Origin of the sequence: Streptomyces sp. NPDC049687 (genome assembly GCF_044465285.1) — a bacterium.
In the GTDB taxonomy this organism is placed as follows: Bacteria; Actinomycetota; Actinomycetes; order Streptomycetales; family Streptomycetaceae; genus Streptomyces.
This window is the reverse complement of the sequence record NZ_JBITLN010000001.1, coordinates 1,082,483-1,180,601: the sequence shown is the minus strand read 5'-3', so window position 1 is coordinate 1,180,601 and position 98,119 is coordinate 1,082,483. Positions and strand designations below refer to the sequence as shown.

General features: G+C 70.1%; 66 protein-coding genes and 2 tRNA genes (1 of these 68 only partly in view). 61 read left to right on the top strand and 7 right to left on the bottom strand.

What is annotated here, in order from left to right; translation table 11 throughout:
* Positions 1–78: 78 nt before the first annotated feature.
* From ACIBVL_RS05255 to ACIBVL_RS05215, 9 genes are all read left to right on the top strand, one after another.
* Entirely contained in the window at positions 79–2,643 is a 2,565-nt protein-coding gene (locus tag ACIBVL_RS05255; protein ID WP_399091937.1) for an ADP-ribosyltransferase, read from the top strand.
* A 42-nt stretch (positions 2,644–2,685) separates the two neighbouring features.
* A complete protein-coding gene (locus ACIBVL_RS05250) occupies positions 2,686–3,087 on the top strand; it encodes a hypothetical protein (RefSeq protein ID WP_399091934.1) in 402 nt (133 codons plus the stop codon).
* Positions 3,088–3,381: 294 nt separating this feature from the next.
* Positions 3,382–3,963, top strand: a complete 582-nt coding sequence (locus tag ACIBVL_RS05245) for a hypothetical protein (protein ID WP_399091932.1) — start codon at positions 3,382–3,384, stop codon at positions 3,961–3,963.
* Between the two features lie 110 nt (positions 3,964–4,073).
* A complete protein-coding gene (locus ACIBVL_RS05240; protein ID WP_399091929.1) occupies positions 4,074–4,517 on the top strand; it encodes an HD domain-containing protein in 444 nt (147 codons plus the stop codon).
* Between the two features lie 36 nt (positions 4,518–4,553).
* Positions 4,554–4,856, top strand: a complete 303-nt coding sequence (locus ACIBVL_RS05235; RefSeq protein WP_399091926.1) for a hypothetical protein — start codon at positions 4,554–4,556, stop codon at positions 4,854–4,856.
* Between the two features lie 76 nt (positions 4,857–4,932).
* Positions 4,933–6,288 (top strand): type VII secretion integral membrane protein EccD, encoded by a 1,356-nt coding sequence (gene eccD / locus ACIBVL_RS05230; protein WP_399091923.1) that lies wholly within the window; start codon positions 4,933–4,935, stop codon positions 6,286–6,288.
* 60 nt (positions 6,289–6,348) lie between these two features.
* Positions 6,349–7,800, top strand: a complete 1,452-nt coding sequence (locus tag ACIBVL_RS05225) for a hypothetical protein (protein WP_399091920.1) — start codon at positions 6,349–6,351, stop codon at positions 7,798–7,800.
* A gap of 34 nt (positions 7,801–7,834) precedes the next feature.
* Positions 7,835–11,812: a type VII secretion protein EccCa gene (gene eccCa / locus ACIBVL_RS05220; protein WP_399091917.1), complete on the top strand. Its 3,978-nt coding sequence runs from the start codon at positions 7,835–7,837 to the stop codon at positions 11,810–11,812.
* Positions 11,813–11,816: 4 nt separating this feature from the next.
* Complete coding sequence (locus ACIBVL_RS05215) at positions 11,817–13,244, top strand: DUF6177 family protein (RefSeq protein ID WP_399091914.1); 1,428 nt, start codon at positions 11,817–11,819, stop codon at positions 13,242–13,244.
* 93 nt (positions 13,245–13,337) lie between these two features.
* Here the strand turns inward: ACIBVL_RS05215 and ACIBVL_RS05210 are convergent, their stop codons facing one another.
* Entirely contained in the window at positions 13,338–14,462 is a 1,125-nt protein-coding gene (locus ACIBVL_RS05210; protein WP_399091911.1) for an acyltransferase family protein, read from the bottom strand.
* Positions 14,463–14,836: 374 nt separating this feature from the next.
* On the opposite strand from ACIBVL_RS05210, the gene ACIBVL_RS05205 reads away from it, so the two are divergent.
* Positions 14,837–15,031: a hypothetical protein gene (locus tag ACIBVL_RS05205; protein WP_108999428.1), complete on the top strand. Its 195-nt coding sequence runs from the start codon at positions 14,837–14,839 to the stop codon at positions 15,029–15,031.
* A 159-nt stretch (positions 15,032–15,190) separates the two neighbouring features.
* On the opposite strand, the gene ACIBVL_RS05200 is transcribed toward ACIBVL_RS05205, so the two are convergent.
* Positions 15,191–15,261 (bottom strand) — tRNA-Gly (locus ACIBVL_RS05200).
* A gap of 166 nt (positions 15,262–15,427) precedes the next feature.
* Here ACIBVL_RS05200 and ACIBVL_RS05195 point away from each other — a divergent pair.
* The 5 genes from ACIBVL_RS05195 to clpX all read left to right on the top strand — a co-directional run bounded on the left by ACIBVL_RS05195 (position 15,428) and on the right by clpX (position 20,749).
* Positions 15,428–15,504 (top strand) — tRNA-Pro (locus ACIBVL_RS05195).
* Positions 15,505–15,729: 225 nt separating this feature from the next.
* On the top strand, positions 15,730–17,121 hold the full coding sequence (tig, locus tag ACIBVL_RS05190; protein ID WP_399091907.1) for a trigger factor: 1,392 nt from the start codon (positions 15,730–15,732) through the stop codon (positions 17,119–17,121).
* 250 nt (positions 17,122–17,371) lie between these two features.
* Positions 17,372–17,980, top strand: a complete 609-nt coding sequence (locus ACIBVL_RS05185; RefSeq protein ID WP_399092085.1) for an ATP-dependent Clp protease proteolytic subunit — start codon at positions 17,372–17,374, stop codon at positions 17,978–17,980.
* 618 nt (positions 17,981–18,598) lie between these two features.
* Positions 18,599–19,279, top strand: a complete 681-nt coding sequence (locus ACIBVL_RS05180; protein ID WP_399091904.1) for an ATP-dependent Clp protease proteolytic subunit — start codon at positions 18,599–18,601, stop codon at positions 19,277–19,279.
* 180 nt (positions 19,280–19,459) lie between these two features.
* Positions 19,460–20,749, top strand: a complete 1,290-nt coding sequence (gene clpX, locus ACIBVL_RS05175) for an ATP-dependent Clp protease ATP-binding subunit ClpX (RefSeq protein ID WP_399091901.1) — start codon at positions 19,460–19,462, stop codon at positions 20,747–20,749.
* A gap of 65 nt (positions 20,750–20,814) precedes the next feature.
* Here the strand turns inward: clpX and ACIBVL_RS05170 are convergent, their stop codons facing one another.
* Positions 20,815–21,798: a hypothetical protein gene (locus tag ACIBVL_RS05170; protein ID WP_399091898.1), complete on the bottom strand. Its 984-nt coding sequence runs from the start codon at positions 21,796–21,798 to the stop codon at positions 20,815–20,817.
* Between the two features lie 135 nt (positions 21,799–21,933).
* Between ACIBVL_RS05170 and ACIBVL_RS05165 the strand changes: the two genes are divergently transcribed.
* From ACIBVL_RS05165 to ACIBVL_RS05110, 12 genes are all read left to right on the top strand, one after another.
* The gene (locus tag ACIBVL_RS05165) at positions 21,934–24,564 is read left to right on the top strand and encodes a valine--tRNA ligase (protein ID WP_399091895.1); all 2,631 of its coding nucleotides are present in this window, start codon (positions 21,934–21,936) and stop codon (positions 24,562–24,564) included.
* 95 nt (positions 24,565–24,659) lie between these two features.
* Positions 24,660–26,144, top strand: a complete 1,485-nt coding sequence (locus ACIBVL_RS05160) for a bifunctional folylpolyglutamate synthase/dihydrofolate synthase (protein ID WP_399091891.1) — start codon at positions 24,660–24,662, stop codon at positions 26,142–26,144.
* 11 nt (positions 26,145–26,155) lie between these two features.
* Entirely contained in the window at positions 26,156–26,500 is a 345-nt protein-coding gene (locus ACIBVL_RS05155) for a DUF4233 domain-containing protein (RefSeq protein ID WP_399091888.1), read from the top strand.
* An 80-nt stretch (positions 26,501–26,580) separates the two neighbouring features.
* Complete coding sequence (gene ndk / locus ACIBVL_RS05150) at positions 26,581–26,994, top strand: nucleoside-diphosphate kinase (protein ID WP_104780585.1); 414 nt, start codon at positions 26,581–26,583, stop codon at positions 26,992–26,994.
* A gap of 228 nt (positions 26,995–27,222) precedes the next feature.
* Positions 27,223–28,242, top strand: a complete 1,020-nt coding sequence (locus tag ACIBVL_RS05145; protein WP_020127820.1) for a rod shape-determining protein — start codon at positions 27,223–27,225, stop codon at positions 28,240–28,242.
* Positions 28,243–28,405: 163 nt separating this feature from the next.
* Positions 28,406–29,341 carry a rod shape-determining protein MreC gene (mreC, locus tag ACIBVL_RS05140; RefSeq protein ID WP_399091885.1) on the top strand — a complete coding sequence of 312 codons (936 nt, stop codon included), beginning with the start codon at positions 28,406–28,408 and terminating at the stop codon, positions 29,339–29,341.
* 15 nt (positions 29,342–29,356) lie between these two features.
* Complete coding sequence (gene mreD / locus ACIBVL_RS05135) at positions 29,357–30,028, top strand: rod shape-determining protein MreD (RefSeq protein ID WP_399091882.1); 672 nt, start codon at positions 29,357–29,359, stop codon at positions 30,026–30,028.
* A gap of 128 nt (positions 30,029–30,156) precedes the next feature.
* Positions 30,157–32,433, top strand: coding sequence for a penicillin-binding protein 2 (gene mrdA / locus ACIBVL_RS05130; protein WP_399091879.1), 2,277 nt, complete (start codon positions 30,157–30,159; stop codon positions 32,431–32,433).
* Entirely contained in the window at positions 32,430–33,629 is a 1,200-nt protein-coding gene (gene rodA, locus ACIBVL_RS05125) for a rod shape-determining protein RodA (RefSeq protein WP_399091876.1), read from the top strand. The genes mrdA and rodA overlap by 4 nt, the downstream gene beginning before the upstream one ends.
* Positions 33,630–33,667: 38 nt before the next feature.
* The gene (locus tag ACIBVL_RS05120; RefSeq protein ID WP_399091873.1) at positions 33,668–35,173 is read left to right on the top strand and encodes a CHAD domain-containing protein; all 1,506 of its coding nucleotides are present in this window, start codon (positions 33,668–33,670) and stop codon (positions 35,171–35,173) included.
* 112 nt (positions 35,174–35,285) lie between these two features.
* Positions 35,286–37,226, top strand: a complete 1,941-nt coding sequence (locus ACIBVL_RS05115) for a TIGR03960 family B12-binding radical SAM protein (protein WP_399091870.1) — start codon at positions 35,286–35,288, stop codon at positions 37,224–37,226.
* A 14-nt stretch (positions 37,227–37,240) separates the two neighbouring features.
* Positions 37,241–37,744: a hypothetical protein gene (locus tag ACIBVL_RS05110; protein ID WP_399091867.1), complete on the top strand. Its 504-nt coding sequence runs from the start codon at positions 37,241–37,243 to the stop codon at positions 37,742–37,744.
* 157 nt (positions 37,745–37,901) lie between these two features.
* Here the strand turns inward: ACIBVL_RS05110 and ACIBVL_RS05105 are convergent, their stop codons facing one another.
* Positions 37,902–38,438 (bottom strand): hypothetical protein, encoded by a 537-nt coding sequence (locus ACIBVL_RS05105; RefSeq protein WP_399091864.1) that lies wholly within the window; start codon positions 38,436–38,438, stop codon positions 37,902–37,904.
* 344 nt (positions 38,439–38,782) lie between these two features.
* Here ACIBVL_RS05105 and ACIBVL_RS05100 point away from each other — a divergent pair, with 344 nt between their 5' ends.
* From ACIBVL_RS05100 to ACIBVL_RS05055, 10 genes are all read left to right on the top strand, one after another.
* Positions 38,783–39,178, top strand: a complete 396-nt coding sequence (locus tag ACIBVL_RS05100; RefSeq protein WP_399091861.1) for a hypothetical protein — start codon at positions 38,783–38,785, stop codon at positions 39,176–39,178.
* Positions 39,179–39,267: 89 nt separating this feature from the next.
* Positions 39,268–40,323, top strand: a complete 1,056-nt coding sequence (locus ACIBVL_RS05095) for a hypothetical protein (RefSeq protein WP_399091858.1) — start codon at positions 39,268–39,270, stop codon at positions 40,321–40,323.
* Positions 40,324–40,371: 48 nt separating this feature from the next.
* Complete coding sequence (locus tag ACIBVL_RS05090; RefSeq protein WP_399091855.1) at positions 40,372–41,136, top strand: TIGR03936 family radical SAM-associated protein; 765 nt, start codon at positions 40,372–40,374, stop codon at positions 41,134–41,136.
* 276 nt (positions 41,137–41,412) lie between these two features.
* The gene (locus tag ACIBVL_RS05085) at positions 41,413–45,693 is read left to right on the top strand and encodes a ribonuclease E/G (RefSeq protein WP_399091852.1); all 4,281 of its coding nucleotides are present in this window, start codon (positions 41,413–41,415) and stop codon (positions 45,691–45,693) included.
* A gap of 461 nt (positions 45,694–46,154) precedes the next feature.
* Positions 46,155–47,270 (top strand): DegT/DnrJ/EryC1/StrS family aminotransferase, encoded by a 1,116-nt coding sequence (locus ACIBVL_RS05080; RefSeq protein ID WP_399092082.1) that lies wholly within the window; start codon positions 46,155–46,157, stop codon positions 47,268–47,270.
* Positions 47,271–47,314: 44 nt separating this feature from the next.
* Positions 47,315–48,292 (top strand): Gfo/Idh/MocA family protein, encoded by a 978-nt coding sequence (locus tag ACIBVL_RS05075; protein ID WP_399092079.1) that lies wholly within the window; start codon positions 47,315–47,317, stop codon positions 48,290–48,292.
* Complete coding sequence (locus ACIBVL_RS05070) at positions 48,282–49,862, top strand: glycosyltransferase family 4 protein (protein ID WP_399091849.1); 1,581 nt, start codon at positions 48,282–48,284, stop codon at positions 49,860–49,862. The genes ACIBVL_RS05075 and ACIBVL_RS05070 overlap by 11 nt, the downstream gene beginning before the upstream one ends.
* Positions 49,859–51,508 (top strand): glycosyltransferase family 2 protein, encoded by a 1,650-nt coding sequence (locus ACIBVL_RS05065; protein ID WP_399091846.1) that lies wholly within the window; start codon positions 49,859–49,861, stop codon positions 51,506–51,508. The genes ACIBVL_RS05070 and ACIBVL_RS05065 overlap by 4 nt, the downstream gene beginning before the upstream one ends.
* A gap of 9 nt (positions 51,509–51,517) precedes the next feature.
* Complete coding sequence (locus tag ACIBVL_RS05060) at positions 51,518–52,801, top strand: nucleotide sugar dehydrogenase (RefSeq protein ID WP_399091843.1); 1,284 nt, start codon at positions 51,518–51,520, stop codon at positions 52,799–52,801.
* 81 nt (positions 52,802–52,882) lie between these two features.
* Positions 52,883–54,157 carry a hypothetical protein gene (locus tag ACIBVL_RS05055; protein WP_399091840.1) on the top strand — a complete coding sequence of 425 codons (1,275 nt, stop codon included), beginning with the start codon at positions 52,883–52,885 and terminating at the stop codon, positions 54,155–54,157.
* 45 nt (positions 54,158–54,202) lie between these two features.
* On the opposite strand, the gene ACIBVL_RS05050 is transcribed toward ACIBVL_RS05055, so the two are convergent.
* On the bottom strand, positions 54,203–54,805 hold the full coding sequence (locus ACIBVL_RS05050; RefSeq protein WP_399091837.1) for an acyltransferase: 603 nt from the start codon (positions 54,803–54,805) through the stop codon (positions 54,203–54,205).
* 237 nt (positions 54,806–55,042) lie between these two features.
* Between ACIBVL_RS05050 and ACIBVL_RS05045 the strand changes: the two genes are divergently transcribed.
* The 14 genes from ACIBVL_RS05045 (at position 55,043) to ACIBVL_RS04980 (ending at position 86,828) form a co-directional block, all read left to right on the top strand.
* Positions 55,043–56,575, top strand: coding sequence for an FG-GAP repeat domain-containing protein (locus ACIBVL_RS05045; RefSeq protein ID WP_399091834.1), 1,533 nt, complete (start codon positions 55,043–55,045; stop codon positions 56,573–56,575).
* Between the two features lie 139 nt (positions 56,576–56,714).
* Complete coding sequence (locus ACIBVL_RS05040; protein WP_399091831.1) at positions 56,715–60,380, top strand: LamG domain-containing protein; 3,666 nt, start codon at positions 56,715–56,717, stop codon at positions 60,378–60,380.
* Positions 60,381–60,528: 148 nt separating this feature from the next.
* Entirely contained in the window at positions 60,529–67,401 is a 6,873-nt protein-coding gene (locus ACIBVL_RS05035) for a polymorphic toxin-type HINT domain-containing protein (RefSeq protein WP_399091828.1), read from the top strand.
* Positions 67,391–68,386, top strand: coding sequence for a DUF3710 domain-containing protein (locus ACIBVL_RS05030; protein WP_399091825.1), 996 nt, complete (start codon positions 67,391–67,393; stop codon positions 68,384–68,386). Before ACIBVL_RS05035 ends, ACIBVL_RS05030 begins: the two co-directional genes overlap by 11 nt.
* A gap of 94 nt (positions 68,387–68,480) precedes the next feature.
* Positions 68,481–75,467 carry an RHS repeat-associated core domain-containing protein gene (locus ACIBVL_RS05025; RefSeq protein WP_399091822.1) on the top strand — a complete coding sequence of 2,329 codons (6,987 nt, stop codon included), beginning with the start codon at positions 68,481–68,483 and terminating at the stop codon, positions 75,465–75,467.
* 28 nt (positions 75,468–75,495) lie between these two features.
* On the top strand, positions 75,496–75,942 hold the full coding sequence (locus tag ACIBVL_RS05020) for an SUKH-3 domain-containing protein (RefSeq protein ID WP_399091819.1): 447 nt from the start codon (positions 75,496–75,498) through the stop codon (positions 75,940–75,942).
* Positions 75,943–76,161: 219 nt separating this feature from the next.
* On the top strand, positions 76,162–76,482 hold the full coding sequence (gene rplU / locus ACIBVL_RS05015) for a 50S ribosomal protein L21 (protein WP_004931419.1): 321 nt from the start codon (positions 76,162–76,164) through the stop codon (positions 76,480–76,482).
* Positions 76,483–76,496: 14 nt separating this feature from the next.
* Positions 76,497–76,751 (top strand): 50S ribosomal protein L27, encoded by a 255-nt coding sequence (gene rpmA / locus ACIBVL_RS05010; RefSeq protein ID WP_010041940.1) that lies wholly within the window; start codon positions 76,497–76,499, stop codon positions 76,749–76,751.
* Positions 76,752–76,891: 140 nt separating this feature from the next.
* A complete protein-coding gene (gene obgE / locus ACIBVL_RS05005; RefSeq protein ID WP_399091816.1) occupies positions 76,892–78,328 on the top strand; it encodes a GTPase ObgE in 1,437 nt (478 codons plus the stop codon).
* A gap of 161 nt (positions 78,329–78,489) precedes the next feature.
* Positions 78,490–80,061 (top strand): alkaline phosphatase D family protein, encoded by a 1,572-nt coding sequence (locus ACIBVL_RS05000; RefSeq protein ID WP_399091813.1) that lies wholly within the window; start codon positions 78,490–78,492, stop codon positions 80,059–80,061.
* Positions 80,062–80,148: 87 nt separating this feature from the next.
* On the top strand, positions 80,149–81,357 hold the full coding sequence (locus tag ACIBVL_RS04995) for a hypothetical protein (RefSeq protein WP_399091810.1): 1,209 nt from the start codon (positions 80,149–80,151) through the stop codon (positions 81,355–81,357).
* A 228-nt stretch (positions 81,358–81,585) separates the two neighbouring features.
* Positions 81,586–83,085, top strand: coding sequence for a D-ribitol-5-phosphate cytidylyltransferase (locus tag ACIBVL_RS04990; protein WP_399091807.1), 1,500 nt, complete (start codon positions 81,586–81,588; stop codon positions 83,083–83,085).
* A gap of 158 nt (positions 83,086–83,243) precedes the next feature.
* Positions 83,244–85,424 (top strand): hypothetical protein, encoded by a 2,181-nt coding sequence (locus ACIBVL_RS04985; protein WP_399091804.1) that lies wholly within the window; start codon positions 83,244–83,246, stop codon positions 85,422–85,424.
* A gap of 174 nt (positions 85,425–85,598) precedes the next feature.
* Positions 85,599–86,828 carry a glycosyltransferase family 2 protein gene (locus ACIBVL_RS04980; protein ID WP_399091801.1) on the top strand — a complete coding sequence of 410 codons (1,230 nt, stop codon included), beginning with the start codon at positions 85,599–85,601 and terminating at the stop codon, positions 86,826–86,828.
* 127 nt (positions 86,829–86,955) lie between these two features.
* On the opposite strand, the gene ACIBVL_RS04975 is transcribed toward ACIBVL_RS04980, so the two are convergent.
* Positions 86,956–88,362, bottom strand: a complete 1,407-nt coding sequence (locus ACIBVL_RS04975) for a polysaccharide pyruvyl transferase family protein (RefSeq protein ID WP_399091798.1) — start codon at positions 88,360–88,362, stop codon at positions 86,956–86,958.
* Positions 88,363–88,598: 236 nt separating this feature from the next.
* Between ACIBVL_RS04975 and proB the strand changes: the two genes are divergently transcribed.
* The 5 genes from proB (at position 88,599) to ACIBVL_RS04950 (ending at position 93,635) form a co-directional block, all read left to right on the top strand.
* Positions 88,599–89,705 carry a glutamate 5-kinase gene (gene proB / locus ACIBVL_RS04970; RefSeq protein WP_399092076.1) on the top strand — a complete coding sequence of 369 codons (1,107 nt, stop codon included), beginning with the start codon at positions 88,599–88,601 and terminating at the stop codon, positions 89,703–89,705.
* Positions 89,706–89,866: 161 nt separating this feature from the next.
* Positions 89,867–90,424: a hypothetical protein gene (locus ACIBVL_RS04965; RefSeq protein WP_399091795.1), complete on the top strand. Its 558-nt coding sequence runs from the start codon at positions 89,867–89,869 to the stop codon at positions 90,422–90,424.
* Between the two features lie 81 nt (positions 90,425–90,505).
* Positions 90,506–91,792, top strand: a complete 1,287-nt coding sequence (locus ACIBVL_RS04960; protein ID WP_399091792.1) for a glutamate-5-semialdehyde dehydrogenase — start codon at positions 90,506–90,508, stop codon at positions 91,790–91,792.
* Positions 91,793–91,867: 75 nt separating this feature from the next.
* Positions 91,868–92,452, top strand: a complete 585-nt coding sequence (locus tag ACIBVL_RS04955) for a hypothetical protein (protein WP_399091789.1) — start codon at positions 91,868–91,870, stop codon at positions 92,450–92,452.
* Between the two features lie 112 nt (positions 92,453–92,564).
* Positions 92,565–93,635, top strand: coding sequence for a hypothetical protein (locus ACIBVL_RS04950; RefSeq protein WP_399091786.1), 1,071 nt, complete (start codon positions 92,565–92,567; stop codon positions 93,633–93,635).
* Between the two features lie 73 nt (positions 93,636–93,708).
* Here the strand turns inward: ACIBVL_RS04950 and ACIBVL_RS04945 are convergent, their stop codons facing one another.
* Positions 93,709–94,836: a M48 family metallopeptidase gene (locus ACIBVL_RS04945; protein ID WP_399092073.1), complete on the bottom strand. Its 1,128-nt coding sequence runs from the start codon at positions 94,834–94,836 to the stop codon at positions 93,709–93,711.
* A gap of 145 nt (positions 94,837–94,981) precedes the next feature.
* Between ACIBVL_RS04945 and ACIBVL_RS04940 the strand changes: the two genes are divergently transcribed.
* The 5 genes from ACIBVL_RS04940 to rsfS all read left to right on the top strand — a co-directional run.
* A complete protein-coding gene (locus ACIBVL_RS04940) occupies positions 94,982–95,134 on the top strand; it encodes a hypothetical protein (protein WP_399091783.1) in 153 nt (50 codons plus the stop codon).
* Positions 95,135–95,279: 145 nt separating this feature from the next.
* On the top strand, positions 95,280–95,444 hold the full coding sequence (locus ACIBVL_RS04935) for a hypothetical protein (RefSeq protein WP_399091780.1): 165 nt from the start codon (positions 95,280–95,282) through the stop codon (positions 95,442–95,444).
* 79 nt (positions 95,445–95,523) lie between these two features.
* Positions 95,524–96,153 carry a nicotinate-nucleotide adenylyltransferase gene (nadD, locus tag ACIBVL_RS04930; protein ID WP_399091777.1) on the top strand — a complete coding sequence of 210 codons (630 nt, stop codon included), beginning with the start codon at positions 95,524–95,526 and terminating at the stop codon, positions 96,151–96,153.
* 16 nt (positions 96,154–96,169) lie between these two features.
* Positions 96,170–97,948: a LytR C-terminal domain-containing protein gene (locus ACIBVL_RS04925; RefSeq protein WP_399091774.1), complete on the top strand. Its 1,779-nt coding sequence runs from the start codon at positions 96,170–96,172 to the stop codon at positions 97,946–97,948.
* A gap of 142 nt (positions 97,949–98,090) precedes the next feature.
* A protein-coding gene (gene rsfS / locus ACIBVL_RS04920) for a ribosome silencing factor (protein ID WP_399091771.1) crosses the window boundary here: on the top strand, positions 98,091–98,119 show its start. The gene runs 418 nt beyond the window's last position; only the first 29 of its 447 coding nucleotides appear in the window; its start codon is at positions 98,091–98,093; its stop codon lies off the right edge, out of view.

Sequence of the window (98,119 nt, the reverse complement as noted above, 5' to 3'; positions counted from 1 at the left end):
TGATGAGCAGATGGCGTTGGAGGCGCAGCGCAACACGCTGAAGGCGCCGAAGCTCGACATGCCGGGGACGGGCAAGGCGTGATCAAGCCGGAGGAAATCCCCCAGTTCACCGGGAACCTGGCGCAGTTGGAGCTGGACCACGCGGCTCTGCAGAAGGACGCCGGGCACGTCCGGGACACGGGCAAGGACGTCAACACCCAGTTCCAGGGTCTGTCGGCGTTCTATCACGCGCCCGAGGCGGAGCAACTGTTCGGCACCACCAAGCCGGTGCAGGACCGGGCCGACGACTTCGCCACCGATCTGGAGACGGTCTCGTCCGCCCTCTCCTCGTACGCCACCGAGATCCGGCCCCTGGTCTCCAAACTCAAGGAGCTCAAGACCAAGGCGCAGACCTTCGTCGACTCCGTCAAGGACGACGACGAGTGGGAGTACGACGAGGACAAGGTCGACGAGCACAACCAGCTCCGGGACGACATCACCGCGACGGTCGCGGCGTTCTGGGCGGCGGAGCGGACCTGCCACAACAAGATCACGGCGATCTGGGGCGGGACCCAGATGGTGGCGGGCGACGGTTCCGAGCGCAAGGACCAGTACGGCTTCAACGCCGAGGACCTCAAGAACGCCAAGCTTCCCTGGGGTGACCCGGTGGAGGAGAGGCATCACTGGTACGAGGTCGGTCACTGGGTGAAGTCGTTCGTGTGGGACGGCCTGATCGTGGACGGCATCTGGGGCACGATCAAGGGTCTGGGCACGCTGGTGGGCTTCGGCGGCTGGGACGCGATGGGCCAGGCCTGGAAGGGCCTGGCGCAGCTGGCGACCGGTCTGGCCCTGGCCTCGATTCCCGGTGTGGGGACGGCGTTCTGGCTGATCCCCGACGACAAGCTGCCGTCCTGGATCCGTGACTCGCGTACGGCGATGAAGGAGACCGGCAAGGCGCTGGTGGCGTGGGACGAGTGGGGCAAGAATCCCGGCCGGGCGGCCGGTGCGGTGACCTTCAACGTCCTGACGACCGTCTTCACCGGTGGTGCGGGGGGTGCGGCGGCGGGTGCGGGCAAGGCGGGGGCGGTGGCCAAGGCCCTCTCCATCGCCGGCAAGGCGGGCAAGATCATCGACCCGATGACGTACATCGCCAAGGGCGCGGGCGCCGGCCTGTCGAAGATCGGCGACGTCACGAAGGCGCTGAAGGGCATCGGCAAGGTCGACATGCCCACGCTTCCCGACGGCTCGGTCCACCTTCCCGACGGCCGCCTGCTGGAGCCCAACGGCAACCTCGTCTCGCCCGACGGCACCATCGACACCACGCCGGTTCCGCACGAGACCGCGCCGGCGTCGTACCAGACGCCCTCCGGGCTCCCGTCCCACTGGACGATCCCGACCGCGGACGCGACACCGTCGTACGCGGGCGCGGCCCACACGGCCGACAGCGGGGCGTACGCCGGGGCGCACCCGACGGGCGACGGGATCTACGGCGGGACGCCGCACTCCACGGGCACCGGCACGGGCGGGGGCGGGACGTACACCGGCGGCGCGCACGCCACGAGTGACGGCATCCACGGCGGAATCCCGCACAGCACGGGCGACGCGGTCTCCGCGGGGGCGCACTCCGGTACGACCCCGTCGGCCTGGTACCACGACACCCCGGCGACCGCCGTGACGCACGACGTCCCGACCGTGACCCCGCACGACGCACCGACGGCCACCCCTCACACCGGCGGCCACAGCCCCGACGTACCGCACGGCACGGGCCACGACACCCCCGCCGGGCATCCGCACGACGGCTCGCACGGAGCGGGTCACACCGACGACGGCTCGCACGGCGCCGCGCACACCGATGACGCGGCGCACACGGGGGACCACGCGGGCGCCTGGGACCACGTGGACGTAGGCGACGGGGCCATGGACGTCGGCGCCCACCACGGCACCGACGTCCCGGTCACCTCGGGCCACCCGGACGTGGACATGCCGGGGCACCCCGGGGCCGGGGAGCCGTTCGAGTACAAGCCGACCATGTCGAGGGCAGAGTTCGAAGGCCTGAGCGACACCGAGAAGCATGCCGTGGCCGAGGCCGAACTCGCTCACGGCACGAATCCGTCGCCCAGCGTCAGCAACCAGGCCGGGTTGGAGTACGGCCACGCGAACTGGAAGGAGTTCATGGACGGCCTGCCCCCGGAGAAGAAGAGCGGGCTGGTCACCTACACCGGTTCCGCCTACGACCCGATCAACAACCATCTCCGCTACGGCACGGACGCGCCCCGGCACATCCTGGACACCATCGACAACATGGACGAGGTCATGCACGCCCGTCCCGTGCCCGAGGACATCATGGTCGTGCGCGGCACCGGCATCGACCACCTCAAGTTGAAGTCGCCGCTGGACATGCAGGGCGGTGTCTTCGACGACAAGGCGTTCACCTCCACGGCACTCGGCAAGACGCCGCCGCCCCCCTTCGACGCCAAGCCGGTGCGGATGCATCTGCGGGTGCCGAAGGACACGCCCGCCCTCTGGCTGGAGTCCATCACCCAGGTCAAGGGCGAACGGGAACTGCTCCTCGCCCGCGGCACACAGTTCAAGGTGACGCGAGTCTTCATGGACGAGACGGACGGCAAATGGCACGTCTACGGGGAGGTTCTGCCGAGGCCGTAGCCTGCGTTGCGGATCAGCCCGAGCCAAAGGAACGTGGACGCCATGAGCAGTGAACGACCGATCAACCCGCGCTTCGACGACGACATGATGTTCAACCTCGTGTCGCCGGGGCCGCCGCGATATCAGACCGGGACCGACAAACCCGTGCGTTACTTCACGGTGGTCGACAAGCAGAGCGGTGTGGTTCTCGGATACGTCTGGGCCAATGACGAGGACGACGCCGCCACCTGGGAGCCGCGGCAGGCCGCCGGGCCCCGGGCGTACTCCGAAGGCGGCATCTGGCACGCCAGGCTGGAGGACGCCAAGGGGCGAGGGCTCCTGCCCTCCCAGGCCCTCGCCGAGTTGCTGGCGAGCCCGGAGGGCAACAAGGGACGGGCCCTGCCGGATTCCCTGACCGACGCACCGAACGCCGCCGCGGTCGAGGCACTGGCCGCGAGTGAGTAGCGAGCAGCCGCTCGCGGGACCCCTGCGGACCCCCGGCACCCGGTCTGGTACTTCCCCGTCGCCGCTGACGATGCTGCCCACGCCCTCGCCCGACGGCCGGTTCGCCCCGGCGGACGCCGTGCGGGCCGCCACCGCCGTGGTGATCGGAGAGCGGGCCTGTGACGGCATGACCGCCGACGCCGTGAAGGACGGCCTCCCGGACGCGATCGCGGCTTCCCTCCGCGCCTGGCACGTACGAACCCCGCACCCATCGACCCATCGACCCCGGCACGAACTACGGAGAACACCCACCCCATGACCACCCCGCCCCAGGGCAACCCCTACGCCGCCCCCGCCCCGCAGGCCAGTCCCAACCCCTATGCCCAGCAGGGCGGTCACCCGCGGACGGCGCCCGTCGCGCCGCAGCAGGGCACCCCGTACGGGTATCCGGCCCAGCAGGGGCACCCGGGGTACGCCGCGTACCCGGGGCACCCCCAACCCCCCGCCCCCGCGTGCATGTTCTGTGGAGGTTCGCCCGCCGTCCACGCCACCTTCCGGGCCCACCGGGGGATCCTGATCGTCATGACCTTCGGGAAGCAGAGCGGCATGATGTGCGCGACCTGCGGGCTCGGGGTGTACAGGGAGCTGACCACGCGGACGCTGTGGCAGGGCTGGTGGAGTCCGTTCTCGTTGTTCCTGTTCACGCCGTTCACGGTCATCCACAACCTGGTCGTCGCCCGCAAGGTGAAGAAGCTGCGGGCTCCGGCGCCGGGACAGCACGGGCAGCAGGTCGACCCCGGTGTGCCCGTGCACCGCCGGCCACTCGCGTACGTCGCGCTCGTGCCGGTGCTGTGGGTGCTGTTCATGATCGTGACGGGGCTGACGCAGGGATCGTAGCGGCACCCCGGGTGTACGCCCCGGCCTCCCGTGCCTTATGTTGCACGGGCAAAGTAAGGGGGATTTTGCATGCCGTATCGCCGGCACCATCGAAGGCACGCGTCGTGAGCATGAGCCTCACCGAAGTCGAGGCCCTCGCGCGTGCCGCGCACGCGGGCCGGACGGACAAGGCCGGGCGGCCGTACGCCGAGCATCTGCGGGCCGTCGCCGAGGGTGTGCGTGCCCGGGGCGGGGGCGAGGAACTCATCGCCGCGGCCTGGCTGCACGACGCCGTGGAGGACGGAGTGCTGAGCGAGGAGTGGCTGGAGACGGCCGCCCTCGACCAGCGGACCAAGGACGTCGTACGCGCCGTGACCAAGAGGTCCGGTGAGGCGCCCGAGGCGTACGCGCGGCGGATTCTGGCAACGCCGGGCGCCCGCATGGTCAAGGCGGCCGACCTCGCGCACAACGCCGACCCGGACCGGCTCGCCGTACTCGACGAGGTCACCGCACGGCGACTTGAGCGGAAGTACAGCGCCATGCGGCAGTACCTCGACCTCAGCCCGCACGACTGACGGCCCATCAAGAGCTACGCACAGGACGACGACTGAATGGCACGGGACTACGACAGCCAGCTGCTGGAGTCGGTGGCGGTGCGACGGCGGCGGATGCGCGACGCGCTGCTGTTCGGCACCCAGCGCGGCCGGCGCACGCTGGACGAGCGGCTCGGCAAGGTGTTCGCGGGGATCGCGATCGCGGCCGTGCTGTGCGCCGGCTGCGTCGGCTGGTCCTTCCTCCAGGCCACGCTGGCGAAGCAGAAGGCCGAGCAGGAGAAGCAGCAACAGCAGCAGGAGCAGCTGTACGACCCCGCGAGCAGCAGCCCGTCCGCCGACGCCACTGGGGAGAAGCGGTGAAGAAGACGAGTATGGGTGACGGGTTCACCTCAAAACGGGCCGGTGGCCGAAATGACGCGATGATAGGTTCCGGTGAGTGGTGAGCACTGCAACGACGTCTAGGGCCCAGCTCAGCCGCGTCACCCTGATCGGTGAACGGCGGCGCGCCGACCTCGTCCTGCCGTCGGACACGCCGATCGGCCAACTGCTCCCCGACATACTGCGGTTGCTCGACGACCGGGTGGCCACGCGCCCGACCACGCGGCAACTCGTCACCGCCGACGGCTCGGTGCTGCCGAACGACGCCACGCTGTCCTCCGCCGAGGTCGCCGACGGCGCCGTACTGCAGTTGGTGCGGGCGCACGCCGCGCCGCCCGCGCCGGTGGTGCACGACGTGACCGACCAGGTCGCCGACGACCTGGATCTGCGCGCCTGGCGCTGGCGCCCGGCCGCACGCCGGATCAGCGCCGGAGTCGCCACCGTCGTCTTCGCCGTGGCCGGTGCCGTTCTGGCACGGCAGGAGTTCGCGCTGGAGTCCGTCGCCACCGCGCTCGCGGTCGCCACCGTGGTGCTGCTGCTGGGTGGTGCGGTCGTCGCGAAGATCGGTGACGGCAACCTCGGTCTCGCCACCGCGCTGCTGTTCGCCTCCGGCGGTCTCGGCCTGCTCGCCGCGTGGACCGCGGCCGACGCCTACGACTGGTCGGGCGAGGCACGACTGGCCGGTGTGGTCGCCGCGTTGGTGCTGATGCTGGTGCTGCTCGCCTATTTCTCGCCACTCGGCCGCGGCGGGCTCATCGGAGCCGCCGCGGCCGTCGCCATGGCCGCCGTGTGGGAGGCCGTCGCCCTCGTCCAGGACCGTCCGGACCGGCTCGGTGCCGTGATGACCGTGTTCTCCGTGGTGCTGCTCGGCATGCTGCCGCGGCTGGCGCTGATGGCCTCGGGCCTCACCGGCCTCGACGACCGGCGCTCTTCGGGCGTGTCGGTGAGCCGGCACCAGGTCTCCAACGCGCTCGCCGCCACGCACCGCGGGCTCGCCCTGGCCACCGTGGTCACCGCAGCCTCGGCCGCCGCCGGCGGCTGGCTGCTGACCACCGCCGACAAGCCCACCGCGTGGACGGTGACCCTGGCATCGCTCACCGCCGTGGTGCTGCTGTCCCGGGCCCGGGCCTTCCCGCTGGTCGCGGAGGTCGTGGCGCTGTTCGTCGCGGCGGCCGTACTCGTCGTACGGCTCGCGGTGCTGTGGCTGGACCACGCCGGCGGCGCCGGTGCGCTGGCCCTCCTGGCGGCCGCCGCGCTGCTGCCTCTGCTGGTCCTCGCGATCGAACCGCCCGAGCACGTACGGATCCGGCTGCGGCGGCTCGCCGATCTCATCGAGTCCTTCGGGGTGATCGGGCTGTTCCCGCTGGCCGTCGGCGTGTTCGGCATCTACGGGCAGTTGCTCGACAAGTTCTGAGTCTGAGGGACGACGCGACGGCATTTCCGGCAGGAGGCCGACGCAAGGGAGAAGGGCGACATGCCGAGCGGTGAGAACTGGCAGAACGACGTGCTGCGCGACCTGAGGGGTGGCGCGGCGGGTCAGCAGCCCGCGGCGGAGCAGGGCGAACCCGCACCGCGGCCGGACGTGCCCGCGCAGAACCCTCCGCCCCAGCACGCCGAAGCGCAGCCGCCGGGCTACGGCTACCCGCACCAGCAGCAGCCCCAGCCGCCGGGCCACGGCCACCCCCCACAGCAGCCGCAGACACCCGGCTACGGCTATCCCCAGCAACAGCCCGCCCCGGGCTACGGCTACCCCCCTCAGCCGCACCCGGACGGCCAAGCGGCCCAACCGCCCCCGCAGCCGCACCCGGACGGCCAAGCGGCCCAGGCTCCCTACCAGCCGTACGCCGACGGCCACGTGGCCGCCCCCGCCCCCCAGCAGGCCTACCCTCAGCAGCCGTACGCCGAGCAGCCCCCGCAGGCCGCCCCGCAGCCGGTCCGACACCCGGCGGCGCCGCAGCCGAGCCACCAGGGTCCGAGCGCCCAGAGCGCTGCCGCGCGCCGTGCCGCCCCCGACACCCGCCCGGTCGTGGACAAGCGGCTCGCCTCCGTCGGCCTCAAGCCCCGCCACGGCGAACCGTTCTCCGCCCGCGCCCTGCGCGCGGTGCGCCGTACCGTTTCCTCCTCCGCGGCGCGCGAGGTCGCCGAGACCACCGCGACCGCCGAGGTGCTCCAGCGGGCGGTCACCACCGGCCGGCAGATCGCCGTGACCTCCATCCGCGGCGGATCCGGCAAGACCACGATCGCCGCCCTCCTCGGCACCGCCTACGCCCACTACCGCCAGGACCCGGTCCTCCTCGTCGAGGCCGACCCGGCGCTCGGCTCGCTGCCCCTGCGGCTCGGCGCCGAGAGCCTGCGCTGGACCATCGGCGACTTCGCCGCCCTCGTCGAACCGCAGATGTCGCTGCTGGACATCACCGGATACCTCGTCCAGCTCCCGGAGAACGCCTGGCTGCTGCCCGGCAGCCAGGGGCAGGTCGGCGCGATGCTCGACACCAAGGGCTACGAGCGGGTCATGGTGTCGATGCGCCGCTACTTCGGGGTGACCGTCGTCGACTGCGAGACCCTGCCCGCCGAGGTGGCCCGTACCGCGCTGTCCGCCGCCCAGGCCCGGGTGCTCGCCGCGCCCGCGACCATGGAGGGCATCGCCAGCACCCGCTCGGTGCTGGAGTGGATGCGCGGCCTGCCCCGGGACATCACCACCTCGACCGTCGTCGTCCTCACCGAGCAGGCCCCGCACCCCGGCCTCGACCTGGACAAGGCAGCCGAGCAGCTGAAGGCGACCGGGGCGAGTGTCCGAGTCCTGCCGTACGACCGGCATCTCGCGGCCGGCGGCGTCATCCGCACCGAGCTGCTCGCCCGGGCGACCCGGCAGGCCGTCACCCGGCTGGCCGCCGAGGTCTTCGAACTGTCCCAGAAGAGCCGTTGACCCACCTCGAAGGGAACCCACAGAGGGCAGGACGATGAGTACCCGACTGATCCATCGCCCGGCACGGACCACCCGGCCGCCGGCCGCACCCGAGCCGCGCACCATAGAGGCGCCGCCCAACCTGCCCGAGGGCAAGGCGGGTTCCATCGCCACCTCGCTGCTGCCCGTCGCCGGCGTGATGTCCTCCGTCGTGATGATGACGGTCGTACGCAACAGCCAGTTCGCCGGGCTCGGCGCCATCATCCTCGTCGTCACCCTCATCGGCTCCCTCACCCTGGTCTTCTCCCAGCGCGGCAAGGCCCAGCGCACCCGCCGCACCCAGCGCGAGGCCTATCTGGCCTACCTCGAGGACCTGCGCGAGGAACTGTCCAAGGAGGAGCGGGAGCGCGGCGAGACCGCCCAGGTGCTCAACCCGCCGCCGGACGCGCTGTACGACGTCGTCCGCGACCCCGCCCGGCTGTGGGAGCGCCGGCGCGTCGACGGCGACTTCCTGCGGGTGCGGGTCGGCACCGGCGAGATGCCCGTACGGGACCTGAAGGTCGGCCAGCAGGGCTCGTCCGTGCTCACCCCGCCGGACCAGTTCATGCTGAACGAGGCGTCCGCGCTGATGGCCCGCTTCCGCACCGGCACCGACCTCCCGCTCACCGTCCCGCTCGACCGCGTCGGCAACATCAGCGTCATCGGACCCCGCGAGGACACCCTGCGGGTCGCCCGCGCGCTGCTCGTGCAGGCCGCCGCGATGCACGCCCCCGACGACGTGGCGCTCGCGCTCGCCGTCGCAGGCGACCGGATCGCCGACTGGGAATGGGCCAAGTGGCTGCCCCACCTGCTCGACGCGGAGCAGTACGACGGCCCCGTGGCCGCCCGCCGCATCGCGCCCTCCGTGCCCCAGCTGGCCCGGCAGATCGGCCCCGAGCTGCGCCGCCGCGCCTCCTACGCGGCCGAGGTGCGCCGCGGTCTGTCCGGCAAGGACGCCCTCGCCATGAGCTCCCGGCTGCTCGTCGTCGCCGACGCACACGGCGACGACGCCGTCGACCTGCCCCGCCCCGACGACGCGGTCGGCCTGCGGGACATGGGCGTCACCATCCTGCACCTGCTCGACGAACGGGTGCAGGAACCGGGCAGCGTCGGCGTACGCATCACCGTCGACGGCGAGCGGATCGTCATCGAGGACCTGCGGGAGGCCGAGCCCATCGGCGCCCACGGCACCGTCGACGAGATCGGCGTCCCCTTCGCCGAGGGCTTCGCCCGGATGCTCGCGCCGCTGCGGCTGTCCGCCGACTCCATGGCCGCGGACGCCCCGCTCAGCGGCCCGGTCGACTTCGCCGAACTGCTCGGCATCGACGACGTGGCCGACCTCGACCTGGCCCGGCTGTGGGCGCCGCGCGGCGAGCGGGCCTTCCTGCGGGTGCCGATCGGCGTCAGCGACTCCCACGACCCGGTCCTGCTCGACCTGAAGGAGTCCTCCGAGCTGGGCATGGGCCCGCACGGACTGTGCGTCGGCGCCACCGGCTCCGGCAAGTCCGAGCTGCTGCGCACCCTGGTCCTCGCCCTGGTCGCCACCCACCCCCCGGAGGATCTCGCCATGGTCCTCGTCGACTACAAGGGCGGCGCCACCTTCGCCCCCTTCGCGGAACTCCCGCACGTGGCCGGTGTGATCACCAACCTGGAGAACCAGGCCGGCCTGGTCGAGCGCGTGCACGCCTCGCTGGCCGGCGAGGTCAAGCGCCGCCAGCAGGTCCTCAAGGACGCCGGGAACGTCGCCGACATCGGACACTACGCCGCCCTGCGCGCCGAGAAGCGCCCGGACCTCGACCCGCTCCCGCACCTCTTCGTGGTGATCGACGAGTTCGGTGAACTCCTCACCGCCAAGCCGGACTTCATCGACCTGTTCCTGTCCATCGGCCGTATCGGCCGCTCCATCGGCGTGCACCTGCTGCTGTCCAGCCAGCGCATCGAGGGCGGCAAGCTGAAGGGCCTGGACACCTATCTGTCGTACCGGCTCGGCCTGCGCACCTTCTCGGCCGACGAGTCCCGCACGGTCCTGGACACCACCGACGCCTTCCATCTGCCGCCCCTGCCCGGCTTCGGCTACCTCAAGGTCGACACCAGCCACTACGAGCGGTTCAAGGCCGGCTACGTCTCCGGCGCCTACAGCGGCCCGGTGCGCCGCGAGCAGGAGGACACCGGACCGCTCGCCCTGGAGTACGACGCGTACAACACCCTCGGCCAGGACGAGAACTCCGCGCCGCAGGAGCCGCAGATGCGGCGCCGGGAGACCGGGCCGACCGAGATGGGCGTCATGGTCGAGCAGATCGAGAACGCCGGCGCCCGCCCCGTACGCCAGATCTGGCTCCCCCCGCTGCCCGAGGCGATCGCGCTCGACAAGGTCGCGGGACCGCTGGAGGTCGGCGCGCGCGGCATGCAGCTCACCAAGCGGCGCGGGCCGCTCCAGGTGCCGCTGGGCATCCTCGACGACCCCACCAAGCAGTGGCAGGGCCAGTGGTACCTGGACCTCACGGTGGCCGGCGGCCACGCGGCCGTCATCGGCGGACCGCAGTCCGGCAAGACCACCCTGCTGCGCACCCTCGCCCTGTCGCTGGCGCTCACCCACACGCCGCAGGAAGTCGGCGTCTACGGCCTCGACCTGGTCGGCGGCGGCCTCCAGGCGCTGTCCGGCCTGCCGCACGTCGGCGGGGTCGCCGGCCGTGCCGACCGCGAGCGCGCCGCCCGCACCATCGACTCGGTGCGCGGCATGCTCGACCAGCGCGAGGAACTCTTCCGCATCCACAGCATCGACTCGCTGGAGCAGCTGCGCACCCTGCGCGCCGCGGGCCGCCTGCCCGAGCTGGCCTCCACGGAGATCGTGCTGCTGATCGACGGCTTCGGCGCCCTGCGCGACGACTTCGAGGAACTGGACGACGCGGTCGTCGACATCCTCAAGCGCGGCGGCGGCTACGGCATCCACGTCGTCGCGGGCATGCTGCGCTGGAACGACGTGCGCATCGCCACCCAGTCCCAGTTCGGCACCCGGGTCGAGCTGCGCCTGAACGACCCGAGCGAGTCCAGCGTCGAGCGCAAGCTCGCGCAGACCCTCTCGCCCGAGGAGAAGGGCCGCGTCCTGACCGACGGCAAGCTCTTCGCCCAGGTCGCCCTGCCCCGCACGGACGGCATGGCCGACACCGCCGACCTCGGCGCGGTCCTGGAGCGCACCGCGCGGACCGTCCGCGCCACCTGGACCGGCGAGGTCGCCCAGCCCGTCCGGGTGCTGCCGCACGTCCTGGAACCGCACATGCTGCCCGGCCCGGCCGCGGAGCCGCGGCGCATCCCGATCGCCCTGGACCAGACACGGCTGGCGCCGGTCATGCTCGACCTGTTCCACCACGACCAGCACCTGCTGATCATGGGCGACAGCGAGTGCGGCAAGACCAACCTGCTGAGGGTGATCGCCCAGGGCCTGATGGAGCGCTACGGCGAGGACGAGCTCGTCTTCGGCGTCATGGACCCGCGGCGCGGTCTGCGCGGCGCCGTCCCGGAGGAGTACCGGGGCGGCTACGCCTACAACGCCAAGCTGGCCGGCGGTCTCGCGGCGGGCATCGCCACGGAGCTGGACAAGCGGATGCCCGACGAGAGCACGGACGGCTCCGACCTGGAGCCGGGCAGCTTCTCGGGTCCGCGGATCGTGATCCTGGTCGACGACTACGACGTCCTCACCACGGCCGGCCAGCAGCCGCTCGCGCCTTTCGTGCCGTACATCCCCTCGGCGCAGGACATCGGCCTGCACTTCGTCCTCACCCGGCGGGTCGCGGGCGCCTCGCGCGGCCTGTACGAGCCGCTGATGATGGGCCTGCGCGAGTCCGGCGCGGCGTCCTTGGTGATGGCGGGGGACCGCAGCGAGGGCCAGCTCTTCTCCGGTGTGTACGCCTCGCAGCAGCCGCCCGGCCGTGGCGTGCTGGTCCGCAGGGGCGAGCCGAACCGATTGATCCAGACCGTCTACGCGGGGACGAGGTGAACTCATGACGAAGGACGTCGTCGCACTCACCAAGACGATGCCCGATCCGCTGAGCGTGATCGCGGGCCTGCTCTCCGGCGGCCCGGACAAACTGGTCGGCGCCGAGGCGGACGGCGCGCTGGTCCGGCTGCACGACGAGCAGGGCCGCCCCCTGCTCTCGGTCGAAGCTCCCCTGCTCGTGCAGGTCAGGGGAGAGGCACGGCGGCTGCTCGGCGCCGACGAGCCGGAGGTCCCCTACTGGTGGACCGAGGCCCGCGCGACCACCGGGGTGAAGGAGGCCGAGGCGCTCGCCGGCACCTTCGCGGCCCGGATCGCCACGCTGGTCGGCGGCACGGCCTGGCCGCGCGAGGCCGCGACCTCGCTCGCCGTGGTCGACACCGCGGGCATGACCGCCGTACCGGTGCCGGCCGCCGCGCAGCCCGCCGTCGACGTGCTCACCGACAAGGTCGCCGTGGTGATCCAGGACCGCCCGGTGGTCGCGATGACCGCCTGGCTCGCGGACACCTTCCGGGCGGCCGCGAACGCCCGGCTGGGCCTGCAGATCGTCACCCCGGCCGGCACCCGCCTCTCCCCGACGGTCCGCAGCGCGCTCCCCGGCTGGCCCTCGCGCTGGGTGGTGCAGGACGAGAAGTGCGGCTACTACGACGGCCTGTCCGGCGCCGTCCTGCAATGGGCGAACGGCCTCTTCGTCACGGTGGAGTCCCCGCAGGCCACCCCCGAGGACCCGCGCACCCCGGTCGCCGAGACCTTCACCCAGCAGATCGCCGACACCGGCGAACGCCAGCTGGCGGTCTCCTTCCGCTGCGTCCACCCGGCCGACGACCGGCTGGTCCTCGGCGGCGCCCTGGAAGCGGTCTGGCGTGAGATCACCGGCGAGCCGCCGGCCGGCTGGGGCACCGAGGAACCCGCCAACCTGCCCTGGTCGCTCAGGCAGGTCACGGACGTGGCGTTCGAGCGTTCACCGGAGCCGACCTGGCTGGTGGTCGTCGGCGTACCGGAGCGCCCGGCCCTGGCGTCGGTCCGCATCAGCCGTACGACGGCGGGCGTGGAGGAGGACGTCACCATGGCGTTCGGCTACGGCCCCGGCGAGACGGCTCCGACGGACGCGGTGATCCGGGCGGCGGAGGCCCTTGCCACCCGCCATGACCTGCAGTCCATGCTCGTCCAGGTCCGCAGGGCCCGCCGTGACCTCTCGGTCCCGCCGCGCTTCGAGGGCCCGGGAGTGCCGTACGCCTTCGTCCTGGGCGCGGAGGAGGTCCGCACGATGCCGGGCGACCGGGCAAGGAACACCCCGCTGCGAGAGAAGCCCCGCGAACTGGGCCCGCGGACCCGCCCGGCCTTGTACTACCAGCTCCCGGGCGACCCGTCCGACCTGTCGGGCTGGAAGGCGTTCGAGGAACTGATGACCCACTTGAAGGGCGGCCGGGCCTGACGGGCACGGGGCCGTGTCGGCATGCGGCTCCGCGGCGTGGGCGCGAGCGACACAGTCCACCCGCACGGGCCCACCCGCGGTTCCCCCCGCTGCCTAGGCGGACACCTTCTCCCGCTCCTGCGCGGCCCGCACGGGATCCTTCCGGAACGCCCACTCCATCTTCGGCTCCATCACACCCCGGAACACCCGCCGCACCGGCGGCGTGCACAGCAGGGTGACGGTCACGGCGATCCCGACACTCACGGCGATCTCCCCGAGAGGGCCGTGCAGCGCGGGGTGGTCGAACCACCCGCGGTAGTCGGCCCCCTTGAGCAGGAAGCCGTGCAGCAGGTAGCCGTACAGGGTGCCCGCGCCGAGCGCGGTGAACCACATCGTGCGGCCCGGCACCCATGCCAAGAAGCAGGCGGTCAGCAGCAGCGAACATCCGAACAGCGCCAGCTGCATGACCGGCCCGGCCCACCAGGGGGCGCCCAGTTCCTGCGCGGAGTCGCGGTGGTAGAGCCAGGCCGTGTTCATCCGCGGCACCGCCCACCAGGCGAAGGCCAGCGCGAAGGCGAACACCGGCACGGCGGCGATCCGCACCGAACGGCGGCGCACCATCCGGAAGTGCTCCTGGCGCAGGCACAGGCCGAGCACGAAGAACGGCAGGAACTGCAGGACCCGCTGGAGGTCCAGGTCGTCACCGATGTCCGGGCTGACGGAGCCCAGCATGGCGATGCCCAGGGCGACCGGCAGCGGATGCCGGAGGGTCTTCCAGACGGGCGTGGTGAGCCGCCAGACGAACAGCGCGACCAGGAACCACGTCAGGTAGTAGGGGTCGAGGAGACTGATCTCCTGGCTGGGCGTGTGGTCGACGTAGCGCTTGAAGAGCGAGTAGGCGGTCTCGAAGACGACATACGGTACGGCGACCCCGGTGACCAGCCGCTTCAGCTTTCCGGGGCTGCCGTCGAAGCTGCGGGAGAAGAACCCGGAGATGACGATGAAGGCCGGCATGTGGAACGCGTACACCAGCATGTACGCGGCCTGCAGCACCCGGCTGTCGCCCTTGAGCGGCTCCCAGGAGTGGGCCACGGCCACCAGCACGATCGCCAGGTATTTGGCGTTGTCGAAGAACGCGTCGCGCCGTGGGGCGGATCTGTCCTGGGACGGTCGGTGCTGATCGTTCAGGTTCTTCGGCGAGCGCGGGCTTGGAACGAGAGACGAGGTGGCGTGGAACATTTGAGGCAGCCTAGCGCCGCTTGTGCGTATTCGTAAAACGTCCGAGGTCATTACTGGTTATTGCCGGTTGATACGCAGAGCCGTTCCTCACTGCTGCCCCATATGTCGCGATTCATCCCGACTAAAAGGCGCATAACGCCCGTTGTGGGCCTGTAGTTGGCGTACTTGCGGACGCAATTCGAATTACCTGCGCAGGCGTTGTGTGGAGACCGCAATGAGCTTCTTCAATTCCCCTGCGGGGACGTCGTCGAAATGTTGTGCGGCTCGCCCGCGCTCGGACACCCGTCGCGATGATGCGTCACCGGCCGCATGGGGAGGCCCTGTTGGTGGCACGATGGTCTCGGGAGTGCGTACCGACCGAGGGTGTGATCTGTGTGGCCATTTCACTGTCAGTGGTGCTGCTGTTGGCGATCATCCTGGTAGTGCTGATCAGAGGAGGGAGCATCAAGGCGGGCCCCGCCATAGTCGCCATCCTCTTCGGCTTCTTCCTCGCCTCCACCGGCATGGCGCCATCGATCAATCGTTTCCTCAACTCCCTTGCGGACACGATCAATTCGATCAGTTTCTGACCCCGCGGCCGGCCGACTCCCGTGACCGGCGGCGCCCTTCGGCGTCGCCGCGAGAGGGATGCGCCGGTGCGCGCGCTCGCCGTACCTCCGTGCCCCATGACGGACCGCAAAAGGCCCGAGGAGGGGATCACACCCCTCACCCGGGCCTTCGGCGTACAGAGCGGGCGACGGGAATCGAACCCGCGTAGCTAGTTTGGAAGACTAGGGCTCTACCATTGAGCTACGCCCGCACGCGACGCGCCGCAGGTCAGCCGACCGCGGCACTGCAGGCATCGTAGCGGGTCGGCGGCCCCGCCCGCACACCCCTTGCCGGCGCGCGCCCCGTCCGCGCCCCCGTGCTCGGCAAATGCGGCGGTCAGACGGGCTGCGGGCATGTACCCTACGTGTCGCACCAGACGGGGTGTGGCGCAGCTTGGTAGCGCGTCCGCTTTGGGAGCGGAAGGCCGTGGGTTCAAATCCCGCCACCCCGACCACCTGCGCGGTCCATCTGCGCGATCACCTGTGCGATCAGCTGTGTGATCACGTCGCCCACCTGGCCGGTGATCGTCTTTTGGGCGGCTCAGCTGCTGCGGTTACTATGCAAGCTGCGCGCCCGTGTGTCCCGGCCCACTCGGCCTACGAACTCTCCCGGGCGGCTAATCGCCGGACCTGTCAGGTTCCGGCGGACCCCAAGAAGTCAGCCACAAGGAGACCGAACCGTGAAGAGCGCCGTGGAGACCCTGAACCCGACTCGGGTTCGGCTCACTGTCGAGGTGCCCTTCGAGGAGCTCAAGGACAGCCTCGACGCGGCGTACAAGAAGATCAACCAGCAGGTCACGGTGAAGGGCTTCCGCAAGGGCAAGATCCCCGCCCGGGTCATCGACCAGCGGTTCGGCCGCGGTGCGGTCCTGGAGGAGGCGGTCAACGACGCGCTTCCGAAGTTCTACACCGAGGCGGTCAACACCGCCGAGATCGACGTCCTCGGCCAGCCCGAGGTCGACATCACGGAGCTGAAGGACGGCGAGACGCTGAACTTCACCGCCGAGGTCGACGTCCGCCCCGCCCTCGAGCTCCCGGAGGACTTCTCCTCCATCGAGGTCGAGGTCGACGCCGTCGAGGTCACCGACGAGGACATCGAGAAGTCGGTCGAGCAGCTCCGTGAGCGCTTCGCCTCCACCTCCCCGGTCGAGCGCGCCGCCGAGGACGGCGACGTCGTGACCGTGGACCTCGAGGCCAAGGTCGACGGCGAGGTCCTGGAGGACGGCGTCGCCAGCGGCGTCTCCTACACCATCGGCTCCGGCGAGCTGCTCGACGGCATCGACGACGCCGTGAAGGGCCTGGAGGCCGGTGGCGAGGCCACCTTCACCTCCGAGCTCAAGGGCGGCTCCGCGGCCGGCAAGGAGGCCGAGGTCACCGTCAAGGTCACCCAGGTCGCCGCCCGCGAACTGCCCGAGCTGGACGACGAGTTCGCGCAGCTCGCCTCCGAGTTCGACACCCTGGAGGAGCTGAAGGCGGACAGCCGCAAGCGCCTCGAGAACATGAAGCAGTACGACCAGGCCACGCAGGCCCAGGAGCGCGTCCTGGAGAAGCTGCTGGAGCTCGTCGAGGTGCCCGTCCCCGAGAAGCTGCTCGAGGACGAGATCAACACCCGCAAGCACAACCTGGAGCACCACCAGCTCGGCCAGATGGGCCTGACCCTCGACAAGTACCTGGAGATCCAGGGCAAGACCGCCGAGGAGTTCGAGACCGAGACCCGTGAGGCCGCGGTCAAGGGCATCAAGACCCAGTTCGTCCTGGACGAGCTCGTCAAGCGCGAGAAGCTGAACGTGAACCAGGAGGAGCTCACCGAGCACCTCATGCGCCGCGCCGCCTCCTCCGGCATGTCGCCCGACCAGTTCGCCCAGGCGGTCGTCGAGGGCGGCCAGGTTCCGCTCCTCGTCGGCGAGGTCGCCCGCGGCAAGGCCCTGGCCACGGTCGTCGAGTCCGCCACGGTCAAGGACACCAACGGCGAGGTCATCGACCTGGACGACGAGGAAGAGGAGGCCGAGGAGGCCGCCGCCGAGGCCCAGGCCGACACCGAGGGCGAGGGCGACGAGAAGGCCGACGCCTGATCCTCGTACCTCCTCCCACGGAGTGTGCGACGGGCCCCGGAACCCTGTGTTCCGGGGCCCGTTTCCCTGTCCGCGCCGTTACGCGCCGCTACGCCCCCGGCGAACACCCACCTCTCCGGGATTCCCCGAAGGGACCCGCGCGTTAGGGTCCATGAGTACGAGGGCAGGGGAGTCCCCGTTGCCCCCGGCAGTACACGTGAGACGGCCCGGCGCCGTCGTAAGACGAGCAGGTGGAGACGTGACGAATCTGATGCCCTACGCCGCCGGCGAGCCTTCCATCGGTGGTGGCCTCGGCGACCAGGTCTACAACCGGCTGCTCGGCGAGCGGATCATCTTCCTCGGCCAGCCGGTCGACGACGACATCGCGAACAAGATCACCGCACAGTTGCTGCTCCTTGCCGCCGACCCGGACAAGGACATCTACCTGTACATCAACAGCCCCGGCGGTTCGATCACGGCCGGCATGGCGATCTACGACACCATGCAGTTCATCAAGAACGACGTGGTGACCATCGCCATGGGCCTGGCGGCCTCGATGGGCCAGTTCCTGCTCAGCGCGGGAACCCCCGGCAAGCGCTTCGCGCTGCCGAACGCCGAGATCCTGATCCACCAGCCCTCCGCCGGCCTGGCCGGCTCGGCCTCGGACATCAAGATCCACGCCGAGCGGCTGCTGCACACCAAGAAGCGCATGGCCGAGCTCACCGCCCAGCACACCGGCCAGTCGGTCGAGCAGATCACCCGCGACTCGGACCGCGACCGCTGGTTCGACGCCTTCGAGGCCAAGGAGTACGGCCTCATCGACGACGTCATCCCCACGGCCGCGGGCATGCCGGGCGGCGGCGGTACCGGGGCGGCGTAATCCCACACGACGGCAGCAGGGCCATCCGGCCAGGGCCGGCGGACCGCCCGCTCCACCCGGCGACGGCGAGGGCGACGGGGCGGGCTTGGATCCCCGGGAGTTTCGAGGTCCCATGAAGGTCCCGAAGCATTCGGCAGGCGTCCGGAGGTCCCGGGAGCGGTCGGCCCCCGGTCCAGGAGCCCCGGCCCCAGGAGCCCCGGCAGCCACCGAAGCCCCGGAGCGCCGGGAGCCCCGAGGATTCGGGGCCGCGAGGCTCCGCCGAGTCCACCCGGTGCCCCACGGCCCCGCAGGGCAACGCAGCCCCCGCAAGGACCTCCCCGAGGCCCCTGCAGGGTCTACGAGGCCTCAGCAGGGGCCCACGGCCCCCGTGGACGCCACGAGGGCCCCGGTCGGCCCAGGAGGCCTTCGCAGGGCTCAGGAGGCCCCGCGCTCTCCAGGAGGCTCCCCGGTCCACCTCGGGCCACGACGGAGCCCCCAGGGCCGGCCAGGAGGCTCCCCGGGCCGCCGGAAGCGGTCCCGGGCGGCCCCAGGGCCCGCCCAGCCCGCCGTGACCCGTCAGCCGTCAGAGTCCCGCCCGCCCCTTCAGACCACCGCCCCACTCTCTTTCCAGGAGACACCGTGAACGACTTCCCCGGCAGCGGCCCCTACGCCCGCACGGAGGCCGAGTACACCGGCCCCCGCGCCGAGTCCCGCTACGTCATCCCGCGCTTCGTCGAGCGCACCTCCCAGGGCATCCGCGAGTACGACCCGTACGCGAAGCTCTTCGAGGAGCGCGTGATCTTCCTCGGCGTGCAGATCGACGACGCCTCCGCCAACGACGTCATGGCGCAGCTGCTGTGCCTGGAGTCGATGGACCCCGACCGGGACATCTCGGTCTACATCAACAGCCCCGGCGGCTCCTTCACCGCGCTGACGGCGATCTACGACACGATGCAGTTCGTCAAGCCCGACATCCAGACGGTCTGCATGGGCCAGGCGGCCTCCGCTGCCGCGATCCTGCTGGCGGCCGGCACGCCGGGCAAGCGCATGGCGCTGCCGAACGCGCGCGTGCTCATCCACCAGCCGTACAGTGAGACCGGCCGCGGTCAGGTCTCCGACCTGGAGATCGCCGCCAACGAGATCCTCCGGATGCGTGCGCAGCTGGAGGAAATGCTGGCCAAGCACTCGACCACGCCGATCGAGAAGATCCGCGAGGACATCGAGCGCGACAAGATCCTCACGGCCGAGGACGCCCTGTCGTACGGCCTGATCGACCAGATCATCTCCACCCGGAAGATGAACAACGCGACTCTGCGTTGACGCACAGGGCCCTCTCGTCCGTACCCCTTGGCACGGTGTGACACGGTCCACGTGGAAGTGAACCGTGCCAAGGGGGGCCCGAACGGGGGTCCCGGCAAGGTACCGTCGGAATAAGGCAGCACCAGGAGCCGCTGGATTCGAAAGCGTCCAGGCGTCTCCCAGGCGAAGGGGAAGCACACCGTGGCACGCATCGGTGACGGCGGCGATCTGCTCAAGTGCTCGTTCTGCGGCAAGAGCCAGAAGCAGGTCAAGAAGCTCATCGCAGGGCCCGGTGTGTACATCTGCGACGAGTGCATCGATCTCTGCAACGAGATCATCGAGGAAGAGCTCGCGGAGACGAGCGAGGTCCGCTGGGAGGAACTCCCGAAGCCGCGCGAGATCTACGAGTTCCTCGAGGGCTACGTGGTCGGCCAGGAGGCCGCCAAGAAGGCACTGTCGGTCGCGGTGTACAACCACTACAAGCGGGTCCAGGCCGGTGAGAACGGCGGCGGACAGAGCCGCGAGGACGCCATCGAGTTGGCGAAGTCCAACATCCTCCTGCTCGGCCCCACGGGCTCGGGCAAGACCCTCCTCGCACAGACCCTCGCGCGCATGCTGAACGTCCCGTTCGCCATCGCCGACGCCACGGCCCTCACCGAGGCGGGCTACGTGGGCGAGGACGTCGAGAACATCCTGCTCAAGCTGATCCAGGCGGCGGACTACGACGTCAAGAAGGCCGAGACCGGGATCATCTACATCGACGAGATCGACAAGGTCGCCCGGAAGAGCGAAAACCCCTCGATCACGCGTGATGTGAGCGGTGAGGGCGTGCAGCAGGCCCTGCTGAAGATCCTGGAGGGCACCACGGCCTCGGTCCCGCCGCAGGGCGGCCGCAAGCACCCGCACCAGGAGTTCATCCAGATCGACACGACGAACGTCCTGTTCATCGTGGGCGGTGCCTTCTCGGGGCTGGAGAAGATCATCGAGTCCCGGGCCGGCGCCAAGGGCATCGGCTTCGGCGCGACGATCCGCTCCAAGCGCGAGCTGGAGGCCAAGGACCAGTTCGAGGACGTCATGCCCGAGGACCTGGTCAAGTTCGGCATGATCCCCGAGTTCATCGGCCGCCTGCCCGTCATCACGAGCGTCCACAACCTGGACCGCGAAGCGCTCCTGCAGATCCTGGTCGAGCCGCGCAACGCCCTGGTCAAGCAGTACCAGCGCCTCTTCGAACTCGACGGCGTGGAGCTGGACTTCGAGCGCGAGGCCCTGGAGGCCATCGCCGACCAGGCCATCCTCCGCCAGACCGGCGCCCGCGGCCTGCGCGCCATCATGGAGGAGGTCCTGATGTCGGTGATGTACGAGGTCCCGTCCCGCAAGGACGTGGCCCGCGTCGTCATCACCGCCGACGTCGTCCACTCCAACGTCAACCCGACCCTCATCCCGCGCGAGGCGCGCGGCGGCCGGGGCCCGGGCGAGCAGAAGACGGCGTAACCGAAGCGCGGAACAGTGAAGGGGCCCCGGTCCACCGACCGGGGCCCCTTCACGCCGTGCGGGTCCTACGCCTTGACGCGTGCGTCCTTGCGCACATCGGCCGCGATCTTCGCCGACTCGTCCAGCGAGTACTCCTTGGCGCCCGCGGTGGGCTCGACCACGCCCATGGTGCTGTAGTCCGCCCAGATGCACATGTAGGTCTTCTGCGTCTTGCGGGTGACCGCGTTCTCGGTCTCCGCCTGCTGGCACTTCATCACCGCGCCGTCGAGACCGTCGGGCGTGACGCTCTCGGCGTCGCCGATCAGCTTGACGTCGTCGTCGGACCCCGCCTTCATCTGGGCGATGGTGGTGTCGAGCGCCTTCTGGGGGTCCGCCACCTTGCCGTAGACGCCGAAGAACGTGACGCTCTCGGCGGTCTGGGCCTTGGCCAGCGCGTCCGGGTCACCGCTGTCGAGGGAGGTCAGGTCCACGGTCGAGTAGAGGGCGCCGATCGAGGTGGCGTCCGTGACACCGGCCTTCGCGAGGTCCTTCGCGTCGCTGGAGCTCGCCTCCTCCTCGGCCGAGTCGCCCATGCGCTTGTACTTGTCGGACAGCAGGGAGGACGGCGCGGTCAGCTTGTGCGGGCCGTCGTCCTCGAGGCCTCCGGTGCCGCCGCCCGAGCCGAGGACGAAGAAGGCGCCCACGCCGATGGCCACGACCACCGCGACCGCGCCGATGATGATGCCGGCCTTCTTCTTGCCGCCGCCCGACGCCGGAGGCTGCGGGGCGCCGTAGGGGGCCTGACCGTAAGGCGGCTGCTGGCCGCCGTAGGCCACGGTCGGCGGCTGCTGGCCGTACCCGGGCTGCTGGCCGTAGGGGTTGGCCTGCGGGGCGCCCTGCGGGGACTGCGCCGGGTAGCCGTACCCGGGCTGCGGGGCCGGGGGCTGCTGAGGGTAGCCGTAGCCGGGCTGGGGTGCCTGCGGCGGCTGGCCGTACGGGCCGGGCTGGCCGGCGTACGGACCGGGCTGCTGGGGCTGCCCGCCGTACGGGCCCGGCTGGTTGTGACTCATTCTGGGTTCCCCTCCAGATGCTTATGTGATTTTCACATCCTGGCTCAAACCCGGTACCTGTCAGACGGCGGGGCCCCGACCGTTACAAGGCAAACACGTTTCGGGACGGCGCCGTGACACCCCTAAACTGGCTCCGTGACCGAGAACGCTCAGCAGCAGCCACCAGCGCCCAACACCGAACTGCCGACCCAGTACGCGCCGGCCGACGTAGAGGGGCCGCTGTACGAGCGCTGGGTAGAGCGGGGTTACTTCGAGGCGGACGAGAAGAGCGACAAGCCGCCGTACACCATCGTCATCCCGCCGCCGAACGTCACGGGCAGCCTGCACCTCGGGCACGCCTTCGAGCACACGCTCATCGACGCCCTGACCCGCCGCAAGCGCATGCAGGGCCACGAGGCGCTGTGGCAGCCCGGCATGGACCACGCCGGCATCGCCACGCAGAACGTCGTCGAGCGCGAGCTGGGCAAGGAGGGCAAGTCCCGCCACGACCTGGGCCGTGAGGCGTTCGTCGAGCGGGTCTGGCAGTGGAAGGGCGAGTCCGGCGGCCAGATCAGCGGCCAGATGCGCCGCCTCGGCGACGGCGTCGCCTGGTCCCGCGAGCGCTTCACCATGGACGAGGGTCTCTCCCAGGCCGTCCAGACCATCTTCAAGCGGCTGTACGACGACGAGCTGATCTACCGCGCCGAGCGCATCATCAACTGGTGCCCGCGCTGTCTGACCGCCATCTCCGACATCGAGGTCGAGTACCAGGACGACGACGGCGAGCTCGTCTCCATGAAGTACGGCGAGGGGGACGACACCATCGTCGTGGCCACCACCCGCGCCGAGACGATGCTCGGCGACACGGCCGTCGCCGTCCACCCCGACGACGAGCGCTACAAGCACCTGGTCGGCAAGGAGATCCGCCTCCCGCTGACCGACCGCTTCATCCCGGTCGTCGCCGACACCCACGTCGACCCGGAGTTCGGCACCGGCGCCGTCAAGGTGACCCCGGCCCACGACCCGAACGACTTCGAGATCGGCCAGCGCCACAACCTGCCGTCCCTCACCATCATGGACGAGCACGCCGTCATCACCGCCCACGGCCCCTTCCAGGGCCTGGACCGCCTCGAGGCCCGCTCCGCCATCGTCGCCGCGCTGCGCGCCGAGGGCCGGATCGTCGCCGAGAAGCGGCCGTACGTCCACTCCGTCGGCCACTGCTCGCGCTGCAAGACCACCATCGAGCCGCGCCTGTCCATGCAGTGGTGGGTCAAGGTCGGCCCGCTCGCGAAGGCGGCCGGTGATGCCGTCCGCGACGGCCGCGTCAAGATCCACCCGCAGGAGATGGAGAAGCGGTACTTCGACTGGGTCGACAACCTCCACGACTGGTGCATCTCGCGGCAGTTGTGGTGGGGCCACCGCATCCCGGTCTGGTACGGCCCGAACGGAGAGACGGTCTGTGTCGGCCCCGACGAGGAGCCGCCCGGCACCGAGGCCGAGGGCTGGCGTCAGGACACCGACGTCCTCGACACCTGGTTCTCCTCCGGCCTGTGGCCGTTCTCCACGCTCGGCTGGCCCGAACAGACCGAGTCGCTCGCGAAGTTCTACCCGAACTCCGTCCTGGTCACCGGCTACGACATCCTCTTCTTCTGGGTCGCCCGGATGATGATGTTCGGCCTGTACGCGATGGACGGCACCCCGCCGTTCCACACCATCGCCCTGCACGGCATGGTCCGCGACCAGTTCGGCAAGAAGATGTCGAAGTCCTTCGGCAACGCGGTCAACCCGCTGGACTGGATGGACAAGTACGGCAGCGACGCCCTGCGCTTCACGCTCGCCCGGGGCGCCAACCCGGGCGTCGACGTCCCGATCGGCGAGGACTGGGTCCAGGGCTCCCGCAACTTCGCCAACAAGATCTGGAACGCGACCCGCTTCGCGCTGATGAACGGCGCGACGGTGGACGGCCCGCTGCCGGACGCGTCCGCGATGTCGGCGACCGACCGCTGGATCCTCTCCCGCCTCAACTCCGTCGTCGCCGAAGTCGACGCGTTCTACGAGGACTTCCAGTTCGCGAAGCTCTCCGACGCGCTGTTCCACTTCGCCTGGGACGAGGTCTTCGACTGGTACGTCGAGCTGTCCAAGACGACGTTCCAGGCCGGCGGCGAGGCGGCCGAGGTCTCGAAGCGGGTCCTCGGCGAGGTCCTCGACGTCACCCTCAAGCTGCTGCACCCGGTGGTCCCGTTCGTCACGGAGACCCTCTGGACCACGCTGACCGGCGGCGAGTCCCTCGTCATCGCCGAGTGGCCGACCGACAGCGGCTTCCGGGACGCGGCGGCCGAGAAGGAGATCGAGAGCCTCCAGTCGGTCATCACCGAGGTCCGCCGGTTCCGCGCCGACCAGGGGCTGCAGCCCGGACAGCGCGTCCCGGCCCGCCTCACGCTGGACGGCACGCCGTTCGCGGCCCACGAGGCGGCCGTCCGCCAGCTCCTGCGCCTCCAGCCGGAGGGCGAGGGCTTCTCGGCGACGGCCACCCTCCCGGTCGCCGGCGCCACGGTCGCACTGGACCTCTCCGGCACGATCGACGTCGCGGCCGAGCGCAAGCGCCTCGCGAAGGACCTGGCCGCCGCCGAGAAGGAGAAGGCCCAGGCCAACGCCAAGCTCGGCAACGAGGCCTTCCTGGGGAAGGCCCCGGACAACGTCGTGGAGAAGATCCGCACCCGCCTCGCCAAGGCGGACGAGGACATCGCCCGAATCGAGGCCCAGCTGGAGCGTCTGCCCCAGGCGTAGGGGTGCGGCGTGCCGACGCAACCGAAGGTCCCCGGAACATGCAGCTCCGGGGGCCTTCGCCCACTTCTGTCGGTCCGCCTCCGTAGACTGGCCCCGTGAGCGACAGCGACCCCTTCGACGAGATCATCGAGGCCGAAACCGACCGAGACCCCGATCTCGCGGTCATCGAGGCAGGCAGCCGTACCCTGCGCACCCAGGGCGGGCAGCCCACCGCGGACGTGCCCACGCGCCCCGAGGACCCCGAGCTCGACCGGGCCCTGCGCGAGGTCGAGGCGGAGCTGGCCACCCGCTGGGGCGAGACCAAGCTGGAGCCGTCGGTCAGCCGGATCTCCGCGCTGATGGACATCCTCGGCGAGCCGCAGCGGTCGTACCCCTCGATCCACATCACGGGGACGAACGGCAAGACCTCCACGGCCCGCATGATCGAGGCCCTGCTCGGCGCCTTCGAACTGCGCACCGGCCGGTACACGAGCCCCCACGTGCAGTCCGTCACCGAGCGGATCAGCCTGGACGGCGCGCCCATCTCGGCCGAGCGGTTCATCGAGACGTACCAGGACATCAAGCCGTACGTCGAGATGGTGGACGCGCAGCAGGAGTTCCGGCTGTCCTTCTTCGAGGTGCTGACCGGCATGGCGTACGCGGCCTTCGCGGACGCGCCGGTCGACGTGGCCGTCGTGGAGGTCGGCATGGGCGGCTCCTGGGACGCCACCAATGTCATCGACGGTGACGTCGCCGTCGTCACGCCCATCGACCTCGACCACACCGACCGGCTGGGGGAGACGCCGGCCGAGATCGCGGGGGAGAAGGGCGGCATCATCAAGCAGGACGCGACGGTGATCCTGGCCCAGCAGCCGGTCGACGCCGCCCAGGTGCTGCTGAAGAAGGCCGTCGAGGTCGACGCGACGGTGGCCCGGGAGGGCCTGGAGTTCGGGGTCGTCGCACGTCAGGTCGCCGTCGGCGGCCAACTGGTCACCCTGCGCGGACTCGGCGGCGAGTACCCCGAGGTGTACCTTCCGCTGCACGGCGCCCACCAGGCGCACAACGCGGCCGTCGCGCTCGCCGCCGTCGAGGCGTTCTTCGGCGTCGGCTCCCAGCGGCCCGAGCCGCTCGACGTCGACACGGTCCGCAAGGCCTTCGCGGCCGTGTCCTCGCCGGGCCGCCTCGAAGTCGTACGGCGCTCCCCGACCATCGTGCTCGACGCCGCCCACAACCCCGCCGGGGCGCGGGTGACCGCCGAGGCGGTCGGCGAGGCGTTCGACTTCAGCCGGCTCATCGGGGTCGTCGGGGCCAGCGGCGACAAGAACGTCCGGGGCCTCCTCGAGGCCTTCGAGCCGATCTTCGCGGAGGTCGTCGTCACCCAGAACACCAGCCACCGCGCGATGGACGCCGACGAGCTGGCCGCGATCGCCGTCGAGGTGTTCGGCGACGAGCGGGTCCAGGTCGAGCCGCGGCTGCCCGACGCCCTGGAGGCGGCGATCACGCTCGCCGAGGAGGAGGGCGAGTTCGCCGGCGGCGGCGTCCTGGTCACCGGTTCCGTCATCACGGTCGGCGAGGCCCGACTGCTCCTGGGGAAGGGCTGAGTCCCGAAGCCATGCGTACGCTCTGTTCCTCGACCCTGATCGGCGAGTTCTTCGTCATCGGCTTCGCCGGTCTGGTCGCCATGAAGGACCCCGACCTGGCCACGACCACGGTGTGGACGGTGTGCGGTGTCGCGATGTTCCTCAGCGTCCTGCTGTGCGGGGTGGTCACCCGGCCCGGCGGGGTCGCCCTCGGCTGGGCGCTGCAGATCGCGCTGGTCGCGTCCGGCTTCTTCGTGCCGATGATGTTCTTCCTGGGGGTGCTGTTCGGGGCCCTGTGGTGGGCGTCGGTGCACTATGGCAAGAAGGTCGACGAGGCCAGGGCGCGCTTCGCCGCGGCTACTGCTGACGCTGCGTAACAGGCGCACGGACACGCCCTGTAATCTCGTCCCACCGCACCCCGGCAGTAGTGCACATCAGCAGTCGTAAGGAGCCCCTCGTGAGCCAGCGCACCCTCGTCCTCCTCAAGCCCGACGCCGTCCGTCGTGGCCTGACCGGCGAGATCATCAGCCGTATCGAGCGCAAGGCCGGCTGGCAGATCACCGCGCTGGAGCTGCGCACCCTGGACCAGGACACGCTGGAGCAGCACTACGGCGAGCACAAGGGCAAGCCCTTCTACGAGCCGCTGGTGGAGTTCATGGCGTCAGGTCCGGTCGTCGCGCTCATCGTCGAGGGCGAGCGGGTCATCGAGGGCCTGCGCGCGCTCGCCGGCCCGACCGACCCGATCGCCGCAGCGCCCGGCTCCATCCGCGGCGACTACGGCGTCATCGTCCGCGAGAACCTGATCCACGCCTCCGACTCCGAGGAGTCCGCCGAGCGCGAGGTCAAGATCTTCTTCCCCGGTCGGGCGTAACCCCCGCGCGACGGCTGAAACGGGCGATCGAGGGAACGAGGTTCCCCGAACGCCCGTCTCCAGAAGCGAACCCACACAGCATCTGCTGACAATGGCCAGGACCCTTCCGCAGTGTTCGTGAAGGCGCGTCTACGATGGAAGCCTTCACGTCACAGCACCCACCACGCCCTACCTGAAAAGCCCTCAAAAGCTCATGGGAAGGCCAGTCGAATCCTGATGGGGAACTCAATGTCGTTCATCGGCCGTGACATGGCTGTCGACCTCGGGACCGCCAACACGCTGGTGTACGTCAGGGGTCGCGGGATCGTACTCAACGAGCCGTCCGTCGTCGCGATCAACACCAACACCGGTGGCATCCTCGCGGTCGGCGCCGAAGCGAAGAAGATGATCGGGCGGACCCCCGGCAACATCGTTGCCGTGCGGCCGCTGAAGGACGGCGTGATCGCCGACTTCGAGATCACCGAGCGGATGCTCCGCTACTTCATCCTGAAGATCCACAAGCGGCGGTATCTGGCTCGTCCGCGCGTCGTCGTCTGTGTGCCCTCGGGCATCACGGGCGTCGAGCGCCGTGCCGTCATCGAGGCGTCGACCCAGGCCGGCGCCCGGCAGGTGCACATCATCGAGGAGCCCATGGCCGCTGCCATCGGGTCCGGCCTGCCGGTCCACGAGGCCACGGGCAACATGGTGGTGGACATCGGCGGCGGCACCACGGAGGTCGCGGTCATCTCGCTCGGCGGCATCGTCACCGCCCAGTCCATCCGTGTCGCGGGCGACGAACTGGACAACGCGATCATCCAGCACATCAAGAAGGAGTACAGCCTCCTTCTGGGTGAGCGGACCGCCGAACAGATCAAGATCACGATCGGTTCCGCGTACGACCTCGACGACGACCAGCACACCGAAATCCGTGGCCGGGACCTCGTCTCCGGGCTGCCCAAGACCGTGGTCATCTCGGCCGCCGAGGTGCGCAAGGCGATCGAGGAGCCGGTCAACGCGATCGTCGACGCCGTCAAGACCACCCTGGACAAGTGTCCGCCGGAGCTGTCCGGCGACATCATGGACCGCGGAATCGTTCTGACCGGCGGCGGCGCGCTGCTGCGCGGTCTGGACGAGCGGCTTCGCCGGGAGACCGGTATGCCGATCCACATCGCCGAGGACCCGCTCGACAGCGTGGCGCTCGGCTCCGGCAAGTGTGTCGAGGAGTTCGAGGCGCTCCAGCAGGTCCTGGACGCCGCGCCCCGCAGATGACGTAACGCTTCGGTCCCGCCGTACGAGATGATCTCCTCTCGTACGGCGGATCGTTGATATTCAGGCATAAGCTCCCACAAAGCGCCCTTGGTCATCTTGGCCCGGGGCTACCCGAATTCCTGTGTAGTGATTTCTCTGACGAGGAAGGGCACGGCCGCCGCACGTGAGGGACACACGAGAGAGCCGGCTGCTCCTGGTGCTGCTGATCGCCGTCGCGTTCGCGCTGATCACGGTGGACATCCGCGGTGGCGAGGACTCCCCGGTCGACGGTGCCCGGCAGGCCGCGGCCGCGGTCTTCGGTCCGATCGAGGACGGCGTGTCGTCGGCGGTGAACCCCGTCGGCAACGCCGTCTCGGCGGTACGCGACTCCGGTGAGCGCCACGACCGGCTGGCGCAGCTGGAGAAGGAGAACGCGGCCCTCAAGGCGAAGCTGGGCAGCGACGACCGCAACCGCAGCCGCCTGGCCCAGCTCGACAAGATGCTCAAGATCGCGGGCGCGGGCCAGTACGGCATCAAGGGCGCGGAGGTCGTCGCGATAGGAGCGGCCCAGGGCTTCTCCTGGACGATCACCATCGACATCGGGGCCAACGACGGCGTCAAGCGCGACATGACCGTCCTGAACGGCGACGGGCTCGTCGGGCGGGTCACCACCGTCGGCCCGAACACCGCGACGGTGCTCCTCGCCAACGACCCCGACTTCACCGTCGGCACCCGGATGGAGGGCAACGACGAGCTGGGCTTCGCCTCCGGGCAGGGCGACAGCCCGCTGCGCGTCGAACTCCTCAACGGCAAGGCGGACGTGAAGAAGGGCGACCGGCTGGTCACCTTCGGCTCGCAGGCCGACAAGCCCTTCGTGCCCGGCGTGCCGGTCGGCGTGGTCGCGCGCGTCGACCCCTCCGGCGGCGACCTCACCCGCACCCTCTACGTCACGCCGTACGTCAGCTTCACCAAGCTCGACGTCGTCGGCGTGGTCGTCGAGGCCCCGAAGAAGGACCCGCGCGACACCGTGCTCCCGGCCAAGCCCAAGCCGGTCCCGACCCCGACGGTCACCGTCACGGTGACCCCGAACGCCGACGGCCAGCAGCAAGAGCAGCAGTAGGAGCTGACAACCCCCATGCGCGTCAACCGGATCCTGCTCTCCGTCCCGCTGGTCGTGGTCGCCCTGGTGATCCAGGTCAGCGTCCTCGCCCGGCTCCACCTCCCGGGCGCCGTCCCCGACCTCCTGCTGCTCACCGTCCTGGGCCTCGCCCTGGTCTACGGCCATGTCGGCGGCGCCCTCATCGGTTTCGGCGCCGGGCTCCTCGCCGACCTCGCCCCGCCCGCCGACCACGCGGCCGGGCGCTACGCCCTCGTGCTCTGTGTGATCGGCTATCTCGCCGGGCTCGTCAAGCCGGAGACCGGGCAGATCAAGTCGGCCACCGGTCCGATGGTCGTGGTGGTCGCCGCGGCCGTCGGCTCCACTCTGCTGTACGCGGGCGTGGGCGCCCTCGTCGGCGACACCGCCGCCCGGCACGTCGGCCTGACCGGGCTGCTCTTCTCGGCCGCCCTGTACGACCTGCTGCTGGCCCCGTTCGTCGTCCCCGGGATCATGTTCCTGGCCCGGCGCGCCGAGAACGACCCGCTGGCGGAGACCGGTTCCGCGGCCACCACCTCGGACATCTCCTCCGGCTGGCTCTCCTCCGGGACGGGCCTCAGGATCGGCGGGCAGCGCGGCGGCCTGAAGCTGAAGGCGGCCAAGGCGCGGGCGACCCGGGCCGGGCGCATCAAGGGAGTCAAGCGGCTGTGAGAGCGGGCGAGTTCACCCGAACGGGTAAGTCCCGGCGGAACCCGGCCTCACAGGCTGATCGTTCATCATTCGTACGCACGCACAGCCGCGCACACTCGTTCGCGCACTGAGAGGGGGAGGCAGCCGCAGTGACCAACATCCCCGAGACCGGTCGGACCCCACGGGTCCAGATCCGGCTCGTCGTGATCCAGATCCTCGTCCTCTCCCTCCTCGGCACCCTCGGCGGGCGCCTGTGGTACCTCCAGATCCGCGAGGGCGCGGAGTACGCCAAGGAGGCCTCCGGCAACCACGTCCAGCAGGTCGTCGAACCCGCCGTGCGCGGTTCGATCCTGGACGCGCGCGGAGTGCCCCTCGCCGACAACGAGACACGGCTCGTGGTCTCCGCCTCCCGCACCGAGCTGCTGAAGCAGAAGGACGACGGCAAGGCCGTCCTGACCAAGCTCGCGGGCGTCCTCGGCATGGAGCCCGAGGAGGTCAGGCAGAAGGTCCGGCTGTGCGACGCCAAGACGCCTCAGCCCTGTTGGAACGGCTCGCCGTACCAGCCGATCCCGATCACCGACGAGGCCACCGCCAAGCAGGCCCTGCAGATCCGGGAGCGCGCCGAGGACTTCCCCGGCATCACCGCCGAGCCGGAGGCCGTGCGCCGCTATCCCGCGCCGGGCAAGTCCAACACCGCCCAGGTCCTCGGCTATCTCTCGCCGGTCACCGACGAGGAGATCACCAAGGCGCAGGACACCGACTCGCCCTACCTGCGCTCCGACATGGTCGGTCGCAGCGGCCTGGAGCGGCAGTACGACAAGGAGCTGCGCGGTAAGGCCGGCGTCACCCGCTACGAGGTCGACAACCTCGGCCGGGTCATCGGCCAGGCCGAGGCGGACGCGGCGCAGCCCGGCTCCAACCTCGTCACCAGCATCGACTCCCGCGTCCAGCGGGTCGCGGAGTACGAGCTGACCCAGGCGATGAAGATCGCCCGCCAGCAGTTCGACAAGATCACCGGCGAGAACTACAAGGCCGACTCCGGCGCCGTCGTCGTGATGGAGGCCAAGACCGGCCGGATCGTCGCCATGGCGTCCGCCCCGACCTACGACCCGAACGTCTGGGTCGGCGGCATCTCCGCCAAGGACTACAAGAAGCTCACCGGCAAGAAGTCCGACTACCCGCTGCTGAACCGGGCCATACAGGGTCAGTCCGCGCCCGGCTCGACGTTCAAGGTGGTCTCCACGGCCGCCGCGGTCGAGGCGGGTTACGTGTGGGACGGCGGCTACCCGTGCACCAGTTCGTACTCGGTGGGCGGCCAGGTCTTCAAGAACTTCGAGGGCGAGAACTTCGGCCCCATCTCGCTCGGCCGGGCGCTCGAGGTCTCCTGCGACACCGTCTTCTACGGCCTCGCCGACAGGGAGTGGAAGAAGGACGGCGGCATCAACCCGAAGAAGGGCCAGCCCAAGGACTACTTCTACAAGGCCGCCCACCAGTTCGGCCTCGGCAAGACCACCGGCATCGACCTCCCGAACGAGGTCACCGGCCGCGTCCCGGACCGCCAGTGGAAGGAGGCCTACTGGAAGGCCAACAAGGACGCCTGGTGCAAGTCCGGTAAGAAGGACGGCAGTTACGTCGAGAAGATCGCGTACGAGAACTGCCTCGAAGGCAACAAGATGCGCGAGGGCGACTCGATCAACTACTCCATCGGCCAGGGCGACACCCTCGTCACGCCGATCCAGGAGGCCGTGATCTACGGCGCCCTCGCCAACGGCGGCACCATGTACCAGCCGACCATCGGCAAGGCGATCCTCAGCGCCGACGGCAAGACCGTCCAGGAGATCAAGCCCAAGTCCACGGGCAGGCTGCCGATCAACAAGGCGACGCTCAAAGGCATGGACGCGGCCCTGGAGGGTGTGGTCACCCGCGGTACCGCCGCGTGGAAGTTCGGCGGCTGGCCGCAGGACAAGATCCCGCTGCACGCCAAGACCGGTACCGCCGAGGTCTACGGCAAGCAGACCACGTCCTGGCTGGCCACCTACAGCAAGGACTACACGGTCATCATGACCATCGCCCAGGCCGGTACCGGTTCGGGCGCCTCCGGTGAGGCCGTGCGCCACATCTACAACGCGCTCTACGGCGTCTCCGAGAACGGCTCGATCGACAAGAAGAACGCACTGCTGCCCACCCCCCAGAAGGGCCTGCCGACCATCCAGTCGGACGGCACGATCAAGTCCCCGAAGATCGCCAAGGACCCGGCCAAGGAGCAGCGCGCCAGCCAGCAGGGCGCACCCGAGCCCGACGGGTCGCAGCCGGCGGGGACCACCCAGCAGAACACGACCAACCAGAACACCCGCAGGCGACGCAGAAGAGCCGGATGCCGGGGAGCGGGACGCCGTGGGACAGGAAGCCGGAGGTCGCTCGCATGACCGGCGTGAACAGCTTCTCCGTCTCCGGGTACGGGCCCGAGCGGGCCGGATGGACGCGGGTCTTCGCCCGTGACTCGCTGGCCCGAAGGCTGGACTGGCCGATACTGCTCTCGGCCGTCGCCCTCTCCCTCATCGGCTCGGTGCTGGTCTACTCCGCGACCCGCAACCGCACCGAGATCAACCAGGGCGACCCCTACTACTTCCTGATCCGCCATCTGATGAACACCGGCATCGGGCTGGCCCTGATGATCGGCACGATCTGGCTCGGCCACCGCACCCTGCGCAACGCGGTGCCGGTGCTCTACGGCCTCTCGCTCATGGGCATCCTCGCGGTACTGACCCCGCTGGGCTCGACGGTCAACGGCGCGCACTCCTGGATCGTTCTCGGCGGCGGTTTCTCGCTCCAGCCCTCGGAGTTCGTGAAGATCACGATCATCCTGGGCATGGCGATGCTGCTCGCGGCGCGGGTCGACGCGGGCGACAGGACGTACCCGGACCACCGCACGGTCGTCCAGGCGCTCGGTCTCGCCGCCGTCCCGATGCTGATCGTGATGCTCATGCCCGACCTCGGGTCGGTCATGGTGATGGTGATGATCGTGCTGGGCGTGCTGCTGGCCTCCGGTGCCTCCAACCGCTGGGTCTTCGGGCTGATCGGCGCGGGCGCGGCCGGCGCGGTCGCCGTCTGGCAGCTGCACATCCTGGACGAGTACCAGATCGCCCGCTTCGCCGCCTTCGCCAACCCCAGCCTCGACCCGGCCGGCGTCGGCTACAACACCAACCAGGCGCGGATCGCGATCGGTTCGGGCGGGCTGACGGGCTCGGGCCTGTTCCACGGCTCGCAGACGACGGGGCAGTTCGTCCCGGAACAGCAGACGGACTTCGTCTTCACCGTCGCCGGCGAGGAGTTGGGCTTCGTCGGCGCGGGCCTGATCATCCTGCTGCTGGGCGTGGTCCTGTGGCGCGCCTGCCGGATCGCCCGCGAGACCACCGAGCTGTACGGCACGATCGTCGCGGCCGGCATCGTGGCGTGGTTCGCCTTCCAGTCCTTCGAGAACATCGGCATGACCCTCGGCATCATGCCGGTGACCGGCCTGCCGCTGCCCTTCGTGTCGTACGGCGGAACGTCGATGTTCGCGGTGTGGGTGGCGGTGGGGTTGCTGCAGTCCATCAGGGTGCAACGGCCCATGTCGGCGTAGCACTGCCGTGCAGGCCCGACTGGCACTAGATTCATTTCATGGCGGAGACGAAACGCGAGATCGAGCGCAAGTACGAATCCGACGAGAGCGGGCTGCCCGATCTGACGGGCGTCGCCGGGGTCGCGGGCGTGCTCGACAAAGGCACCGCGGAGCTGGACGCGACCTACTACGACACGTCCGACCTACGCCTGGCCTCGGCTGCGATCACCCTGCGCCGCCGCACCGGCGGCTCCGACGCCGGCTGGCATCTGAAACTGCCGGTCGGCCCGGGCGTCCGGGACGAGATCCGGGCGCCGCTCTCCGACACCGTCCCCGACGAACTCGCCGGACTCGTCCGCGCCCGGGTCCGCGAGGGCCAGCTGGTGCCGGTGGTCCGGCTGCGTTCCGCCCGGGATGTGCGGGACCTGGTCGACGCAGGCGGTCGGCTCCTGGCCGAGGCCAGCGTGGACACCGTACGGGCGGAGCGGCTGTTCGGCGGGGAGGGCGGCGCCCAGTGGACCGAGATCGAGGTGGAACTGGCCGACGGCGGTGACCCGGCCTTCCTCGACAAGGTGGAGAAACGACTGCGCAAGACGGGCGTACGGCCGTCGAAGTCCGCGTCGAAGCTGGCACGGGCGCTCGCGGAGACGAAGGGCGGGCAGCCGCGGCCGAAGGACACGGGCCCGGGAAAGCCCCTCACCGCGGGGGACCACCTGCTGGCGTACGTACGCGCCCAGCGGGACGCGATCGTCGAGCTGGACCCGGCCGTGCGCCAGGACGCCGAGGAGTCCGTGCACGACATGCGGGTCGCCACCCGCCGGCTGCGCAGCACGTTCCGCTCCTTCCGCGCGATCCTCGACCGGGAGGTCACCGACCCGATCGGCGCCGAGCTGAAGTGGCTCGCCGGAGAGCTGGGAGTGGGCCGCGACCACGAGGTGCTCGCCGAGCGGCTGGGCGCAGCCCTCGACGACCTGCCCGCCACCCTGGTCTCCGGCCCGGTCCACGAGCGGCTGCAGGCCTGGGCGAAGGCAGGGGGGCACGGCTCGCGCCGACGGCTGCTCGGCGTCCTGGACTCCCGGCGCTATCTGGCCCTGCTCGACACCCTGGACGCCGTGGTCGCCGACCCGCCGCTGCGCAAGGCGGCCGCCAAGAAGCCGGAGAAGGTGCTCGCCAAGGCCGTACGCAAGGACTTCGGGAAGGTGTCCGTGCTGGTCGAGGAGGCCATGGAGCAGCCGCCCGGCACCGACCGAGACCTCGCCCTGCACGAGGCCCGCAAGAAGGCCAAGCGGACCCGGTACGCGGCGGAGGCGGCCGGTCCGGCCCTCGGTGGCCCGGCGAAGGACCTGGTCAAGTCCATGAAGTCGCTCCAGAGCCTGCTCGGCGACCACCAGGACAGCGTCATGGTCCGCACCACCCTGCGCGAGCTGTCCGCCGTGGCGCACGCGGCGGGCGAGAGCGCCTTCACGTACGGAGTGCTGTACGCCCGTGAGGAGCGGCGCGCGGAGCGGGTCGAGGAAGCGGTGCCGGGGGAGTGGAAGAAGACGAGCGGCTCGATGGACGTTTGAGAACCGGATCATCGCGGGCGGGGGAGTCCTTCGGGCGCGTTAGGCTTGATGGTCACCCTCCCCCTGCCTTCGGCCGGGGGTACCCCAGTCAGCTCACGAAGGTAACCCCGCGATGTCTGTCGAGTCGGTCTTCCCACAGCTCGAAGCCTTGCTCCCGCACGTGCAGAAGCCGATCCAGTACGTCGGAGGCGAGCTCAACTCCACGGTCAAGCCCTGGGAGTCCTGCGACGTCCGCTGGGCGCTCATGTACCCGGACGCGTACGAGGTCGGTCTGCCCAACCAGGGCGTCATGATCCTCTACGAGGTGCTGAACGAGCAGGACGGCGTCCTCGCCGAGCGCACCTACAGCGTGTGGCCGGACCTGGAGGCGCTGATGCGGGAGCACGGAGTCCCGCAGTTCACGGTCGACAGCCACCGCCCGGTGAAGGCGTTCGACGTGTTCGGCCTGTCCTTCTCCACCGAGCTCGGCTACACCAACATGCTGACGGCCCTGGACCTGGCCGGCATCCCGCTGGAGTCCAAGGACCGCACGATCGACGACCCGATCGTCCTCGCGGGCGGTCACGCGGCCTTCAACCCCGAGCCGATCGCCGACTTCATCGACGCCGCCGTCATCGGCGACGGCGAGCAGGCCGTGCTCGACATGACGCGGATCATCAAGGAGTGGAAGGCGGAGGGCCGCCCCGGCGGCCGCGAGGAGGTCCTCTTCCGCCTCGCGAGGACGGGCGGGGTGTACATCCCGGCGTTCTACGACGTCGAGTACCTGCCCGACGGCCGGATCTCCCGTGTCGTACCGAACCGGTCGGGCGTGCCGTGGCGCGTGTCGAAGCACACGGTCATGGACCTGGACGAGTGGCCCTACCCCAAGCAGCCGCTGGTCCCGCTGGCGGAGACGGTCCACGAGCGCATGTCGGTGGAGATCTTCCGCGGCTGCACCCGCGGCTGCCGCTTCTGCCAGGCCGGCATGATCACCCGCCCGGTGCGCGAGCGCTCCATCACCGGTATCGGCGAGATGGTCGACAAGGGCCTGAAGGCGACGGGTTTCGAGGAGGTCGGCCTGCTGTCGCTGTCGTCGGCGGACCACAGCGAGATCGGTGACATCGCCAAGGGCCTGGCCGACCGCTACGAGGAGGACAAGATCGGCCTGTCCCTCCCCTCCACGCGTGTCGACGCCTTCAACGTGGACCTGGCGAACGAGCTGACCCGCAACGGCCGCCGCTCGGGTCTGACCTTCGCCCCCGAGGGCGGCTCGGAGCGCATGCGCAAGGTCATCAACAAGATGGTCTCCGAAGAGGACCTGATCCGCACGGTCGCGACGGCGTACGGCAACGGCTGGCGCCAGGTGAAGCTGTACTTCATGTGCGGCCTGCCGACGGAGACCGACGACGACGTCCTGCAGATCGCCGACATGGCGATGAGCGTCATCCAGAAGGGCCGCGAGGTCTCCCGCTCCAACGACATCCGCTGCACGGTGTCGATCGGCGGTTTCGTGCCCAAGCCGCACACCCCCTTCCAGTGGGCCCCGCAGCTCTCCGCCGAGGAGACGGACGCCCGCCTGGAGAAGCTCCGGGACAAGATCCGCGGCGACAAGAAGTACGGCCGCTCGATCGGCTTCCGCTACCACGACGGCAAGCCCGGCATCGTCGAGGGCCTGCTCTCACGCGGTGACCGGCGGGTCGGCGCGGTCATCCGGGCCGTGTACGAGGACGGCGGCCGCTTCGACGGCTGGCGTGAGCACTTCTCCTACGACCGCTGGATGCGGTCCGCCGACAAGGCCCTGGCCTCCTTCGGCGTCGACGTCGACTGGTACACCACCCGCGAGCGCACGTACGAGGAGGTCCTGCCCTGGGACCACCTGGACTCCGGCCTCGACAAGGACTGGCTCTGGGAGGACTGGCAGGACGCCCTCGACGAGACGGAGGTCGAGGACTGCCGCTGGACCCCGTGCTTCGACTGCGGCGTGTGCCCGGCGATGGACACGAACATCCAGGTCGGCCCCACGGGCAAGAAGCTCCTGCCGCTGACGGTCAAGAACACCGCTCCGACCGGCTGAAACGGGACACTGAGGTGAGTGAGCCGCTGCGGCGCAGCGCCGAGGCTGTGGCAGACGTCACAGAGGATGAGGTGTCCGCAGCGCTCGGCTCTCTTGCGGTGACCCGTGGGGGCTGGATGAACGTTGTGTGGGCGGCGACGTCGCCGGAATCGGGACGGTTCTCCGCAGTCGAGAGACGTTCGGACGTGAAGGATCTGGCGGACCGCTTCGGCGAACTGCGTTCCCGTGGCCAGGGGTACCTCGAAGTCCGGTTGCCGGACAGGGAGCTTCCTCAGCTGAGCCTCGGCTTCCGAGGCGATCACGCGGTGATCCATCTGATCGATGACGCTGAGGGGATGTCTCTTCTCGTGGGAGACGGCACCGTCCCCGTGGGCGCCGTGGTCGACGTCCCGATCATGGACGATCCAGCAGAGTTCACCGGCGACTTCGTCCTAAGCGTCGACCGCGCATGGGCCCTTGTGCGCAGCTTCATCCGGGTGGGGGTGCCCAGCGATCTGGGCGTGTGGTGTGCGTTGTAGCCGACGATGGCCACGAACATCCAGGTCGGCCCCACGGGCAAGAAGCTCCTGCCGCTGACGGTCAAGAACACCGCTCCGACCGGCTGAAACGGGTGTGAGGGCCGAAAGCCCCTCAGGCATGGGTTCTGAGGGGCTTTTTGCTGGTTGGACGCTGTTCTCAGGGCTGATGGACGGCATGCTCCCTCAGGAAGGCCCCTGCGTGGGCTGCGGCCTCTTCCTTCGTCGCGTACCAGGTGTCGCCGTCGGCCGCCCCGTGCGTTCCGTCGGCGCCCTTGCCTGTCCACCTCCAGCCGCCGGACGAAGGGTCCTGCGTCAACTCGGCCCTCCCGCCGCACAGCTCGAGTGGAGCGCTTGCCGTGGCTGCGGTGGTTGCCGCGCGGCTGATGGCGTCCGGCCATTTCTTGCGGGCGCCTTGCCGGGTGATACCCCAGACGGCTCCCATCTGCTCGTAGCTGGCGCCGTAAGAACCAGCGGTTCCTGCCGCGATCGCCGTCAACCGTTTGACCTCGGTGTCCACGACCTTCCAGGTGGCGAGGACGGACAGGGCGACTTCGACCGGGTCGGCCTCCCACATGCGGTCTCCGGGTAGTCCGGATGCTCGGGAGCGCATGGCCGTTGCGAGTGGGTCGAGAGCGTCGTAGAGGGCTTTGTCGAGCTCCACCTGTTCTTCGGGGGTGATCTCATACGGGGCCATGTGACAACTTTAGTTTCCCGAAGTCGATGATGTAAACATGAGTTTCCGGACGCGGATGTGCGTCGGAGCGACGCAGGCTGACGCTTTCTCGAAGTCAGGGCTGAGGGCTCGGATGCCGACACGGGCGGGTCACCGATGGCGTCACCTGAGTGGCTGTTCTCGGTTCGCGGGGCTTCCCCAGGCTTCCTAGCGTGGCGATATCCGCCGCGGAGGAGGTAGCCATGCCGACGAGTGAACCGTCTGCGGGCGGTCCTCGGAGGGGAAGGCCCTCTCCCCCCTGGCCGCCGCGGACGAAGCCGCGGGGTCGTGGCTGTCTCTGGGGGTGTGCCGGCGCTCTGGCCACGGTGATCGTCATCGTCGTGGCGATGCTCGTGATCGCACTGGGTGCCGACGACGAGACCACCACACCCGCGCCCACCGACACCACCACCGAGAAGACGCGGGACTCCCGGGGCGAACGGGCGGACCTCATCAGCTTCCGGCTCGACGACCGTTCACAGGCCGGTATCACCGATATCTGGGTCGTTTGGACGATCAGGAACAGCAGCAGCGAGAAGTCCGACTACTCATGGGATTGGGAGGCGGTCGGAGCCAGCGGCACCCGTCTGACGAACGGATCCCAACTGGAGACCGACGTGCGACCCGGCCAGACCGCCTGGGACGAGTACCCCACGACGCTCAAGACCGTGAAGGGCGTCAAGCTCAACATCACCAGCTTCGACCGCACTGCCGGCCTCTGACCGCCGACCCCCCGCCTGTCGGGTGGATCGGTGCACTCGTCCGGCTGAATTCATGCATCCAAGGGGGTGGTTGCGGCGTCTACACCCATATGGACCTGCAGAAACCGGCCGTCGAACCGCAGCAGCCGGAGGGGTGTCTCGTCGTCGCGATCCGGATGCCCGTGCGGATTGTGGTGCTGGTGCTCGTCGTGCCCGTGCGAATGGTGTGGGACGGGCTCGTCGTCGTGGGGCGGTTCCTCGGGGACGCGGTGCTGCGACCGTTGGGGCGGGCGCTGTTGTGGTTGGGGCGGGTGTTGTTGGTCTGGCCGTTGGTGGGACTGTGGCGGTATGTCGTGGTGCCGGTCGGCTGGGTGCTGGGCCGGCTCGGCTGGGTGCTGGTGGTCGTACCGGTGGTGTTCCTCCATCGGTACCTCCTCGCTCCGGCCGGGCGTGCGCTGGTGTGGCTGGCGCGGGGTGTCGGTGCCGGGCTGGCTTGGGCGTACGCGCGCGTGCTGACGCCCGTCGGGCATGCGGTTCTGTGGCTGGTGCGGTATCTGGTCGTCGTACCGGCTTGCTGGGTTTACGAGTGGATCCTCGCGCCCGTCGGACGGGCTCTCGCATGGGGTGCGCGCGGGGTGGGACGGCTGCTCGGGCTGCTGGTCAGCGGGGTCGGGGTGGCCGTGTACTGGATCACCCGGGTGCTGCTGGTGCTGCCCGCGCTCGCGCTGTGGCGCTGGGTGCTGGTTCCCGTGGGGCGCGTTCTCGCTGTCGTGGCGCGTGAGGTGGGGGACGCGCTCGGACACGCCTGGCGGATCGCGGGACACCTCTCGCGTGCCGTCGGACGATTTCTCGCCACCCTGTTCCGGTGGATCTTCGTGGAGCCGGTGCGGTGGGTGTACCGGACCGTCCTCGCACCGCTCGCGCATGTCGTGCGGGACGTCGTCCTGCGGCCCGCCGCCGAGGCCGCGCGCGCTGTGGGGCGGACGGCCCGGCAGGCCCTCGCCGCCGCCCGCGAGACGGTCCGGCAGACCCGTGCCGACGTGCGGCGGGCGCTGTTCGGGGAGCCACGGGAGAGGGACGCCGTCCCGCGGCGGGAACCGAGGCCGCTCGGTGCACGTACTCTTGATAGCAGTACGACCGCTCTCACGAAACTCACGAAGGACTGAACGACACTGGGCAAGCGACAGCCCGAAGGCCCGCCGCCCGCACCCGCGGTGCAGCGCATCCGACTGCGCTACACCAAGCGCGGCCGCCTCCGGTTCACCAGCCACCGTGACTTCCAGCGCGCCTTCGAGCGCGCGTTGCGCCGTGCCGAGGTGCCGATGGCGTACTCGGCGGGGTTCACGCCGCACCCGAAGGTGTCGTACGCCAATGCCGCACCCACCGGCACGGGCAGTGAGGCGGAGTATCTGGAGATCGCGCTCACCGCGGCGCGGGAGCCGGAGAAGCTGAGGCTTCTGCTCGACGAGTCCCTGCCCACCGGCCTCGACATCGTCGACGCGGTCGAGGCGAGAACCTCGGGCCTGGCCGACCGGCTCACGGCCTCCGTGTGGGAGCTGCGGCTCGACGGAGTGGACCCGGCCGACGCCCGACGCGCCGTCCAGGCCTTCAACACCGCCGAGTCCGTCGAGGTCCAGCGCATGACCAAGAACGGCGTGCGCACCTTCGACGCCCGCCCGGCGGTCGTGCGTCTCGAAACACAGAGTGAAATGGCTGATAGGCCGACCGACCAGCCCTGTGCGATACTGCGGCTGGTTGTTCGGCACGTGACGCCTGCCGTACGACCCGACGACGTCCTGTCCGGTCTCCGCGCCGTGGCCGACCTGGCGCCGCCGGTCCCCGCAGCGGTGACCAGGCTGGCGCAGGGGCTGCTCGATGAAGAGACCGGCGCGGTGACCGACCCGCTCGCGCCCGACCGCGAGGCAGCCGAGGCCTTCTCAACGGCCGATGCGACTGCCGCCGCGAAGGCGCCGGCGTAAGGAAGGTTCCGCACAGGGACGGACGTCGTAGCGCCGCCCTCGTACTCGGGAGCCACCTGGGTCGGGCAGCGCACCGACCAGAAGACTTTCGCCAGGCCGTCGCAACAGGGCTACGGAACCGGCGAGACAGGACACAGAGAGCTCCCGTGCGGCGGCCGCGCCCCGGACGGCGGCACCGCGCACAGCGCGAGCCGCGGACGTCAACGGTGACCGATCCACATGATCGGCGCCGGACCCAGGTGCGGCGCCCGGGAGCCTGACGGGAGACACACCCGCATGCTCGAGCCGACCGAACCCACCAAGGGTTCCGAAGAACAGAACAACACCCCCAGCGACACCCTGCCGCCGCGTCGTCGGCGCCGTGCCGCTTCCCGCCCGGCCGGTCCGCCGGTCGGCGCCGCCGAGGCCCCGGCCGAGATCACCGCGCCGGCCATACCGGCCGTGGAGTCCGCCGAGCAGTTGGCGGAGGAGGCCATTGAGGGCGTCAGGACCGACGAGGACGTCAAGGCCGACCAGGCCGCCGCGGCGATCGTGGGCGATGAGGCCGAGGTGACGGCGGAGGACGCCGAGGGGACGGAGGAGGCCGCCGAGGCCGCTCCCGCGCCGCGTACGCGTCGGCGTGCCACCCGACGGGCCTCCGCGCCCGCCGGTGCCCCCGCGTCCGCGGAGGCCGCCGAGACGGTGGTGCCCGCGCCCGCCGAGGCCGTCGTGCCGGTGCCCGCCGCCGAAGAGGCCGCCGTCGAGGAGAGCGAGCCCGTCACCGAGGCCGCTGCCGCCGAGGACACCGCTCCTCGCCGTTCCCGTCGCCGGGCCACGCGCCGCGTGTCCGCGCCCGCCGCCGCCCCGGCCCCGGCCGAGGACGCCGAGACCGTGCCCGCGGCCACCCCCGCCGCTGAGACGCCCGCCGTCGAGGCCCCTGCCGCGCCCGTCGCGCAGGTGTCCGAGGACGCCGCCGAGGCCGCTCCCGCGCCGCGTACCCGTCGCCGGGCCACCCGCCGGGCCGCCGCGCCCGCCGACGCGCCCACCGAGGCCACGGTGAGCGCCGAGGCCCGGACGGCCGATGAGACCGAGGCGCCCGCCGCTTCCGTCGAGACGCCCGCGGCCTCCGCCGAGACCGCGGCCGCCTCCTCCGAGGCGCCCGCCGAGGCCGCCGCGCCGCGTACCCGTCGCCGGTCCACCCGCCGGGCGGCCGCGCCCGCCGGGGCACCCGCGAGCGCTGCCGCAGAGGACGAGACCGAGGTTCCCGCGGCGACCGCCGACGCCGGTGCGAAGGCCGACGAGGGCCCCGCCGCCGTCGAGACCGCCTCCCAGGAGTCCGCCGCCCAGGCGCCCGCCGATGAGGACGCCGGCTCCCGGCGGCCCCGGCGGCGTGTCGTGCGGCGGGCCGCCGGTGGCTTCTCCGAGCCCGAGCCCGTGAAGGGGAACGGCGAGGCGGAGGCTCCGCGTCGGCCCGCGCGGCCCACGGTCGCCGTGTTCCAGGCACCCGTGTTCGCCGAGCCGCAGTTCCAGACGCCGCAGCGCGCTGCCGCCGAGGCCGCTGCCGCCGTGGCCGAGGAGGCCGAGGAGACGCCGGAGGTCGAGGAGACCGCCGAGGTCCCGGTGGAGGAGGCGGGCGGTTCGCGTCGCCGGCGCCGCCGCCGGGGTGCCGCCTCCGCCGAGGAGACCGAGGCCGCCGCACCGGCTGTCGCCGCCGCGCCCGTCGCCGAGGACGAGACCGAGCCGGAGGAGGCCGACGAGGCCGCCGAGGACGTCGTCGACGGCGACGAGGAGGGCGAGGAGGGCGAGGAGACGGGGTCGCGCCGCCGGCGTCGCCGCGGAGGCCGTCGCCGCCGCCGGGGCGAGGCAGTCGAGGGCGAGGGCGCGGACGCCGAGTCCGAGGAGTTCGCCGCCGAACAGGCCGAGCAGGACGCCGAGGACACCGCCGAGCAGGAGGAAGAGGACGCCGACGACGAGGGCCTCGGCTCCACCGCCGGCAGCCGTCGCCGCCGTCGCCGTCGCCGCCGTGCCGGGGACACCTCCGTCGACGTCGAGCCGGGTGACGGCGACCCCGAGCGGACCGTCGTCAAGGTCCGTGAGCCGCGCAAGCCCGCCGAGCCGTCCGACGAGGTGCAGTCCATCAAGGGCTCGACCCGCCTCGAAGCCAAGAAGCAGCGTCGCAGGGAAGGCCGTGAGCAGGGGCGCCGACGCGTCCCGATCATCACCGAGGCCGAGTTCCTGGCCCGCCGCGAGGCCGTCGAGCGGGTGATGGTCGTCCGCCAGAGCGGTGAGCGCACCCAGATCGGCGTCCTCGAGGACGGCGTGCTCGTCGAGCACTACGTCAACAAGGAGCAGTCGACCTCGTACGTTGGCAACGTCTACCTGGGCAAGGTCCAGAACGTGCTGCCGTCCATGGAGGCCGCCTTCATCGACATCGGCAAGGGGCGCAACGCCGTCCTGTACGCCGGTGAGGTCAACTTCGAGGCGCTGGGCATGGCCAACGGGCCTCGGCGGATCGAGAGCGCCCTGAAGTCCGGGCAGTCCGTGCTCGTCCAGGTGACGAAGGACCCGATCGGGCACAAGGGCGCCCGCCTGACCAGTCAGGTGTCGCTGCCGGGCCGCTACCTCGTATACGTTCCCGAGGGCTCGATGACCGGCATCAGCCGCAAGCTGCCCGACACCGAGCGGGCCCGGCTGAAGACGATCCTCAAGAAGATCGTCCCCGAGGACGCGGGCGTCATCGTGCGCACCGCCGCGGAGGGCGCGAGCGAGGACGAGCTGCGCCGTGACGTCGAGCGGCTGCAGGCGCAGTGGGAGGACATCCAGAAGAAGGCCAAGAACGGCAACGCGCCGACGCTGCTCTACGGCGAGCCGGACATGACCGTCCGGGTCGTGCGCGACATCTTCAACGAGGACTTCTCCAAGGTCGTCGTCAGCGGCGACGAGGCCTGGTCGACCATCCACGGGTACGTCGCGCACGTCGCCCCGGACCTGGCCGACCGGCTGTCCAGGTGGACCTCCGAGGTCGACGTCTTCGCCACGTACCGGATCGACGAGCAGCTCGCCAAGGCGCTGGACCGCAAGGTCTGGCTGCCCAGCGGCGGTTCGCTGGTGATCGACCGGACCGAGGCGATGGTCGTCGTCGACGTCAACACCGGCAAGTTCACCGGCCAGGGCGGCAACCTCGAGGAGACCGTCACCAGGAACAACCTGGAGGCGGCCGAGGAGATCGTGCGCCAGCTGCGGCTGCGCGACCTCGGCGGCATCATCGTGATCGACTTCATCGACATGGTGCTGGAGTCCAACCGGGATCTGGTGCTGCGCCGGCTTCTCGAGTGCCTGGGCCGTGACCGTACGAAGCACCAGGTGGCGGAAGTGACCTCGCTGGGGCTGGTGCAGATGACCCGCAAGCGGGTCGGTCAGGGTCTGCTGGAGTCGTTCTCCGAGACCTGTGTGCACTGCAACGGGCGTGGTGTCATCGTCCACATGGAGCAGCCGACCTCCGCCGGTGGCGGTGGCAAGCGCAAGAAGCGCGGCCGTGGCGGCGACGCCCACGAGCACGAGGCCGTCGAGGTCGCCGAGCCGCTGCTGAGCGTCGAGGAGGAGGCCGAGACCGAGGCCGAGGTCGCCGCCGAGGCGGCCGAGCCGGTCGCGCTGTCGGCGCCCGACTTCGCCGCCGACGAGGAGCTGTACAGCAGCGTCGCCGAGGCGGAGGCAGCGGCCACCCGTGGGCGCAGCCGTCGTAGGACGGGCCGTCGGGCGTCCGCTCCGGCCGGTGCCCCCCGGGGTACGCGGAGGGCGGGCGGCTCGGAGGTGCTCGTCACGGCGGAGCCCGTCGAGGCGTCCGTCGAGGCGCTCGCCGAGGTGCCCACCGCTCAGGACGTGACCGCTGACGCGGAGGCCGAGCGTCCGGTGCAGCCGGCCGAGGCGGTTGCCGCGCAGGCCGAGCCGGTCGCCGTGGAGGACCCGGTGGTCGAGGCCCCGGCCCCCGCCGAGGACGAGGCCGCGCCCAAGGGCCGTACCCGTCGGCGCGCCACCCGCAAGGTGTCCGCGCCGGCCGGCTCGCCCGCCGGCGCCGAGGCCGTGGTGACGGTCGTCGAGCCGGTCGTGGAGCCGGCCGCCGCCGAGGCCCCGGCCGCCCCGGTGGAGCAGCCCGAGGCCGCGCCGGCCGCCGAGGCCGAGCCGGTCGCCGAGAACGCGGCCCCGGCCCGCCCGCGGCGCCGTGCCGTGCGCAAGGCCACCGCGCCGACCGCCCCCGAGGAGACGGCCGTCGTGGTGGTCCCGGCGGCTCCGGCGGAGGCCCCCGAGGCCGAGGCTCCTGCGGAGGCCACCGCTGAGACGCCCGTCGGCGAGGAGGCGGAGGCCGCTCCGGCCAAGAAGACGGCCGCCCGCAAGACGGCCAAGAAGGCCACCGCGAAGAAGGCCGCCACCAAGAAGACGGCGGCGGCCAAGAAGACGGCCGCGAAGAAGACCGCCGCCAAGAAGACGACGGCCAAGAAGGCCGCGAAGTCGGTCACGTCGAAGAAGACGGCGGCGGCGCAGCAGAGCGTGCCGACCGTCTCGGCCTCGACGGAGGACTGACCTCCGTCTCCGTGTGGCAGCGGCGCGGGCGCCCGGTGTGATCCGGGCGTCCGCGCCGCCGTCGTGGCGCTCCCCGACCTGCGGGTCACCTCGCGTCGCCATCCGTTTACCGGAGAGTTACGCTGTGTCTTGCTTGTGATGGAGGGCACCCAGGGCGGTGGTTTCTCTGTGGTAACACTGGGGAAAATTGCGGTCCTCGTGCTGGTAACGTGCAGTCTGGTCCCGGTGGCCAAAGACGAACACACCGTGACCGCAGCCGATGAGCACATCCGGCCCCATGCCGGGTACGGCTGACTTCCCGCAAGGAACCCTCGGGGGGCGGGGTCCTGTGTACAAGCCGTCCATCCGCCTACAGGCAACGGTGGACAACCAGGGATGCGGCCGTGCTGAGCATCGACATGGCCCTTCCCGACCGCATGACGTGGTGCGCCTTCGAGGTCGCCGTAGAGGAGGGGATGTCGATGACCGACGCCCATGAGTTCATACCGGCCGCCAGACCCGTGATCGACGAGGAGGAGATCGAGGCCGCGGTGCGCGTACTGCGCAGTGGCCGGGTCGTCCAGGGTCCCGAGGTGGCCGCCTTCGAGGAGGAGTTCTCGGAGCTGGTCGACGGGCGCCACTGTGTCGCGGTCAACTCCGGCACCTCCGCGCTGCATTTGTCGCTGATGGCCCTCGGGCTCGGCCCGGGCGACGAGGTCATCGTGCCGTCGTTCTCCTTCGCGGCCTCCGCCAACGCGGTCCGGCTGGTCGGCGCCGACGTGGTCTTCGCCGACATCGACGCCGACACCTTCTGTCTGGACCCCGCCGCGGTCGAGGCGGCCATCACGCCGCGCACCGCCGCGATCATGCCGGTGCACCTCTACGGCCACCCCGCCGCCATGGACAGGATCATGGCGATCGCCCAGCAGCACGGGCTCGCCGTCGTCGAGGACGCCTGCCAGGCCCACGCGGCCGCGCTGAACGGCACGCCGGTCGGCGCCTTCGGTGCCGCGGGCACGTTCAGCTTCTACCCGACGAAGAACATGCACAGCCTCGAGGGCGGCATGATCTCCACCGGTGACGCCGAGGTCGCCCGCACCCTGCGCCTGCTGCGCAACCAGGGCATGGAGCAGCGCTACGCCAACGAGATCGTCGGCGCCAACGTGCGCATGACGGACGTCTCCGCCGCGATCGGCCGTGTGCAGCGCGGCAAGCTCGGCGGCTGGACGGAGCAGCGCATCGCCAACGCCACGTACCTCACCGAGCACATCAGCGCGCCGAACGTGGTCACGCCGAAGGTCGCCGAGGGCGCCCGGCACATCTACCACCAGTACACCGTGCGCATCCAGGGCGACCGCGACGCCGCGATGGCCAGGCTCACCGAGGCCGGTGTCGGCAACGCCGTCTACTACCCGACCCCCATCCACCGGCTGAAGCCGTACTGGGAGCCGGACCAGAAGGCGGGCCGCGACTGGGACCTGCCCGAGACGGAGCGCGCCGCCGCGGAGGTCGTGTCGCTGCCCGTCCACCCGGCCCTGTCCGCCCAGGATCTGGAGCGCATCGTGGCCGCCGTCAACGCGCTGGGGGAGCAGCTGTGAGCATCGGGAAGCCGCTGCGGGCGGGACTCGTCGGTCTCGGTTCCATGGGGCGTCACCACGCCCGTGTCCTGTCCGGTCTGGAGGGCGTCGACCTCGTCGGCGTCGTCGACCCGATGGGTGACAAGTTCGGCGCCGCCCAGGGCGCGCCGATCCTGAACACCGTCGAGGAGCTCATCGCCCTCGGCGTCGACTACGCGGTCGTGGCCTGCCCCACCCACCTCCACGAGGAGGTCGGCCTGGCGCTCGCCGAGGCCGGGGTCTGCGCGCTCATCGAGAAGCCGGTCGCGGAGTCCGTGGACGGCGCCCGCCGCCTCGTCGAGGCGTTCGAGTCGCGCGGTCTGGTCGCCGGTGTCGGTCACATCGAGCGGTGCAACCCCGCGCTGCGCTCGCTGCGCGCCCGGCTGGAGGCCGGCGAGCTCGGTGACGTCTACCAGGTCGTCACCCGCCGCCAGGGCCCCTTCCCGCACCGCATAGCGGACGTCGGCGTGGTCAAGGACCTCGCCACCCACGACATCGACCTCACCGGCTGGGTGACCGGACGCGAGTACGTGTCCATCGCCGCGCACACCGTCTCCAAGAGCGGCCGCATCCACGAGGACATGGTCTCCGCGGTGGGCCGCCTCGACGACGGCACCATGGTCAACCACCTGGTGAACTGGCTGAGCCCGCTCAAGGAGCGCTTCACCTCGGTCACCGGCGAGCGCGGCTGCTTCATCGCCGACACCCTCACCGCCGACCTGACGTTCCACTCCAACGCCGCCGTGACCACCGAGTGGGAGGCCCTGCAGGCCTTCCGCGGCGTGTCCGAGGGCGACATGATCCGGTACGCCATCCCCAAGCGTGAGCCGCTGCAGGTCGAGCACGAACTGTTCCGGGACGCCGTGCTCGGCAAGGACGCCGACATCTGCACCCTGCGCCAGGGGATGCGCACCGTTCAGGTGGCGGCCGCGGTGCTGCAGTCGGCGACCGAGAACCGTAGCGTTTCCCTTCAGGCGGAGGACCTGGCAACTCATGGCAGCTGAGAACACGTCGGCGCAGAAGTCGGTGCGTGGCCGCATCGTCATGCTCGTCGACAACGGGGTGAACGGCGACTCGCGCGTGCAGAAGGAAGCACGTTCGGCCGCCGAGGCCGGGTGGGACGTGATCCTGCTCGGCAAGGGCAAGGGGAAACAGGAGACGACCTGGGAGATCGGCAAGGCACAGGTGCGTCTGCTGCCGGTGCCCGGGCCGATGCACCGCCGACGCCACGAGTACCGCAGGGCCGTGCTGCGCTCGCCGCTGGCCTACAAGCCGGGCCCGCTGGCCGCGTACCGCCGTCAGAAGATCAAGGCCTGGCGCGCCGACCTCAACATCCGGCTGATCCTCGCCCAGCAGGAGGGCTCGTTCCTCACCCGGCTGCGCCTGGTGCTGCCCCGGGTCGCCTCCCGGTTCGTCCAGAACTGGGTGAACCTGCGGGCGCGCAAGACAGCCAAGCTGGAGAAGAGCCGCAAGGAGATGGAAGGCCCGCTGGACCGGTTCACCACCGCGTTCTGGCACAGGACGATGGGCACCCGCAGCTGGCGCAAGCTCGACCCGCACCTGTGGGACCTGGAGCTGGCGTACGGCAAGGTCATCGACGAGCTCGACCCGGACCTGATCCACGCCAACGACTTCCGCATGCTGGGTGTCGGCGCCCGCGCCACGCTGCGCGCCCGGGCCCGGGGCCGCGACGTCAAGCTGGTGTGGGACGCCCACGAGTTCCTGCCCGGCATCAAGCCGTGGAACTCGCACCCGCGCTGGCACAAGGCGCAGTGCGCGCACGAGCTGGAGTACTCGCGGTTCGCCGACGCCGTCACCACGGTGTCCGACACGCTCGCCGGGATGCTCCAGGAGCGGCACTCGCTCAAGGAGCGCCCGTCCGTCGTGCTCAACGCCCCCGACGCGGAGATCTCGCCGGAGCAGGCCGCCGAGCCGGTCCCGGACCTGCGCGAGCTGTGCGGCATCGGCCACGACGTGCCGCTGACCGTGTACAGCGGTGCCGCCGCCCCGCAGCGCGGCCTCGACATCATGGTCGAGTCGCTGCCGCAGCTGTCGGAGGTGCACACCGCGTTCGTCGTGCTGAACACCGAGTCCGAGTACATGCGCGGCCTGCGTGAGCGCGCCGAGGAACTGGGTGTCTCCGACCGGCTGCACATCCTGCCGTACGTGCCGCACTACCAGGTGGTGCGTTTCCTGGCGGCGGCGGACCTCGGGGTCATCCCGATCCACCACTGGCCGAACCACGAGATCGCCCTCATCACCAAGTTCTTCGAGTACTCGCACGCCCGGCTGCCGCTGATCGTCAGCGATGTGAAGACGATGGGCGAGATGGTCCAGCGCACCGGCCAGGGCGAGGTCTTCAAGGCCGAGGACGTCGAGGACTACGTGCGCGCGGTGAAGTCGGTGCTCGGCGACGCGGCCCGCTACCGGGGCGTGTACGACACCTCCGGCCTGCTGGAGGAGTGGACCTGGGAGGCCCAGGCCGAGCTCCTCGACAAGGTCTACACCCGGCTGGTTCCCGGCAGCGCGGTCCGCCCGGCGGCCGAGCGCAGACCGGTGGAGGCGGGAGCATGAGCGGCACACCGGACGTCAGCGTGGTCGTCGCGGTGTACAACACCATGCCGTACCTGACGGAGTGTCTGAACTCCCTGATCGGGCAGAGCATCGGCCGGGAGCGTCTGGAGGTCGTCGCCGTCGACGACGGCTCCACGGACGACAGCGGCCCCGAGCTGGACCGGTTCGCGGCGCTGTACCCCGACACCGTCAAGGTGATCCACCAGCCGAACTCCGGCGGCCCGGCCGCGCCCAGCAACCGTGCGCTGGACGTGGCCACCGGCCGTTACGTCTACTTCATCGGCTCCGACGACTACCTCGGCGAGGAGGCGCTGGAGCGCATGGTGAAGTGCGCCGACGAGAACGACTCGGACGTCGTCGTCGGCAAGATGGTCGGCACCAACGGCCGGTACGTGCACCAGGCGCTGTACAAGGAGAACGTCGCGGACGTCAGCCTGTACGACTCGGCGCTGCCGTTCACCCTCGCCAACACCAAGCTGTTCCGGCGGGACCTGGTGGAGAAGCACAAGCTGCGCTTCCCCGAGCACCTGCCCGTGGGCAGCGACCAGCCGTTCACCATCGAGGCGTGCGTCCGCGCCCGGAAGATCTCGGTGGTGGCCGACTACACCTGCTACTACGCCGTCAAGCGCGGTGACGCCAGCAACATCACCTACCGCGCCGACCATCTGGCGCGGCTGCGGGCGGCGGCGGAGATCGTCGACTTCACGGCCGGCCTCATCGAGGAGGGCCCCGGGCGCGACGCCGTGCTGCGCCGGCACTTCACCTGGGAGCTGGCCAAGCTGGTCCAGGACGACTTCCCGTCCCTGGACCGGGAGTTGCAGCGGCAGCTCTGCGCGGGCATCGGCCGGCTCGCCGACGCCTACTTCACCGACGGCATCCGGGACGCCATGGACGTCAAGCGCCGGGTGCGGATCGCGCTGGCGCAGGCCGGGGCGGTCGACGAGCTGGCCGAGGCGATCTCGTCGGAGAAGGAGCACGGGGCGCCTCCGTTCGTCGTCGAGGGCGAGCGCGCCTACGCCCGCTACCCCGGCTTCCGCGACCCGCGGATCGGGGTTCCCGACCGGGTCTACGAGCTGGTCGGGGAGGCCGTCCCGGGCCGCCTCGCCAAGGGCACCGAGCTGCTGGCCTCCGGCTGGGAGCAGCAGGGCGAGACGCTCGCCTACACGGCGTCCGTACGGCTGCCGATCCTCGGAGACGTCGAAGGCGCCGGCCCGGCCCTGCGGCTGGTCAAGGGCGCGATGCCGAAGTCGGCGGACAAGCCGGGCGCGCGCCGGCTGAAGGCCGGGCACGAACTGGCCCCGGTGGTGGGCGGGATGCGGGTGGAGACGGCAGAGGACGGTGCCGCCTGCGTGCTGCACGCCCGGGTCCCGCTGGAGCTCGTCAACGGCAAGCGGGGCGTGCGCGTGTACGTGGACGTGGCCGGTTCGACGTACGAGATCCCCGTGCGGGGCAAGGGGCTGCCCATGCCGCTGGCCCGCAGGTGGGGCCGGGACGACGACCCGTACCGGGCGTCGGCGCTGGTCAACTCCAAGGGACGCGTGGTGGTCGACACGGCCCAGATGTACCCCCCGAAGACAACTGTCGTCCGGCGGGCGCTGGGGGGCCTTGTCCGGAAACTGAAGTCCCGTTCCAAAAGGAAGAAGTAGCGACCCTCCATGAACATCTGTGTAGTAGCGCTCGGCAAGATCGGGCTCCCGCTGGCGGTGCAGTTCGCCTCCAAGGGCCACCGGGTCATCGGCGCGGACGTCAACGAGAAGGTCGTCGAGCTGGTCAACGCCGGTGTCGAGCCGTTCCCCGGTGAGCACGACCTGGACGTCAAGCTGAAGCAGGCCGTCGACGCCGGCCTGCTGAGCGCGACCACGGACACCGCGTCCGCGGTCGCCGAGTCCGAGGCCGTCGTCGTGGTCGTCCCGCTGTTCGTCGACGCCGAGGGCGTGCCGGACTTCGGCTGGATGGACGCGGCGACCAAGGCGATCGCGCAGGGCCTCAAGCCCGGCACGCTGGTCTCGTACGAGACGACCCTCCCGGTCGGCACCACGCGCACCCGCTGGGCGCCGATGCTCGCCGAGGGCTCGGGTCTGACCGCGGGCGAGGACTTCCACCTCGTCTTCTCCCCGGAGCGTGTCCTCACCGGCCGGGTCTTCGCCGACCTGCGCCGCTACCCCAAGCTGGTCGGCGGCATCGACGAGGCGTCGACGGCCCGTGGCGTGGAGTTCTACGAGCGGGTCCTCGACTTCGACGAGCGCGCCGACCTGCCGCAGCCGAACGGCGTCTGGGACCTGGGCACCGCCGAGGCCTCCGAGCTCGCCAAGCTGGCCGAGACGACCTACCGGGACGTCAACATCGGGCTGGCGAACCAGTTCGCGCGGTTCGCCGACAGCAACGGCATCGACGTCAAGAAGGTCATCGAGGCCTGCAACTCGCAGCCGTACAGCCACATCCACCAGCCGGGCATCGCGGTCGGCGGCCACTGCATCCCGATCTACCCGCGGATGTACCTGTGGAACGACCCGGCCGCGACCGTCGTGCGCTCCGCCCGTGAGGCGAACGCCGCGATGCCGGAGTACGCGGTGGACCTGCTGGCGGCCGCCTACGGGGACCTGACCGGCGTGGGCGTCCTCGTCCTGGGCGCCGCCTACCGCGGTGGCGTCAAGGAGACGGCCTTCTCGGGCGTCTTCCCGACCGTCGAGGCCCTCAAGGCGCGCGGCGCGGTGCCGTTCGTCTCCGACCCGATGTACACGGCCGAGGAACTGGCCGCGCACGGTCTGACCCCGCATGCCGGCGAGAAGGTCACCGCGGCGATCCTCCAGGCCGACCACGCCGAGTACCGCACCCTGACCCCGGCGGACCTGCCGGACGTCACGGTCCTCGTCGACGGCCGTCGTACCACCGACCCGGAGGCCTGGAAGGGCGTCCGCCGGGTGGTCATCGGCGGCTGATGACCGCGGCGGAACCGTCGTAGGATGATGCGGCTCCGGCCAGTCGGCCGGGGCCGTTTTCCTATGCCGGGGGACCCCTACGTGTCGGACGTCCGCACCGCGCCGACCGAGGCGCCCACCGTCACCCGTCCGTCCCGGTGGCGAACCGCCCTCCCCCTGCTGACCTGCCTCGTGTACGCCGTGCTTCAGCTCGCCGCCGGCCCCCAGTGGACCCTCTTCCCCGACTCCTACCGCTACGCCCGCGCCGCCGAGCAGTACCTGGGCGCCTCCCGGGAGGAGGCCCACCGCACGGCGCTGGCGGCGTTCTGCACCAGCCGGGCCGACCGCGCGGCGCACGACGGGCGGCTCCAGCCGACGACCCGCAAGAGCGCGAGCGCCCTCAAGGCCGATGCCGAGCGGGCCTGCCTCGACCGGTGGGCCGACGCCGAGGACATCACCACGGCCGACCCTCGCTACCAGGCCATCTTTTCCAGCCGGCCCGGCTACCCGCTGCTCGCGGCCCCCTTCGTCGGTGCCTTCGGGGTGCTGAAGGGCATGCGGCTGCTGGGGCTGCTCACGGCGGCGGCCGGTTCGCTCATGGTGTTCGGTCTGCTGCGCGGCGCGGGGCTGGCGCGCGGGGCGGCGGTCGTCGGCCAAGTGGCGTTCCTCGCCACGCCGCTCGGGTGGTGGAGTGCCCAGGCGCTGGGGGAGGGGCTGTTCACGGTGTGCGTGCTCGGCGCGCTGTGGGGCGGTCTGCTGCTGCTCAGGAACCGGTCCCTGCCGTGGGCGGCCGCCCTCACGTCCCTCGCCTACGGGACGGGCGCCGTCACTCGCTACTCGTCGGTGCTGGTCCTCGCGGCGTTCGTGGCGGCTGCCGCGACGGCGGGCCTGTGCTTCCCGGGACGGCTCCGGCACCGGGGCACGGTCGTCCTGGCGGGGCTGTCGGCGCTGGCCGCGGGTGGGGTGTTCGTGGCGATGCGGGCCCTTGCCCTGCCGTCCTCGCAGGTCACCCTGCAGGACACCTTCACCCACCACTTCGCGGATCCGGAGGTCGCCGACCCCTGGGGCAGACTGCTCGGTCTCGCCGCACGGTTCTGGCGGGACTGGGCGGCCCAGCAGGCGGAGCTGCCGTACTTCCTGGCTCTCACGGCCCTCGCGGCCTGGGCCCTGGTCCGCTACGGCGACGGGCTCGGCCGGCTCGCCCTGGCGACCGGGCTCACGGGGGTGTGCCTGGTCACCGCCCATCCCCTCGTCCAGGAGGCGGACCGCCTGGCCGTCCTGATGTGGATGCCGGTGGTCCTGGGGCTGCCACTGGTGGTGGACCGCCACTGGACGTGGCATCCGCCGCGGGAGCCGATGCCACGCCCGTCGGAGTAGCCGAGGCCGGGCCGGTGGGGCCGTACTCCGGCGGTACCGCTGTCCTCAGAGGGCGCGCTCGGTGAGGACGCCGTCCTTCTCGTCGTACAGCTCGCCCGTCTTCGGGCACTCCCACACGCCGGTCTCGCCCTCGCGCTCGACCAGACGGACGCCGACGCGGCCGACCCAGCCGATCTGCCGGGCGGGCACGCCCACCACGAGGGCGAAGTCGGGAACGTCCCTGGTGACGACGGCGCCTGCGGCGACCATCGCCCAGCGTCCGATGGTGAGCGGTGCCACGCACACGGAACGCGCCCCGATCGACGCCCCGTCGGCGATCTTCACACCGACGGCCTCCCAGTCGCCGCCGCGCTTCTGCTTGCCGTCGGGGTCAACGGAACGCGGGTTGTGGTCATTGGTGAGGACCACGGCGGGGCCGATGAAGACACCATTGCCCAGCTCGGCGGGCTCGTAGACGAGCGCGTAGTTCTGCAGCTTGCAGTTGTCGCCCATGCGCACGCCCGAACCGACGTACGCACCCCGGCCGATCACACAGCCCTCGCCGAGGCGGGCGCCCTCACGGATCTGCGCGAGGTCCCAGACACTGCTGCCCGCGCCGATCTCGGCACTCTCGTCGACCTGCGCGCTGGGCTGGACCCTGTAGTTCACTTCATCGCCTTCCGGTGTCTGCGTTCGCGTGGCGAGCATACGGGGCCGGGGGCGGGTGGGTGTGGGGGCGGTGGTCGTGCGGTGCGCGGCACGGCATCTTGGGGAAACGTGTGTGATTACTGTGATTGTTGTCACGTTCTGCAGTGACGGTTTGGTATTGCATGTGCACGACGAGCAAGGAGAGGATTCCTTGACTTTCTTTAACTTCTCTTTATTCACGGGGCGAATGTGTCAAGGGTGGGGAAAACGTGGCGGCGTGCTGCCGTCACCGTTGCGGCGGGGGCATTACTGACCTCGGGGCTCGGAAGCGGCGGCACTCCCGCCGCGGCCGCAGTCGCGTGCCCGTCGGGAGTCGAGTCGGACTTCAACGGCGACGGCGTCAGGGATACGGCGGTCGCCGACCCGGAGGCGACCGTCGACGGCGTGGCCAAAGCGGGTGCCGTCCACGTCGTGTACGGCGGCGGCAAGGGCAGCACGACCATCACCCAGGCCCTGGACACCATCCCGGGCGCTCCCGAGAGGGGCGATCAGTACGGCTACTCGTTGGCCGTCTACGACGCCGACCTCGACGGATGCAGCGACCTCGTGGTCGGCACACCCTACGAGGACCTCGGCACCGCTCCTGACGCGGGATTCGTCCAGGTGATCTACGGCGCCACTACCGGGCTGGGCTCGGGCAAGGCCGTCAAGGAGTTCCTCCAGGGCAGCGACAAGCCGCTGGCCGGCGCAGCGGAGGCCGAGGACTGGGTCGGCTACGCCGTCGCGGCCGGGAAGACCTCGGCCGGCACGCCGTTCCTGCTGATCGGCAGCCCCGGGGAGTCCATCGGCACCGTCGAGGACGCGGGATCCTTCTTCTACGTCAGCGGCACCGCCCAGACGGTCGTCGGTGTCAGCCAGAACACCGAGACCGCCGGCGCCGTGCCCGGCACCGCCGAACAGGACGACCGCTTCGGCTCCACGCTCGCCGCGACCCCGACCCACTTCGCGGTCGGCACCCCGGGCGAGGCGCTCGGCACCGTGGCCTTCGCCGGCGGCGCCGCCTACTTCAGCCACACGCTGACTTCCAACTCCCCGAAACCGCTCGGCGGCCTCGGCCAGGACCAGGACGAGATCAGCGGCGCCGAGGAGGTCGGCGACCAGTTCGGTGCCGCGCTCGCCATGGTCCCGTACCGGGCCTCCGGCGCGACCTCCACCACCGAGTCGCTGCTCGTGGTGGGCGTCCCCGGCGAGGACCTGGCGACCACCGTCGACGCGGGCGCCGTCCAGGTCTTCAGGCTCACGGCGAGCGGCACCTTCAGCCAGCTCGCCTGGATCGACCAGAACTCCGAGAACGTGGAAGAGGTGGCCGACGCCGGCGATCTGTTCGGCAAGCGGCTCACCGCCGTCAACACCTCCCCCAACGCCACCTCCACGGCCACGACCACCAAGGTCGCCATCGGTGTACCCGGCGACGAGTCCTCAGAGGAGCACTCGGACAAGGGCGGCGTGCAGATCGTCCCGCTGGTCGGCGCGCCCGGCGCCTCCGACCAGTGGATCGACCCCGGCTACGGCATCCCGTCCACGCCCGCGCCCCGCATGCTCACCGGCCTCTCCCTGGCCGCCACTCCGTCCCTGCTGTACGTGGGTATGCCCTACGGCCCGGCCGAGGGCCACGCGGTCTACGGCTTCCCATGGAGCGTGACCTCCGGCGGGGCGCCGACTCAGACGATCAAGCCCGGTGAGGGCGGCATCCCGGCGACCGGCGTCGCCTTCGGGGCGACTGTCCGCTGACGAGGCCTGCCCGTCCGTTGGACGTTGCCGTTCAACGCGACGACCGACGGCATGGCATTCCCGCGGTTGGCGGCGCCTTCGGAGCGACCATCCGATGACCCGACCCGAGACAGACATGAAGCAACGGGAGAGTGGACGCGTGTCCGCAGACAGACACAGACCCCTACGGCGTGGCGTGCTGGTGCGCGCCGCCGTCGCGGCCGCCGTCGCCGGTGCGGTGACGGCGGGCACCCTGGCGGTCCTGCCGGGCGGTGCTCCGGGCCGGGACCAGACGACGGTCGCGGCCGACCAGCCGATGGTGACCGAGCAGCAGGCCATGGCGGCCGCGAAGGACAGCGGGAAGAAGACCGAGGTCGTCGGCCTGCGCACCGAGCGCCGGGAGATCTTCGCCGAGCCCGACGGCACCTTCACCGCCCGCGAGTACACCGAGCCGGTGCGCACGGTCCAGGGCGGCAAGTGGGTCCCGGTCGACGCGACGCTGGTGAAGCGCGCCGACGGCACGTGGGGCCCGAAGGCCGCCACCGTGGACCTCAGCTTCTCCGCCGGCCAGGCGGGCAAGCCGTTCGTGACGATGCAGCGGGCGGGCCGCGAGTTCGCCCTGACCTGGCCGTACGGCAAGCTGCCCGCGCCGAAGGTGGAGGGTGACACCGCCACCTACGCCGAGGTTCTGCCCGGCGTCGACCTGACCGTGCGCGCCGAGGCCGACGGCTTCGGCCACCTGCTGGTCGTCAAGACGCCCGAGGCGGCGGCCGACCCGAGGCTGGCCAAGGTCGACCTCGGTATGACCACCGACGGTCTGAAGGTCGCGGAGGACGCCACCGGGGCGATCGTCGCGGAGGACTCCGTCGTCGGCGGCACCGTCTTCCATGCCGGCAAGCCCTCGATGTGGGACTCGGCCGCCGTCGAGGAGGCCGCCACCAGGAAGCAGGGCCCCAAGGCCGTCGCGAAGGCGCTGAAGTCCGCCGCGGCGGGCGCGGACGAGACCACCGCTGCCACTCCCACGACCACCCCGGGCCCGCAGGTCGCCCCCGAACCCGCCCTGGAGGGCCCGGGCGGCGGCGGCCGTGTCGCCCCGCTGGGCGTCGAGGTCGGCAAGGGCAAGCTGAGCCTCGTCCCCGACCAGAAGCTCCTCAAGGGCGCCGACACCGTCTTCCCGGTCGTCATCGACCCGATCTCGCGCACCACCTCGCGCACCTCCTGGACCGGCGTCATGTCCGGGATGCCCGGTGAGCAGGACTGGAAGTACTCCGGCAGCGCGGGCGTCGGCAAGTGCCCGACCGACTACAACCCGGTCTCCTGCAACGGTGTCGGCGTGCGCCGCGTGATGTTCACGATGCCGCTCTCCTTCTACAAGGGGAAGCAGATCCTGGGCGCGACCTTCTCCGCCCGGGTGGAGCACATCTACAGCGCGTCCCCGACCGCGGAGCCCATCCAGCTCTACCGGATCGGGGGCCAGAACTACTCGCTGACGTCGTCGAGCAGCTGGTCCAACACCTCGGACGACTGGGACGACTATCTCCAGACCGTCGACAAGGCGATCTCCCCGACCTCCTGCTCCAGCCAGGCCAACCTGCACTTCGAGAGCGGCGCGTCCGGCGAGCTGACCAGTGAGATCAAGACGGCCGCCGCGGGTGGCTGGAGCTCGATGACGCTGGGCCTGAGGGCGGCCGACGAGTCCCGCTTCGCCGAGTGGAAGCGGATCTGCGGCAACGCCTACCTGTCGGTCAAGTACAACAACCTGCCGCGGCAGATCAAGACGTCCGACATGTCCACGGACCCCGGTGGTCTGTGCAAGTGGGGTTCGAGCCGCGAGTACTCCGAGGTGCCGCCGAAGCTCCAGGCCATCGCGAGCGACCCCGACCACGGCAACGGCCAGACCGACAAGGTCAAGGTCGAGTTCAAGGTGGAGTGGACCGACCCGACCACCAAGGAGGCCAAGTCCTACACGTACCTGACGCCGGACTGGCTCTCCCCGACGACCAGCACCAGGTTCACGCACACGGTCAAGTCGTCGATCCCGCAGAACACGGTCATCTACTGGAGCGCACGCGCCACCGACGGTGACGGCTACGGCCCGTGGAGCTACGACGGCGACACCGCGCAGCGCTGCGAGTTCATGTACGACAAGACGCTGCCCGGCAAGCCGAACGTCCTGTCCAAGCAGTACCCGTCCGACACGGTCTACCACGACGGCGTGGGCACCTACGGCACCTTCACCTTCGCCCCCAACCCGAACGACTCCATCCCGGACACCGACGTCGTCAAGTACCGGTACGCCTTCGACAGCACGGCGAGCCCCGCGACCGTCGCCACCCCGTCCGCGGCGGGCGGCTCCGTCTCCGTGCAGTGGATGCCGACCCGGGCCGGGCGGCACTGGGTCGACGTGATCGCCGTCGACAAGGCGGAGAACCCCAGCACCAGGGCGCACTACGAGTTCCTGGTGAGCGAGGGCACGCCGGTCGTCGCCCAGTGGAACCTCGCCGACCAGGCGGGCGACACCGAAGCGCACGACGAGAGCGGCGAGTTCTCGGCGACCGCGGGCACCGCCGTCGCGTTCGGCGCGGAGGGCCCCGGCGGCAAGGTCGACAAGGCCGCGCACTTCGACGGCAGCTCCGAGGCCTACCTCGACGCCAGCGAGACCGTCCTCGACACCGCCAAGAGCTTCAGCGTCAGCGCGTGGGTGCGGCCCACCGCGCTGGACAAGGACATGGTGGTCGTCAGCCAGGACGGCACCGGCGAGCCCGGCTTCACCTTCGGCTACGACGCGTCCGCGCAGACCTGGAAGTTCTCCGTCCCGGTCAACGACGTGGACTCGCTCGGCGAGTGGAAAGCCGTCTCGACCGGAGTGACCCCGGTCAAGGACCAGTGGGTGCTGCTCACGGGTGTGTACGACGCCCAGAACAGCAACGGCCCCCAACTCCAGCTCTACATCAACAAGGACCTGAAGGGTTCCGCCACGCGCCGGTCCACCTGGAAGTCGTACGGCCCGCTGCAGATCGGCCGCGCCACGGCCAAGAGCGGCTACCGCGACAACTTCACGGGTGACCTCGCCGAGGTCCGCGTCTTCGACCGGGTCCTGCCGGCGGCCCAGGTCGCCGAGCTGATGACCATCAAGCCGGAGCGCAAGGCCTACTGGCAGCTCGACGACGCCACCAGTGGCGCCTCCGCCGAGACCGGCGGCGGCCAGGCGCTGACCCTCGCGGGCAACGCCTCCATCTACCGCCCGGCCGATGTGTTCGACACCGCAGCGCTGGTCGGCGACGGCAACCTGGTCCTGGACGGGAACGGGGACTACGCGTCCACCGCCACCGCCCCGGTCACCGGCAACACCAGCTTCACCGTGTCCGTCCGCGCCCAGCTGACCACACCGGACGCCGAGATGTCGCAGACGGTGCTGTCCCTGCCGGGCACGAACGCCAACCGTCTACAGGTTCGCTACCAGGCCACCACCGGCCAGTGGGAACTCGCCGTCGCCAAGACGGACGCGGCCGCCGCCGGGGTCGTCACCTTCACCGACGACCAGGAAAAGCCCGACGGCGGCGGCTCCGGTCAGCACCTGGCGGTCGTCTACGACGCCTTCGCCAACTCGGTGCGGCTGTACGTCGAGGGCCAGCTCGTCGCCGGTGCCTACGGCACGGACGACACCCTGTGGTCCGCCACCGGCGGCCTCCAGGTGGGCCGTTCGCTGCGCGGGGCGAGCGAGTACTTCGCCGGCGCGATCGACGAGGTCCGCGTCTACAGCGGCGCGGCCGACCAGATCGCGGTGCAGCAGATGGCCGCGCTGACGGCCCTCCCCGATATGTGACGGGTCGTCATCACTTCGGGGGTGTGCCGGGTCCGTCGAGGGCCCGGCACACCTGTCCTGCCCTCTTCCTTTCCTCGTCCTTTCATGACGTTCCCTACGATCAGGAAGTTGCCGAATGTTCTTCCGTGGTCGCTCACCGAGTCGCCGCATGCCCAGACCGGCGTTCGCCGCGACAGTGCTCGGGCTCACGCTCGCGCTGTCGGCTTCGTCGGTTCAGGCGTTGGCGCTCGACGACGGTGACCGGGGCCGCACCAGCCGCCCCGGCGTCCAGGACAACTGGGATCCCGCCGAGGGGTCCGAGGCGAAAGCGAAGCCCCGCCCTTCCGATCCGGCGCGCAAGGCGGCGGTCAAGGGACTCAATAAGGCGGTGTGGCCGAAGCAGGGCGGCGCCGAGTTGAAGACAGGCGCCACCGCGAGGGCCGGCGGTCTGCCGGTGAAGGTGACCAAGGCGAAGGCCAAGGTCGAGGCAGCACAGGTTGTGGCCGGCGTCCGGGTCGACGTCCTGGACCCGAAGCGGGCCGAGAAGCTGGGCGCCGATGTACTGCTGGGCGTCGAGCGAGCCGACGGTTCCGCGCAGGCGGGCAAGGTTCGTCTGACGGTGGATTACTCGGAGTTCGCCGAGGGCTTCGGCGGTTCCTACGCCTCTCGTCTCCAACTGATCCAGCTCCCGGCGTGTGCCGCTGTCGGCATACCCGGCACCAGGGAGTGCCCGGAGCCGCCGAAGGTGTTGCCCACGGTCAACGACGTGAAGACGGGCACCGTCTCCGCCGACGTGACGGCCGCACCGGCCACGGTCGAGGGCGTCTCCACCATGGCGAGCGAGGCGACCTCGCTGGTCGCGGTCGCGGCCGGCCCCTCGAGCGCGCAGGGCACGTACAAGGCGACGGCGCTCGCTCCGTCGGCCGACTGGAACGTCTCGAACTCCTCCGGCGGCTTCTCCTGGAACTACCCGATGCGGACGGTGCCGACTCCGGGTGGTCTGACGCCGACGGTGGGCCTCGGATACTCGTCGCAGTCGGCGGACGGCCGCACCGCGGCGACCAACAACCAGGGTTCGTGGATCGGTGAGGGTTTCTCCTACGACCCCGGCTATATCGAGCGCCGTTACAAGGCCTGCTCCGATGACGGTCATTCCGGGTCCGCCGAGCAGTGCTGGGCGTACGACAACGCCACGATTCTCCTCAATGGCTCCTCGACGGAACTGGTCAAGGACGACACGACCGGCAAATGGCATCTGGCCAACGACGACGGTACGAAGGTCGAGCAGCTGACCGGTGCCACCAATGGTGACAACGACGGTGAGCACTGGCGTGTCACCACCACCGACGGCACGGAGTACTACTTCGGTCTGAACCGGCTGCCGGGCTGGGCGACCGGCAACGAGGAGACCGATTCGACGTGGACGGTTCCGGTCTTCGGTGACGATTCGGGTGAGCCCTGCTACAACGCGACGTTCACGAGCGCGCACTGCAAGCAGGCGTGGCGGTGGAGCCTCGACTATGTCAAGGACACCCACGGCAACGTCATGTCGTACTACTACGCGCGGGAGACCAACTACTACGCGCTGAACGGCAAGACGGACGTCAACGGGACGGCGTACCACCGTGGCGGCTACCTCAAGCGCGTCGACTACGGTCAGCGCGACGGCCAGGTCTACGCGGCCAAGGCCCCGGCGCGGGTCGTGTTCAACGTCGCCGAACGGTGCCTTCCCACGGCCGACTTCGACTGCGCGGAATCCAAGCGCACCACGGCGAACGCATCGCGCTGGCCGGACGTTCCCGTCGACCAGGAGTGCAAGGCCGACACCAAGTGCACCGTCGGTCAGACCTTCTGGACGACGAAGCGGCTGACCTCGATCGTCACCCAGATGCGCAAGGACGCGACCACGTATCAGGACGTGGACGCCTGGACCCTCACGCATCTGTTCACCGACAACGGCGACGACTCCAAGACCCTCTGGCTGTCGAAGATCGACCACGAGGGCCGGGTCGGTACGGCGGTGAGACTGCCCACGCTGGAGCTGTACGGTGAGCAGCTGGCGAACCGGGTGGACGCGATCGGGGACAACATCGCTCCTTTCCACCGCTTCCGCCTGTCCACCGTGCTCAGCGAGACCGGCGCCCAGCTCGACGTCAACTACGCGGCGACGAACTGCACCAAGGACGCGCTGCCGACGCCGGGTGAGTCCACCAAGCGCTGCTACCCGGTGAAGTGGTCGCCCCCGGGCTACATCGACCCGATCACGGACTGGTTCCACAAGTACGTGGTGGCGGCGGTCATCGAGACCGACCGCACGGGCGGCAGCGACCAGCTCGTCACGCGTTACTCCTACCAGGGCGACGCGGCCTGGCGTAAGGCGGAACCCGACGGCATCACCGAGGACAAGTACCTGACCTGGGGCGGCTGGCAGGGCTATGGCAAGGTCACCGTCACCAGCGGCAGCGCCGACCGCCAGACCAGCCGGATCGACTACACGTATCTCCAGGGCATGGACGGGGACAAGACCTCCTCCGGCGGCACCCGTTCGGTGAAGGTGTCCGACTCCACCGGCGCCGAGTACACGGACGCCAAGGAGTTCACCGGCTTCGAACTCGAAGCGATGGCGTACGACGGAAGCAAGCTCGCTTCCAAGGTGATCAACACCCCGTGGAAGGCCTACACCGCCACGCAGACCAAGAGCTGGGGCACCAACCGGGCGGCCGTCGTCAACACGGAGACCACCCGCGGCTTCAGCCCGCTCGCCTCGGGCGGCTGGCGCGAGACCAGGTCGACGACGAAGTACGACACCTCGAACGGCACCGGCCGGGTCACCGAGGTCGAGGACCTGGGCGATGTGTCCACCACCGGGGACGACACCTGCACCCGCTTCTGGTACGCCGACAGCACCGCGCAGAACATCCTCTCCCTGCCCAGGCGCAGCGAGTCGGTGTCCGTGAAGTGCGCGACGACGCCGGACCGCAGGACCCAGGTGCTGGCCGACGAACGGACCTCGTACGACGGTGGTGCCCACGGCGCCGCGCCGACGAAGGGTGACGCGACCCAGACGGAGCGGCTGGCCGCGCACAACGGCACGACGGCCACGTACCAGGTCACCGGCACCACGACCTATGACTCCTTCGGCCGCCCGCTGTCCCAGACGGACGCCTCCGGCGCACTGACGAAGACCTCGTACACGGACGTCAACGGACTGATCTCGAAGACGACGTTCACCAACGCGCTCGGGCACGCCTCGACGACCGACTACGCGCCCGCCTGGGGCATGTCGGCGGGCCAGACCGACCCGAACGGAAAGCGCACCGACCTCGCCTACGACGGCCTCGGCCGCCTCACCTCGGTGTGGCTGCCGGACCGGGTGAAGGCCTCGCAGACGCCGAGCATCAAGTACTCGTACAACGTCCGCAAGGACAAGGTCGTCGCGATCAAGACCGAGAAGATCGAGAACGACGGCTCCTACGGCGCCGAGTACCAGCTCTACGACGGACTGCTCAGAGCCCGTCAGATCCAGACCGAGGGGCCGGGCGGCACCCGCATGGTCGCCGACACGTTCTACGACGGCACCGGCAAGGTCAGGAAGGCCAACGAGACCTACAACGCAGCGGGCGCCCCGTCCGACGAGCTGTTGCTGGTCCACAACGGCGAAGTGGCCACCCAGTCGCTCTTCGAGTACGACGGACTGGGCCGTACCACGGCGAGCATCTTCGCCGTCTCGGGTGTGGAGCAGTGGCGCACCACGACCACGTACGACGGCGAGCGCACCCACATCGACCCGCCCGTCGGCGGTGTCCCGACGACGACGGTGCGGGACTCCGCAGGCCGTACCAGCGAGATCTGGCACTACCGGGGCGCCTCCCCCAACCCGATGTCGGGCTACGACGTCACCAAGTACACCTACACCCCGTCCGGCAAGCTCCAGACGGTCGTCGACGCGAAGAACAACGTCTGGCGCTACGAGTACGACCAGCTGGGCCGCAACACCAAGTCGGTCGACCCGGACGCCGGCACCTCGACCGTGACCTACGACGCCCTTGACCTCCCCGTCTCCTCGACGGACGGCAGGGGCAAGAAGCTGTCGACGGTCTACGACAAGCTCGGCCGGGTCCTTTCGACCTGGCAGGGCGACGCCGACACGGGTACCAAGCTGACCGAGACCCGGTACGACAGGGCGGGCTCGCTCGGCGAGGTGTACGCGCAGCTGAGCTACGTCTCGCCGACCGAGTACTTCGCGACGGTCGTGCAGTCGACGGACGAGTTCTACCGTCCGCTGAAGACGGCGTACTCGGTGCCCGCCTCCCAGGGCGCGCTGGCCGGCACCTACGTCTTCACCAGCACCTACAACCGCGACGGAACCGCCCAGTCGGGAGGGATCCCGGCGGCGGGCGGGCTGCCGGCGGAGGCCGTCACCTTCGGGTACGACGAACTGCAGCGCCCGACGACCATGACCGGCACCACCTCGTACGTCACCGACACCCGCTACTCCACGCACGGACACCTCCAGCAGCTGGAGCAGTACGCGGGGTCGGGGAAGAAGGTCTGGCAGACCTACGACTACGAGACGGGCACCGACCGGCTGGCGCGTTCGGTCGTCGACGTCTACGGAGCGACCGCGCCGGCGAAGGAATCGAACTACTCCTACGACCAGGCCGGAAACGTTCTGTCGATCTCCGACACGGCCAACGCCTCCTCCCCGGACGTCCAGTGCTTCGCCTACGACAACCGGCAGCGGCTCGCGGACGCCTGGACACCGGCATCGACGGCGGCCGACGCCGCGGGCAGCGGGACCCTGGGGACCACGGCGCCGGTCGACGGCTCCCGCCCGAAGGCGTGCGAGGCGGCACCAGGAGCGAGCCCGCTGGGTGGTCCGGCTCCGTACTGGAAGTCGTACGCCACCGACGCCATCGGCAACCGCACCGGCGAGACCGTGCACGACACGGGACTGGTGGCGTCGAAGGACATCACCCGCACCTTCACCTACGGCGGGGCGGGTACGGCCGGTGACGGTCCGCACCAGGTCACGAAGATCGTGGAGAACACCCCGACCGGTGACCGGCAGTCGTCCTACGAGTACGACGACTCGGGCAACACCACCAAGCGCACCATCGGAGGCAACGCCCAGACCCTGACCTGGGACGACTCCGGCAAGCTCACCAAGGCGACCGAGGCCGGCGGGTCGGAGACCAGTTACCTCTACGACGCCGAGGGCGAGCGGGTCCAGCGCAAGGACCCGTCGGGCACCACCGTCTATCTGCCGGGCATGGAACTGCACCTGCCCACGGGTGGTTCCCAGGTGGCGGCGACCCGGTACTACACGTACCTCGACCAGACCGTGGCGGTGCGGACCAGCGACGGCAAGCTGTCCTTCCTGGCCGCGGACCACCACGGGACCGGCGAACTGGCGATCGACGCGGCGACCGGTGCGATCTCGCAGCGGCGCTTCGACCCGTACGGTGTCAACCGCGGCCAGTCGAGCGGCAACTGGCCGGGGGAGAAGGGCTACGTCGGCGGCACCGTCGACGCCTCGACCGGTCTGACCCATCTCGGGGCACGTGAATACGACCCGGTCATCGGGAAGTTCATCTCCGTCGACCCGCTCATCGACTACACCCGGCCGCAGCAGATCAACGGCTACGCCTACGCGGACAACTCTCCGGTCACATTCAGTGATCCGTCCGGCCTGGAGAGTTGCTATCCGTACTCGTACTGCTCCGGTGACAACGGCACGTACGGCCCGTACAAGCCGAAGAACCCGGAGAAGGACGCGGCCGAGGCCGAGGAGTACGAGGCCGAGCAGTCGGTCTCGAAGGCACGGGGCCAGCAGTCCGCCTCCAAGCAGCGGATCAAGCAGGCCGGCAAGGCTCTCGTCAAGATCGTCCGGGACATCCTCGGTGTGGACGCGGCACTGGACTGCATCTCCAGCGGTGATCTGGGCGCGTGCGGCGAGACGCTGCTGAACATCGCGGGCAGCTTCGCCGGAGGCATCGCAGGCAAGATCCTCGCGAAGTACGGGGCCCCCTGGAACTGGGCCAAGGGCGCCAAACTCGCCAAACGCGTGGTCGGCCTGGTCGGCGACCTCGTCGGCGGGGTCAAGGACCTGCTGAAGGCCAACAAGGCGCTCGGCAAGGCGAAGGACGCGCTTTCCTCGGCACGGGCCAAGCTCAAGGCGGTGATCAAGAAGGGCAAGAAGGAGGATTCGGGAACCTGCCCGACCAGCGCCCTGCCCAACCACAGCTTCCTGCCGGGGACGAAGGTCGCTCTCGCCGACGGCGGCAGCAAACCCATCGAGGAGGTGGAACTCGGCGATGCGGTGCTGGTGACCGACCCGGAGACGGGCGAGACGACGGCCCGTCAGGTCGTCGGCACCATCGTCACCGAGGACGACAAGCACTTCGTCGACCTCACGGTGCGCGGCGAGTCCGGTGAGCCGTCCGACCTGGTCTCCACCACGACCCATCCCTTCTGGGTGGAGTCGGAGCGGGCCTGGATCGAGGCCGGCGAGCTCGAACCCGGCATGCGGCTGCTCACCGCGGACGGCGGCCTCGCCACGGTCGAGGCGGTCAGTCCCTTCGAGCGGCGGCAGCGCACGCACGACCTCACTGTCGAGGACATCCACACCTACTACGTGCTGGCGGACGAGGAACCACTCCTCGTCCACAACTGCGGTACCGGCGGTGGGAGCGGCGGCACCCGCAGCAGCGGCGACCCCGAGCGCTCCGACCACGGTGACTCCGACCCGAGCTCCGTTCCCGACCTCTACGACCCGAACGACGCCGACTACAAGCCGGTCAAGCGCCGTGAGGCCGAGGGCGAGACGCGTCGTGCCTCCGAGGCCGTCGGTGACGCGGCGAAGCAGCGGCAGAGTGCGCTCTCCGGCGCCTCCACCAACGCCGGGAAAATCCTGAAGCCCTTCACCCATCAGGCCGGAGCGTCCCCTGGGATAGTCGAGGCCACCATCGCCACGGCACTCGTGATCGCGAGGATCGGGCAAGCCGTCAAGAAATGGAAGAGGGGCCGCGGTGCGCCGTAAAGCAAGGGAAATTCTCGCTCGGTTCCGGCGCGACGGGTTCATCGCGCCGGAGAGCGAGTCGGCGGCGGAATTCGGCGTATGGGACCGGCTGACCCCTGGCCGGGTCCTCCTCACGGCCCTGCAACTGGAGCTGAACGACCGCAGGACCGAGGGCCATTCACCCGAGCGCATCGCCACGGACCTCGGCTTCACCCCGGGGCCGGGGCCGGGAGCGGGAGTGGGGTCGGGGCCGGGGCTCGGCCACGAGGAGGCCGCCGCAGTGATCACCGGCCTGCTGGGTGACGTCGCCGCGCTCCGGCACGCCGACCAGCAGGGCCGCCTCGCGCTGAGCGGCGTGCTGACCCTGCTGCGGGCCGTGATCGAGGCCGAGGGCTACACCGAATCCGAAATCGACGAGTTGCTGGGCTTCGCGGAGGAGGCTGCCCGCGCGGCCTTGCGGGGACCCGTCTCCGGCCCCTGGGACGCCGGTTCGCCAGGCGTCCCGGAAGGGGAGTACACCGACCTGGGCGGCCTGCGCATTCCCGCCCAGCCGGGCAACGAGCTCAAGTTCGTGGGCGACCGGAGCGGCGACGGCGGCGTCCTCGCCGTCACCGTCGTCCACGGCCGGACCGCGCTCCAGCTCCAGGCCTACCACCGGACCCCGGGCCGCTCCTGGGACACCGTGCGCGCCGACCTGCTCGCGAAGCTGAGCAGGGACGGCGCGTCGGTACGGGAATGGGCGGGCCCCGCCGGAGTCGAACTGCGGGCCGAGGTGCCCGTCGTACGCCGCGACGGCTCCCACGCCACCATGCACTCGCGCTTCCTCGGCTTCGACGGCCCCGGCTGGCTGCTGCGCGGAGTCGTCACCGGCGCGGGAGCCGCGCCGGACAGCACCGACGACTGGCCGTACGAATTCTTCGGGAACACCGTCGTGGTCCCGGAATTCGCCGGCCCCGCGGACTCCGGTCCCGCCGAGAGGAACGCCATTCCGCTCCGCATTCCTTGACCTCTTCTCTCCTCGCCGCGGCGCACCCCATGCGCCGCGGCGAGTATTTCCTGTCCACAAACGGAGATCATTGATGTATTGGAAGAGTCGGCCGTTGAGCCGACGAATACCCAGGCGCATTCTCGGCACGACGGTGCTGAGCCTGGCCCTGGCGCTCCCGGCGTCCACGGTCCAGGCGGTGCCGCTCACCGCGGACGACAAGGGCCGCACCAGTCGCCCCGGCGTCCAGGACGATGGTGATCCCGCCAAGGGTTCCGACGCGAGATCGAAGTCCCGCCCTTCCGATCCGGCGCGCAGGGCGGCGGTCAAGGGGCTGGACGAGGCGGTGTGGCCGAAGCAGGGCGGCGCCGAGGTGAAGCTGGGGGCCACCGCTGAGGCGGGCGGGCTGCCGGTGAAGGTGACCAGGGCGAAGGCCAAGGTCAAGGCAGCCCAGGCCGCAGAGAGCGTCCGGGTCGACGTCCTGGCCCCGAAGCGTGCCGACAAGCTTGGTGCCGATGTCCTGCTCGGCGTCGAGCGCACCGACGGCGAGGACAAGGCCGGCAAGGTCCGCCTGACGGTCGACTACTCCGAGTTCGCGGAGGGCTTCGGCGGCTCGTACGGCTCGCGTCTTCAGCTGGTGCAGCTCCCGGCGTGTGCCGCTTTGGGTACGCCGGGCAGTAAGGCCTGCCCGGAGCAGCCGAAGGTGCTGCCGACGGTCAACGACGTGAAGACGGGCACGGTCTCGGCCGACGTGACGGCGGCTCCGGCTTCGGCCGAGGGTGTCTCGACGATGGCGGCGGAGGCGACGTCCCTGGTGGCGGTGGCGGCGGGTCCGTCGAGCGCGCAGGGCACGTACAAGGCCACGGCGCTTGCGCCCTCCGCCAGCTGGAGCGTCGCCACCTCGTCCGGCGCGTTCAACTGGAACTACCCCTTCCGTTCGGTCCCGACCCCCGGCGGTCTGACCCCGACGGTGGGCCTCGGCTACTCGTCGCAGTCGGCGGACGGCCGCACCTCGGCGACGAACAATCAGGGTTCGTGGATCGGTGAGGGTTTCTCCTACGACCCGGGGTACATCGAGCGCCGTTACAAGCCGTGTGCGGAGGACGGTCACGACAGCTCGGCCGAGCAGTGCTGGGCGTTCGAGAACGCCACGGTCATGCTCAACGGCAGCTCCGGTGAGCTGGTCAAGGACGACACCACGGGTGAGTGGCACATGTCGTCCGACGACGGCTCGAAGGTCGAGAAGCTGACCGGCGGCACCAACGGTGACAACGACGGCGAGTACTGGCGCATCACCACGTCGGACGGTACGGAGTACTACTTCGGCAAGAACCGCCTCCCGGGCTGGGCGACGGGCAACGAGGAGACCAACTCGGTCTGGACGGCGCCGGTGTTCGGTGACGACTCCGGTGAACCCTGCTACAACGCCACCTTCACCTCGGCGTACTGCCAGCAGGCCTGGCGCTGGTCGCTGGACTACGTCAAGGACACCCACGGCAACGTGATGTCCTACTTCTACGAGCGTGAGACCAACTACTACGCGCTGAACGGGAAGACGGACGTCAACGGCACCGCGTACCACCGCGGCGGCTACCTCAAGCGCGTCGACTACGGTCAGCGCGACGGCCAGGTGTACGCGGCGAAGGCGCCGGCCCGGATCGTGTTCAACACCGCCGAGCGCTGCCTGGTCACCTCCGACTTCGACTGCGCGGAGAGCAAGCGCACCAAGGCGAACGCCTCCCACTGGCCGGACGTCCCGGTCGACCAGGAGTGCAAGTCCGGCACCAAGTGCACCTCGCCCGTGCCGACGTTCTTCACCACCAAGCGGCTGACGTCCGTCGTCACGCAGATGCGCAAGGACGCCACGACGTATCAGGACGTGGACGCCTGGATCCTCACGCACCTGTTCACGGACAACGGCGACGACTCCAAGACGCTGTGGCTGTCGAAGATCGAGCACGAGGGCCGCGTCGGTACGGCGGTCAAGCTGCCCTCGGTGGACCTGTTCGGCGAGCAGCTCGCCAACCGCGTCGACGCGATCGGCGACAACATCGCCCCGTTCTACCGCTTCCGCCTGTCCATGGTCCTCAGTGAGACGGGCGCCCAGCTGGACGTCACGTACGCGGCCACCGACTGCACCAAGGCTTCTCTGCCGAAGCCGGGGGAGTCGACGAAGCGCTGCTACCCGGTGAAGTGGGCCCCGCCGGGCTACGTGGACCCGATCACGGACTGGTTCCACAAGTACGTGGTGTCGGCGGTGATCGAGACCGACCGCACCGGCGGCAGCGACTCGATGGTGACCCGCTACGATTACCAGGGCGACGCGGCCTGGCGTAAGGCGAAGCCGGACGGCATCACCGACGAAAAGTACCTCACCTGGGGCGGCTGGCAGGGCTACGGCAAGGTCAAGGTCACCAGCGGCACCTCCGACAACCAGAAGACCCGGGTCGACTACACGTTCCTCCAGGGTATGGACGGGGACAAGGACGCCGGCGGCAACGCGCGCTCGGTGACGGTGAAGGACTCCACGGGTGCGTCCTACACCGACTCGGAGGAGTTCACCGGCCACCAGCTGGAGGTCGCCACCTACGACGGTTCCCAGCTGATCTCCAAGTCGATCAGCGCCCCGTGGAAGCACTACTCCGCCACCCAGACCAGGAGCTGGGGCACCACCCGCGCGGTGATCGTGCGCACCCAGACGGGCCGTGGCTTTGATCTGAAGTCCGACGGGACCTGGCGCGAGACGAAGTCCACGACGACGTACGACACGGCGAACGGCACCGGCCGCGTCCTGACCGTCGACGACCAGGGTGACGTCTCCACCGCCAAGGACGACAGCTGCACCCGCACGACGTACGCGGACAACACCGCGAAGAACATCCTCTCGCTGCCGGCGCGCAGCGAGTCGGTGTCGGTCAAGTGCTCCGCCACCCCGGACCGCAAGACCCAGGTCCTGGCGGATGAGCGCACGTCCTACGACGGCGGCGCGTTCGGCGCGGCGCCCACCAAGGGTGACGCGACGAAGACCGAGCGGCTGACCGCGCACAACGGCACCACGGCGACCTACCAGGTCACGGGCGTCACGACGTACGACGACTTCGGCCGTCCGCTGACGCAGAAGGACGCCAAGCAGATCGGGACGACGGAGCAGACCAGCACCGTCTACACCGAGACCAACGGCCTGCTGACGAAGACCAAGGTCACCAACGCCCTCGGCCACGCGACGACCACCGACTACGCCCCGGCCTGGGGCATGTCGGCGGGCCAGACCGACCCGAACGGCAAGCGGACGGACCTCGCCTACGACGCCATGGGCCGCCTGACGTCGGTGTGGCTGGCGGACCGGACCTCGACCCAGACGCCGAGCATCAAGTACTCGTACAACGTCCGCAAGGACAAGGTCACCTCGGTCAAGACCGAGAAGATCGAGAACGACGGTTCCTACGGCGCCGAGTACCAGCTCTACGACAGCCTGCTGCGGGCCCGTCAGATCCAGACTCAGGGGGCGGACGGCACCCGCATGGTCGCCGACACCTGGTACGACGGCACGGGCAACGTCAAGAAGACCAACTCGACGTACAACGCCTCCGGCACTCCCTCGGACGAGCTGCTGCTCGTCCACAACGGCGAGGTCGGGGCTCAGAGTCTGCTGGAGTACGACGGCCTGGGCCGCACCACCGCCCAGATCTTCGCGGTGTCGGGCGTCGAGCAGTGGCGCACCACGACCACGTACGACGGTGAACTGACCCACGTCGATCCGCCGGTCGGCGGTGTGCCCACCACGACCGTGACGGACGGGCAGGGAAACACATCGGAGATCCGCCACTACCGCGGCGCCTCGCCGGGCGTGGGCGTCCCGTACGACTCGACGAAGTACACGTACAACACGGCCGGAAAGCTGGAGACGGTCACCGACGCCAAGAACAACGTGTGGCGGTACGAGTACGACCAGCTGGGTCGCCAGATCACGTCGATCGACCCGGACGCGGGCACCTCGCGTACGGAGTACGACGAACTGGACAGGCCGGTGGTCGCCTGGGACGGCCGTGACAAGAAGACGTCCACGGTGTACGACTCGCTCAGCCGTGTGCTGTCGACCTGGCAGGGCGATCCCAACACCGGCACCAAGGTGACCGAGACCAAGTACGACAAGGCCGGCTGGCTGGGCCAGGCCTACGGCTTCCTCAGCTATGTCTCCCCGACCGAGTACTTCGCCGTCGCGGTTCAGTCGATGGACGAGTTCTACCAGCCGTTGAAGACCGCCTATCAGATCCCCGCCTCCCAGGGATCGCTGGCCGGCACGTACGTCTTCACCACGTCGTACAACCGTGACGGAACGGTGCAGAGCACCGGCCTGCCCGCCGTGGCCGACCTGCCGGCGGAGGCGGTGACCTACACCTACGACGCGCTGCAACGCCCGACGACCATGACCGGCAGCACCTCGTACGTCACCAACACCGTCTACTCGAAGAGCAGCCGGCTCCAGCAGCTGGAACTGTCCACGGGCAGCGGCAAGAAGGTCTGGCAGACCTACGACTACGAGCAGGGCACCGACCGGCTGACGCGCTCGGTCGTCGACGTCTACGGCGCCGGCGCTCCGGCCAAGGAGGCCAATTACTCCTACGACCAGGCGGGCAACGTCCTCTCCATCGCGGACACGGCGAACTCCGCGGCGCTCGACGTGCAGTGCTTCGCCTACGACAGCCGGCAGAGGCTGACGGACGCCTGGACCCCGGCGACCACGGCCGCCGACGCGACCGGTAGGGGAACGCGCGGTTCCACCGCGCCGGTCGACGGCACCGGGCCGAAGGCGTGCGACTCGGCGCCAGGTTCGAACGCGCTCGGCGGTCCGGCGGCGTACTGGAAGTCGTACGAGACCGACGCCATCGGAAACCGGGTTTCCGAGACGAACCACGACACCACGCTGAACACCGCGAAGAACATCACCCGCAGCTACGAGTACGGCGGGGCCGGCGCCCTGGGTGACGGCCCGCACCAGGTCACCAAGGTCATCGAGAAGACGCCCACCGGGGACAAGCAGTCGACGTACGAGTACGACGACGCGGGCAACACCACCAAGCGCACCATCGGCGGCGATGCCCAGAACCTTGTCTGGGGGGACTCCGGCCAGCTCACCAAGGTCACCGAGGCCGGCGGCTCCGAGACCAGTTATCTCTACGACCCGACCGGCACCCGGGTTCTGCGCAAGGACCCCTCCGGCACCACCGTCTACCTGCCCGGCACCGAATTGAAGCTGTCGGCCGACGGCACCAAGAAGGAGGCCACCCGCTACTACACCTACCTCGACCAGACCGTCGCGGTACGCACCGCCGGGAAGACGTTCTTCCTCGGCTCGGACCACCACGGCACGGGCGAGCTCGCGATCGACTCCGAGAGCGGGGCGATCTCCCAGCGCCGCTTCGATCCGTACGGCGTCGAGCGCGGCGAGAAGACCGGCACCTGGCCGGGGCAGAAGGGCTTCGTCGGCGGCACGATCGACGCGTCCACGGGGCTCACCAACCTGGGGGCACGGGAATACGACGCCCAGATCGGCAAGTTCGTCTCCGCCGACCCGGTGATCGACTACACGCAGCCGCAGCAGATCAACGGCTACGCGTACGCGAACAACTCCCCGGTCACGCACGCGGACCCCAGCGGCATGATCATCCCGGAGTGTCGTGAGGGTCTGATCGAGTGCCGGGGCGGTCTGCCGGTCATTCATCAGACCGAGGAGGAGAAGGCGCAGTCGGACTACGACAACGCCTCCCGGAACGTCTCGGCGGCACAGGGCCAGCAGTCCGCGGCGAAGCAGCGCATCAAGTCCGCGGGCAAGGCCCTGGTCAAGATCGCCCGGGACATCCTCGGTGTGGACGCGGCCCTGGACTGCATCTCCACCGGTGACGTCGGAGCCTGTGGCGAGACCCTGCTCAACATCGCGGGCAGCTTCGCGGGCGGTCTGGCGGGCAAGATCCTCGCCAAGTACGGCGCCCCGTGGAACTGGGCCAAGGGCCTCAAACTCGCCAAGCGGGTGACCGGCCTGGTCGGTGACCTGATCGGCGGGGCCAAGGACCTGTGGAAGGCGAACAAGGCGGTGGGCCGGGCGAAGTCCGGACTCGCCAAGGCGGCGGACAAGCTGGCCGATGCCCGCAAGAAGGCCGCGGCGGCGCTGAAGAAGAAGAAAGCCGGCGGGTCCTGCCCCGTTCGCCACAGCTTCCTGCCCGGTACGAGGGTTCTCCTCGCCGACGGCTCCACCAAGCCGATCGAGCAGGTCGAGCCCGGTGACAAGGTCACGGTGACCGACCCGGTGACGGGAGAGACCACCACCAGTGAGGTGGCCGGCACGATCGTCACCGAGGACGACAAGCACTTCGTCGACCTGACGGTCAGGAACACGAAGACGGCCACCGTGAAGGGCGGCGCGAAGGCGAAGGAGGCCGACGAGGAGAAGCTGGTCTCGACGACCACCCATCCCTTCTGGGTCGACTCCGAGCAGGCTTGGCTCGAGGCCTCCGAACTGCGCCCCGGCATGCTGCTGCACACCGTGGACGGCGGCACGGCCGAGGTCACCGGGGTCCGTGCGTACCAGAAGCTCCAGCGCACGCACGACCTCACCATCAGCCGGATCCACACCTACTACGTGTACGCCGAGGCCACGCCTCTCCTCGTGCACAACAACGACGAGTGCCCGGAGGCGGGCGACGCCGACGCCCTCATGGACGCGGTGCAGGACGTGGCGGACCAGGCCGCTCCGATCAGGCCCGACAAGGATCGCCCGGCCATCGCGGAGGGCATCGAGCTGTCCGACGGCCAGGTCATCGCGAGCACCAGCATCCGGGGGGCCAAGGTCCGGGTGCACCCGGCCGTGCAGTCGGTGCTGAACACGGTTGCCTCGCGGGCCAGCCGGGGCAAGGGGCACGGCCAGTGCGGCCTCGTCGTCTGCTTGTCCCAGGCGTTGTTCTCGGGCAAGAGCCCCATGGGAGCAAGAGGCGCCGCGGTGGTCATCCGCAACAGCGTGAATCACGCGAAACACGGCATGCCTGTAGGACCCTGCAACAGTTGCGCGGCCTTGGTCGAGCATTTCGACATCGACTTCGTGACATGAGTGGGGTCGAGAGATGAGAGTGGTACCCATGGACGATCTGTCGGAGGAGGTCGAGCGCGCGCTGGCGGGTGCCGGATGGCGGCCCGGCCGGCGCGTGAGCACCCAGGAATGGCGGCGTGGGCTGGAGGCCTCCGGCCAGGTCGTCATGCACGAGGCGGCCGAACGATTCCTCGCGGAGTTCGGGGGGCTGTCCTTCCCGCCCGCGGGCAACGGCATCTCCATGGCGCGTCAGTCGTTTGAACTGGACCCCCTGCTGTGCCTGGGGGAGGAGGGCAGGTTCGCCGACTGGAGCGCCGAGATCGAAGAGAGGATCTTTCCGATCGGCGAGTTCGACGAAGGGCGGGGCGGCTTTCTCGGCATCGATGAGAAGGGCGTGGTCTATCAGGTCATCGACTCGCTGAGCCGCTTCGCCGAGGAACGGGCTGGACTGGAGTGCCTGATCCTGGGGATCGCCCCGGAACCGCTCGTCGACTGAGCGGTATGAGATCGCTCTGCTGAGCACGGGGCCCGGTTTGACCCCTCGAGCCGGGCCCCGTAGCCTTGACCGTCGGCGTGTTCACTAGGCACGCCACATCCCCGTAAACCTCTTCCTCCCGGATACCGGTACCTCGGTGGCCGGGAGAGGCTGTCCGTGACTGTTCCCGGGTGGCTGGACTGCGGGGGTGCCGTTCCCGAGCGAGAGAGTGAGATCCGCTTGTACGCCATCGTGCGCAGCGGTGGTCGCCAGCACAAGGTTGCTGTCGGCGACATCGTTGAGGTTGACAAGATTTCCACCGCCAAGGTTGGCGACACGGTCGAGCTCTCGACCCTGCTCGTTGTCGACGGCGACGCTGTGACCAGCGACCCGTGGGTGCTGGCCGGCATCAAGGTCCAGGCCGAGGTCGTGGACCACCACAAGGGCCAGAAGATCGACATTCTGCGCTACAAGAACAAGACCGGCTACCGCCGTCGTCAGGGCCACCGCCAGCAGTACACGGCGATCAAGGTCACTGAGATCCCCGCGGCTGCGAAGTAAGGGACTGAGGAGAAATGGCACACAAGAAGGGCGCATCGTCCACCCGGAACGGTCGCGACTCCAATGCCCAGCGGCTCGGCGTGAAGCGCTTCGGCGGTCAGGTCGTCAACGCGGGTGAGATCCTGGTCCGCCAGCGTGGCACCCACTTCCACCCGGGCGCCGGTGTCGGCCGTGGCGGCGACGACACGCTGTTCGCCCTGCAGGCCGGTTCGGTGCAGTTCGGCACCCACCGTGGCCGCAAGGTCGTGAACATCGTTCCGGTCGCCTGACCTCAGGCCCAGACCGAACGCATCGCGAGGCGGACCTCACTTCCCGACAGGGAAGGCGGGTCCGCCTTTCGCGTGTTACCCCCGTAGTACTCGTATCTCCCCCGGTCTTCGGCCGGGGCACCCCCAGGAGGCACCCCACCATGACCACCTTCGTGGACCGCGTCGAACTGCATGTCGCCGCGGGTAACGGAGGCCACGGCTGTGCCTCCGTCCACCGTGAGAAGTTCAAGCCGCTCGGCGGGCCGGACGGCGGCAACGGCGGGCGCGGTGGGGATGTGATCCTCACCGTCGACCAGTCGATCACCACGCTTCTCGAATACCACCACTCGCCGCACCGCAAGGCCACCAACGGCAAGCCGGGCGAGGGCGGCAACCGGTCGGGCAAGGACGGGCAGGACCTCGTCCTCCCCGTGCCGGACGGCACGGTCGTGCTCGACAAGGCGGGCAACGTGCTCGCCGACCTCGTCGGGCACGGCACCTCCTTCGTCGCCGCCCAGGGCGGCCGCGGCGGGCTCGGCAACGCGGCCCTGGCCTCCGCCCGCCGCAAGGCGCCCGGATTCGCGCTGCTCGGTGAGCCGGGTGAGCTGCAGGACGTCGTACTGGAGCTGAAGACCGTCGCCGACGTGGCGCTGGTCGGGTATCCGAGCGCCGGCAAGTCGTCCCTGATCTCCGTGCTCTCCGCCGCCAAGCCGAAGATCGCCGACTACCCGTTCACCACCCTCGTCCCGAACCTCGGGGTGGTGACCGCCGGGTCGACCGTCTACACGATCGCCGACGTGCCGGGACTCATCCCGGGCGCCAGCCAGGGCAAGGGGCTCGGCCTCGAGTTCCTGCGCCACGTCGAGCGGTGCAGCGTCCTCGTGCACGTCCTCGACACGGCCACCCTCGAGTCCGACCGCGACCCGGTCTCCGACCTCGACATCATCGAGGAGGAGCTGCGGCAGTACGGCGGGCTCGGCAACCGTCCGCGCATCGTCGTCCTGAACAAGATCGACGTACCGGACGGCAAGGACCTCGCGGAGATGGTGCGGCCGGATCTGGAGGCGCGGGGGTACCGGGTCTTCGAGGTGTCCGCCGTGGCGCACATGGGGCTCAAGGAGCTGTCCTTCGCCCTCGCCGACCTGGTCGGGAACGCCCGGGCCGCCCAGCCGAAGGAAGAGGCGACCCGGATCGTCATCCGGCCCAAGGCCGTGGACGACGCCGGTTTCACCGTCACCCAGCAGGAGGACGGGCTGTTCCGGGTCCGGGGCGAGAAGCCCGAACGCTGGGTCCGCCAGACCGACTTCAACAACGACGAGGCCGTCGGCTATCTCGCCGACCGGCTCAACCGCCTCGGTGTGGAAGAGGAGTTGATGAAGGCGGGCGCCCGCGCCGGCGACGGTGTCGCGATCGGCCCGGAGGACAACGCGGTCGTCTTCGACTGGGAGCCCACGGTCATGGCCGGCGCGGAGATGCTGGGCCGCCGCGGCGAGGACCACCGCTTCGACGCCCCGCGCCCGGCCACCCAGCGCCGCAAGGACCGCCAGGCCGAACGCGACGAGGCAGCCCAGGAGTTCGAGGGCTTCGAGCCCTTCTGACCCGCTGACGCACCCAGGGACCCGCTGCCCACCTCGGCAGCGGGTCCTCCCTTTATCCGTCTGCTTGTCATGAACGCGAGACGCTCTGTTCAGCGAGCTGACTGTGTGTCCATGCCACCTTTCTTGCGTCCACGATGCCAGCGACGCAAGGGAGTTCCCCGATGGCCGCCGAGCGAGCCACCGCGAACCGAGCCGCTTCCCCCGATCGCCGCCGCTTTCTGACCGCCGGTGCCGCCGTCGTCGGCGCCGCGGCCTCCGCCCAGCTCTGGCTGCCCGCGACCGCCCGCGCGGCCCAAGCCCCGCTCCCCGACGGTGTGTTCAGCCTCGGCGTGGCCTCCGGGGACCCGCTGCCCGACGGTGTCGTGCTGTGGACCCGGCTCGCCCCCGACCCGCTGAACGGCGGCGGCATGCCCGACCGGACGGTGCCGGTGCAGTGGGAGATCTCGCGGGACTCGCGCTTCGCCACCTCCGTACGCCGGGGAACCGCCCAGGCCCGGCCCGAGTACGGGCACAGCGTTCACGTGGATGTCCGGGGGCTGCTGCCGGGTCGTGTCTACTGGTACCGCTTCCGGGTGGACGGGCAGATCTCGCCGGTCGGCCGCACCCGTACCGCGCCCCAACCCCTCGGCACCAACGGCTCCTTGCGCCTCGCGCTCGCCTCCTGCCAGAACTGGCAGCACGGCTACTTCACGCCGTACGCCGACATGCTGGCGCAGGACCCGGACGTCGTCCTCTTCGTAGGCGACTACATCTACGAGTCGGGGCCCTCGGCGACGGCCGTGCGCCGGCACGAGGGGAGCGGTGAGCCGTACACGCTCACCCAGTACCGCAACCGGTACGCCCAGTACCGCAGCGACCCCGATCTGAAGCGGATGCACGCCCACGCGCCCTGGGTGGTCACCTTCGACGACCACGAGGTCGACAACGACTTCGCCGGGGAGATCCCGCAGGACCCCGACAAACAGTCGCACGACGCGTTCACCGCCCGGCTGACCGCGGCCTACCAGGCGTACTACGAGCACATGCCGGTCCGGGCCACGGCGATCCCGAACGGTCCGCACATCCGCATGTACCGCAGCTTCCGGTTCGGCCGGCTCGCCCGCCTCAACGTGCTGGACACCCGGCAGTACCGCAGCGACCAGGCCGTCAGCCAGGAGGGCGCCCAGGACCCGGCGCTCACCATGCTCGGCGCCGAGCAGAAGCGGTGGCTGATCGACGGGCTGAGGAACTCGGGGACCCGCTGGAACCTCGTCGCCTCGCAGATCATGATGGCGGAGACCGATCTGCTGGCCGGCCCGGGCAAGCTCTGGTACTACGACGCCTGGGACGGCTACCAGGCCGAACGCAACGCACTGCTCAAGGAGCTGGCGTCCGTCCGCAACCCCGTGGTGCTCAGCGGCGACCGGCACCTCACCATGATCAGCGACCTGAAGCGCGACTTCGCCGCCCCCTCCTCCCCGGTCGTCGGCGCCGAGTTCGTCGGTACGTCGATCTCCAGCAACGGCGACCAGGACCAGGCGGCCTTCCACGCCCAGTGGGACCCGCTGAAGGCCGACAACCCGCACTGGAAGCTGATCGACGCCCACCGCGGCTACCACCTCTTCGACATCCGCCGGGACGCCGTCGACGCCCAGGTGCGCGTCGTGGACACCGTCCTCCGACCGAAGGCGACCGCCGGCACGCTGGCGAGGCTGCGGGTCACGGACGGCAAGCCGGGCGTCCGCAGGGTATGAAAACCGTGTGAGAGGAGCCTGGGACTCATCCGTGTCCCAGGCTCCTCTCAGCGCACGCTAAGGAACACCTCTTACCGTCCCTTGACCATGGAGACGGACTGTACGAGAGACGACGCCCCGGTGAAGACGGCCGCGGAGCCCACCGCGCCGCACGCGCGGCCGGCCCCGCTGCCCGCCGGCACCCGCCTGCTGCACATCGGCCCGCACAAGACCGGGACCACCTCGATCCAGGGCGCCCTCTTCGGAGCCAAGGACCGGATGCCGGCGTACGGCGTCGAGTTCCCGGCGACGAGCAGGCACCCCATGTCGGCCGTGCAGGCGGCCTGCTCCTGCGGCGGGATGATGGGTGACAGCGCACCCACCGAGCGACACTGGCGGCAACTGCTGGACCAGGTGCACGCCACCGGCCGGAACACCTCGGTGATCAGCAGCGAGTTCTTCGCCGACGCCCCCGACGACGCCACCGTCCGGCGAGTCGTCGAGCAACTCGGCGGCGAGCGCGTACACGTTCTGGTAACTCTGCGGCCACTGGCGAAGATCATGCCCTCGCAGTGGCAGCAGTACGTGCAGAACGGGCTGCGCATGGGCTACGAGGACTGGCTGGAGCACATGCTCCGCAAGGCTCCGTACGAGAAGCCCAACCCGAGTTTCTGGCGGCGGCACCGGCACGACCGGCTGGTGGAGCGGTGGGTGCGGGTGGTCGGCGCCGAGCGGGTCACCGTCGTCGTGGTCGACGACCGGGACCGCGGGGGGCTGATGCGGACCTTCGAGGCGCTGCTCGGTCTTCCGGCCGATCTCCTGCAGCCGGTTCCGGACACCGTGAATCGTTCTCTCACCCTCGCCGAGACCGAAATGCTGCGGAATCTTAATAAGGAATTCCGGAGCAATGGCCTGCCCGACGAGCTTTATTCGAAACTTATCCGCAACGGCGCGGTCATGCATATGAAGAACGCGTGCAGCCCCTCGTCGCAGGACGTGAAGATCTCCACTCCCGAGTGGGCGGTGGAGGCGGCCGCCGGGATCGGCGCCGGGATGGCCGAACGCATCACCGCGATGGGCGTACGCGTCCTCGGCGATCCGGCCCTGCTGTCCGCCGTACCGAAGAAGGCCGGAAAGGGGACGCTGCAGGAGCCCCGGATCGCGCCCGAGGTGGCCGCTCAGGCCCTGTACGGGGCACTCGCCGCGGTGGCCGCGACAGCTTCGCGGCCCGCGGAGCGAGGGGTCCACCAGACCTCGTCCAGGGAACTCGTCCGCGTCCTCGGGCACCGCTGTCTCAAGCGGCTGCGCCGCCGCTGAAGACGCCTCACCGTCACTCTGAGGCATCCGTTACTCCCTGTGGAGTTACTCACAGGATTTCCAGGGAGCATCCTCATGGGTCCCGCACGCGTCTTACCCAATCACCAGCGGTTCAAGGTGAATGGCGGGTAGCGCGCACATATGCAGTGAAGGGCGCTCACCTTGCATCGCGGTAACCGTAAGTGGGACCATTTCCCCGTTCCCTGTCGCCCCAAGGTAGGTCTTCTGGTGTCCCAGCACATAGCCAAGCCCCGTACGACCGCAGTGATCCTGGCCGGCGGTACCGGTCAGCGTGTGGGTCTGTCGATCCCCAAGCAGCTGCTGAAGATCGCAGGCAAGGCCGTCATCGAGCACACCCTGACCACCTTCGAGAAGGCCGACTCGATCGACGACATCATCGTGCTGATGGCGCCGGGCTATGTGCCCGACATCGAGAAGATCGTCGCCAAGGCCGGGTTCGAGAAGGTCTCCAGGATCATCGAGGGCGGCTCCACGCGGAACGAGACCACCGAGCGGGCCATCAACGCCCTGGGCGAGGGACTGGCCGAGGGCGAGGACCTCAACGTCCTCTTCCACGACGCCGTACGCCCCCTGCTCTCGCAGCGCGTCATCGACGACTGTGTGGCGGCGCTGGAGCGTTACCAGGCGGTCGACGTCGCCATCCCGTCCGCCGACACCATCATCGTCACCCGGACGCACGGCGAGGACGGCGAGTTCATCACCGAGATCCCGGACCGCTCCCGGCTGCGCCGCGGCCAGACCCCGCAGGCCTTCAAGCTGTCCACCATCCGCCGTGCGTACGAGGTGGCGGCCGGCGACCCCAACTTCCAGGCCACGGACGACTGCACCGTCGTCCTCAAGTACCTGCCGGACGTGCCGATCCACGTCGTCGCGGGCGACGAGTACAACATGAAGGTCACTCAGCCGGTCGACGTCTTCATCGCCGACAAGCTGTTCCAGCTGGCCTCCACCGCCGCGCCCGAGCAGAACGGCGAGGAGGTCTACCGCGAACTGCTGACCGGCAAGACCGTCGTCGTCTTCGGCGGCTCCTACGGCATCGGCAAGGACATCGCCGAACTGGCCGAGTCCTACGGCGCCACGGTCTACGCCCTCGGCCGCTCCACCACCGGCACCCACGTCGAGAACCCGGAGGAGGTCGACGACGCGCTGTCCAAGGCCTACAGCGAGTCCGGGCGCATCGACTACGTCGTCAACACCGCGGGCGTGCTGCGCATCGGCAAGCTGGCCGAGACCGACAACGCGACCATCGAGGAAGCGCTGAAGGTGAACTACCTCGCGCCGGTGCAGATCGCCCGTTCGGCCTACAAGTACCTCGCGGAGACGAAGGGCCAGTTGCTGCTGTACACCTCCAGCAGCTACACCCGCGGCCGCGCCGAGTACAGCCTCTACTCCTCCACCAAGGCCGCCATGGTGAACCTCACCCAGGCCCTGTCCGACGAGTGGGCCGGCGACGGCATCCGGGTGAACTGCGTGAACCCGGAGCGCACGGCGACCCCCATGCGCACCAAGGCCTTCGGCCAGGAGCCCGCGGGCACGCTGCTCTCCTCCGAGGCCGTCGCCCGCACCTCGCTCGACGTCCTGCTCTCCGAGCTCACCGGGCACGTCATCGACGTCCGCCAGCAGGACCCGACGGCCGCCGCGGGCGAGGCCTCCGGCTTCGAGCAGGCTCTGGCCTCGGTGCTCGACCGGCAGGACGGCGTGGCATAATCAAGCACAAATAGCCATTGAATTTCAGGCCTCTGTGGCTCCCTGTTTACGGAGAATTCACAGAGGCCTGAATCCGTAAAACTCCCGAAACCTTCACAAAGGACTTTCCGGACTTTTAGGCTTCTATGACCGGCACCCCTCCCAGAGCAGGTTTCTCCGTGATATCCACTGCCATTCGCGTGGCCCGGGTGGGCAGCGCGGCCGAACTGGCCGCGGCGGTCCTCATGATGCTGGGCTACCCCTGCCTCATGCTGGCCGCGCTCGTCCCGAGCACCCCCGCCTTCGCCGCCGCGGCCGCCGTGACCTACCTGGCGGACCTCTATCTCCACCGCAAGGGCACCTACCTCATCAACCTGCTGAACAAGATGAGGGCCGGCCTGTCCACCCGGTTCCTGGTCCGTGAGCTGCTGCTCGTCCTGCTGCTGGCCAGACTCGGCCTCTCGGAGGAGCCGGTCTTCTACGCGGCGATCGCCTGCTTCACGATCTTCTTCGGTCTGCAGGCACCGCACGGCGCCCTGGTCACGCTGATCGGCAAGCGCCGCCAGATGCCGGTCGTGACCCGCAACGTCGACCTGGCCTCCCGGCTGACCATCCCGGACGCCCCGCCGCGCCGCCTGCTCACCAAGGCGCCGCAGAAGATGCTCCACCTGGACCTGGCGGCGATCGCGGGCCTGCTCGTCTACGCCTTCGGCGGCAGCGACCTCGCCGGTTACCTGGGCGTCGGCGTCACCCTGGTCCTCGGCACGCTGTACGTCGTCGTGCTGGTCCCGCACCTGCGCGCCCACCGGCTGCCGCCGAAGCCCGACAAGGTACTGGCCACGGTCAGCGCCTGGCTGCGCGAGTACCGCCCGGAGACGGTCCTGTACTTCTCCGGCTCCAAGGACTCCGCCTACCAGGTCAACATGTGGCTGGAGACCATGGAGCAGCTGGACTCCCGGCCCCTGATCATCCTGCGTGAGCGCTCCGTCCTGGAGCGGATGGCGCCCACCACGGTCCCCGTCATCTGCGTGCCCGGGGGGGTGCACCTGATGAACATGGACCTGTCCATGGTGCGGGTCACGTTGTACGCCGCGAACGTCGGCAAGAACATCCACATGCTGCGCGTCCCGACCATGAAGCACGTCTTCATCGGCCACGGCGACAGCGACAAGCTCGCCAGCGTCAACCCGTTCAGCAAGGCGTACGACGAGGTGTGGACCGCCGGCCGGGCCGGCCGCGACCGCTACGCCATCGCCGACGTCGGTATCCGCGACGAGGACATCGTCGAGGTCGGCCGCCCGCAGCTCGCACCCATCCAGACCTGGAAGGCCGCGCCGAAGGACGGCATCCCGACCGTGCTGTACGCGCCCACCTGGGAGGGCTGGGACGACAACCCGGGCAACACCTCGATCCTGCTGGCCGGCGAGAACATCGTGAAGAAGCTGCTCACGGCCGAGCCCCCGGTCCGCGTCCTGTACAAGCCGCACCCGTTCACCGGCACCCGCAGCGCGGCCGCCGGGGCCGCGCACCGCCGGATCACCGCCCTGATCAAGAAGGCCGCCGAGCAGCGCGCCGGCGACTCCCGCTTCACCGCCGACGCGGCGGCGCAGGCCAAGGCCAAGGCCGAGCTGACCCGCCTCAAGGCCCGCCTGGAGGACCTCTCGCTGTCCTTCGACGAGAAGGCCGACGAGGCGGTGACCAGTCGCGACGGCATTGTTGACATGCGCAAGCACGAAGAGGCCGCCCGGCTGCGCGCGGAGTGGAACGACGCCTACTGGCGGACCTTCCCCGACTTCGAGCACCGGGTGATCACCGGCGCCGAACCGCGGCTGTACGACTGCTTCAACGCCTGCGAGGCGATGGTCTCCGACATCTCCAGCGTGGTCTCCGACTTCATCGCGAGCGGCAAGCCGTACGCGGTCACGGACTCCGCAGAGCTGGGCGCGGAGGAGTTCCGGCGGCAGAACACCGCGGTGCGCGCGGCCGTGATCCTCACCAACAGCGCCGCCGAGCTGGACCAGCTGCTGGACGCGGTGCGCGACCCGGCCACCGACACGCTGGCCGAGGACCGCAAGGAGCTCAAGGAGTACCTGCTCGGCCCCGACGAGCCGACCTCCCTCGACCAGTTCAACACCGCGATCGCGAACCTCGCCCTCAAGGCCGAGGCACGTAACGTCGGCCAGGAATCCCGGATCGCCGCGGCGGACGGCGTGGCCGAGACTGTGGCCGAGACCGAGACCGAGACCGAGACCGAGACCGAGACCGAGACCGAGACCGAGACCGAGACCGAGACCGAGACCGAGACCGAGGCCGGGACCGGCGACGGCGCGGAACTCACCAACGGTGTTACGGCCGTCTGACGCCCGTATTTCGAAAGGCCCGGTCTTCGGAGCAGCTCTCCGAAGCCGGGCCTTTTCGCCATGCTGTGATGTGGAACACGTGCTTTGATCGAGGCAACCTGCTTTACCTGTCAACCGTCTATCGAGTGTCTGAACAGTGGATGAGGGGGAACCGTTGCGTGATGAGAGGGAAAAGTGACTCTTGCGCAGCCTGACGTCACGGTGATCATCGGGGCGTACGAAGCGATGCCGTACCTCGTCGAGTGCCTGGCATCGGTCGAGGCGCAGACGCTGGACCCGAAGCGGGTCGAGGTCATCGCCGTCGACGACGGATCCAAGGACGGCACCGGGGACTACCTCGAGGAGTTCGCCGCCCGCGCGCCCATGGCCGTCACCGTGATCCGCCAGGAGAACTCCGGCGGCCCCAGCGGCCCGCGCAACGTCGGCCTGTCCAAGGCCACCGGGCGGTACGTGTTCTTCCTGGACGCCGACGACCGGCTCGGCGCGGAGGCGCTGGAGCGGATGGTCGCCATGGCCGACCGCAACGACACGGACGTCGTCCTCGGCAAGGTCGAGGGCGTCAACCGCGGCGCCCCCAAGTCGATGTGGGGCAAGAACCGTGAGCGTACGGACGTCTTCTCCTCCAACATCAAGTTCACGCTGAGCGCGCAGAAGCTGTTCCGACGGGCCTTCCTGGAGCGCCACGGCATGCGCTTCGACGAGTCCCTGTGGACCGGCGAGGACGCGCTGTTCACGATGGAGGCCTATCTGCGGGCCGACGGCGTCTCCGTAGTCGCCGACTACACCTGCTACTACCTGGTGGGCCGCGACGACGGCAAGCATGTGACGAAGAGCGGCAGCTACACCCTGCGCTTCGACTCCGCGCGCGCCCTGATGGACCTGCTGGAGCGGATGCTCCCGCCCGGCCCCAAGCGGGACGTGCTCATGGTCCGGCCCTTCCTCGTCACGCTGCTGCCGCAGTTCGGGCCGGTCTTCCTGCGCCAGGACGAGACGATCCGGCGCACCAAGTTCGAGCTGGCCAAGCCGCTGATGGACGCGTACTGGAACGAGGGCGTCGCCCAGCGCCTCAAGGTCCACGAGCGGCTGCGGCTGCAGCTGGTGGCCATGCAGCGCCCGGACGTCCTCCTGGAGGTCCTGGAGTTCATGAAGGCCAAGAGCGAGCCCAAGGCCGTCCTCAAGAAGCGCGGCACGCAGCTCTATCTGGCCTACCCGGGCTACCGCTCCCGCAAGGCGGGTGTCCCCGACCGCGTCTACCTCGCCGAACCGCGCGAGGCCAAGGCGTATCCGGGCTGGCGCGAGGTCCCGGCCGAGACCTTCCTGCGCGGTGCGACCCGCAAGGTGCGGCGCAAGCTGCGCCGGCTGAAGAAGAGGGTGACGGGACCAAGGGGCAGGGTGGCGGCCTGAGCCGTGGGGTGAGCACGTGAGAGAAGGCCCGGTCCCGTGGGGGGCCGGGCCTTCCCGTATACGACGACGTATGGACGACGACGTGTGTACGGCGAGGTGTGCGACCTGTACGGCGACGGGGCCGGCGTTACTTCGACGGCTTCAGCGCTCGCCGCAGCGGGCCGCCCACCACGCGTCGGGCACGGCGGTAGATCGAGGGCGCCGGGACGATCGCCGTGGCCTTGGCGGCGGCCTTCGCCCCGGCCGCCCGGGACTTCGCCAGCTCGCGCTTCAACTGCGCGTTGTCGGTGTCCAGTTCGGTGATGCGCTGCTGCAGCCAGCCGAACCGGCTCGTCAGCGAGGCGAGATCCGCGTCGATCCAGGGGCGCACACCCGCAGGGAAGTTCAGCTTGCGCAGCTTCTCCTCGAAGTCCGCGCCGCCGTCGCCGTGCGTGAAGGTGTTCTCCAGCCCGTTCTTGTCGAGGAACGAGGTGAACCGGTCGAACCGCTCCCGGTGGTTGCCGGTCAGCGCGCCGAAGTCGGCCTCCTCGTACAGCACCGCCGCGTCGACGTCCGAGGGCACCTTGTCGAGCTGACGGTGCGGGATCTCGAAGTACCGGCACAGCTCCAGCGTCCGCGAGTCGCCGCACAGCACGGTCACCGGAGTGCCCGCGAGCAGCGCCGCGATGTTGCCGTGGATGCGCGAGCCGAAGGAGAAGTCGTACTCCTTGAGGTCGTCGATCCAGGTGACCGGGTCGACGTACACCCGGACCTTGCCCTCGCGGTACATCGGGTGGTCGGGGTGGGTCGGCATCTGCTTGATCTTCCCGGCCGGGGAGTCCACGTCCCGCCAGTGCAGCTGCCGGGCGTCGGTGAGGTTCTGGCCGATGAAGCACAGGTTCGGGTAGTGCGCGTGGGTGCGGGTGATGATCGGGTCGAGGCCCCCGGACCGCACCGCGCTGTGCGAACCGTTGACCGCGATCCGGGACTCCGGTGTGAGCGCCGCGGCCCGCTTCTCCACCTCGAGCCGGTCGCCGTACATAAACAGCGAGGGGCAGCCGATGATCTCGACGTCCTTGAAGCCCATGTCGGTCAGGTACTTCGCGGTGAACTCGCCGCGCACGCCGATGGAGGCACTGTGGTCCAGGACCGCCGAGACGAACTCCCGCACGGCCGGCTCCATGGCCTTCAGCCGCGCCGGGTCGTTGTCCAGGCCGGCCTGCGCACCGACGCCGAGCACCACGACCGGGATCTTCAGCTTCGATATGAGCTGCGTCAGCCGTCGCAGCGAGGCCTCGAAGGAGGGCCGGAACGCGTTGGCCAGCGGTACGACGAAGGCGTCGTACTCCTCGTTGATGCGTCCCGCCGCGCCCAGGGTGGTCGCGATGCCGTTGGACACGACCTCCGTGCTGCCGGGCACGGTGAGGATCTTGTGGGCGGCGTCACTGAAGATCAAGTTGCCGGCGTTGGTGGCGAAAACGTCGCGGTGGAGGGCTTCCTCGACGGGAACCACGTCGAAGGGGCTCTTCCCCGACCTGAGGAGTATGCGCTTCACAGGGCGAACTGTAGGTGACACAAACTTCAAAATAAATTTGTATTCCCTTCAGATTCCATGTGGAACCGGCACAACCTTTTTGCCGTATGCAACGCGTGAGCAAACGGTTACTGGAGGGTGACCGTCCGGGGACTGGAACCCGCGCGCGGCCTCCGGCCCCGTTCGCGTAGATTGCCAGAGGGGTCCGAAAGCTGCGCGAGGGGACGAAGAACAAGGTGGCAGGGGCAAGGCAGGCCGTGGGCGAGGCCCGCAGGATCGTCGTCAAGGTGGGCTCCTCGTCGCTGACCACCGCCTCCGGCGGTCTGGACGCCGACCGCGTCGACGCGCTCGTCGACGTCCTCGCCAAGAGCCGCAGCGGGGGGGAGCGTGAGATTGTTCTCGTGTCCTCCGGCGCCATCGCCGCGGGTCTCGCCCCGCTGGGCCTGCGTCGCCGCCCCAAGGACCTGGCCCGCCAGCAGGCCGCCGCCAGCGTCGGCCAGGGCCTGCTCGTCGCCCGCTACACCGCCTCCTTCGCCCGCTACGGCGTCCGCGTCGGGCAGGTGCTGCTGACCAGCGACGACATGAGCCGGCGCGCCCACCACCGCAACGCCTCCCGCACCCTCGACAAACTGCTCGCGATGGGCGCGTTCCCGATCGTCAACGAGAACGACACCGTCGCCACCGACGAGATCCGCTTCGGCGACAACGACCGCCTGGCCGCCCTCGTCGCCCACCTGGTCCACGCCGACCTGCTGGTTCTGCTGTCCGACGTCGACGGGGTCTACGACGGCGACCCGAGCCGGCCGGGCACCTCACGGATCGCACAGGTGCGGGGGCCGTCCGACCTCGAAGGCGTCGAGATCGGCAGCGCCGGAAAGGCGGGCGTCGGCACCGGCGGCATGGTCACCAAGGTCGAGGCCGCCCGGATCGCGGCCGCGGCCGGCATCCCGGTGGTCCTCACCAGCGCCGTGCACGCCGCCGACGCCCTCGCCGGCGGCGACACCGGCACCTACTTCCACCCCACCGGCAAGCGCTCCGCCGACCGGCTGCTGTGGCTGCAGCACGCGTCCACCCCGCAGGGCTCGCTCACCCTGGACGACGGCGCGGTCCGGGCGGTCGTCGACCGCCGCAAGTCGCTGCTGCCGGCCGGCATCGCCGGTGTCGAGGGCGAGTTCGTCGCGGGCGACCCCGTCGAGCTGCGGGACACCACCGGGCACGCCGTGGCGCGCGGACTCGTCAACTTCGACGCCAAGGAGATCCCCCGGCTGATCGGGCGGTCCACGCGCGAGCTGGCGCGCGAGCTGGGCGCGGAGTACGAGCGGGAGGTCGTACACCGCGACGACCTGGTCATCCTCCACCCCTGAGGCCGTCGAACGGCTGTCGCGCGAGGGCCTCGAACGGTCCGTACCGGTGGGGGACGTTCCGTGAAACCGCCCCAAGGAGCCCTGCGGCCTGCTCAACTTTGTCTCAGTGACAAGAACCCGCGGGACCCGTTCCGCACGAGCGCTGCGTAAAGGAGGCCGTCGTGAGACGAGTGCGCCCTGGGGTGGCAGCGGCCCGTGGGAGTACGAGTACGAGCGCCGTCGGCGCCGGCCGGGACGGCGGCGCCGGCCGGGAGGAGCGTGCGCTGACCAGCGTCGTCGCGGGCGAGCGGTACCGGGCCCAGGAGCGTGCGGGGGCCGCCGAGAAGAGCGAGGGCACGGAGAACCGCGAGAAACCCGAGCGCGCGCGCCCTTCCGACGCGCCCCGCCTGTGGCACGTCACCCTGAGCGTCTCCGGCGAGGAGGCCCCGCTCAAGGAGGTCAGGCGCGCCCTCGAACAGCTCGCCCACGACCACCCCTTCCTCCTGACCAGCCGATACGCCCACGATCACGCGGAGATCCGGTACTGGGAGGAGGCCCGCGACCTGCACGACGCGGCCGCCGTCGCCCTGCGCCTGTGGGGCGAGCACCGCCAGACGGCCGGGCTGCCGCCCTGGGAGATCGTCGGCCTGGAGGTCATCGACCGCCAGACCTACCATCAGCGCATCGCCGAGGGGTACGGCCCGGCCCCGGCGAGCCCCGTGGGGGTCCACCCGTTTTGACGCCTTCCGGTGTCTCGCCCGGGTGTCTCGGGGTGTGGGATGAACCGTGGACGCCTCAGCGCGGCGGACTACCCTTCCCGTATGACCACGCTCTCGCCGTACGACTCCATGTCCCCGGTCACCCAGGCCGCCTATCGCGCCAAGGCGGCCGCCGCCGACCTCGCGCCGCTGCCCCGGGCCACCAAGGACGACGCGCTGCTCGCCATCGCGGACGCGCTGGAGGTCCGTACGAGCGAGATCGTCGAGGCCAACGCCCGTGACATCGCCACGGCCCGCGAGGCAGGCACCAGCGAGGCGATCATCGACCGGCTGACCCTCACCCCGGAGCGGGTGCGAGCGATCGCCTCCGACGTCCGCGACGTCGTCGCGCTGCCCGACCCGGTCGGCGAGGTCGTCCGCGGCTCCACCCTCCCCAACGGCATCGACCTGCGCCAGGTCCGTGTCCCCCTCGGCGTGGTCGGCATCATCTACGAGGCCCGCCCGAACGTGACGGTGGACGCCGCCGCGCTCTGCCTGAAGTCCGGCAACGCGGTCCTGCTGCGCGGCTCCGCCTCCGCCTACGAGTCGAACGCCGCCCTCGTCCGGGTGATCCGCGACGCCGTCGGCGGCGCCGGGCTGCCCGCCGACGCCGTCCAGCTCGTGCCCGGCGAGAGCCGCGACAGCGTACGCGAGCTGATGCGGGCCCGAGGGCTGGTGGACGTGCTGATCCCGCGCGGTGGGGCCTCCCTCATCCAGACGGTCGTCTCCGAGTCCACCGTCCCGGTCATCGAGACCGGCACCGGCAACTGCCACGTCTACGTCGACGCCCAGGCCGACCTCGACATGGCGATCGACATCCTGATCAACTCCAAGGCCCAGCGGGTCAGCGTCTGCAACGCCGCCGAGACCCTCCTTGTCCACCAGGACATCGCCCCCGAGTTCCTGCCCCGCGCCCTCGACGCCCTCGCCGAGGCCGGCGTCACCGTCCACGCCGACGAACGCGTCATGGCGTACGCCAAGGACTCCAAGGCGACCGTCGTGGAGGCCACGGCCGAGGACTGGGAGACCGAGTACCTCTCCTACGACATCGCCGCGGCCGTCGTCGACTCGCTGGACAAGGCCGTCGAGCACATCCGGCTGTGGACCTCCGGCCACACCGAGGCCATCGTCACCACCTCCCAGCAGGCCGCCCGCCGCTTCACCCAGCTGGTCGACTCCACCACGGTGGCCGTGAACGCCTCCACCCGCTTCACCGACGGCGGCCAGTTCGGTTTCGGCGCGGAGATCGGCATCTCCACCCAGAAGCTGCACGCCCGCGGCCCGATGGGCCTGCCGGAGCTGACCAGCACCAAGTACATCGTCACGGGCGACGGGCACGTACGGCGCTGACGCGTTCGCCGGACCGGGCGGGTGCCGTGACAGGCGTCTCACCGGGCGGACGAATTTCCCCACCGTCTGCCCAAATTGATCCCCCAGGTCTACTCTGGATCCGTGCCGGAGGACGTGGGGGGTACGCCGTTCCCTGACGGCTGGGAGCCCGACGACGACCACGACCGCGGGGTGTCGGACGAAGAGTTCGCCTCCGTGGTCTTCGACGAGGCCTTCGTACGGGCGGCCGTGGTGCACGAGCCGACCGCCGTGGAACGCCTTCTGGCCGCCGCCGAGGCGAGAGCCGAGGCCTCAGAGGCCGAAGCCCGCCGGGCCCGCAGCGACCGCTTCGACGACGTGTACGGTCCCGACGGCCCGGGCGATTTCGGCCATGATCCGGACTTCGACGAGCTGGACTCCGACTACCCGGACGGCCGCTACCGCCCCGTGGGTCCGTACGGCAAGCAGGTCCGCTGGCACCGCCCCGTCGCCTGGATGCTCGCCGTGGTCATGGGCGTCGGCATGGTCGCGCTGGCCTTCGCCGCGGTCTACCGGGGCGCCTCCTCGGGCAGCCGGGACCAGATGCCGCCGCCCGCCACCACCGGACTCGAACAGGGGAGCGCGGCGCCCCCCTCCACCGACTACCAGCCACCGGTTTCGGCGGTCCCCCGCACACCCTGAGGGCGGGGACGGCGCGGGGCCCCGTCCAGCGCGTCGAACCTGGTGAGAACCTGTCAGAACTTGTCGCGCAGCAGGGCGTTTACCCGGGCTCCCCACGACCTACTCTGAAAGTATGGCCGGGCCTGGAGACCCACCGGAGGGGACACCCGAGGGCACTCCCGGAGGTGGAGAGGACGAGTACCGATCCGTCGTCTTCGACGAATCGTTCGTCCGTGCTGCCCGCCTGCAGGAGTACTCCGCGCAGGAGCGCATGACCGACCACACGCCCGCCGTACGGCGCCGCCCGCCTCTGCACAGGGGCCTGTCCCGGCAGGCACTGCTCCTGGTCCTGCTGATCGCCCTCGCCTTCGGCACCGCCATCTACATGGGTGTACGGAACCCGTACCAGAACTCGGCCGCGCGCCGGCCCGTGGAACCCCTGCGGATGACCGTCATCCCGCTCGCCCCGCAGGGCGCCGTGCCCGGCGACGCCGACGCGGAGTCACTGTTCGAGCACAGCCCCGCCGCGCAGTTCCGGATCGGCGCGGAGGGGATTCCGCTGCCGGCCTCCCGGCGCACCGCGCACTTCTCCGACGGCCAGGTCGTCACCGCCCTGACCACCGCCAAGGAGTACCTCGTGCGCTCCTCCCTGTACCCGGAGGTGCTCACCGGGCAGGAGGTGCAGCCGGTGCGCGGGCTGATCGACGCCGCCCAGCTCGACCAGTTCGACGAGAGCTTCAGCCACCCGGCCGCCGACGGCCGGCACGCGCCGACCGGCTGGCTGGTCCGCTTCGACCCCTCCCGGGCAGAGCTGGCCGACCGCCGGATCCGCGTCCAGGGCACCCTGACGGCCGCCGAGACCGACTCCTCCACCCTGGAGGTCACGGCCGACCACACCTTCGTGTACGCCCTGCGACCGGCCGGCGCCGACGCGAAGACCCCGGCCTCCCTGTTCACCGTCCGCCGTGAGCTGCACTTCCGCTTCGACCGCGACGACCTGCGCACCCACCAGGCCCAGCTGATCGTGTCCTACGTCCAGGCGGGTCCGCTGTCCTGCGCCGAGGACTCCACCAACCATCTGCGGCCGCTGCTGGCCGGCCAGACCGCCAAGGCAGGCGGCCCGGCCGGCACCGACCCCTACGCGACGGGCAGCGCGACGGCCCTGTGCGGGGCCCTGGCGCCGAGCGCGCAGCCGAAGGTGTGAGGCCCGTCCCACGGGTGCGCGAAGTGTCTCCCCGAGGGACGGGGCGGAGGGGCAGAGGGGCCAGAGGGGAGCGTCAGTCCTCGTCCCGTCGTGGGGTGTCCGTCGGACCGTCCGAGTCGTCCCCGGAGGAGCCGTTCGGACGGTCGTCCGAGGGGGCCGGGCCGGTGAAGCCGTCGAAGCCGCGGCGGACCCGGCCGCCGAGGCCGCCGGCCCCGCCCGCGATGTCGGTGACCAGCTTCATCAGCGGGTCCTTGGAGCTCTTGACGCTCGTCGCGTAGTGGGCGGCGGACTCGCGGAAGGAGTCCGAGACCGAGGTGTCCTTGTCCTCGGCGCGCCGCGGGTAGTGACCGTCCAGGAGCCGCTGGTAGTCGCGGGACTCGGCCCACTTCTTCAGCTCCGCCGCGCGGACCGTGGCGAAGGGGTGTGTGCGCGGCAGTACGTTCAGGATCTTGAGCACCGAGTCGCGCAGGTCGCCGCCCGCCTCGTACTCGTCCGCCTGCTGGAGGAACGCGTCCACGTTCATCTCGTGCAGGTGGTTGCCGCCCGCGAGCTTCATCAGGCCGCGCATCGAGGACCGCAGGTCCTGTCCGACGAGGAGACCGGCGCGGTCGGCGGACAGCTCCGACTTGCGGAACCACTCGCGCAGCGCGGTGACGATCGCCATGATCGCGATGCTCCCCAGCGGGATCCAGGCGACCCGGACGGCGAGGTTGGTCAGGAACAGCAGGATCGTGCGGTACAGCGCGTGCCCGGACAGGGCGTGCCCCACCTCGTGGCCGATCACGGCCCGCATCTCCTCCTCGTCGAGCAGCTCGACGAGCCCGGTGGTGACCACGATGATCGGCTCGTCCAGGCCGATGCACATCGCGTTCGGCTGCGGGTCCTGGTTGACGTACATCGGCGGGACCTTCTCCAGGTCCAGGATGTAACAGGCGTCCCGCAACATGTCGTTGAGGTGCGTGAACTGCTGGTCGGAGACCCGCACCGAATCGGACAGGAACAGCAGCCTCAGGCTCCGCTCGGGCAGTAGCCCGCTGAGCGCCTTGAACACGGTGTCGAAACCGCTCAGCTTGCGCAGTGCCACGAGGGCGGAGCGGTCGGCCGGGTGCTCGTACGCACGCGAGGAGATCCCCGGGAACCGCTTGCGCTGCCTGCTCGGCACGTTCTCGGAGCCATCGTTCTGGCGGCCGTCGTCGGACATGTACTCCCCCATGTGCGTCTGTGTGGCCCTTGGTTGTGCGGCCCGCCCTTTGCGGACCCTTGTGCGGCCCTTTGCGCCCCCGAAGCAGAGCCCAGCCTAGGCGGAGTTACCGTGGACGGGCACCACACCGAAGGAGTCCCGCGCCATGGAGCACCACTCCGCAGCCGCCTGGCTGACCGAGGCCGCCCAACAGCAGGGGGCGGGGAATCTGCTCCGTGTCGTGCTGATCGTGATGATCCTGGGCTGTGTGCTCACCGCGTGGTTCCTGCTGCGGGGCTACAAGCGGAAGGACGACTGAGTCCGCGGGAAGGTTCCCAATGGCGGAGTCGGCGTGATCGCCGCAGAGCCGCCCGCTTACGATGAGCCGACATCTTTATCCCGCCCTCCCCCACTCTCGACCTCGCTCGAGCGGGGGGACCACCATCGGATAGGTCCTGCCGAAGATGAGCCTTCACAGCGCCGCTGCCCAGCTGGTCACCCTCGCCGCCGAGGGCGAGGAGCACGGTGGCAACCACGAGAGCCTGAACCCGCTGGTCACCGGCGGCGGAGCGTTCCTCATCCTGCTGCTCCTGCTGTGGGTCACCACCCGCTTCAACCGCGACCGCTGAGGCACTCTGTGGTCATACCGGGATACTTCGGGCACCGGTCGGCCGGTGCCCTCAGGACGGGCCGGTAGGGTCTGCACGCATGGGAGAGCAGGACATGCCTACCGGCCGCCCGTCGAAGCCGGGCAAACGCCGCCTCGGCGTCATGGGCGGAACGTTCGATCCGATCCACCACGGACACCTCGTGGCGGCCAGTGAGGTCGCCGCGCAGTTCCACCTGGACGAGGTCGTGTTCGTCCCGACCGGCGAACCGTGGCAGAAGAGCCACCGCAGGGTCTCCCCGGCCGAGGACCGCTACCTGATGACGGTCATCGCGACCGCCGAGAACCCGCAGTTCTCCGTCAGCCGCATCGACATCGACCGCGGCGGCCCCACCTACACCGTGGACACCCTGCGCGACCTGCGGGCGCTCAACCCCGACACCGACCTCTTCTTCATCACCGGCGCCGACGCCCTCGGCCAGATCATCACCTGGCGCGACAGCGAGGAGCTGTTCTCCCTGGCACACTTCATCGGGGTGACCCGGCCCGGCCACCACCTCACGGACCCCGGTCTCCCGGAGGGCGGCGTCTCCCTCGTGGAGGTGCCCGCGCTCGCCATCTCCTCGACGGACTGCCGTGCGAGAGTCGCCAAGGGCGACCCCATCTGGTACATGGTGCCGGACGGAGTCGTGCGTTACATCGACAAGCGCGAGCTGTACCGCGGCGAGTGAGCCGAGAGGGGTACCGGTGAACGACCGATACGACGCGGGCTACGGGGGCGACCCGTACGAGCTCGTCGGCTACGACGAGTACGGCCGGCCCGTCTACCGGCAGGTGCCGTCCTCCCAGCTGCCCCAGCAGCAGGGCTACGACCCGTACGGGCACGAGGGACAGCACAGCCAGGGCTACGGCTACGACCCGTACACCACCGGCGGGCAGCAGCAGCCGCCCGTCTACGACCCGTACGACACCGGTCAGCAGCCGTCCACCCCCGCGTACGACACCGGCCGCCAGGCCCCCGTCGGCTACGACGCCTACGGCACCGGCGCCATCCCCGCCCAGGGCGGCTTCCCGACCGCCGCCCCCTACGACCCCTACGGGCAGACCTCCACCAGCGGTCAGCAGCCCAGGGTCGAACAGCCTCGCGTCGCCGAGCAGACCGCCTACATCCCGCAGCAGGCCGGCCCGGCCGAGGACGAGACGGACGGCCGGGGTGCCCCCGAGGCCTCGGAGCGGTCCCAACGCGAGTACCACACCGAGCAGTTCGCGTTCGTGGAGGAGCCCGACGGCGACTCCGAGGACGTCATCGACTGGCTGAACTTCACCGAGAACCGCACCGAGCGCCGCGAGGAGGCCAAGCGCCGGGCCCGCAGCCGGCTCGTCGCGCTCACGGTGGTTCTCGCCCTGCTCGCGGTCGGCGGCGTCGGCTACCTCTGGTACGCCGGGAAGCTGCCCGGCCTGTCGTCGTCCTCCGGCTCCAAGAGCGGCACCACCACCGCGAGCGCCGCCCAGAAGCGCGACGTGCTCGTCGTCCACCTGCACAACACCTCCGGCGGCGGCACCTCCACGGCCCTGCTCGTCGACAACACCACCACCAAGCAGGGCACCACCGTCCTGCTGCCCAACTCCCTCGTCCTCACCGACGAGGACGGCACCACGACGACCCTCGCCAAGTCCGTCGACGACGACGGCTCCGCCGGCACCCGCGACGCCCTGGACACCGTCCTCGGTACGGACATCCAGGGCACCTGGCGCCTGGACACCCCCTATTTGCAGAACCTCGTCGACCTCGTCGGCAACATCGAGGTCGACACCGACGCCGACGTGCCCGACCCGGCCGCCAAGAAGAAGGGCCAGGCCCCGCTCGTCAACAAGGGCAAGGACCAGACCCTCAGCGGCAAGATGGCCGTCGCCTATGCCACCTACCGCGCCTCCGGCGAGGCCCAGAACGCCCAGCTGGAGCGGTTCGGCCAGGTCATGCAGGGCGTGCTGCGCAAGGTCTCCTCGGACCCGACGGCGGCGACGACCACCGTGCAGACGCTGGCGCAGATCCTGGACCCTCCCCTCACCGACAAGGATCTCGGCGCCTTCCTCGCCAGGCTCTCCGACCTCGCCAAGGGCGGCGACTTCAAGACCGCCCTGCTGCCCGTCCAGGCCGACGGCACGCTGAGTGCCGAGGGCAGCGCCGATGTGGTCAAGGACGTCCTCGGCGGCACCGCGAAGAGCCCCGACAAGGACGCGGCCGTCAGTGTCTCCGTCCGGAACGCCGGCGGCACCAAGGCCGACACCGAGGACGCCCGCGTGACCCTCCTCAACGGCGGCTTCACCTTCCTGGACGGAGGCACGGCGCCGAGCACCCAGGCCACCTCCCAGGTGCTCTACTCGGATGCCGCCGACAAGGAGAACGCCATCGAGGTCGCCAAGACCCTGGGCCTGCCCACCAGCACCGTGAAGAAGGGCAAGGCCTCCGGCAACGCGGACGTCACGGTCGTCCTGGGCCAGGACTACAAGCCCTCCTCGTCCTAGTGCCTGCCGCGGCACTGGCCAGGGCGTGGTTCGCCCTGGCCGGAGCACCCCGTCCGGCCCTGTGATCCCTTATTCACGTGGGGTGCCGTCGGCGGTCCGTGAGACCCTTGAGGGCAAACGACCGCCGACGGAAAGCCGCGTAGTGACCGCCACCGACCGCTCCATCGAGCT

Coding starts and splice junctions, on each gene's coding strand:
- rpmA (WP_010041940.1), top strand. CDS start 76,497: ATGGCACACAAGAAGGGCGCATCGTCCACCCGGAACGGTCGCGACTCC.
- ACIBVL_RS05080 (WP_399092082.1), top strand. CDS start 46,155: ATGACCGACGCCCATGAGTTCATACCGGCCGCCAGACCCGTGATCGAC.
- ACIBVL_RS05065 (WP_399091846.1), top strand. CDS start 49,859: ATGAGCGGCACACCGGACGTCAGCGTGGTCGTCGCGGTGTACAACACC.
- ACIBVL_RS05250 (WP_399091934.1), top strand. CDS start 2,686: ATGAGCAGTGAACGACCGATCAACCCGCGCTTCGACGACGACATGATG.
- nadD (WP_399091777.1), top strand. CDS start 95,524: ATGGGAGAGCAGGACATGCCTACCGGCCGCCCGTCGAAGCCGGGCAAA.
- ACIBVL_RS05245 (WP_399091932.1), top strand. CDS start 3,382: ATGACCACCCCGCCCCAGGGCAACCCCTACGCCGCCCCCGCCCCGCAG.
- ACIBVL_RS04995 (WP_399091810.1), top strand. CDS start 80,149: ATGGAGACGGACTGTACGAGAGACGACGCCCCGGTGAAGACGGCCGCG.
- ACIBVL_RS05075 (WP_399092079.1), top strand. CDS start 47,315: ATGGGGCGTCACCACGCCCGTGTCCTGTCCGGTCTGGAGGGCGTCGAC.
- ACIBVL_RS04940 (WP_399091783.1), top strand. CDS start 94,982: ATGGAGCACCACTCCGCAGCCGCCTGGCTGACCGAGGCCGCCCAACAG.
- rodA (WP_399091876.1), top strand. CDS start 32,430: ATGACCGGCGTGAACAGCTTCTCCGTCTCCGGGTACGGGCCCGAGCGG.
- ACIBVL_RS05115 (WP_399091870.1), top strand. CDS start 35,286: ATGTCTGTCGAGTCGGTCTTCCCACAGCTCGAAGCCTTGCTCCCGCAC.
- ACIBVL_RS05120 (WP_399091873.1), top strand. CDS start 33,668: ATGGCGGAGACGAAACGCGAGATCGAGCGCAAGTACGAATCCGACGAG.
- ACIBVL_RS05070 (WP_399091849.1), top strand. CDS start 48,282: ATGGCAGCTGAGAACACGTCGGCGCAGAAGTCGGTGCGTGGCCGCATC.
- ACIBVL_RS05060 (WP_399091843.1), top strand. CDS start 51,518: ATGAACATCTGTGTAGTAGCGCTCGGCAAGATCGGGCTCCCGCTGGCG.
- ACIBVL_RS04950 (WP_399091786.1), top strand. CDS start 92,565: ATGGCCGGGCCTGGAGACCCACCGGAGGGGACACCCGAGGGCACTCCC.
- ACIBVL_RS04960 (WP_399091792.1), top strand. CDS start 90,506: ATGACCACGCTCTCGCCGTACGACTCCATGTCCCCGGTCACCCAGGCC.
- eccCa (WP_399091917.1), top strand. CDS start 7,835: ATGAGTACCCGACTGATCCATCGCCCGGCACGGACCACCCGGCCGCCG.
- ACIBVL_RS05105 (WP_399091864.1), bottom strand. CDS start 38,438: ATGGCCCCGTATGAGATCACCCCCGAAGAACAGGTGGAGCTCGACAAA.
- ACIBVL_RS05145 (WP_020127820.1), top strand. CDS start 27,223: ATGTCGTTCATCGGCCGTGACATGGCTGTCGACCTCGGGACCGCCAAC.
- ACIBVL_RS05170 (WP_399091898.1), bottom strand. CDS start 21,798: ATGAGTCACAACCAGCCGGGCCCGTACGGCGGGCAGCCCCAGCAGCCC.
- ACIBVL_RS05020 (WP_399091819.1), top strand. CDS start 75,496: ATGGACGATCTGTCGGAGGAGGTCGAGCGCGCGCTGGCGGGTGCCGGA.
- ACIBVL_RS05215 (WP_399091914.1), top strand. CDS start 11,817: ATGACGAAGGACGTCGTCGCACTCACCAAGACGATGCCCGATCCGCTG.
- mreD (WP_399091882.1), top strand. CDS start 29,357: ATGCGCGTCAACCGGATCCTGCTCTCCGTCCCGCTGGTCGTGGTCGCC.
- ACIBVL_RS05240 (WP_399091929.1), top strand. CDS start 4,074: ATGAGCCTCACCGAAGTCGAGGCCCTCGCGCGTGCCGCGCACGCGGGC.
- ACIBVL_RS04935 (WP_399091780.1), top strand. CDS start 95,280: ATGAGCCTTCACAGCGCCGCTGCCCAGCTGGTCACCCTCGCCGCCGAG.
- ACIBVL_RS04945 (WP_399092073.1), bottom strand. CDS start 94,836: ATGTCCGACGACGGCCGCCAGAACGATGGCTCCGAGAACGTGCCGAGC.
- ACIBVL_RS05225 (WP_399091920.1), top strand. CDS start 6,349: ATGCCGAGCGGTGAGAACTGGCAGAACGACGTGCTGCGCGACCTGAGG.
- ACIBVL_RS05095 (WP_399091858.1), top strand. CDS start 39,268: ATGGACCTGCAGAAACCGGCCGTCGAACCGCAGCAGCCGGAGGGGTGT.
- ACIBVL_RS05085 (WP_399091852.1), top strand. CDS start 41,413: ATGCTCGAGCCGACCGAACCCACCAAGGGTTCCGAAGAACAGAACAAC.
- ACIBVL_RS05035 (WP_399091828.1), top strand. CDS start 60,529: ATGCCCAGACCGGCGTTCGCCGCGACAGTGCTCGGGCTCACGCTCGCG.
- ACIBVL_RS05235 (WP_399091926.1), top strand. CDS start 4,554: ATGGCACGGGACTACGACAGCCAGCTGCTGGAGTCGGTGGCGGTGCGA.
- obgE (WP_399091816.1), top strand. CDS start 76,892: ATGACCACCTTCGTGGACCGCGTCGAACTGCATGTCGCCGCGGGTAAC.
- ACIBVL_RS05210 (WP_399091911.1), bottom strand. CDS start 14,462: ATGTTCCACGCCACCTCGTCTCTCGTTCCAAGCCCGCGCTCGCCGAAG.
- ACIBVL_RS05155 (WP_399091888.1), top strand. CDS start 26,156: ATGCGTACGCTCTGTTCCTCGACCCTGATCGGCGAGTTCTTCGTCATC.
- ACIBVL_RS05185 (WP_399092085.1), top strand. CDS start 17,372: ATGCCCTACGCCGCCGGCGAGCCTTCCATCGGTGGTGGCCTCGGCGAC.
- ACIBVL_RS05000 (WP_399091813.1), top strand. CDS start 78,490: ATGGCCGCCGAGCGAGCCACCGCGAACCGAGCCGCTTCCCCCGATCGC.